The organism is Capnocytophaga canis (genome assembly GCF_043187445.1).
Classification (GTDB): Bacteria; Bacteroidota; Bacteroidia; order Flavobacteriales; family Flavobacteriaceae; genus Capnocytophaga; species Capnocytophaga canis.
The window spans coordinates 1,182,501-1,297,843 of record NZ_CP171121.1; the positions used below are offsets into that span (position 1 = coordinate 1,182,501).

The window sequence follows — 115,343 nt, forward strand, 5'->3', positions numbered from 1 at the left end:
CCTTTCATTCTATTTTTATGAACTTTTTAGCTTTTAGCTATTGGATATTAGCCATTAGCTATCAACTCTGTAGTCCCAGGCAGACTCGAACTGCCGACCTCTACATTATCAGTGTAGCGCTCTAACCAGCTGAGCTATGAGACTGCATCTTTTTAGCTATTAGCCATCAGCAAATAGCAATTAGTCTATATAACTTCTAAACACTAATCACTAACCTCTAATTAGCCTAGAAATATCGACTGCACAAGATTTAAAGAATATCCTACAATTACTCTCGTAAAGGCATTTCTCTAGAAAGGAGGTGTTCCAGCCGCACCTTCCGGTACGGCTACCTTGTTACGACTTAGCCCCAGTCACTAGTTTTACCCTAGGCAGCTCCTTGCGGCAACCGACTTCAGGTACCCCCAGCTTCCATGGCTTGACGGGCGGTGTGTACAAGGCCCGGGAACGTATTCACCGGATCATGGCTGATATCCGATTACTAGCGATTCCAGCTTCACGGAGTCGAGTTGCAGACTCCGATCCGAACTGTGACCGGCTTTATAGATTCGCTCCTGCTCACGCAGTGGCTGCTCGCTGTACCGGCCATTGTAGCACGTGTGTAGCCCAAGATGTAAGGGCCGTGATGATTTGACGTCATCCCCACCTTCCTCACGGTTTGCACCGGCAGTCCCGTTAGAGTGCTCGACTTAACTCGCTAGCAACTAACAGCAGGGGTTGCGCTCGTTATAGGACTTAACCTGACACCTCACGGCACGAGCTGACGACAACCATGCAGCACCTTGAAAAACGTCCGAAGAAATACCTATCTCTAGGTACGTCGTTCCCCATTTAAACCTTGGTAAGGTTCCTCGCGTATCATCGAATTAAACCACATGCTCCACCGCTTGTGCGGGCCCCCGTCAATTCCTTTGAGTTTCACACTTGCGTGCGTACTCCCCAGGTGGGATACTTATCACTTTCGCTTAGCCACTCAGTCCGAAAACCAAACAGCTAGTATCCATCGTTTACAGCGTGGACTACCAGGGTATCTAATCCTGTTCGCTCCCCACGCTTTCGTCCATCAGCGTCAATCGGTCGTTAGTAACATGCCTTCGCAATCGGTGTTCTGTGTAATATCTATGCATTTCACCGCTACACTACACATTCCAGCTACTTCACAACTATTCAAGACATACAGTTTCAAAGGCAGTTACTCAGTTGAGCTCAGTGCTTTCACCTCTGACTTATACGCCCGCCTACGGACCCTTTAAACCCAATGATTCCGGATAACGCTCGCATCCTCCGTATTACCGCGGCTGCTGGCACGGAGTTAGCCGATGCTTATTCATACAGTACCGTCATCAATCTACTCGTAGACCTTATTCTTCCTGTATAAAAGCAGTTTACAACCCATAAGGCCGTCATCCTGCACGCGGCATGGCTGGATCAGTCTTCCGACCATTGTCCAATATTCCTCACTGCTGCCTCCCGTAGGAGTCTGGTCCGTGTCTCAGTACCAGTGTGGGGGACATCCCTCTCAGAACCCCTACCCATCGTAGCCTTGGTGTGCCGTTACCACTCCAACTAGCTAATGGGACGCGTACTCATCTTTTACCACCGTAGCTTTAATTATTTAATGATGCCATAAAATAATACTATAAGGTATTAATCCAAATTTCTTCGGGCTATCCCTTAGTAAAAGGTAGATTGTACACGTGTTACGCACCCGTACGCCGGTCTAGGGAGAGCAAGCTCTCCTTACCCCTCGACTTGCATGTGTTAGGCCTGCCGCTAGCGTTCATCCTGAGCCAGGATCAAACTCTTCATCGTTAAAAATCTTTAATATCGTAACCTTTAACAAATAAGTAATCGACTCTTAGGATAATTCTTTAAATCTTATTCTTGTGCTGTCAACAATTTTTTCAATGAACTTTATTACTCTTCGCTTTTAGCTACTAGCTAACAGCTATTAGCTCTCAAAGCGGGTGCAAAGATAACAACTTTTTATCTTTACTTCCAAATTTTTTTCAAAATATTTTTTCTTGAACTTTTCGCTTCGCGCTGTAAGCTATACGCCATAAGCTAATAGCTAACTGCCTTCCAAAGCGGGTGCAAAAGTAATACTTTTTTCTAAACTACCAAAACTTTTGCAAACTTTTTTTTCAAAATATTTTTTGAACTTTTCGCTTCGCGCTGTAAGCTATATGCTAATAGCTACCCGCCTTCCAAAGCGGGTGCAAAAGTAATACTTTTTTATAAACTACCAAAACTTTTGGAAAGTTTTTTTTTGAAATATTTTTTTGAACTTTTCGCTTCGCGCTGTAAGCTATACGCTATAAGCTAATAGCTAACGGCCTTCCAAAGCGGGTGCAAAAGTAATACTTTTTTATAAAACACCAAAAGTTTTGGAAAGTTTTTTTGAAATATTTCTCATATATTATCTTATCATACTTATTATCAAAAACTTGTAAATGAAAACACAGCCGTCCGAAAGTTTTTTGAAAACTCATAAAATTCCTTGTCAACCCTTTATTTATAAGGGCAGACTTGTTTGTTGTGCGGAATTATCTCTGTCAAAGAGTGTGTTTTCAGGTGGTTTTTTCACTTTTTTTACGATAGGTTTCAGTTCGTTGCAAACATAATTCAGCGTCAGATAGTGCATAAGACACACCCTTATTTTCTCGCAAAAATTACTAAATGCCGTCTTTTTATCGCTATAAAATCGCTTTATCAACTCCAACAGAAGATAGCAAATCAAAGATACATAAATCTGTGATTTCACCGCATTTTCACTCGTGCCAAGAAAAGTTTTTATCTGTAAATTTTGCTTCATCGCCTTGAAAAACAACTCAATATCCCATCGTTTTTTGTACAAATCCGCAATGGTTCTCGCCGTCCAATCCATATTATTGGTGATGATTTCTATGGTTTTGTTGCCGTCTTGCTTATAAACCGTTACCAAACGTAATTTCTCTTGATCAATACCACTTTCTACCGCCTTTTTTGAGGTCAAAACGATGATTTCATCTTTGAGGATGTCGTGGTCTTTTTCATCAGGCAGGTCTCGTTCTTCAAAACTTTGGTAGAGCGTGTTGGACTTAATTCGCGTAACAAAAGTATTTTGGCAATGGATTCTGCCGAGCATCAAACTAAAATCAAAATAGCCTCTATCCTCAACAATGATGGTGTTTTTCGGATAGATATTTTGTTGTAATCCTTTGCTATCGTGTGTTTTAGCTTCGGTGATATTGACCATTTCAGGCAATCCAAGTTGATCGTCCCAAACGGTGTGAATTTTGAGTCCGCCTTTAGCTGTCCGAAATTTTGCCCAGTTGAAAAGACTTAAACACAGGCTAATGGTAGTACTGTCAATGATTTTTATTTTGTGGTTTTGGATTTCATCGATGATATGACTTTGATGTTTGGCTTTTAAAGAGTGTTTGTAATACTTTAAAAGACTAGAATACAAATCTTTAAATACTGCATAATGTCTTACTTTGTTTCCATCACTCATTGTTGATTTTGCGGGACTTTGTTTGAGTTGGAGATCGCTTAGGAAAGTGCTACTTACTGATAATCCGCAACTTATGTCGGATAGCGTATAGCATTTATTCAGCTGTCCGAAAGTTAGTGCCACCAATTGGTCGCGAGTTTTATAGGTAGACTTTCCCTTATCGGACTGATGTTTAGCGATTTCCGCTCTTAAAATATGCGCAGGAATGAGATCTAAAATTTGTCTGATTACGGGTTTATTTGTATTTTTGCTTCGCCTGAAGAGTGTCATAATTGAAAAAAAATGGGAATTTTTCAAATATACAACATTCTCAGGCAACTTTTATTTTAAAAGTTTCGGATAGTTGTGAAATGAAAAATTAGAATGTTACTCTTTACAATACTTATTAATACCGTAAAATAACTTATTCTTGGGTCAAAAACTTATCAATACGGGATTGGGTGTTACTTGGTAAATCAGTATTATAGATGGCAAATCGCTTTACATTCATCTCTTTAAACCATTTTTCAAGATAGGCTTTAATCACATCTTCATCTTGGATAGCTTTTTTAGATGGCGTTATTTCTAACACCAAAACTTCCAAATCTTGCAAATCATTACGAGTAGTTATAAAACCAAAATCCCCTGTATCAAATTTCTCACGCCAATTGGCACTTCTCAATCCATTGGATTGTATGGAAGTGGGTGATAAAAACGCACTTCGATTCTTTTGAACATCTTTTGATTGTGAATGATACAAATATCCATCTGTAAGAATAACCAAAATATTTCGGTAGTGGTCTTCGGAAGCAACACAATAATCTTTTACATCATTCTTAAAGAAACGCCATATATCAGATCCTATATAATTACTTGTTTGGATAGTTTGCTGATAGGCTTTCTCCAAATTAGTTGCGTATGTCTCTAAAATATTGTCGTATATATTCTTTTTCTCGGCAGTTTGCTGATACGAAAATTTTGAAAGGTCAATATTTAGTTCATTAACCATTTGGTTGATTTCTGGATTGGTTGGCGGAGGACTAAAAATAACCCGCATACGTCCTTTGGCTTTATACGCTCCCTTTTTCTCCATATCTTTTTTAAAAAAGGCTGAAATGTTTTTAATAATTTCAATATCCCGCTGATAGTGTTCAGGAGTATTGGGCGATACACTTGGGTCTATCCTATCAGATAAATCTAACAATAATGTTATGTTGTATTGTTGTTCTTTGGTTTTCTCTTCATTTTGCTGTTTTTTGGCATTGCCAAAATTACAATTTGATAAACTAAAACCAATTGCGATAATTGCGATAATTGCGATAATTGATATTACTTTTTTCATCGTTGTATTTTTTATGATTTTACTATATTTCCTTTGTGTTCATTACTAAGTTTTTCATTTAGTAGGTGTATTTCATCAATAAAATGTTTTTCAAATCGGTTGGCGGTCATCCATTCTGTCCAACCATTGGTAAATTCATTGACACATTGATAAAATCGAGACCAATTCATTACAAAGACATCGCCTCCAACTATTTTTCTGTGTGGCACCATTTCAAGTTCTAATTGTTGAATACATTCTTGGTTAGCTTCTATTTCTTTTTGATTTTTTTGAATATCGTCTTCCAACAGCTTGATTTCACTCTCTCGGGTTTTAATGGCTTGATTTACCACATTGAGTTTATCGTATGATTCCATTGTAAAATCAAAAACAAATCCCCAAATCAAGTACACTACAAAACCTGCGAAAATAATTACCCAAAAATTAACTTGCTCAAAAGCCAAAGAAGGTGAAAATATAGGCATACTTCCTGTCATATCCGCTAATCTTTTTATTTCATAAATTTTTTCTACGATTTCGTAAGCCAAAATAGCATCGAAAATAAATGTTATGACAATCAAAAATCCTATTTTTAAATACTTTTCAACTCCTTTTGTTTCTTGAAATTTATGTATTAGAAATCCTAATCCTAAAAAAGCAAATGGAATCGCCAAGACAAAAAGCAAAGCCTGTCCTCCCTCTTCGTATGCTTTTACAAGAGCTTGACTATCGAAAATTGCAGCAGCAACTTTATTATCATCAGGAGTAAAATCCTTAAAAAGAGCCGAATACGCTGCTGAACTATAAAATACAAAAAGATATACTGTTAAACCCAACAAAATAACAAGCCCTATAATAAAACTTGCCATACTTGATTTTTCCTTTAAAACACTTTCAGGATTTTCATTGATACGAAAAATATCTTTTCGTATTCCATCAATTTTATCTTTGATAGACTCGTTCTTGTTAAGAATATTTTCTATCACTTGTTCTTTTTGTTTTACAGAAACTTCAAGTCTATCTAATTCATTTTGAGCTTTTTTTACATCTTCCTCTTTTTTTTCGGTATCTGTACGTTCTCTCTTAGAATAGTATTCTCGAACTAATACCCAACAGCCCATAAAAGCTCTCTCATTCCCCTTTTGCTTTTTGGACATATCGAAGCCCCAATCCTCATAGGTTTGTAACTCTGTCTTTCCAAATTCAATTTCTCCTGTTTCCAAAATGGGTGTTTTCTGCTGATTTTCACTTTGGTTTTCCATATTTTTAGAGAAAAACCCTCTTAATTGATTAAATGGTGCCATTTTGATTTGATATTAAGTTTGTGATTTCTTGTTTTAGTTGTTCTGAGTTTAATTTTTTACGAGCTAAATCAATCAGCCAATCGAATAACTCACGACTGACTTCGGCTTCAAACCCAAAACGTTCGCAAAACTTTAAAAATGTTGCTACTTCATTGTCGTCAATAACACCATCGGCAAGAATTACTTTTGCGAAATCGTATAGTAAGAATATTTTGTCCATAAACTCACTCGGAGTTTGAAATATGCCCACCGGTGGATTGATCAGCATCTGTTGAAATTCTTGTTGTGAAAATCCCTTTTCTTGGGCTATCTCTAAAATTGTATCCAACTCCTGAGGGGCAAACTCGCCATCACTTAGAGCCAAGAAATACAAATTCATCAGGTGTTTTTTCATTTCCTGTACCATAAACATTTACTTTATTAAATTTATACTATTTCATTCTTTTAGGATTTAAAACACTTATTACCAAACCTATACCTACCAAAACATCTACGAGATTCCAAAGTTCTCTTCCCATAGCTACTTTGAAGAAAGGTTGAAAAAGTAAAGCCAATACAATATATACCAAAGTAGCCATTTCTTGTTTTTGGTTATATGAGAGATAAGCTAATACCCCAAAACCTACTAAAGCTACAAATCTCACTAACTGATAATAACCATAAGGCATCTTCAAAAGACAGCCAAACATCAAAAAGGCTAATCCTATTTTAATTATTTTCTGCATATTATAAAGCCTCTTGTACATTACTTGGTTTTGTACTAAAATTACCATTTTGTTGTAAAATCAATCGGTATTCTAATACATTATTATATAAAGATTGTGGAGCGTCCTTACCAAAATGTTCATTGTAACTAAATCCACCTTTGATTGTTCCATTTTTTGTTTTCATTATTTTATTGGGATTCCAGCCTTTTCCGTAATAGAAAAATACTTGATAAGTTCCATTAGCAAAGGAAAATGTATAACTATCATTTGCCTCAATAAATGCATGTCTTACTACTTTTCCTTTTTTCTTAATGGTAACCAATACATCGGAGTTACTTGTCGTTACTTTTATCTGTGAACAGCCATATTCTTCACAAGATGGGTTTTCTCCATAATATTGGGAATAAGGCGTTGCTCCTGTGTATAAATGTTGTGCAGAGGCGATACTTACACACATTAAAAACATTAATAAAATTACCTTCTTCATCTTTTATAAAATTAGATGCCCCTTGCAAAGTAGTACATTATGGCAATTTACTTAAAATCTCCTAAAAAAATGTTTAATTTTGAACAAATGAAAATATTTTGCAAAGGTCTTTATTAATTGAACTTTTATGTTTTTTATTCTACATAATTCACTTTTGGTTTACGCCTTCCCTTTACTAATTTTTCCCCTTTTTCAGAAGTTAGTATATTGAATTTAAAATTTGAATTTATTTGAATATAGTATTTCTTTCCTTTTTTTGCGTTCAATCCTACTAAATCTTCTCCTCTTGCAGAACCCAAGGTAGCTCCTGCGTGTACAAATTGAGTATTACCTATCACATACTCACCTTCTTCAACATCCCAAGCTAAATAACTTCCGTTAGTAGCATTTCCTATTAATTTATTATTACAATAGACAGCCACTCTTGTAGCCGAACCTACAAAAGATGGCTTTATGACATAAATTCTTGCTTTATCTACAGGGACATCGCTTTCACCTGTAAATTTAACATACTGTGTCGTTGCTCTACAAGAAACTAATATCATTAATGTGATTGCATAAAAAATCATTCTTTTCATCGTCATAAAAATTAAATTATTAAAACTCCCCTACTCTGTTACAGGCTTTTCGGGTTACGCCTTGTTTATACTTATCACCTAAAAGAACATGTCTTTTCCTTAGAAACAAATTTGGAATACCTCTATTCAAAAATTTTCTTGTACCACTCGCCTACATCTTTTCGTATCATATCATAATATTTATAAAGATAAAGAGCTAAATCAAAATTGGCTCTTTTATCTTTGTACTCATTGATCGTAAAATATCCATAAAAATTACCTTGTTTATCCACAATTACAGGAGGATTACTTGCATATTTATTCCAAGGAGATGTATCCGAATACTGACTTCCATAATTTCCGTATTGATTCCATATAGAATTAGAATTGTATGAGTTTCCATATTCTCCATATTTATTCCATATAGAATCTGAGTCATAATGATCACAATTCAAACAACCCAAATAGACATCGTGGTTTTTTCCTCCATAGATATGTAAAGTTTGAGCAGAGATACTCCCTGTAACAAGTAACAGCAAATAGATTATCTTTTTCATATACTACTTTCTTTTAGGTACATAGGTTTTATTTCCGTTACTATTGATATAATACTGCCCTCCACGACTTCCTGTGCGAATGGTCTGTCCCGAACCATAATTATATGCCCCTGAGGAATAGTCCTTAGCACGATAGCCTGAACTTCCTGTATAATAATTGGTATTTCCTTTGGTAGAAAAATTATCGTGATTAGTTTTGTTAATATCGGTTTTGTAGTGAGGTACTACATAAGTACCATTCGATTTTTGATACCCTCTTTGGTAACGTACACTTTGAGCTGAAACCATCATTGTCACAGCTATAAATAAAAACAAGGTTAAAATTATCTTTTTCATTGTATAACTTTTTAAAATTTTCCCTACTCTCTTACAGGCTTTTCGGGTTACGCCTTATCTCAGACAATTAATAATTACGAATGACGAATGACGAATCACAAATGACAAATTGCACTGATTGTTCATTGTTCATTAAAAATTTGTCCATTCTTCTGTTGTTTATCCACCCAAGCTCTACCCAAGGTGTATCCAAGCTCGGGAGGAGGAAAGTTCAAGGTTCAAAGTTCAAGGTTCAAGGTTCAAGGTTCAAGGTTCAAAGTTCAAAGTTCAAAGTTCAAAGTTAAAGGTTCAAAGTTAAAGGTTCAAAGTTAAAGGTTCAAAGTTAAAGGTTTAAAGTTAAAGGTTTAAAGTTAAAGGGCTGAACCTTGAACTTTGAACGGGCGAAGCCTCTCAAACCCTTGCTTATAAGTTTTTGGTTGCCTCAGTGGTATTGGCAGGTATATCGGTTGCTCGTACTACAATTTTGTCACCTGAAAGGTCTGCATTGGTTTGCGTAGCGGTATAGACCCAATCCAACCCATTATCCACTGCATTGCCTTCTTCCACCAACGAACCATCGGAATTGTAGATATGTACCGTTACAGATGCTACTTTGAAATCATCATAGGCTCTAACTTTAATGGTATCGCCTACCTGACCCGCATAGTCCGAAAGGTCAATCTGCTCAATCTTTGGAGCTTGTAACATATCGGCTACCGCTACGTTATAGGCAGTTACTCCTTGCTTTTTATCGGCTACTGATTGATATTCTTCCTTAACAGTAGGATTTTTGAGTGCCGTTTTGGCATAGATAGTTGCTTGTTGAAATTTTGCCATTTGTTCCTTTACCTTTTCGGAGGTAATCGCTTTCTTAGTAGGTTTTTGAGAAACTATCGTTTTTCCGTTACGCTGACTGAACACGAGCATATTACCTACTTTTCCACTTAGTCCGTGTGTGATGATGTTGTTTTTAGATTCTGCCATTGCTTTATGTTTTTTTTGTTAATTTCAGAAAGTTAGGGAATTAGAAAATCAGGAGATTAGAAATTAGGATTTTTAGGAATTAATAGAAAACGTTCCTTTAAGGAAAATAAAAAATCCGCTTGATGGAGATTGCTCTCCATCAAGCGGATTTATATTACAGAGTGTAGTAACTACACTATTTTGGCTGTTTAAGTGCTGTGCTGTGCTGTGCTGTGCTGTGCTGTGCTGTGCTGTGCTGTGCTGTGCTGTGCTGTGCTGTGCTGTGCTGTGCTGTGCTGTGCTAAGGCACGTACAAATATACTGATTTTATGTGAATTACACAAGTTTTTCATAATATTTTTTTCTAAGTTAGGTGTATTTTATCTCCTATAATGAAAATAGACTTCCTAAATCTACGTTAGTGTTCAAAAAAGAAGGACAATTTTCTATAAGAGATTTTGCATGGGACAAAGCTAATTATTTTTTATTAACAAAACAATAGTTAATTCCCATGTAGAATGTTAAAATTTATATGAATATTTATTAAGTACGACAGTTAGATGTACCCAAAATTCATGTAAAAACACTATTTCAAAGGATTTAATCACAACTATCCGAAACTTTTATTTTAAAAATTTCGGATAGTTGTGATTTGTAATGAAAAAATAACCAAAACTGATAACACTTTTATATCTCAACATAAGTTTAAAGCTATCAGCAAATAATACCTAAGTGAAAAGTTTAACATTTAAAAATACTGCTATTTTTCACCACAATGAAGCAAAATTTACAGATAAAAACTTTTCTTGGCACGAGTGAAAATGCGGTGAAATGACAGATTTATATAGCTTTGATTTGCTATCTTCTGTTGGAGTTAATTAAGCGATTTTACAGCGATAAAAAGACGGCATTTAGTAATTTTTGCGAGAAAATAAGGGTCTGTCTGATGCACTATCTGACGCTGAATTATGTTTGCAACGAACTGAAAACCACCGTAAAAAAAGCAAAAAAACCACCCGAAAACACACTTTTTGACAGAGATAATTCCGCACAACAAACAAGTCTGCCCTTATAAATAAAGGTTGACAAGGTTTTTTATGAGTTTTCAAAAAACTTTCGGACGGCTGTGATTTGGCATGTGTATATTTATCAGGCATAAGTTTTTCTTTATACTACTATAAAAAAATTTTATACCTATATAAAACATTTCAATATGAAAGCCGATGGTATACTTAATTTAAAATTGTAACTTTGCGAACATAATAAATTTAAAAAAACAGAATAATATGTCTTTCGTAGGAAAAAAATTCCCAAACTTTGCGGTGAACGCTATGAGCGATTTGGGAGATACGTTTAAAATTAACGTATATGAAGAAGCAGTAAATGATAAGAAAAAAGTGCTATTGTTTTGGTATCCAAAGGATTTCACATTTGTTTGTCCAACCGAGTTACATGCTTTTCAAGAGGCTTTAGCTGAATTTGAAAAAAGAAACGTGAAAGTAATTGGAGCTTCGTGTGATACAGCTGAGGTTCACTTTGCTTGGTTAAACACACCTAAAGACAATGGAGGAATTGAGGGGGTTACTTACCCTATTTTAGCAGATTCAAACCGTAATTTAGCTCGTGCATTGGACATTTTGGATTCCAGAGAAGTTTATGATGAGGTAGCTGACACTTATCTGCAAGAGGGTGATGACGTACCTTACCGAGCTACTTACTTGATTGATGAGGACGGAAAAGTGTTTCATGAGAGTATAAACGATATGCCATTAGGTCGTAACGTGAAAGAGTATATTCGTTTGGTGGATGCTTACACCCATGTTCAAAAGCACGGAGAGGTTTGTCCTGCAAACTGGGAGGAAGGAAAAGAAGCAATGAACGCTAATCGAGATGGTGTTGCAGAATATTTAAAATCACACTAAAATGCAAGAATTAGCTCAAGATAATCTACAGGAAGTTGTTGCTTCAAATGATGTCGTTTTTGTTCAATATGGAGCAGGATGGTGTGGGAATTGCAAAATCATGAAGCCTAAATTCAAAAAATATGCTTCGGAAACTGCTGACGCGGTGTTTGTTTACGTGGATGCTGAGAAATTCCCTAATTCACGTCAATTAGCAAAAGTGGACAATTTGCCAACCTTTGCAGCCTTCAAAAAAGGTGCGTTGGTGAATCAAATTCAAACAAACAAGGCTGAATCCTTAAAACAGTTCATCGATGAGATTACCGCTAATTAAACATATGGTGCAATTCATTAGTGAAAATGACCAAGATTATGTTCATGAAACCATTGAGACACTTGAAAATTTAATAGAGTGTGATCATCTCAAAGATGAGGAGTTGGACGTAATTGGCGAATTGCTATCAAATTTTTATGGAGCCATTGAGGTTGACACTATGATTAAGGAGGGAATGCCCCAAAAAGAGGCCCTCAATAGTTTTATGAAACGTGTTGTAGGGTCTATTGACAAATAAGTAGCTATTGTAAATTACACAGTATTTTGTATCTTTGCCCTAGAAAAATATTCCTTTTTTTGAATCAAAAAAGAGGTAAAGAGACAAAGTGTTTACTTAATAGTGCTGTATATAGTAAAAGGGAAAAGAGAGAGTCAAATGGATTCTTTCTTTTTCTTGTTTTTCAAACGTATATATTTAGTATAAAATAATTGTAAAATGAAAAAAAATTTATTATCAGTTAGTTTGCTTGTTGCACTTGTTTTTGGGAGTTGTACAGGAAACAAATCGCAAACTGGCAGTACGTCTGTAGAAAGTAGTACAGAATCTATCGTAGAAGTTGTGGAGCTTCCTGAAGAAATTAGTATCACACAATCAGAAGATGATATTCAGGTGTATACCGTAAAAATCGGAAACGACCCAGATAAAAGCCATCTTACGGCATCTTTCCCTATTACGGCATACGATTTCGTCAATAAAAATGAAAAGTCTTTTACGGAAAAACTTATAACCGAGTTTAAAACTGCAGCTAAAGATTATCAGGATTCTGAAACTTCGGTTTTGGATTTTAATCAACATTTTGAAGTAAAGTACCATTCCGAAGATTTTTTAATATTCCTTTATGAAAGAAATGTTTCCTATGGGAATAACTACGACAATAGCCATTTTGTTTCTGTTTTTAATTTAAAAGACAAGAAAAAAATGGAGCCTGTGGACTTTTTCAAAAATCAAGAAAGTTTCGAAAAGTTTGCTTCAGAAGTAAATCTTATTGCTACTGATTTGGTAAAGAAAAGAATTTACGAAGATACTAATTATGCTAACGACGGGGAACGCGAACAGGTTTTGGAATCGTCCAAAGATATGATTCAAGAAGGAACAGCCCCTACTTCAGCGAATTACGACGCTTTGTTTTTTGACCAAAAAGGAGAGTGGTATTTACTTTTTGATAAGTATCAAATTGCTAGTGGAGCTATGGGAGATTTTTCTGTAAAAATTCCACAGGATTTGGTAAATAAATACATGAATGAAACCTTTTTAAAAATTTTCAAAAAAGAAGATATTGTTGAACAATCTGCTGGAATAGAGGTTTCTGAGCCTAAATATTCGGAAGTGGATTGTTCCAAAGTACCGTGTGTGGCTCTTACTTTTGATGACGGACCTTCGGTGTATACAGCCCAGTTGTTGGACGCTCTTAAAGAAGAAAATGTAAAAGCAACTTTTTTTGTGTTAGGAAAATCTTCATCAGTACAAAAACAGACTATTAAACGTATGGCAGAGGAGGGACATAATATCGGAAATCACTCGTACGACCATAAAGATTTTCGTAAAATTTCAAGAGAAGAAGCTGAGCGTCAAATTCAATTAACAGACGAAGTTATTGCAGGGATTACAGGTCAAAAACCCAGATACTTTCGTTTTCCCTACGGGGCTCATACTAAAGAGAACTTAGAGATGGTGGGCAGACCTGTAATTATGTGGAATGTAGACCCTTTGGATTGGAAACATCGTGAAGTAAACCGAGTAGCAGAAGCTATGTCAAAAGCATCTCCAATGGGAATCATATTGGCTCACGATATTCACAAAACAACTGTGCAATCCATTCCTCAGGTGATTAAAAATTTGAAATCACAAGGATATCATATCGTTTCCCTTGATGATCTTTTTCGTCATAAAGAACTTCAAAACGGTCACACGTACTCCAGTGGGAAGTAATTTTTTTATACATCAATTTGATTAACAAAGATTTTAACCCTTTCTTTATCAACAAATTGAAACAGTTTAAATACCTATAAAGATGAGTACTCAATTATTTTATAGGTATTTAAACTATAAAAAATCTGTGGAAATATGCCTTTTTTAGAGAACAAAATACGATTGTTCGGTAATAAGAAAAGATAGGGAATTTTTACAAAATTCTTTATGCTACTCAAAATACAATAAAATCTCAAAATTGTACACTCCTATTCCATAGCACTTTGTTTAGCAGCTACCAAAAAAACATTTTGAAATATGCTAATAAATAATTTCCAAAGAATTAAAGCAGATCCACAAAACTTTGCTATGAGAATAGGTTTTCATCAATAACATGGATGTCGTTTTTTTGAATTTATTTCAAAAAAGCAAGGAAAAAACGCTTAAAAATTTGTATCTTTGCACCCCAATAGGGTTTATTTTATGTTTTTTGTAATAAATCAGTAAAAGTAAAATTAGCAATGAGATACAAATTTATTACTACGCTCTTTTTTGCATGTTTTCAGCTACTTTTTCCACAAGAAAACTTCAAAACACATCTAAAAACCAATGATTTAACAAGTGTTTTTTCTGCCAGTTCGTTGCAGTGGGCTATTCCTGTTTCTTCTTCCGAAAAAGTCAATTTGCAATGGCACGAACGCAAAAACTCGTTTACCGATAAGGAAGGTATCCGCACTTTCGTAGGATATGAAGGTGACTTGTTCGTAGCAACTCTGTCCATTTCAAAAGCAGGAGATGATATATCAGGGGACTTCACTTGGAAAGAACATCAATGGAAGATAGCAACCACTAATGATGGTTACCTTTTTATTTCGAAAGAGCATTCCGAAGGAGAATGTGGAGGCTGCCACAACGGACATTGTGGTACGCATAGCGATAAAAAATCCCTTCGAGGTCGCTTAACTGCCAGACCAGAAAAAAATGTTCGTAAAATCCCTACAGACAATGCGCTACGTGTGTTTCGTTTAGCCGTATTGGTGGATAAATATTATTATGACAGATATTATGGAAGCAAGGATGCTGTAAAAAGTTTTTGGAGTAGATTAGAAATTGCTCTTAACGAATACTACATTAGAGAAATAGGCATTAAACTTCAAATTGTGAATGATGATAGGCTTATCATTGATTCCAGTAAAGAAAAAGTTTTTGATGGAGAACTTTCTAACAAAATTTTAAATAAATCTACTGCGGCATTAGTAAAATTTTTATGATTAAGTTTGCGAAAAAAGAATGGACTTTGTAGATTTTTTGAGAGAGATGTTGGGTATTACAGATGATTTTGCGATCACTTCGATAGTAAAAGACGAAGAAAATAAGATCATTAAAATTCACTTGAAATACCTTAACACCCATTTTGTTAAAGAAGGAAAGCGTTACAAACTGTATGATACCACCCCCGAGCGAGAGTGGCAACATTTAAATTGGTTTGACTATCGGTGTTACTTGGTTTGCAGTCTACCTCGTTACCTTTCTGAGGATGGTAAGCCTAAGGTTATCGACATCCATTTTGCACCTAAATACAAGGGATACACGCATTTATTCGCCGCCAAAGTCATAGAGACTTTACATAAAGTAAAGGTACAAAACACCGTTGCAGAACTGATGCATACCACCCCATATGTGATAAGAAGCATTATGGAATCAGCCGTAGAAAAATCACTTTTGGAACGAGGAGAAGTAAATGATTTAGAGAATATTAGCTTAGACGAAAAAGCATATACCCACGGGCATAAATACGCTACAATTCTTATCGATAGCGATAAAAATTGTGTAGTAGAAGTGACCGAAGGTAGAAAAGAAAAAAATGTAAAAGCCTTGTTTTTCAGTATTAATTCACAAGAAAAACAGCCCTCCCTGAAAAGGGTAAATATGGATATGTGGAAACCTTATATAAACGCCATTAAGGATATAGCTCCTCAAGCGATGATTGTACACGATAAGTTTCATCTATTCAAGAAGTTATCCCAAGCCATTGACAAGACCAGAAGAAAAGAGGTAAAAGAAACCGAATTGCTTAAAGGACAGAAATACACCGTATTAAAGAACGAAGAAAATCGCACAGAAGAGCAACAAAGAGCCTTTGAGCGAATGCTTAGTGAGAATTTACTTACGGCAAAGGCGTGGCAAATACGAGAGAATTTCAAGTATTTATTTGGTTTAAAGTATTGTATATCATTCAATTACGAGTTATGGAAAAATAATGCAATAAGTCAATCCATAACCGCTGTAAATCAAGTGATAAAGACCTTTGATAATCATTTACAAGGGATTATCAATGCGATAGTTACTCAAACATCCAGTGGGAAGCACGAAAATATGAATGGAAAAATACAATCTGTTATTTCAAAAGCAAGAGGATTCTTAAACTTTGAGCGTTTCAGAATAAACACCCTCTTTTACTTCGGTAATCTGAAGTTTAGCTCACAAAAAAATTAGTAATGCCAAATATTTATTTGATGAAATATTATATCTATCTCATTTTTAGCTTTATCAGTTTTGGGCAAGTGGTTTTTGCACAAGAAACGATTAAAACATCAACAAAAGCCATTGATGTAATTCATTTATTTTCAGCAGGAAATAAGATTGAATGGGCAGTGCCTATATCTAAAAATGAGAAAATTTTATTACAGTGGGAAGAACGACATACTTCATTTACTCAAAGTGAGGGCATTCGTTCGTTTGTGGGGTATCACGATAAAAATTTAATCGCGGTTATTTCTATTTTGAATGGAACCATTTCGGGAAATATTCGTTGGAAAGAAAAAGAAATCGTTTTAAAAACGTCGGAAGAAGGCTTTCTAATCTTGTACACTGAAAGTTCCAATCACAAATGCGGTACGTGTGCTAACGGACATTGTCATTCTGAAAAACCTTCCACCAAACGTCCTGTACTTCTGTCAGGTTCGAACACCTCAACGCCCTCCATTCCCAACACAAATGTACTTAGAGTCTATCGATTAGCGATGGCAATCAGTTATGAATATTTTTCGGATACATATGTTGGCTTTAGTAGTAAGGTGGAAGAAGTGAAAACGTTTTGGGCTACCAAAGAAATGGAACTCAATGAGGCATATACGCGTGATTTGGGTATCCGATTTGAAATTGTAAAGGATGAAAATCTAATTTCGAAACAAAAAGATGAAATTTCTAATAAGAGTGCAAGTTATATTATTAACAATGCCACAAGAATAATCAGTTCAAAAATAGGCGAAAAAAACTATGATTTAGGAATATACATAGCCAAAGTTACAGAAGTAGCAGGACTTGCGTATTTAGAAAATGCCTACAAAACGGAAAAGGCTGCGGCGGTGGCTTTGGTCTCTCGTTCCGTTATTATGCACGAAATAGGACATTTATTTGGGGCAAGACATACGTTTGCTTTTACTATTAATAGACTTATTGACCCTGCCAGTGATAAAACAGAAATACTGACAGGACAGTCCATAATGTCGTATGGAAATCCTCGGGATTTTTTTTCCTTACGAAGCATACAAATGATTCGAGAAAAGTTGGTAAACGTACCTTATTTTTCGGACACCAATCGAACTCAAAAAGTAGGTAACAATTCGTTAGTGACTAATTTTCCGTACGGAATAGCTATTCAAAATCAACCTCCTACTATTGACAAAACGAAAATAAAAGCAAGTTATAAAATTCCGAAAGAGACTTTTTTTCAGTTTTATATTCCTGCTCAAGACCCTGAAAATAAGCCTTTGTTGTATGCCGCTCATCAAACGGATATTCGCAGAGGGACTGAACGCTCAATAGCCAGTTTTTTAACACGAAAAGCTACTAGTAGCAATCCTGTTACATTTCAAACAGAATATAGTGAAAAATCTCGTAATTTGGTACATAATACGACGCCTAATGCCGTAGGTAAGTTTACTTTTTGGTTGGGCGTGAGTGATGCACAACCTCAGCAAACCAGCGATTATATCAGTCAGTATGATATGGCTCAAACCCAAGTGATTATTGAGGATGGAACGCCTTTTAAGATTACTTCTTCAATGAAAAACAATTACAAAGGAGGGGAAGATGTCCAACTTACTTGGAATGTAGATAGTAAAATTTTTGATAAAAACACTAGTAAAGTTCGAATTTTGCTTTCGGACGATTTTGGAAAAACGTTTAAATACACTTTGGCTGCTTCTACGGAAAATGATGGAAATCATACCGTAAAACTACCAAATGTATCGGTAAATACCATTGCTTTTGGAGGACAAAAACCAGATGTATCAGCAGGAGTTATAAAAATAGAAGAGATTGATGGTATTGCTTATGCGCTTACCACTTTCGACCCTAAGAAAGGAGGTTTTACAATTACTCGTGACCTTTCTTTGCCTGAAACACTTGTATTTACAAAAACTCCTAAAACCTCACTTTCCGCTACTTGTGATGCTGTTCCAGATGCGGATAATTCGCAGTTTAAAACCAGTGGTTGTGATTTGGTAAACATTACGCACATCGATACAAAAATAAACGGAAGCTGTGCTAATACGTACACTATTAAACGTGTGTATACAGCAACAGGCTGCGGTCAATCGGTTAATTTTGAACAAACTATTTTTGTAAGAGATGATAAATCACCTGTATTCAAAGAACCTTTACCAACCAATGTCTCGGTGGAAGAAGGAAAAATTCCAGAGCAGATGCATTTAACCGCCACAGACAATTGTTCTGCTAATGTTGGAGTTATCAAATCAAAAGAAGAAAAACAAGAAGGAAAGAACAAGGTAATCATTTACAAATGGGAAGCCTCTGATGATTGTGGAAATAAAGTTACTCACACACAGAAAATTACTGTTATTCCGTCAGAAATCAATTTTGTGGGCGAATTGCCTAAGAATTTGACAATTTCCTGCGAAAAAGAAATTCCATCAGTTCCTACATTGGAAGTATCGGGAAATTGTAATCCGAAAGTGGTTTATAATGGAGAAACAAAATCGAACGAGAAATGCAAAAATGATTACGTGTTAACACGCTCTTGGACAGCCACTAACGACTGCGGAAAAACTATCACGCATACTCAAATCATTATGATAAAAGATGATGTAAAACCTACATTTTCAGGCACTTTACCAACTGATATTTCTGTGGAAGATAACAATATTCCAACACAAATTGATTTAATCGCTACGGATAACTGTTCTGAAAATATTCAAGTGACCAAGAGCCAAAATGAAAGGCAAGAAAACGGAAATAGAGTAATCATCTATAAATGGGAGGCTTCCGATGATTGTGAAAATAAAGTTACTTACACACAGAAAATTACTGTTATTCCGTCAGAAATCAATTTTGTAGGGGAATTACCTAAGAATTTGACAATTTCCTGCGAAAAAGAAATTCCGTCAGTTCCTACATTGCAAGTATCGGGCAATTGCAATCCGAAAGTGGTTTATAATGGAGAAACAAAATCCAACGAAAAATGTAAAAATGATTACGTATTAACACGCTCTTGGACAGCTACTAACGATTGTGGAAAATCTATTACACATACACAGGTAATTACCATAAAAGATGATGTAAAACCTACATTTTCAGGAACTTTACCAACCGATATTTCTGTGGAGGAAAACAATATTCCAACACAAATTGATTTAACCGCTACGGATAATTGTTCTGAAAATATTCAAGTGACAAAGAGTCAAGAAGAAAAGCAAGAAAACGGAAATAGAGTAATCATTTATAAATGGGAGGCTTCCGATGATTGTGAAAATAAAGTTACTCACACACAAAAAATTACTGTTGTTCCATCAGAAATCAATTTTGTGGGCGAATTGCCTAAAAATATGACTGTTACTTGTGAAAAAGAAATTCCGTCAGTTCCTACATTGCAAATATCGGGCAATTGCAATCCAAAAGTGGTTTATAATGGAGAAACAAAATCAAACGAGAAATGCAAAAACGACTACGTGCTAACACGCTCTTGGACAGCTACTAACGATTGTGGAAAATCTATTACACATACACAGGTAATTACCATAAAAGACGATGTAAAACCTGTATTTTCAGGAACTTTACCTGCTGATATTTCTGTGGAAGAAAACAATATTCCAACACAAATAGATTTAACCGCTACGGATAATTGTTCTGAAAATATTCAAGTGACAAAGAGTCAAGAAGAAAAGCAAGAAAACGGAAATAAAGTAATCATCTATAAATGGGAGGCTTCCGATGATTGTGAAAATAAAGTTACTCACACACAAAAAATTATTGTTATTCCGTCAGAAATCAATTTTGTAGGCGAATTACCTAAGAATTTGACAATTTCTTGCGAAAAGGAAATTCCGTCAGTTCCTACATTGAAAGTGTCAGGTAATTGTAATCCGAAAGTGGTTTATAATGGAGAAACAAAATCAAACGAGAAATGCAAAAACGACTACGTGCTAACACGCTCTTGGACAGCTACTAACGATTGTGGAAAATCTATTACACATACACAGGTAATTACCATAAAAGACGATGTAAAACCTGTATTTTCAGGAACTTTACCTGCTGATATTTCTGTGGAAGAAAACAATATTCCAACACAAATAGATTTAACCGCTACGGATAATTGCTCTGAAAATATTCAAGTAACCAAGAGCCAAGAAGAAAAGGAAGAAAACGGAAATAAAGTAATCATTTACAAATGGGAGGCTTCCAATGATTGTGGGAATAAAGTTACTCACGAACAGAAAGTTACCATTAAAAAATCTTCACAGCCCACACCGCCTAATGGTGGCTCTGAAATAGAAAAAGAAATGATTGTTTACAATGGGGTTTCTATCGAGTCAGGTTCGGAGAATTACTTGAAGTTTGAACCTATCGAGAATTATAAAAATCTTCAAATTGAGATTTTTAACGAATTAGGTCAGAAAGTGTATGAATCGAAAAACTACCAAAAAAATGGAGAAGTTTTCCGAGGATATGCTAACGTGAAAGGAGTTTTCCGAAAAGGCAAACGTCTTCCCACAGGAACGTATTTCTATGTGCTGAAATATCAAGACATTACAGGAGAATCAAATATAAAACAAGGCTATTTGTTTGTAAGATAATCATTATGTCTTCTAAAAAACACCTGAAGAACAATCAATCACATAAGATCAATAATAAAATGAAAAATATACGTCGTTTTTTAATATTTATCGTGCTATTTGGGCAATCGGTCTTTTCGCAAGAGCAATTTAAAACCTCTTTGAAAGTGGAGCAAGTGCGACAGCAGTTCTCAAAAGGTGGCAAAATTTCGTGGGCAGTTCCGATTTCGCAAAGGAAAACCTTGTCTGTAGTTTGGCAAGAACGTCCAAACTCTTTGGCAGGTATCCAAACTTTTGTAGGTTACAAAGAAGATGAGCTTATAGGGGTGCTGTCGATAGACGCTACTTCGGTGTCGGGAAATTTTAATTACGATGGAAGCACTTACAAAATAACTTCAGAAAAAAGGAAAATAGTTGTTACAAAGGAAGATGAAAACCAACACCAATGCGGTTTGTGTGCTTCTCATAAGGCAACTTCCAAAACCCAAAGACCCACAGGAAATGGTACGCCAGATGTATGCACTCCGAACGCTCACGGATATTTGGACAACCATTGTTTGGATAATATTCAAATCTACACCGATGGAGTGTTGCGTATTTATCGATTGGCATTGCTTATCAATTACAACAAATTTGCAGGGGAGTTCCAAAGTGATAAGGCTGCTGTACGCAGGTTTTGGGCAGAAACGGAAGCCTTTGCCAATGAACTTTATGTACGTGCTGTTGCCGTAAAATTCAAAATTGTAGACGATGATCGGCTTATTTTGGATACGCCCGAAAAAGAGGTGTTAAAAGAGTATCATTCGGGTACGTCTATGCTTGAAAACCAACGCAGTACTCAGGCAATGAATACGGTGATAAGTCCAGAAGATTACGATGTAGGGCTAATCATAACCTTCCTACCTTGGGTAAATGGACAAGCTGCCTTAGATGCAGTGTTTGAGGAACACACCAAAGCCGATGGGGTAGTTGGTCGTGGAGCTCCCAGTACTGTTGCCCACGAGTTGGGGCATATGTTTGGAGCTGACCATACGCACAATACCCAAGATTCGGGCAAGGTAGAACCCGAAAGTGGGAGGTCGATTATGGGGTATGGGCATAGTTTTCCTCGTGATTTCTTTACCTTGTACAGCGTACACTCCATACGCAAGGGGCTAACCCACAGTGCTGTGTATTTTTCCGATGAGCAACGTACACAAAAGGTAATACTCAGCAGGGGCAAAAATCCTGTTTATGGGATAAAAACTCAAAATCGCCGTCCAGTGATTGATGCCTCTGACCTGAAACCAAAATACGTAATTCCGAAAAACACCTTTTTTCAGTTTCGTATTAACGCTTCTGACCCTGATAACGATAAACTGCTCTATGCCGCCCATCAAACCGATATACGTTTGCAAACCAATCCGTCTAATGCCGTATATTATTCAGCCAAGCCGAGTTATAACAACTTGATACGTTTTCAAAAAGAATACAAAAGCAATAGGGTAGATGAATTCCCGAGCGTAACGGGTGGTGTTTACCGTTTTTGGTTGGCGGTAAGCGATGGTATTTTAGGAGCAGAGGCACTGACCAACCAAACCCACGCCACGCATTACGATATGGTAAAGACCGATGTAGAGGTAAAAAACACAACACCTTTTCGGATAAATCCTGCTTTAAAAAAACAATACGGAGCAGGAGAGGAGGTTACCTTACGTTGGGATGTGGCAACCGATGTTTTTGGTACAGATAGTAGGGTACGTATTTTGCTTTCCGATGATTTTGGTCAAACGTTTAAGCATATTATCACTCCCGAAGCCCCTAACAACGGAACGTTTACCTTTACAATGCCACATATTCCCGTAGGAAAAACGGGCAATCAAGGGCACGGGCTTATCAAAATAGAAGTGATTGACCACATTGCCTATGCCCTAAGTGAGCATAATCCTTACAACGGAGGCTTCGAGGTCATTCCTTCTCAAATTGTTTTTGAAAACTTACCTGAACCCACCATTTCAGCACTTGAAGGGGCTATTCCAGAACCACATTCTGTACAGGCAAGAACCAGCTGTAACGGACAGGCACAGGTGCAGGTAGCCGATGTACGTGAAGCAAACCGAATCAAACGTACCTTTACAGCGGTGGACGATTGCCAAAACACGGCAATTTTCGTTCAGTATATTTTTGTGAAAGAAGATGTACCGCCTTTGCAATTTGTAGGCAATCTTCCGCAAGATAGGGTATATCACTGCGATAACACCTTTGATAAGGCAGTGCCTAATGTACAGGTTACAGGAGGGAAGTCGCCCCAAATTACCCTAACACAAACCCGAATGGAATCGGATTATCATATCAATTACATTCTCAAACGCACGTGGCGGGTTACCGACCCTGTCGCTGCTCCCATTGAGCATACCCAATTGGTGTTTGTGTATGACAATACCAACCCCATTTTGGTTACTCAACCCAATGATATTGTTGTAAATGATGATGTTCAGGCTTATACCTATGCTGAAATCCCTCCTGTTGCCTTTGATAATTGTGGCAATCAATTGCAGTGGAGAAAGCCTATTTCGCCAGATTATACCTTCGGAGCTAATGGGCTTGAATCGATATTAGTAACTTGGGAAGCCCGAGACGGTACGGACAATCCTACGCGGGTTACTCAGAAAATTATTGTTGATAAAAATCATACGGATATTTATTTTCAAAATCTACCTGCCGATATGCAACTCTCTTGTAAAGACGGAGTTCCCTCGGCGGATATTGAGCTAAAAGTAGTTAATTGTGCTTCGGCAGAGGTAACACATACCGAAAATCAGACTTGGGAAGGAAATAAAAAAATCATCACTCGGGTCTATACGGCTACGGGCTGTGGTAAAACCTTGTCAGCAACCCAACGCATTGTAGTTACCGATGACGAAGCTCCTGTATTTACGGGAGATTTGCCTCTATCGGTGGAAGTGGCAACCACTGCCGAAGTTCCTCCCTTAGAAGATTTGACTGCTACGGACAACTGTTTTCAGGGATGTACGGGGCAACAAGTGGTAATAACAACCCAGTCCGACCCCCGAAATCAAGAATATTACAACACGTGGGAAGTTGTAGGTAACCAAAACTGCGTAAAGTCGGTGCCTGTAACCAAAGAGAGAAAGCAAAGTCTTGATGGTAAAACCCTTACCGATACGTGGACGGCTACCGATGAATTTGGCAACACACAAGCCTATACTCGTATTATCAAAGTGGCTTCGGCAGACGTACCCACAATGGCATTTATCAATTTTCCCAAAGATATAAATTTGCCTTGTAACGGTGTCTTACCACAGGCTGAAAATATAAGTATTTCGGGCTGTGAAAACGCTACTGTTACCCACACTGACGAACTGACAGGCAATTGTAAAGATGGCAAAACGGTAGTTCGCACCTATACGGCTTCGGGTTGTGGGCAAACCATTTCACAAAAACAGACCATTACCATTGCGGGGGACAATGAAGCCCCTACGTTTTCGGGTACGCTTCCACAAGATGTTTCAATTACTGAAAATCAGGAAGTTCCTGCACAAGAAGAACTAACCGCTACGGACAATTGTTTGCAAAGGGTTCAAGTAGCCAAGAGCCAAGAGGAAAGGCAAGAAAACGGAAATAAAATAGTTATTTACCGATGGACGGCAACAGACGATTGCGGAAATGAAAAAAGGCACAGCCAAACCATTACCATCGTCCCCGCTCCGAAAATAAGTTTTATAAATTTCCCTACGGACGTGAATTTATCTTGCGGAAAAGACAAACCCCAAGCGGAAACCAAGCTACAAATTTCGGATTGTGAGGGAACTACTGAAATTGCAGTAACCCATACCGACACCGAAACAGGCGATTGCAAAACAGGTAAAACCATCGAACGTACTTATACGGCTTCGGCTTGTGGGCAAACCATTTCACAAAAACAAACCATTACCATTGCGGGGGATAATGAAGCCCCTACTTTTTCGGGTACGCTTCCGAAAGATATTTCGGTTGTTGAAGGTCAAAAAATTCCTACGCAAGAGGAACTAACCGCTACGGATAATTGTTCGCAAAGGGTTCAAATAGCCAAGAGCCAAGAGGAAAGGCAAGAAAACGGAAATAAAATAGTTATTTACCGATGGATAGCAACGGACGATTGCGGAAATGAAAAAAGGCACAGCCAAACCATTACCATCGTCCCCGCTCCGAAAATAAGTTTTATAAATTTCCCTACGGACGTGAATTTATCTTGCGGAAAAGACAAACCCCAAGCGGAAACCAAGCTGCCAATTTCGGGTTGTGAGGGGGCTACTGAAATTGCAGTAACCCATACCGACACCGAGACAGGCGATTGCAAAACAGGCAAAACCATCGAACGTACTTACACAGGAGAGGCTTGTGGGCAAAGCATTTCCAAAAAACAAATCATTACCATTGCGGGGGACAATGAAGCACCTACTTTTTCGGGTACGCATCCGAAAGATATTTCGGTTGTTGAAGGTCAGAAAATTCCTACGCAAGAGGAACTAACCGCTACGGACAATTGTTCGCAAAGGGTTCAAATAGCCAAGAGCCAAGAGGAAAGGCAAGAAAGCGGAAATAAAATAGTTATTTACCGATGGACGGCAACGGACGAATGTGGAAATACATTTGAATATGCTCAAAAAATAACTGTTTTGCCCAAAAGTACAGGTGGAGGAGATAATAATCAAGGTGGAGGGAACAGCCCTTCCAATGAAGATATTATCGTGTATAATGGTGTTTTTGTTGAAGAAGCATCGGATAATTACCTAAGAATTGCCCCCATTGAGCGTTATACGGACTTGTATATCGAAATTTTTAATGAATTGGGTCAGAAGGTATTCCAAGCCAAAGACTATCAACGCAAAGGCGATGTTTTCAGGGGGTATGCTAACGTGAAAGGCGTGGTAGGCAAGGGCAAACGTTTGCCGTCGGGTACGTATTTTTACGTGTTGAAATACAAAAACCAAGATAAAAAAATGCATCAAAAATCGGGATACTTATATGTGAGGTAAATTCACGGTCGTGTTATAAAAAGTATGATAAAAGTTCTGATTGTCAGGCTGAGCGTAGTCGAAGCCTGACAGACGCTCTCTTTTTTAAGACATCATACTTTTTACATCACCTCCAAATTCACATTTTGTTTAATGAAAAACTATAAATCAATGAGATATAATTTAATTACTATTTTATGCTTTTTGTTTTTCCAGCAATTGTTTGCACAGGTAAAAACATCGGAGGTTGTTCAACTATTTTCGAAAGGAGGCGAGGTTTCGTGGGAAATTTCAGTTGATAACAGCCCCAAACAAACGTTGCTTTGGCAGGAACGCCCCAATTCTATCAAGGGGATAAAAACCTTTGTGTGCTATCAAAATGGCGAGATGATAGGTGTTTTATCGGTTGATAGTCAAGGAGTTTCTGGGAATTTGAAACTCTCGAACAAATCGTATGACATCACTTCGCAGGACAATAATGTTATTTTTAAGCAAGAAGCAACAAAAGAGGGGAAATGTGGTACTTGTTGTGGAGGCGGAGAACATTCGCACACAGCACGTCCTGTGGCTCGTCCGCAAGGGGAAGGATTAAACCAAGAAAATGAAATTTTTAAATTGCACAGTGTTCATTCCGACGGTGTTTTACGAGTGTATCGCTTAGCATTGCTCATTACGTACAAGTATTTTTCGGATAAATTCGAACAAGATGTTGAGGAAGTAAGGAAATTTTGGGCAAGTACGGAGGCTTTTCTCAACGAGTTATACCACAGAGATGTATCGGTACGATTTGAGATAGTCAACGATGAAAGACTTATTTACAAAACCAGTAGTGCAGATCCGTTTTACTACATCAGAAGAGCTCGTCAAATACACGACAGGGGAACCACTGAAATTAATAAATTAATATCAGAGGATGATTACGATGTTGGGGTGGTTATTAACCCACAAACAGAAAATACGTATGGATTAGGAACCACCGGTGGGGTCTATGAAAAAAAAAGTAAAGCACTGTGCTTTGCTGTTGCCAGTAGATCAACTATTGCTCACGAGATAGGGCATTTGTTCGGTTCGCTTCATACTTTTACCACCGGAGGGAGTCAGACGTATTATTCCGAACCTAATCGAGGGATGTCGGTAATGGGATATAATTCGCGTTCCACGGGTGATTATTTTTCATTAGTAAGTATTGCTGTTATCAGAAAAAGGTTGTCGAGCGTAGGCTATTATACAGACGAAGAACGTACACAACTCATAAAAGGAGTGGAGCATATTGAAGGTACTACGAATGTTCCTTACGGGGTTAAGCCCAGTAATACAGCTCCAATCATTAACACGGCAAAAATCAAAAAAGAATATACATTGCCACACAGTACGTTTTTTCAGTTTTATATTCCAACACAGGATGCGGAGCAACAAAAGCTATACTACTACGCCCACCAAGTGGGTGGGAAAAATTTTCCGTATTTCGATTATGGTTCGGCAAAGTTTTTAGCTTTAAAATCCACGCAAACGGGCAGAGTTGCCTTTGAGAGAAGTTACTACCGAAGAGATTTGAGTTTGGTACAAAATTCTTCTCCAACTGATATGGGCACGTATCATTTTTGGTTGGCGGTAAATGATGCCGACTTAGCTAACAGCTCACACGGGGTTTTGTATGACCAAGCGTACACCAAAGTAAATATCGTCAATGGAACACCTTTTAAAATCAAGGACGGGTATAAGAACAAGTATTCCGCAGGGGAAAAAGTTACTTTTACGTGGGATGTAGATAACACTATATTTAGTGGTACAAAAGTGCGTATTTTAATGTCGGACGATTTTGGCGAAACCTATAAATATACGCTTGTGGAATCAACAGACAATGACGGAAGTGCCGAAGTTACCATTCCACATATTGCTTTGGGAAGAAAAACCCAATTTGGGAGTACCACTTCTGGCTTGGGAATTATTAAAATTGAAGTAATTGACCATATTGCCCACGATATAACGGATAACAACCCTAATAATGGAGGTTTTGAAATTCAGGCTTCGGCAATTACGTTTCAAAACACGCCTGAGCCTACCATCGAGGTAAAAGAGGGGCAAGTTCCTCAAAAAGCTGATGTTACAGCGGTTTCTACCTGTGGCAGTGGTTCGCAGTCCATAACGCCCACTTATAAAGAAGAAAAAACCGATACGCTCATCACCCGTACTTGGACAGCTTCCGATAATTGTAGTAATACAGCAACTTTTGTGCAGTATATTCACGTTCGGAAAAATACCCCGTTGTCTTTCGTTGGAGCACTGCCTGAAAGTCAGACTATTTTGTATGGACAGGACGTTCCTCAGGCGGCTACCTTAACCGCAAGTGGAGGTTGTCAAACCCCCGAGGTAAAATTTTCGCAAACCGAATTATATGGGCAATGCCTTAGAACCATCACCCGTATTTGGACGGCAGTCAGCCAATGCTCCGACCCTATTTCGCATACACAAATCATCAACGTCATCGACAACATTCCGCCTACCTTTATAGGAGTACTGCCCGATGCCAACCTACACGTGAGCGATGAAAGTCAAGTGCCAATGCAAGAAAGTATTTTGGTGATTGATAAACTTTCCGAAAATAAAAGAAATGATGGGTATCCTTTTAACGCAGAAAAATTCGAAGAAAGGATAACGGACGAGCAAGGACGATTGGTAAAAGTGATTTACCGATGGAGAGCCAATGATCTTTGCTATAATGTGGTGGAACATACACAAACCATAACCATAGGTTCGAACCAACAAGTAGCGTTTGCTAACTTCCCTGCTAATGTGAATTTATCTTGCGGAGAAGATAAACTCCAAGCGGAAACCAAGCTACAAATTTCGGGTTGTGAGGGGACTACTGAAATTGCAGTAACCCATACCGACACCGAGACAGGCGATTGCAAAACAGGCAAAACCATCGAACGTACTTACACAGGAGAGGCTTGTGGGCAAACCATTTCACAAAAACAGACCATTACCATTGCGGGGGACAATGAAGCTCCTACTTTTTCGGGTACGCTTCCACAAGATATTTCAATCACTGAAAATCAGGAAGTTCCTATACAGGAGGAGCTAACCGCTACGGACAATTGTTCGCAAAGGGTTCAAGTAGCCAAGAGCCAAGAGGAAAGGCAAGAAAGCGGAAATAAAATAATTATTTACCGATGGACGGCAACGGACGATTGCGGAAATGAAAAAAGGCACAGCCAAACCATTACCATCGTCCCCGCTCCGAAAATAAGTTTTATAAATTTTCCTACGGATGTGAATTTATCTTGCGGAGAAGATAAACTCCAAGCGGAAACCAAGCTACAAATTTCGGGTTGTGAGGGAACTACTGAAATTGCAGTAACCCATACCGACACCGAAACAGGCAATTGCAAAACAGGTAAAACCATCGAACGTACTTATACGGCTTCGGCTTGTGGGCAAACCATTTCCAAAAAACAGACCATTACCATTGCGGGGGATAGTGAAGCACCTACTTTTTCGAGTACGCTTCCGCAAGATATTTCGGTTGTTGAAGGTCAGAAAATTCCTACACAGGAGGAGCTAACCGCTACGGACAATTGTTCGCAAAGGGTTCAAATAGCCAAGAGCCAAGAGGAAAGGCAAGAAAATGGAAATAAAATAGTTATTTACCGATGGACAGCAACGGACGATTGCGGAAATGAAAAAAGGCACAGCCAAACCATTACCATCGTCCCCGCTCCGAAAATAAGTTTTATAAATTTCCCTACGGACGTGAATTTATCCTGCGGAGAAGATAAACCTCAAGCGGAAACCAAGCTACCAATTTCGGGTTGTGAGGGGACTACTGAAATTTCGGTAACTCATACCGACACAGAAACAGGCGATTGCAAAACAGGTAAAACGATTGTGCGTACCTATACAGCAACCATTTGCGGACAAACGATTTCCCAAAAACAGACCATTACCATTGCAGGGGATAATGAAGTTCCCGTTTTTTCAGAAGAATTACCAAAAGATATTTCGATTAATGAAAATCAAGCAGTACCAACGCATATAAATTTAACCGCTACGGATAATTGTTCTGCTGTTCAAGTGACCAAGAGCCAAGAAAACAAGGTAGAAAACGGAAATAAAATAATTATTTACCGATGGACAGCAACAGACGTTTGTGGAAACGAAACAAAACACAGCCAAACCATTACCATTACTCCTGCACCGAAAGTAACTTTTATAAATTTCCCCGCGGATGTGAATTTGTCTTGTGGAAAAGATAAACCCCAAGTGGAGAGCAAATTACAGATTTCCAATTGTGATGGAACTACTGAAATTTCGGTAACCCATACCGACACAGAAACAGGCGATTGCAAAACAGGTAAAACGATTGTACGTACCTATACAGCAACCGTTTGCGGACAAACGATTTCTCAAAAACAGACTATTACAATTGCAGGGGATAATGAAGTTCCCGTTTTTTCAGGAGAATTACCAAAAGATATTTCGATTAATGAAAATCAGGAAGTGCCAACGCAAGAAACGCTAAGCGCTACGGATAATTGTTCTGAAAAGGTTCAAGTAATTAAAAGCCAAGAAGAAAGGCAAGAAAACGGAAATAAAGTAATCATTTATAAATGGGAGGCTTCTGATGAATGCGGGAATAAAACTATTCATACACAGAAAGTTACCATTAAAAAAACTTCACAGCCCACACCACCTAACGGAGGTTCTGAAGTAGAAAAAGAAATAATTGTTTACAATGGTGTTTCTACCGAGTCAGGTTCGGAGAATTACCTGAAATTTGAGCCTATCGAAAATTATAAAAATCTTCAAATTGAGATTTTTAACGAATTAGGTCAGAAAGTGTATGAATCGAAAAATTACCAAAAAAATGGCGAAGTTTTCCGAGGATATGCCAATGTAAAAGGAGTTTTCCGAAAAGGTAAACGTCTTCCAACAGGAACGTATTTCTATGTATTTAAATATCAAACCATTACAGGAGAATCTAACACAAAACAAGGATATTTATATGTAAGATAATATTATAACGGCTGTCCGAAAAAGTACATTTTAAACAAAAGTATATTTATAACACATTGATTATTAAGGATTATTTTTAAAATTATCAAAATTAGGCTTTTCGAACAGAATCCTAATTTTACAAAAATGATAAAACATGTTATATTTGCAAAAAAATAAATGAAATATGAAACATCTTGCCTTTGTACTCCTTTTAGTAGGACTTTCTCAGACTTTTGCCCAAACCGATACTTCGGGGAGAACCCTTCACCGAGCGACTCCCGAAATGAAAACCAAACTCCAACATACCAAACTCAAAGTAGGCTTTAACTTTGAGAACCAAACCCTAAATGGTGAGGAATGGCTCACGGCTTCGCCTTATTTTTATGCCACCGATAGCCTGATTTTAGACGCCAAGTCGATGCTCATCCACGAGGTAAAACTCAATGACCAACCGCTAAAATATGCCTATGAAAACGATTTTCTGAAAATAAAATTGGATAAAATCTATCAGAAAAACGAAAACTACACCGTGTACATTCGCTATACGGCACAGCCTGAAAAAGTGATTGAAAAAGAAGGGGCAAGAAGTGATGCCAAAGGCTTGTATTTCATCAATCCGAAAGGAGAAATTCCTGATGTGCCTACCCAAATTTGGACGCAGGGCGAAACCGAATCTTCATCGTGCTGGTTTCCTACCATCGATAAGCCCAACCAAAAAACCACGCAGGAAATTTATATGACTGTTCCCGATAAATTCGTAACCCTATCCAACGGGATTTTAAAATCTTCCGTAAAAGAAGCCAATCACCTACGCACAGACCATTGGGTGATGGATAAACCTCACGCTCCGTATCTCTTCTTTATGGGTGTGGGAGATTTCGCCGTAGTAAAAGATACGCCGTGGCGAGGCACTATTCCCGTGGATTATTATGTGGAAAAAGAATACGAATCGGTGGCAAAGAAAATCTTTGGGCATACGGCGGAAATGATGGAGTTTTACTCTAAAAAATTCGGATATGATTTCCCTTGGCAGAAATACGCACAAATGGTAGTTCGCGATTTTGTGGCAGGGGCAATGGAAAATACCACAGCGGTAAGTCACGCTGAGTCTGCCCATCAGCCGAGCGAAGTTTTGGCAGACCAAAACCATTGGGAAGCTGTCATTGCTCACGAAATGGGACATCATTGGTTTGGCGATTTGGTAACCACCGAAAGCTGGGCAAACCTCACCATCAATGAATCTTTTGCCAATTATTCCGAATATCTTTGGTACGAATACAAATACGGAAAAGATGCCGCCGACTATCACCTCAACAATAAAGTGGGACAATACCGCCACCGTTCAACAGATTTTCTGAAAAATTTGGTGCGTTTTGGGTACGATGACAAGGAAGATATGTTTGATTTGGTTTCGTACAACAAGGGCGGTGCGATTCTGCATATGCTTCGCGATTATTTGGGCGATGAGGCTTTTTTTCAAGGGATTACAGACTTCCTAAAAACTTATGAATTCGGCACAGGAGAAGCCCATCAGCTAAGACTTTCCTTCGAAAAAGTTAGTGGAAAAGACCTCAATTGGTTTTTCAATCAGTGGTTTTTCTCTCACGGGCATCCTTTCGTGGCTGTGGAAAAAAATTACGATACAAAAACGCAAAAAGTTCATTTGAAAATCATTCAAAATCAGGAAGAAGATGTGCTTTTTGAGTTTCCTTTGGAAGTGGATATTTATGAAAACGGGACTTACCACCGACACCAAGTTTGGGTAAAAGCTCAAAAGGAAAACGAATTTTATTTCTCGGCGAAGAAAAACCCTAATTTGTTGAATGTCAATCCGAGAGGTGTTCTTATTTGGGTGGAAGCATCGTACAAAACCCCTGCTGAATACGCCTTTCAGTACCAACACACCAAAGATTTCAAAAGTAGATGGCAAGCAGTAGAATTTGCAGAAGAAAATCAAGATAATCCATTGCTAATGAAAGCGATAAAAGACCCTTTCTATCAAGTTCGAATTAAAGCCTTGAATGCTTTGGCAGGTCAGAAATTGAGCAAAAAAGAATTTGCCGAGATAGAAAAAATTGCCAAAACCGACCCAAAAAATTTGGTAAAATCGGCAGCAATGTGGACTTTGGCAGCGACCCAAAACCGAAAATATTTACCTGTTTTCGAAAACGCTTTGGGCGTACATTCGGCAGCCATACAAAATGCAGCACTCAACGGTATCAGCAAAATAGACCCTACACGAGCTAAAAACTTCTTATTGAAGTCCGCTCTCGAACATTTCACTTCCGACCAATTGGTTTGGGTATTTTCCGTAATTGTGGACAACAAAATGGAGAAATATTTACCGAAAGTGCTTCCGTACATCATTTATTATCCGTTCATAGAAAAGGATAACCCGAAACAAGCCGAAATTTTCCGCAAGGGCTACCTATGGGCAATGAGTTTAGACGATAAGGCTTTGGTAGAAATCATTGCTAAATCTTTCAGAGCGGCGGCTCCGTATTCCGACAAAGGTTCAGAAGCCAACAAAGCCACCATCAGAGTTTTAGACGAGGGCATCGCCGCCAAACGAAAACTCCCCCCAACCGCCTCCCTGCAACAACAGATACAGCTATTGGAAGAAGTAAAAACCTTGTTTTAATCGGGAAATTCCTTGTAGTAAAGGGCTTTTGAAACGGTTTTAAAAAGACTTTAAACCAAGTAAAATGATTCAATGGAGCGACATCAAATTTTAAGGTGTTGCTCCATTTTTTTGATTTTTAGAAGTTTGTGCTGAAAGGTGGTTTTTCTTCACTATTGAGAATCTAAATGATAAGATTCGGAAATACACCAAAAAGTGGTGGATACCTATCCAAAATTGGGAAATTGTTTTAAACCAAACTTTTCAACTTACACACTTTTTGGGGTAGTGTGTGAAATACTCAATTACTTAACGCGTTTATAGGTAGATATTAAACCATTTTTTCCATCAGATGTATCCTCAAAAAATTCAAAAGTATCATTATCTATAAATTTGAATCCAAAATGATTTTCTACATACTGACCTTCTTCATACTCACCATAATAGATTCTACCATTTTCTATTCTGTATGATCCCTCCTCACTCATACATCTTCCACCTTCTTCATCATTTATGAAAAAATAAGTCGATACCTTGTCCGTAAAAACATATTTTGTACAACCATCATCTTTTACTTCTCGTGGGTCAATTCTTTTTCCGTCTTCTACTCTTTCTATTTTAACACATTTCCAAGTACCTACAAGACGAACATTTTCCGGTTGGGTGTCATCGTTATTTTTCCCACAAGAAATAGTTAACATACTCACGGCTATTAAAGCCAACATAAAAAATTTCTTCATTTTTGTTTGTTTTTAAATTATATGCAAAAATAAATCTCAATTTTGTTCTTTTTGGGTACAATTCGGTACAATGATATTCCTTTCAATGTTAATTGAATACCTTTGCAAAATCAAAACTAATGAATTAATGCAAGATTTGGAATTAGACCTAATTCTACAAAAAGAAGTAGAAAAAATATTTGGAAAAACAATTGATGATAAATTTGATTGCGAACAACTTTCGGCTCAGATAAGTACAGAGATTAATGAATATATTAGTTATCAGACAATTAGAAGATTTTGGAGGTTAATTGAAAGTAAAAATAAAGTTTCGTTGCAATCAAAAAATATACTTTGTCGTTATATAGGATTTAATGATTTTAGTACTTTTACCGAAAATATACGAAATAAACATACAGACACCTATAATTTTTCTTTCTTAGCTAATTGGCAAAATATAAGCAAATATGATAATCCTCTTGACGATTCCGTTTATTGGCATAATAAATTGAGCCAAAGTTTTGCGTCGTTTGTACTGACAAATCCATCTATTTTTGAGGAATTTTCAAAAGTAATGAATAAAAATGAGGTAATCTTAAAGTATATTATATCGTATCACCCAATGTATGACAATCTTGCAAAGGAATGGTATTTTAGAGGATTAAAACTTTTTATCAGAAATGCAAAAGAGTTACATTATCATTTATTTTATGCAAATATTCAATTTATGAGATGCGTTTTAACTATGCAGAGTAATGATTATAAGTATTTTGCCAATCAAATTGAGACTCTTTTGCCAAAAATCAGGCACAAATACGGCGTTATTTGGTCTTTGGAGGCGAGGTCTTTGAGTGCTTTACTTCATTATTATGATACATTAGGAAATGATGAAAAAGTCTCGCAATTAGAAAGAGAAATCCTAAATTTTGTACAAATCCATCGGAATCTAAAATTTGAAATTGACGACTACAAAATATTTGTTTTCTTTATCTCGGATATGCTAAACATATATGGTTTTCATCATTTGTCGCATCGTATTCAAGAAAAATATGTTTTTAAAGAATCGCCAAGTATTTTATGGGAAAATGGGTATGAAGAAGCAGGTAAAATAGTAAAAAGTTTGACCTTATTTTATCAGGAAAATTATACGGAGTCAAAAAAAATATTTCAAACCATCGATGTAAATAAATTAAATTTTGATTTCAAAAAATATTTTACGATTCAATATCTTCTATTGGCTTTAGGGTTTTGTCCTCAAAACAACAACACAAAACGCCATAAAATCAGAAGGCAGTTGACACAGATAATTGATGAAACAGGATTGATTTATTTCGAGAATTTTTTGAAAGGCACATTCGAAAAACACTCATTTTCGACTAAAACATAACAACAATATAATCAATATGTTAATTTTTTTTGAGGTTTCAGCAAAAGTAAAGCGTTTCATTTTAATCTCTTGATTCGAAAACCATTCAAAACTTGATACCTTTGCAAAAAAATAGCTAATCGAAAAATGAATCTCCATACGATTTTTACGGAAAACTTTTCCTTGGAAAAAGAAATCGTTATCCCAAGAGGAGCGTTTTTAAAAACGCCCGATACGAAAGACACGCATATTTATCTTGTAAAAGAAGGGAGTTTGAAAATCGGATATTTTGTGAGCAAACTAATGCAACAAGTTCCTCTTTTGACTCTCTATTGGGGCATCGCGAAACTGTACCTCGTACAAATTTCGGTAGTATCCGTTTTCGAGTTTCAAAAGTTCGTCATGTTTACCCATTTCTACGATTTTTCCTTTATCGAGTACAATGATTTTGTCTGCTTTTTTCACTGTTGTTAATCGGTGAGCGATGATGATGGAAGTACGTCCTTGAGTGATTTTTTCTGTGGCTTCCTGTATCATTTTTTCGGAATGTGAATCGACGGATGAGGTGGCTTCATCAAGGATAAGTATCTGAGGTTTATTTACATAGGCACGAAGAAAGGCGATGAGTTGTCGCTGTCCTGCCGAAAGCATGGTACCTCGTTCTTTGACGTTATAGTGGTAGCCGTTTGGCAATTGCATAAAGAAATCATGTACTCCAATGCTCTTTGCAGCTTCGATTACTTCTGCTTCCGTGATATTCGTATTTCCGAGGGTAATATTGTTCAAAATACTGTCCGCAAATAGCAGTACATCTTGTAGTACGACTGCAATATGACTACGCAACGATGTTAACTGAACATCCTTTATGTTTGTATTATCAATATAGATTGCCCCTGCTTTAATATCATAAAATCGATTTAACAGATTGATAATCGTACTTTTACCTGCTCCCGTAGCCCCGACGATAGCAATGGTTTCACCTTGTTGCACCTCAAAACTGATTCCATGCAAAATTTCCTCTCCTTCAACATATTCAAAGTATACATCTTCAAAACGTATTTGCCCTTTAACTTCTGTAAGAATTGTAGTACCATTAACTTCACTGTCTTGTGTCGATTCCAAAATTGCAAACACACGTTGCGATGCTATGATTCCCATCTGCAAGGTATTGAATTTATCGGCAATATGTCGCAACGGACGAAAAAGCATCTGTGTCAGTTGAATGAATAAGAAAATAGTCCCTAAATCAAAAGTACGTTCAGTAACAGCGTTATAACCTCCATACCATACAATTAAAGCAATGGTTACGGATACCGCCAAATCCCCAACAGGAAAGAAAATAGAGTTGTACCAAATGGTTCGTAACCACGCTTTTTTATGTTTTTCGTTGATGGCTTTGAACTTATCTAACTCGACTCCTTCTTGGGAAAATAATTGCAATATTTTGATTCCTGAAATACGTTCCTGCACGAACGAATTCAGATTTGCCACCTCTTTCCGCACTTCCACAAAGGCTGATTTCATCGATTTTTGAAACCAACGTGTCATGTATAAAATGAAAGGCATTGTAACAAAAGATATGAGTGCTAATCGCCAATCAATCACAAACATAACTACTGAAATCACTACCATTTTCAGCAGATCACTCACAATTTCAAACAACCCTGAGCTAAAAACCTCACCGATACGTTCCGTGTCATTCACCGTACGAGTAACCAACACTCCTACCGATGATTTATCATAGTATTTCATTTTGAAACCCAGCAAGTGAGCAAACAATTTTTTACGAATATCACGAATAACGGATTGTCCTGTCCAATTAGCAAAATAAGAAAATAAAAACTGAATGAACACCTCTAAAAGTAGTAGTCCTAATAAAATATAAGTAACAACCAACAATCCTTCATAATTTTTAGCCGTAATATAGTCATCAATAGCTATTTTTATCATATACGGTTGGGCAGCAGAAAGTATTGATGCCATTATGGCAAAAAGGGCTACAAGAAAAAACGTAAGACGGTAAGGTTTTACAAATTGATATAATTGTATTAAAGTTTGTTTATTATTTTGATGTATTTTTGACATTTTCTTACTTCATTTAAGAAATCACATTAAATAAGTTATCTTAAAATTTTGATTACAAGCTCTTTAAGTAAATCAGATTGTGACATGTTTACCGAACCAACTCCTTTACTTTTCATATCAATTTCTCGCAACTTTTCAATGATTCCACTGACAGTTTTCATTGGATAGTTCCGAGCAGCAATGTGATATTCTTTCACAAAATATGGGTTTTTACCGAGAACCTTTGCCACATTTTGGTCAGATTGATCCGTAAGTCCGTGATAAGCTAGTAATTCTTGAAAAAAAGTATAGAGTGTTCCAAGTGTAACCACAATTGGGTTATCTTTCGGATTATCAGCAAAGTAGTTAATAATACGCATGGTTTTCAACTCATCACGCTCACCTAAAGCTCTACGAAGTTCAAAATTGTTAAAATCCTTACTGATTCCTATATTTTTTTCAATTATCTCAGGAGTAATTTCTGAGTTTTGTGGTACAATGATAGCTAACTTATCCAATTCATTAGCTATACGACTCAAATCGGTTCCTAAAAATTCCACCAACATTTGAGTTGCTTTGGGTTGTATTGTGTATTTTTTTTCTTTTAACACTTCTGAAATCCAAGGAATTACGTCTTTTTCATAAAGTTTTTTACTCTCAAGAAGCACACCGTTTTTTGCTAAACTCTTAACAAGTTTTTTGCGTTTATCCAAAGTTTTGTACTTGTAGCACATTACTAAAACCGTAGTAGGTGTACAATTCTCAACATAAGGAACCAAATCTTCAATAGAATTCCCTAAATTTTGAGCTTCTTTAACTATTATTACCTGATGAGAAGCCATCATTGGGAAGCGTTTGGCATTATTCACAATATCGCTTACCGACACATCTTGCCCATAGAGTATCATTTGATTAAATCCCTTTTCATCTTCCGATAGTACGTTGTTTTCGATATAGTTAGCAATTTCATCGATGAAATAGGGCTCATCTCCCATTAGGAAATAAATAGGGGCAATCTGTCCTTTTTTTATATTTGCGATAATGGATTTAGATTCTTTCATTTGTAGATAAATAGTAGAGTGCAAAGATAGTGAAAACTTCTTCGCAAACCCTCGCTGATTTCTAAAAATGTATATTAGGCTTCTAACAAAACAAAAAGGCCAACAAACAAAAGTTGTTAGCCTTTTTTATTATTCTTTCAAACTAATGATTACATCATTCCAGGCATTCCTCCGCCCATTGGTGGCATTCCTGCTCCTGCTTTTTCATCTTTTATATCAACCAAAGCACATTCAGTTGTTAAAATCATTCCTGCTACAGAAGCTGCATTTTCCAACGCTACGCGAGTCACTTTTTTAGGGTCAATGATTCCTGCTTTGAACATATCAGCGTATTGATCTGTTTTGGCATTATATCCAAATGTGTCACGCGATGATTCCGTCACTTTAGCTACAACTACTGAACCTTCAACACCGGCATTTTCCACAATCGTTCTCAATGGAGCTTCCAATGATTTTGCTACTATTTGGATTCCTGTTGCTTCATCTGCATTCACAGGTTTAAGTTTTGCTAAAACAGATTTTGCACGAAGTAAAGCAATTCCTCCACCAGCTACGATACCTTCTTCAACAGCAGCACGAGTTGCGTGAAGAGCATCATCAACGCGGTCTTTTTTCTCTTTCATCTCTACTTCCGAAGCGGCACCAACGTAAAGAACAGCTACACCTCCAGAAAGTTTTGCCAAACGCTCTTGCAATTTTTCACGGTCATAATCAGAAGTTGTTACCTCAATTTGAGCTTTAATCTGATTTACACGAGCTTTTATTTGTTCAGCATCACCAGCTCCATTTACAACAGTTGTATTATCTTTGTCGATAGAAACTTTTTCTGCTGTACCAAGCATATCAATGGTTGCATTCTCAAGAGTAAATCCTCTTTCTTCAGCGATAACTGTTCCTCCTGTTAAGATAGCGATATCTTCCAACATTGCTTTTCTTCTGTCACCAAATCCAGGAGCTTTTACAGCTGCAATACGAAGTGTTCCTCTCAATTTATTAACCACCAATGTAGCTAAAGCCTCTCCGTCAATGTCTTCTGCAATGATTAACAACGGCTTACCTGATTGAGCAACAGGCTCTAACACAGGAAGTAAGTCTTTCATTGTGGAGATTTTCTTATCGTACAATAAGATGTAAGGTCTGTCCAATTCAGCAACCATTTTCTCTGAATCTGTCACAAAGTAAGGAGATAAATATCCTCTATCGAACTGCATTCCTTCCACCACATCTACGTAAGTGTCAGTACCTTTAGCCTCTTCAACAGTGATAACACCTTCTTTTCCTACTTTTTCGAAAGCAGCGGCAATCAACTCACCGATAGTATCGTCGTTATTTGCTGAAATAGAAGCCACTTGACGAATTTTCTCAGAAGAAGAACCAACTTCTTTTGCTTGTTTTGCTAAATTCTCAACGATTTTTGTAACAGCTTTGTCAATTCCGCGTTTCAAATCCATCGGGTTTGCACCAGCAGCAACGTTTTTCAAACCTTCTTTAACGATGGCTTGAGCCAAAACAGTGGCAGTAGTAGTTCCGTCACCAGCCAAATCATTGGTTTTTGAAGCGACTTCTTTTACCATTTGAGCTCCCATATTTTCAAGAGCATCTTCTAGCTCAACTTCTTTTGCTACAGTTACACCATCTTTGGTAATATGAGGAGAACCAAATGATTTACTGATAATTACATTTCTTCCTTTCGGACCTAAAGTAACTTTTACTGCGTTTGCTAATGCGTCAACGCCACGTTTTAAGCCTTCGCGGGCTTCTATATCAAATTTTATTTCTTTTGCCATTTTTATTTCTTTGCTTTTAGCGGTTAGCTTTTGGCCATTAGCTTTCCGCAGATTATTTTATTAATTTATTACGTAATGATACTAATTGTTTTTTGATTAAGATTAAGTCATTATTCAAGATTTCAAAATTATCTTGGCTGATGTAACCCAAATCCTTTGCTAATAACAATTGATTTTCAGCTTCATTTGATGAACCAAGAGCAATATTGATAAAATTTGCGAATTCTTTTTCGGAAACTCTGCCCGCTCCTTCCGATATGTTATACGAAATGGATGCAAAAGATCTTCTTATTTGTGAAGTGAGTCCAAAAATTTCTTCTTTTGGAAAGTTTTTAGTGACTTGATAAATATTTAAAACCAAGCTGTGGCTTAACTGCCAAACTACAAATTTTTTGAAATCTCTCATTTTATTTTGGTTCTTGCTAATAGCTAAAAGCCAACAGCTAACAGCAATGTTTAAATCACTGCCAAAACATCATTCTCTCTCATAATGAGATAATCTTTTCCTTCTAATTTAAGTTCAGTTCCTGCGTATTTCCCATAAAGAACTACATCTCCTACTTTCAAGGTAACAGGATTGTCTTTTGTTCCTGCTCCTACTGCAACCACAGTACCTTTTTGTGGTTTTTCTTTTGCGGTGTCAGGAATGATAATACCTGATGCCGTAGTGGTCTCAGCTACCGCTGGTTCAATGACAACTCGGTCAGCCAACGGTCGAATATTTACTTTTGCCATATTTTTATATTATTTTTGTGTTTAAATTTTATTTGCTTAAAGTCAGAAAGTATGCCAAATTAAAATATACTGACATAAAGTCAGTTTACTGCCCAAAACATTCCTCTCTTGATATTTTATTCAACTTCCTTAAATTCTGAGAAAAATCCGAAAAGCACCTTACAAAAATGCGAGGTGCTTGTAAAATAGATAAGACTTTTATACTTCTTTTAGTTCGCTGTTTCAGAAGTAGTTCCCGGTTGCTCTGAGCTGTTAGCAGGGGCATTCAAGATGTTATTTTCAATCGGAGCTCCGTCTAATAATCTTGAATCAGAATCTGTTCCTGTTTTGGACTGTAACAAAGTGTTAGCAATCAAAATCAAAGCTGCCAAAAGCGTTGCAAAAGTCCAAGTACTACGCTCTAAAAAGTCACCTGTTTTTTTAACTCCTCCAACTACTTGTGTGTTACCACCAAATGTTGAAGAAAGTCCCCCTCCTTTTGGATTTTGAACCATAATAACCAATCCAAGTAGCAAACATACTACTACGATAAGAACTAAAAAAATGTTGAATGCTGTCATTTTTTATAAATTATTTTGTTGTAAATTTTTTATTTTTTGTATTTGGGCTGCAAAGTAAGCACTTTTTTCTGGATTTTTCAAAATTAATATTTCATAAGCCTGAATTGCTAACTTAAATTTTCGCTGATTTACGTAAACCTGAGCTAATGTTTCGGTCATCAGTTGCTGTGGATCACTCTTAACTTCATCAGCTAAATTCACGTTTGATACATAATCTTTTGACGGCTCTATTTTAGGATTGTTTTCCAAAAATTTGTCAATGAGACGAAACTTTTCTGCTATCTTATCTTCCTTATTTTCAATCTGTTTGTCATGATCTCGTTGCAAAACCTCGTTTTCTTCGGAAATTTGCTCTATCCACTTAGGAATAGACTCAAATGGCTTGCCCGTTTGTTTGTTTTGTTCTTCTTGAGATGAAGTTGTTTTAGCCTCTTGCTTGGGGACGAAGGTTGGATTAAAATCTTCCATTTTCCCAAATGGATTTGCAAAATTTTCATCTTGCTTTTCATTTTTTGGAATTTGAGGCATAAAATTCGGCACATGTGAGAATCCTTCTTGTCGCTGTGGAGGATTCATTGACTGTGGCTGTTGTGGTAAAATCACTGGTTGAGACAGCGGAATTTCTTGTTGTGAGGGCTTAACTATCGATTGTGGCTGCTCAATTCTACGTTCAAACAATTGCCTTGTAAATTCTTGAATTTGAGTGTTTTTGTCTGTTGAATGAATAAAATCATATAAAATGGAACGGTCCAACACGTGAACCGATGCTAATTTTAGTGCTTTGGAATAACGGTAATCCCCTTGTGTATGCAACAACTTTAGTTGCAACATTCGAGCCGCTTGAAAAAATGGATATTCCTGCACGATGTTATCTAACTCGTGTGCTTGCCGTTCATTAATGGTATGCGGATTTTTTAATATTTCAACAAACTCTTTGACAGTCATTGCGTTACCAATCTGCTAATGAGGCGTTAAAGATATCCTGAGTGATACGTTCAAAAATTTCAGGGATGGCTGTTCCTTTTACGGCACTGAGTTGACTATTCCCTGGATAGTCATAGTAATGAGAAAAACGTTTTTCAAAATCTTTATTCTCTTCGGTGTTGTTTGTGAAACGCACATTAACCGAAATTGTCAATCGGTTTTGGGCTGCTGTTTGTTGAGCTGTTGCCGTCATTGGGGCAATACTGAAATCAATAATTTCGCCCTCGTAAACCAAATCAGCATTCCGATCGGTCAAAGACAAATTCGTCTGATTGTTAATCAAATCCTGTAGTGCAATAGTGAAATCCCTATCTAAGCCAGGCTCTACAATGGGAGCATCATTACGAAAAAAATTCACTTGAAAGGTTTTCGCGTTTCCAGTACTACCTCCCGTAAAATTGTAAATTCCACAGCTAACCATGGCCGTTAGACACAGGGCAAATATCAAAAACTTTCTCATCAATCTACCTAAATAAGTTTCGCAAGGTACACCTTTTTTTTTAATTACACAAGATGTGATGCAAAAAATAGGTGCAAAAAATAAGGATTCATAGTGTTTGTTTTACTTTTTGTTGTATTTTTGCAACTAACAATTATTCCTGAATACAAATCCATGTCACTTCAAAAACATACAACCTTATTTGTTCGTCTTCTGCAAAAAGTGTTTTTTTTGTTGTTTTTCGTTTTATTTTCACTTGGAGGAACGGCTCAAAATAAACAGAAAGAGTTGGAAGAACGCAAAAAAGCACTCATTGAACAGATAAAACAGATGTCTGTACTGCGTTCACAACAGGCAAAACAGCATAAATCGACCGTTTTGCAGATTGAAGAAACCAATGAAAAAATCCAGATGCGCTCACGCCTTATTCAAATTACACAACAACAGGCAAATTTACTGTCGAAAGAAATTGATGAAAACGAAAAACAATTGGGCTCACTCAAAAAAGATTTGGATTTTCACAAATCAGAATACGCTAAACTCATCGAACAATCGTACAAAAGCAAATCCTCTCAAAATCGATTGATGTTTTTATTATCGTCGGAAAGCTTTTGGCAGGGATACAAACGTTTATCCTACATGAAGCAATATGTGGATTATCGGAAGAAACAGGTTTTTCTCATTCAAGACAAGTCGAAAAGAATCAAGGAAGTAAACCAAAAATTGGTTTCGCAACACCAAGAGAAAAAGGTAGTTTTGGAGGAAAATCGGCAAGAACAACAAACTCTTAAAGGTGAAAAAAAACAACTAGAGGAGTTAGCAACAACCATACGCAAAAAAGAGCGTGATTATGAAAAACAAATCCGAGAAAAACAAAAACAAGCTGATGCAATTGACCGAGAAATTCAACGATTAATTCGCCTAGCCATTATCGAAGCAAATCGAAAAGAACGAGAGCGATTGGCAAAAAACAACAAAAACGCGAAATCTTCGTCAGAAAACGCGGTTTTTATGCTTACACCTGAATCAAAAAAAGTTGCTGATAGTTTTGAGGCTAATAAAGGAAATTTGATTTGGCCTGTGGTGAAAGGATATAAATCACAAGGCTTCGGGGAGTATAGCGACCCTGTGTACCCAAGTTTGAAACACTACAATAATGGGGTAACCATAGCTACTGAACCTGGGGCTGAAGCAAGGGTAGTCTTTGAAGGTGAAGTGTCTGCTATTCAGTCTATTCCAGGAAGCAATAAAGTGGTACAGGTACGACACGGAAATTATATCACCATCTATTATAACCTAACTGATGTATATGTAAAAAAAGGAGATAAAGTCAAAGCTCGTGATTTTTTAGGAAAAATATTCACCGACAAAAACGGAAAAACGGAAATGAAATTCTTCCTTTATAAAAATACAACTCGTTTAAATCCAGAATTTTGGATACATAAAATGTAAGAAAATGATAAAAAGAATTGTAAATAGAATTACTAATAATCCTTTTATTAAACTATTAAAAACTTCGGGAATGGAATTCATGGATGATAATTGCCTCAAATTGAGTGCATCACTGTCCTATTCTACCATATTTGCATTGCCCTCATTAGCTATTTTGTTAATCTCTTCCGTAGGACTGTTTCATGATTCCAGAGAGGTTTCGGATGAATTCTTCCTACAGATAGCCAATTTGGTAGGCGAAAAATCGGCAGAGCAAATACAAGAAGTCATATTAAACATGAACTTTGATGGGTCAAATCAAATTGCTTATTGGGTAAGTATTGGAACTCTGTTGTTTACCGCATCAGCTGTTTTTGCGGAAATTCAAAGTTCTATCAACTATATTTGGGAACTAAAGGCTAAACCTAAAAAAGGAATAATCAGATTCATTATCAATCGATTACTTTCTTTTGCCATGATTGGAGCCTTAGGGTTTGTACTATTAGTGAGCTTGATTATCAATACGGTCATCGACCTCCTATCTAGGCAACTTGTTAGATTATTTTCTGAAAATACGGTTTATATTGCTCAACTAATTAATGTTGGTATCGTATTTTTGATCGTGACAATCATCTTTAGCTTTATATTCAAAACACTCCCCGATGGAAAACTAAAGTGGAAAGATACGTTTATCGGCGCAGCTTTCACTTCTGTTTTGTTTATGTTGGGTAAATTCATTATTGGAAATTATTTGGTAAATACAGCTAAATTAGACGTTTACGGGGCTGCAGGTTCAATTTTAGTATTGTTGCTTTGGGTTTATTACTCAGCAATGATTCTCTATTTTGGAGCTGTTTTCACGAAAAACTACTCCGAGCAGTACGGAACTCCTATTGAGCCAAGCAATTACTCTGTACGAGTAATCATAAAAACGGAGGAAGTTACCTATGCAAAAGAGAAAAATAAATCAGCCTAAGGAAAATGACTTGAAGATTATCTTACCTTCTGCAATTGATCTGTGCATTTATTTTTTTTATAATCGGATGCTTTTGGGAGAAATGAGCCTTTCAAAGTCGGAAAAGTAAAATATTAAAAAAAACATGGTTATTTTATATACAATAAGTATCTACTTTTTAGGATTTATTTTGCATATAGTAGCATTGTTTAATCCCAAAATACGCCTCTTTATCAATGGAAGAAAGGATATTTTTAACATATTACAGTCAAAAATAGCTAAAAATCAGGATTATGTATGGGTTCATGTTGCCTCTCTTGGTGAGTTTGAGCAAGGATTGCCTGTGATTAAAGAACTCCGAAAACATTATAAGATTGTGGTGACTTTCTTTTCTCCTTCAGGTTATGAAGTACGGAAGAATAGTCCTGAAGCTGATGTGATTGTCTATTTACCATTGGACACACCTCGGAATACAAGAAAATTCATAGATATTATACAGCCCAAGATGGCTGTCTTCGTGAAATATGAGTTCTGGTATCACTATCTTATTACTCTGAAAAAGAGGAATGTACCTACTTTCTTATTGTCAGGAATATTCCGTGAAAAGCAGATTTTTTTCAAGCCTTACGGTGGCATGATGCGCAATGCACTACATTGCTTTAGCCATTTTTTTGTACAAAATCAAAAATCAAAACAATTATTACAATCGATTGGTTTTGAAAACATTACAGTTAGTGGAGATACACGATTTGACCGAGTTACTGAAATTCTACATCGAGATAATCACTTGGATTTCATTGAAAAATTTGTAGGTAACTCCCTCTGCGTGGTATTTGGTAGCTCTTGGGAAGAGGACGAAAGTATCTATGTGGATATAATCAACTCAGGCAAGGAAAACATAAAATATATCATAGCACCTCATGATATACATACTGAAAAAATTAATGCTTTACGAGAAAAAATACATCTGAAAAGCGTTTTGTTCTCTGAGAAAAAAGACTTTAACACATCTGATTTTCAAGTGTATATTCTAGATACGGTGGGTATTCTAACCAAGGTGTATAGCTATGCAGATATTGCTTATGTGGGAGGGGGTATGGGCAACAGTGGTCTGCATAATGTTTTAGAACCTGCTGTGTTTGGAATTCCAGTCATCATCGGGAAGAATTATGAAAAGTTTAATGAAGCTAAAGAATTGGTTGAAAAAGGTGGAGTCATTTCTGTAGATAGTAGTAAAAAACTCCAAAAAGTATTATTCTCACTAATTGATTCTCCCATTAGACGAGCTGAGATAGGAAATATTAATAGAACATACATCCAAAATCAAAGTGGAGCAACTCAAAAGTTTATGAATTTCGTCAAAAAAAACATATGTAAATCAGATAGTTATAAAAATTAACACTTTTTAAGATTGATTTTTTTTGATTATTTGTTGCAGAAATCAAAATTTGTTGTACCTTTGCAATCGCAAATCAGAAATGAAAACAAATTCCTCCTTAGCTCAGTTGGTTAGAGCATCTGACTGTTAATCAGAGGGTCACTGGTTCAAGTCCAGTAGGGGGAGCGAATAAAAAAGCACTTACAAAAATGTAAGTGCTTTTTTTTATTTATAGACTGAAACATAGCTGAAACATTTTTTGTAACTTTGGAAACTCTAAACTACACACATTATGATTCAAAGCACCAGCCAAAAACCAATAGCCTTTTTTGAAGAAGTAGCAACCTACAACGAGAGCAACATATTATTATTTTGAGTTCCACACTTAACTACATATCAAATTCCGGTGATGAACAGGTTTCTTCTCAATCATTCGTTTGATGAGATTATTGAGTATATTATCTTTCGATTGAGAACGGTTAATTCGGCATGAAAATTCAGCCAAATATCTATCCATATTGAAATCTGAAACTCGACAATAAATCGTTCTCAACCAACTTTTTACTTGGTGTATTATGGTATGTAAAATAGGAAAATTCTTCCCTTTATTACTCGGTATTTGTTTGATATTGAAATCTTTAATAGGTCTGTAACCTTTCCAATCATCAGTGGTCACTTGGGCGGATTTATCAATATGTTTATCAAAAATTGTCCGTAATGATTTGGCAGAATAATCTTCTATTTTATTAGCATAGAATCGTTTAACCTTCCCATCATCAGTTAGTTCTATGGCACAAACAATCTTTTTTTTCTTTGAATCGTAACTCCTACCTTGTTTGCCATCTTCTTTCCCTCCCACAGTAAACTCGTCCACTTGAACTTGACCATTCATTTTATGTAATTCATTGGATTTCATTGCTTCACGAACTTTGTGCATAAACAATCGAGCCGTATTTTCGGTAATTCCATAACGAACAGAAATTTGTAAAGCTGATAGGTTTTTAGTGGTTGCACACATTTGACTTCGTCGAATCTTCGATTTCAAAACAAATAAAAAAAGCCTTACGAAGCCCGAATTTTACTTTGTGAAAAAGTGTTCCTGCCGTAGGGCTTTCTGTATCAGAACAAATGTTACAAGTTCTTGAAAAATCCTTGCGGATTTGGCTTTTTGTATGCCCACATTTACGACAAACAAAGCCTTTTTCCCACTTCCAATGAGCTAAATATTCTTCACAATCTAAGTCGGTTTTGAAGCGTTCAGTGAACTCTAAAAGATTTTGACCGTTAAAAATTTCCATAACTACCTGATTTTATGAACTGCAAATATATGAAATTATATGAGGAACTCAATAAAGCTTTTATTACTTGAAAACACAAAAACAGATTTTCGTAAGATAAAATTAAGATATGGCGGAAATTTCAAGAAACAAAATCTAAATTTTTCTTTTATAAAAATTTTTTTTAATTTAGCACCATAAAATTTGAAATAAAAAAGCATTAGCTTTTGTTCTGTTGTTAGGAATCTGGTCAATTCTCTAAAAACGAATACGGAATGAAAAGTTGATGCCTGCGTGATATTGCGTGGGCTAATATTTTTCTGTATTCGTGAGGCAAGACCAGAGCCAACTAACAGCAGATAAAATGTTTCCCACGCTTTTTATTTTCAATTGATTGTAAGAGCGTTAGCTTTATTCTGCTGTTAGAAATCTGGTCAATTTCAATACACGAAACAGAATAGGTTAGCCTACAAAAGGTAAAGGGAACATTTTTATGTTTCCTTTGCCGTGTGCTAAATTTTCTTCACGAATAAAGCTGTTTGTTCCACGCTTGTGGTAGTAATGTTGCTTTTGGAACAGAGTAACACAGAGGACACTATCCCTCTAAGTGTGTAAGTTAAAAAGTTGGGGTTAAGTTTTTATAGTTTGAGTCTTTGTGCAAATATAAGCATAAATTGGTTTAAGACAATCCCCCAATTTTGGATAGGCATACTCCACTTTTTGGTAGCTTCTCTCAAAGCCAAGAAAACGGACTTTTGCACAGCTTCGTCTGTTGGGAAAGACAGCTTGTTTTTGGTGTATTTCCGAATCTTACCATTCAGATTCTCAATAAGATTGGTTGTGTAAATAATTTTTCTTATCTCTAACGGAAAATCGAAAAATACGGTCAATTCGTCCCAATTGTCATACCAAGATTTGATAGCATAGCCGTATTTTGACTCCCATTTTTGGGCAAAATCCTCCAAAGCAACCTTGGCAGCTTCCTTGTTAGGGGCAGTATAAATGTGTTTCATATCGGCTGTAAATTCTTTTCTGTCTTTGTAAACCACATACTTACAAGCATTCCTAATCTGATGAACCACACATATTTGCGTTTGTGATTGGGGAAAAACCGTGCGAATGGTTTGCGTAAATCCGTTTAAATTATCGGTGGCAGTAATGAGAATATCTTCCACTCCACGAGCCTTTAAATCAGTGAGAACGCTCATCCAAAAGGCGGAACTTTCATTCTTTCCGAGCCACATTCCTAAAACTTCCTTTTTTCCCTCTCGATTCAAGCCCACAGCAAGGTAAATGGTTTTGTTGACAACTTTTGAGTTCTCACGAACTTTAAAAACGATGCCGTCCATCCAAACAATCAGATACAGCTCGTCCAACGGGCGGTTCTGCCAAGCGACCATTTCATTGGTAACCGCATTGGTAATCCTTGATATTGTGGAAGTTGATACTTCAAAGCCGTACATTTCTTGGATTTGTTCTTCGATGTCGCTCACGCTCATTCCTTTGGCATAGAACGATACGATGATGTTTTCCAAACCATCGATAACGTTCTTGCGTTTAGGGACTAACATTGGGTTAAAACTACCGTCTCTATCCCTAGGAACTTGGATTTGTTCTTCGCCAAAGGAAGTTTTTATCTTCTTGGAAGTGTGTCCGTTACGATAATTTCCATCTTTAGTTTTGTCGTGTTTTTCGTTGTCCAAGTGAACGTCGAGTTCGGCATTGAGCATATGTTCCACCGCTTTTTTGTGGAGCTCTTTAAAGAAACCTGTCAAGTCCTCAGCAGTCTTAAATGACTTGTAAAATTCTTTGCTGTTGAGCAATTCTTCCTTGTTAATCATATCTGTTTAAATTATGGGTCAAAAATAGTTAAAAAGTTATTTCCGAAATTTTTTTTGAGCTTTTAAGGGCTCAAAAAATTTCAGAATAACTTTTCAACTTACACAGATTATGGGATACTCCCAAAATTAAGCCTAGAATAGGCTATACTCATACATAATGTCCAACGTTTTTCAGTGTCTTTCAACCGTCTTGTGACCCCGTTTTTCTCTTCTTTAATAATACTTACAATCACAAAAATAGTTTTCGGCTTATGCAAGACATTTTTCAGCGAACACTTCTCAGTTCTATAAATTTCTTCTTCAAAAAGAATTGATATTTTCAAAAAACATAAATAAATTATAGCGATTTTATTGGGATTCTTTTCAAGTCATTTTCTTTTAAATGAAAACCTTTATGCTAAGTGATATTTTTTTATTTCAAAGAGAATTTGCTCCGATGTAGGAGTGTCGTGATGAGTGATTTCTTTCAAATAAAATCCGAAAATAAGTGAGTTTAGTTTTCTCATTGCTGAGAAGAATTTTTACTGTACTTTCTCTCTTTGAGGAGAATCTTTATCTTTTAGGAAAACAATATTTCTCATTCCCACAAATTCGTATGTAGTTCTTGATTTTAGGTGATACAACTCAATGGTTTGGTCATTAATTACTCGTAGTTCAAAAACCTCTGTATCGCGACCGTACAGCAAAATCAATCGTTTAACATCTTTAAAGTTAGTACTTTCAATGCGGTATGTTCCAAATCCGATTAAGTTACTGTTGTAAAGCGAATGTTTAGTTTCAAAGGCATATGCTCCTTTATTATTAAAAAAGAATAAAAAGTTTTCTTGATCAAACGGATTTTCTAATCCTTGCACACTCGTATGTGATTTTTGCCAAAATTCATACTCTTGCAGAAAATATGCGATATTATCGAAAAATAATTGATTGTAGTCAAATTTAGCTTTTCGGTAGCCGATCAATCGATATACTGCATCGGAATCCAAATCAATCAGATCAATTTCATTGGAAGATATTTGTACTACTTTGAAGTGGAAAACACCATCTCTGTCGTGCGAAATGGTCAGATGATCACCCGAAGTATTGTAACGACCAATCCTAAGACCATAGCCGTTCCCTATAGTGCCTAATCCTACCAAATTGTTATTTGCAGTCACTTCTGTGTTGTAATGAAATGTCATTGTAAAGGCACGGCTAAGCATCGGAATACGAGCGTTACCCATTGTTTGATTAATATCAATATGCCACAAATCAAATGAATGTAAAAACTCATGCAAATGTAGTCTATTGTCGTATTTGTCGTCCACAGAGCAACTTGACAGAGTTAGTAACATTAAAATAGGTATGATGAATATTTTTTTCATATCACAACGTATTAAGTAATTCTTTCTTAAATCGTTATATCAATAGGTATGCCAAAGTTGGATGTGATTATTTTTTTTTACAGTTCGCAAATCTATCATTTTTTTCGTATATTTGCCTATTACAATTCTATTTTTCATTACATTATGAAACAGTTTCGTTTTGCATTATCCTTGCGGAAATCAACTATATTTAAAACTTTCCTCTTTTTGGTGGCCTTAATTTTAATTGTCCAAGTGTTTCCAAAAAAAGCTAAATTTAAATATGAATTCCAGAAAGGTAAGCCATGGCAACATGAAACGCTCTACGCTCCATTTGATTTCTCTTTGAAGAAATCGGACGAACAAATCACAGCTGAAAAACGTGCAATAGAAGAGAAATCTGTGGTTTACTATAAAAAGGACACCACTGTTTTCCAAATTTCACAAGTAAAATTTGATGACAGAAAAAATCAGTACTTCCGGAATATTTCACAAGAGAAAAAAGAGAAGTTATTCAGCAAAGGTGCGGATTTTTTGAAATTTGCATATCAAAATGGAGTAATGATTTCTTCAGAATATGTCAAAGGAAGCAACCTAACAATGATTCAGCACAATAATGAAGTTTGTGAGTTGCCGATTGAACAAGTATTCTTTTTGGATGAATTAAATGCCAAAATCCGTAATTTTTTTGAAGAGAATGAATACGCTAATTTTACAGATGCGTATTATGATTTATTTTTCGAAGTTCTGCAACCCGATATTAAAATTGATCAGAATTTCACACAAAAAGCCTTGGAGGAAAACCTTAAAGAAATTGTTTATACACGTGGATGGATAAAACAAGGTCAACTTATTATCGCCAAAGGAGAAATGATTGAGGGTGAAAAACTGAATGCTCTTAATTCGTTACAAGCTGAATATCAGTCAGAAAATTGGAATCAAAGCAACTACTATTGGTCGTTACTTGGCTATTATGTTTTGGTTGGGATGGTACTATTTCTAATGGGATTGTATTTGCGAATTTATGAACGCAAAATATTCAAGAACAACACTAAAATTTCAGTAATTCTGTTTAGTGTGTTGTCAATAATTTTGTTGGTAAGTTTCATCGCTCATCGGTTTCCAGACTACATTTATTTGGTACCTGTAGGGATTATTGTGCTGATTCTCAAGTCATTTTTTGATTTGAGAACGGTTATTTTTGTTTTTATAGTTACTGTTTTACTATTGGGCTTTGTTGCTCCAAATAGTTTCCAATTTATTGTAATTCAGATTATTGCAGCATTAACAATTATTATTACCCCAAAAGGACTACATTACCGATTGAATAGTTTTGTGTCGGCAGCTCTCATAACGGGAACCTATTTGATAACTTATATTGCTTTTCATTTTATCACAGAAGGAAGTTATCAGAATATAGACATTTCTTTGCTTACACTCTTTATTCTCAATGGGATAGGAATTCTTTTTTCCCAACCATTGACCTACATTTATGAAAAAGTATTTGGATTAGTGTCCGATGTTTCACTCTTAGAGTTGAGCGACACCAATTCCAAATTGTTACGAGAACTTTCCGACAAAGCACCGGGAACTTTTCAACATTCGATGCAAGTAGCCAATTTAGCTGAAGCCGCCGCAGCCAAGATTGGAGGTAACACTCTATTGGTTCGTGTAGGAGCATTATATCATGACATAGGAAAGATGCTAAATCCAATTTATTTTATTGAAAATCAAAAAACAAGCATTAATCCACATGATAAGTTATCTCCTTTGCAAAGTGCAAAAATTATTATTAATCACGTAACTGATGGTGTGGAATTAGCCCGAAAAAATAAACTACCAAAGCGAGTAATTGATTTCATACGTTCGCACCACGGAACAACACTCACGTACTATTTTTATAAAAAGGAACAAGAGCTGAATCCAGATTGTCAAGAAGCAGATTTTAGATATCCCGGTCCCGCTCCTTTTTCAAAGGAAACCGCTATTTTAATGATGGCAGATTCTGTTGAGGCTGCTACAAAAAGTCTCAAAAATCCAACTTACCAAATGATAGACGAGTTTGTAGATAAAATCATTAAAAAGCAATTGGATGAAAATCAGTTTGCTAACGCAGATATTACACTTAGAGAAATCGAAAAGGTAAAGCAAGTCTTTAAAAATAAATTAACGAACATTTATCACGTTCGAATCGCTTACCCAGAGTAGAAAGATTGTATCTCTTAGGAAATTTAGTAAACAAAAACGTTATTTGTATTTTTTTCAGGTAAGAACATTTTATTTTGCGAATAAGAATCTTTCTTCTATTTTTGCTTACTTGAAAAATGACTATGGAAGATACAAATAAAAATCAAGAGCTACGCAGGGGGCTGTCCAACAGACACATACAGCTTATTGCTTTGGGAGGAGCTATTGGCACAGGACTTTTTTTAGGTATTGGTTCAGCCGCTGTTCTGGCTGGGCCTTCCGTTATTTTGGGCTATGCCTTGGCAGGCATTATAGCCTTTTTCATTATGCGACAGTTGGGGGAGATGGTAGTTGAAGAACCAGTTTCAGGATCGTTCTCCTATTTTGCCTATAAATACTGGGGAAATTTTGCAGGTTATATCTCAGGATGGAATTACTGGGTGTTGTACATTTTGGTTTCCATGGCTGAACTCACTGCCATTGGTGTTTACGTCCGCTATTGGTGGCCCGAAATCCCGTTATGGGCATCAAGCGGATTTTTCTTCTTAACCATAACGGCACTCAATTTAGGTTCGGTAAAATTATTTGGGGAGGCCGAATTTTGGTTTGCTATTGTGAAAGTAATCGCGATCATTGCCATGATTCTATTTGGAACCTACTTGCTTTTATCAGGTACAGGTGGAGCAGAAGCTACGGTTGAAAATTTGGTAAATAACGGTGGTTTTTTTCCGAAAGGATGGTTTGAAAAAACTGACAGTGGCTACCAAGGACTTTTAGCTGTGATGGCAATCATTATGTTCTCCTTCGGTGGGTTGGAACTCATCGGAATTACTGCCGCTGAAGCCGAAAATCCAGAGAAGAACATTCCCAAAGCTACCAATCAGGTGATTTACAGGATATTAGTTTTCTACATTGGAGCGTTGATAATCCTTTTCTCATTAGCTCCGTGGGAAACTATTACCACGAACACAAGTCCCTTTGTGACGGTTTTTGATAATTTGAAAGGATTGAATTTCTCTCTTTTTGGGAAAGAACATTCGGTTACTCATTTGATTGCTAATACGTTGAATATTATAGTTTTAACAGCTGCTCTTTCCGTTTATAATTCTTCAGTTTATAGTAACAGTCGTATGCTTTACGGGCTTTCTGAACAGGGCAATGCACCAAAATTTTTGAAGCATCTAAGTAAAAACGCTGTTCCAATCCGAGCTATCATAGTATCGAGTTGCTTCGTAGCGTTGTGCGTTATCATCAATAAATTTGTACCTGAACAGGCATTTAATATTTTGATGTCGTTGGTAGTTTCATGCTTGATTATCAATTGGGTGATGATTTCATTTACCCATATAAAATTCCGAAAAGTAAAAAACCAAGAACAAGTAAAAGTTAAATTCCCATCAATTTTATATCCTTTTTCTAACTATGTGTCTATTGCTTTTTTGACAGCTATTTTAGGCGTGATGACCCTAACGGGGATGTTGCTTTCTGTGCTATTGATTCCCGTTTGGATTGGAGTTTTAGGACTTAGCTATTTTGTAATCAAGAGGTCGTCAGATAGAAAAAAGACACGTAATAAATCAACCAATTTTAATTAGATTTTCTAGAATTTCAGTAAGTTTTTGTTTTATAAATTTTCGGATATATGTTCAACATCAATCGTTGCTGAATGATCTAATTTGCTTATTTGTTTAAAAAACATCTTATAACTTTTTCCAAAATTAGAGAAAGCTATATGTATTTTTTTCTTACCTTTGCCCTTATCGGCAATGGTTTTCACACGAATCATCTGTTAGTAATTCAAATTATTTTACAAACTCAGTGTGAGAATAAAAATATCCTATGAAAAAAGTAAAATATTATTACGACCCAGAAACGCTTTCTTACAAGCGTATTGCAAGTAAAAAGCGAACAAAGATTAGAAATATTATCCTTTTCTTGGTAGCTTCGGCTCTCTTTGGAGGGATTACGATGTTTCTGATGATAAATATGCGTTTTTTTTATACTCCTCGAGAACTTTCGTTGCAACGAGAAGTAAAGCAATATGAAACCCAATACCAAATCCTAAATAAAAAAATGGAACAAATGGAAGAGGTGTTAGCCAATATTCAGGAGAGAGACAACAATATGTACCGTTTGTATTTTGATGTAGCTCCTATTCCTGAAGAGCAACGAAAAAGTGGTTTTGGAGGAATAAATCGCTATGAACACCTTGAAAATTTCGACAACTCTAAGTTGCTTATTGCTACCACCAAACGTTTAGAAATTTTACAAAAGCAATTAGTAGTTCAGTCAAAATCCTTAGATGAAATTGCAGGGCTTTCTAAAGAGAAAGAGAAATTCTTAGCATCCATTCCTGCGATACAACCAGTTGATAATAAAGATTTAACACGAATAGCTTCTGGCTTTGGGTGGCGAAATGATCCTTTTACGAAAGCGAAAAAATTTCATAACGGAATAGATTTCACAGCACCCACAGGCACACCTATTTACGCCTCAGGCGATGGGGTTATCACACGAGCCGATGACGCTTCCTCGGGGTATGGAAAGCATATTCGTATCGATCACGGCTATGGCTACATAAGTCTTTACGCCCATTTGAATGACTACAAAGTTAAGGCAGGACAACGCGTTAAACGAGGAGAACTAATTGGCACAGTCGGTAATACGGGACGCTCACAGGCTCCTCACCTGCATTATGAAATCATTAAAGATGGGGAGCATATCAACCCGATACATTTCTACTACGGTAATTTGTCACCTGATGAATATGCCGAAATGTTGAGAGTTTCAACTCATGAGAACCAATCTATGGACTAAGTATCTTTATGGAAATAAATTTACCTGAAAAGTTGTATTACACCATAGGTGAAGTTGCAAAAGCCTTTAATGTAAACACTTCACTACTACGTTTTTGGGAAAAAGAATTTGGAATAATTAGTCCAAAAAAGAATCTCAAAGGAAGCCGAAAGTTTTCTGCCGACGATGTGAAAAAACTACAGTTGATATATCATCTGGTTAAAGAAAAAGGATTTACCCTTGAAGGTGCTCGTCAAAAACTGAAAGAAGGGCATGAGCAGGTTTTATCTAATTACGAAATCATTGAGAAATTGGAGCATATTAAACGCAATTTAATTCGAATTAAAGAGGAATTGTAGCATGGATGTGCTTATCAACGGCTACTATAATTAGAGTGCTTTTTGGAAGCAAAACTTACATACTTCGTTGTCTCTTAGCTTCAAAAACTAATATGGCGGCGGCTACTGAAACGTTCATTGAGTCGATAACTCCTTGCATCGGGATGATTATGTTTTGGTTGGAATTGGATAGCCACTCTTCTGTAAGTCCTTCGTCTTCTGTGCCGACAACAATAGCAACTCCTTGATTAAAAGAAACTTCTGTGTAAGGTTTTGATGCTGAGAGAGCTGCACAAAAAATATTAATTCCTTGACCTCTCAAAAAATCTATGATTTCAGTAGTTGTTCCCATCGCAATGCTTGTTGTAAAAACGCATCCCACACTTGAACGGATGATGTTCGGATTATATAGATCCGTTTTCGGGTTTGCAATCAACACCGCATCAACTCCCGCTGCGTCTGCCGTACGTAACAGAGCGCCGATGTTCCCAGGTTTTTCAGGAGCTTCGGCAACTAAGATTAGAGGTTTTGTTTTTTTGAGGTGTAAGTCGCTCAATGAATGTGATTTAGCAACCGCTACAGCAATCACACCTTCTGTTGATGAACGATAGGTAAGTTTCTCGTAGACTTCTTTGGATATGCAAATGCACTCAGGGGAGGATTTGGATTCCAGAAGTAGTGACTTCAGTTGGGCTTCCGAAAAAATATCTTGTTGAAAAAGAATCGTTTGTAAAGTATACCCACCCTTGATGGCCAATGTTATTTCACGAGTCCCTTCAATAACGAAAATACCTTCTTTTTTTCTGTTTCGAGATTTCTCTTGAAGCAAAAGTAATTGTTTAATTAAGCTATTTTGAGTGCTTGTTATCTCTTTCATAAGATGCTATGTTGTTTATTTCTTATTCACGTCCTATAACTAAGTAGTACTCCGAAAACGGAAGGGGTCATTTCAAATGTCAAAAACTCTAAATTATGATTATTTGACCATGCGTAAATCAATTGATATATTTTTTGTGAAGATAAAATCATTGATTTCCGTATTTTTAATTTCCGATGGAGTTCCATTTGATAGGAAGCGGTGCAAAGGTATGAAATATATTTTGTTTCACATTTCTAAAGTTGAATCACTATTTTTGCTATTTCTATTGTTTTTTCTATTTTTGTTGCTTTAAAACAGATATAATGAAAATAGCCATTGGGAATGACCATGCAGGTCCTGCTTACAAAAAAGCCATTGTAGATTATTTAGAAAGCCGAAGTATAGAAGTTATCAATTTCGGTACAGACACCTTTGACAGTGTTGATTACCCCGATTTTGGGCATAAAGTGGCTGAAGCTGTGACTACCAAGCAAGTTGATTTAGGTATTGTCATCTGCGGAAGTGGCAACGGAATAGCCATCACGGCTAACAAACATCAGGGAATCCGGTGTGCATTGTGTTGGACAAAGGAAATCGCAGCGTTGGCACGTCAGCACAATGATGCCAATGTGGTAAGTATTCCAGCCCGATTTACAGCCATTGAACAAGCTGTTGAAATTGTAAAAACTTTCATAGAAACTCAGTTTGAAGGAGGAAGACATACCAACCGAGTGAATAAAATTAGCTGTGCGTAACATACACCATACGTATATATTGTATGAAAAATTGGTTAGAACGCACAGAACTCTTGGTCAAATCCGAGGGAATTGAACGACTGAAAAAGGCAAACATTCTTGTTGTAGGTTTAGGAGGCGTAGGTTCATTTGCTGCTGAGTTTATCGCTCGAAGTGGTGTAGGTAAGATGACCATTATTGACGGAGATGTGTTTGATGTAACGAATATCAATCGACAGTTACCTGCCTTACAAAGTACCGTTGGTAAATCTAAGGCTGAGGTGTTGGCTTCTCGATTAAAAGATATCAATCCTGAGTTGGAGCTCACTGTTTTAACAGAATTTTTGTCCCCAGAAAGAGCTTTTGAAGTTGTTACCCCCGATTTTGACTACGTTGTAGATTGTATCGATAGTATTACCCCAAAGCTAAACCTAATTCTTTCTGCTCGAGCTAAAAGAATTAAACTCATTAGCAGTATGGGAGCTGGAGGAGCTCTTGATCCTTCCCAAGTGAAAGTCGCAGATATTCGAAAAACACGTGACTGTCCCCTGGCACGAAACATTCGAAAACGACTCAAAAAAGAAGGTATCCACTCTGGTTTTAAAGCAGTTTATTCCTCCGAAGTAGCTTCCAAAGATACTATGCAACAAACAGATGGTACGAATTTCAAAAAATCGTTCTATGGAACCATTAGTTATATGCCTGCAGCATTTGGTTTACATGCCGCTGCTACCGTCATCAACTATTTGCTTGAAGGAAAAAACGAACCAGAAGAGGTGTTGTAATAAAAAATGTAGTAAAATAGTTTAGAAATCTTCTGTTTTCTGAACGCTATTCCTTGACATAAATGAATATAAAAAACGCACAATTAGAAGTTGATAATTGGATAAAAGAACATGGAGTTCGTTATTTTAATGAACTGACCAACATGGCTCAACTTACCGAAGAAGTAGGCGAGGTAGCTCGTATCATTGCTCGTAGATATGGTGAGCAATCCGAAAAAGAAAGTGACAAACAGAAAGACTTAGGCGAAGAACTTGCTGACGTGGTTTTTGTGGTACTTTGTTTGGCAAACCAAACAGGCATAGACCTGCAGGAAGCCTTTGATCAAAAAATGGACAAAAAAACCAAACGCGACCACGACAGGCATCACAGCAATGAGAAACTCAAGTGATTGATTCGCTTACAGTCTAAAGGAAGTGGTTTGGTAAACTTATGACTTTTTAATTTACAAAGATTGAGTCCTTTGCAAGACCCTCCATTTCCTTTTCCTAACTGGTTTTAAATAATTTTTGAAACGATTTTTTAGAAAATCACATATTTAAAAACAGAAAACAGATGATTTTTTGATGTTTTTTTGTCAATTTTTCGAGTGTTTTTCCTTAAAAAATAGCCTTTTTTTTCATTAAAAGGCGTAAAAAAAAGGAGATTTTGGTTAAAATTGCTTCAGAAAAATTGAGAAAAAACGATGAAAAAGAACACAAATTTGAATTTTCAGAAACACATTTTCTAAAAAAAATCATCTTAATACAAAAAAATAGAAAGTAAACGGTTCTTGTAAAGGTCTCTAAATGATTGAAACAATCCTTTAACGAATATATTTTCAAAAAGTCAAAATAAAACCTCGCTCCAAGAGTGAATTTGACGAGGTTTGTTTCACTATTTGTTTACCATTATTGTTAATCCGTAATTTATCTCGATATGATTTATCTAATTTAGTAGCGGGAGGCGTATTCTTTTATGTTTTCTTGCTTCTACCACTGATGGCAGCGTTGATGGTATTGATTATTTGTGCCACCGTGTCGGCAAAGTGCGTAAATGCTTGGGGATTGACGAAACTTGCCGAAGTTAAATACGGAATCAGTCCGATGTTGATTTGCTTTAAAAGTTGCTTTTTAAGGTCGGCAGATTTAGGGCGTTTGCTCTGTGTTGCGAGGTTTTTGTCGTGGATTAAACGCTTTTGGTCAAAATCAGCCTGAGCTGTTTTAAGGGCTTCGATGGTGGAAGCGATGCCTTCGAGTGCCGAAATATCGGTTTGTAGCGTAGGTTCGGCAAGGTCCTTCAGAAGCGATTCAATATGTGCCGACTCCACCGCATAGCTTTCGCGAGTAATTCTTACGCCATATTTGGAAAACACCGCGTAGAGCCTTTCGCCCGATTTGCGAAGGTTTTCCACAGGAATGTTAGCATAACTTTTCAGATATTTTTCGAGCTGACGCACCAATTCATCACGCACATCATCGGCTTTATCCACCTCCGAAAGGATTTTGTCACTTTTGATGGCTTGTGAAAGGGCTTCGGCGAGGGGTTCAATCTGTGCGAATACGGGTTTTAGTATGGGGTCGTTTGCTAACGCCGTTTCGCTTTTATAGAGCATCACCAATTGCTTGGCGGTATCTGCCATTTCAGTGATGCGGGCGGAAGGTTTTAAGATTTTTAACATAACTAATTTTGTTTTTAAGATTTATACTGATGTTACAAAGCTATGTAATTTGTTTTTAATAATCAACGATTTAGATTTATTTTAACATTTCAAAAAAACAAAATGAATTTATGCTTAAAGCGTTTTACATAAAATATTTTTTTATTTTACTAATCGCTGAAATACGCCGTGTACAATTGTATTTTTGGCAAATCACTAATGAAATAGGTTATGTATGATTGTATTTTCAGTAAATCACGAGTGAAATGGATTATTTACGATTGTATTTTTAGTAAATCATTGGTGAAATGGGTTGTATATGATTTTATTTTTATTAAATCGATGATGAAATGGAATCTGTATAATTACATCTCAAATATTTTACGTAGGAAATAGAATTTGTTAGGTTTTATTTCAGTACACAACTATCCGAAACTTTTAAAATAAAAGTTGCCTGAGAATGTTGTATATTTGAAAAATTCCCATTTTTTTTCAATTATGGCACTCTTCAGGCGAAGCAAAAATACAAATAAACCCGTAATCAGACAAATTTTAGATCTCATTCCTGCGCATATTTTAAGAGCGGAAATCGCTAAACATCAGTCCGATAAGGGAAAGTCTACCTATAAAACTCGCGACCAATTGGTGGCACTAACTTTCGGACAGCTGAATAAATGCTATACGCTATCCGACATAAGTTGCGGATTATCAGTAAGTAGCACTTTCCTAAGCGATCTCCAACTCAAACAAAGTCCCGCAAAATCAACAATGAGTGATGGAAACAAAGTAAGACATTATGCAGTATTTAAAGATTTGTATTCTAGTCTTTTAAAGTATTACAAACACTCTTTAAAAGCCAAACATCAAAGTCATATCATCGATGAAATCCAAAACCACAAAATAAAAATCATTGACAGTACTACCATTAGCCTGTGTTTAAGTCTTTTCAACTGGGCAAAATTTCGGACAGCTAAAGGCGGACTCAAAATTCACACCGTTTGGGACGATCAACTTGGATTGCCTGAAATGGTCAATATCACCGAAGCTAAAACACACGATAGCAAAGGATTACAACAAAATATCTATCCGAAAAACACCATCATTGTTGAGGATAGAGGCTATTTTGATTTTAGTTTGATGCTCGGCAGAATCCATTGCCAAAATACTTTTGTTACGCGAATTAAGTCCAACACGCTCTACCAAAGTTTTGAAGAACGAGACCTGCCTGATGAAAAAGACCACGACATCCTCAAAGATGAAATCATCGTTTTGACCTCAAAAAAGGCGGTAGAAAGTGGTATTGATCAAGAGAAATTACGTTTGGTAACGGTTTATAAGCAAGACGGCAACAAAACCATAGAAATCATCACCAATAATATGGATTGGACGGCGAGAACCATTGCGGATTTGTACAAAAAACGATGGGATATTGAGTTGTTTTTCAAGGCGATGAAGCAAAATTTACAGATAAAAACTTTTCTTGGCACGAGTGAAAATGCGGTGAAATCACAGATTTATGTATCTTTGATTTGCTATCTTCTGTTGGAGTTGATAAAGCGATTTTATAGCGATAAAAAGACGGCATTTAGTAATTTTTGCGAGAAAATAAGGGTGTGTCTTATGCACTATCTGACGCTGAATTATGTTTGCAACGAACTGAAACCTATCGTAAAAAAAGTGAAAAAACCACCTGAAAACACACTCTTTGACAGAGATAATTCCGCACAACAAACAAGTCTGCCCTTATAAATAAAGGGTTGACAAGGAATTTTATGAGTTTTCAAAAAACTTTCGGACGGCTGTGATTTCAGTAACATTATTTTTAGGAAATGTAAATTACACAAGAATTTGATTTTATATTTGTTATCAACAAACATAAAATCAAAAAAAGTATTATTCCAAGCAGAATTAAAAATATGAAAACTTTTAAACTACTTGGTATTTTATCTTTCCAAAATGTAAGTTTTAATTCTTTTACAATCCATTCACTTTGAAATTGATAAAAAAACTTATAGTGAGCATACCAACCACTAAAATAAACTTGTTTGCTTATAGTCTTTGAATAAAAATCATTTTCAATTCCTTTAACTTGAGATAATATTTCATCTGTGTTAGCATCTATTTCATCTACTTTATAATATAAGACATTTAATTCATTAAAGTGTTTCGTATTAGTAACTCCTATTTCATCGTAATCATTTAACATAGATTCAAATTTGCTAATATATAAGCCAACAATACCGGCTATTAATAATAATGCCGATATTGTTTTCTCATTAAAAGTTTCAAAAACTAAAGCTAATATTCCAATTGCCATTGATATCATAGAAATATACTCATTTGTATTTCTAATTATATCGTATGAAGCAAAATTTTTCTTTGCTCCAAAACCTATATTATAAGCCGTTTTTGCTATGTATTGTTTTAGTTGTTTTTTATCCATAGTATTTTCTATCTAATAGGAACATCTATAAAATCTCGGGCTACAACAATATTGTCCTTGATTATATAACATTCTACATAATGTTCTCCACTAAAATCAGTATTTTCAAATCTAATATGATTTCCTGCATCATTTAGAATTTGTCCTCGTTCACAATTTCGCTTTATTGCTTCCTCTCCTCTGTTTATGACTTTCCATTTTACTTCATATGGGGCTGGAACTTCATTTTCTTTAATAAAGAATTTCAAACTTTTACTTGTTAGAAGAGGGAAATTCCTTTTCAACATCTCACGGAGAAAATATTCTCTAAATCCATTTTGTTTTACCTCACAATCTATTTCTAAATTATATCTAATATCTACTTTATATAAATCCTCAATAAATTCTTCTGTACTATTATAACTAAAATTCATTACTTTCGCTTCATTTACCGCTTCTGAATAAGATGGAAATTCCTTACCATAAATATCTCTCCACTTTTGATGTTTTTCTTTATCTTTTTCTGCATCAATAGCTTTACAAGCCAAATCATATGCTTTCTTTGCCTTTCTTCTAAAAGATTTAATAACTTTAACTCTCTGTTTGCTTCCTAATGCTCCGTATTCTTTTTGGTCTTTGGGTTGGTCATATAAAAACTTAAAAAAATCTCTTGACATTTTATCATAAGATGAATAACTTGTATCATCATAGTCTGTTGTCTCTTTCAAAAAATTATAAGCAAGGGTATCTATTAATAAACCTTTCATTACAACACCATTCTTATTTTTCCAAGCCCTCGCCATTTTACAAAGCCTTCTCAGATTTTTGTTTTTATTATCTGAAAATTCTTTCATAGCAGCCATCTCTTTTTTTGGTTTTGTAATTTTCCAAGAACCACCATTACTTGTGTCAGGATATTTATAGTCTTGTCTTTCCTCTTCAAATACAGGTTGAACATCAATGTGAGAATTATCTGAATAATTTATAGTAACCACACATCTATCAACCTTAATATCCGATGAAAAATATGTACTTTCTAAGGATTCTTTCACATCACTTAATAATTTATATTGTCCCCCATTTTTATAGGTATCCCATTCTGAGTCTGGCATTATATATAGCATATCCAAATCAGATATACTTTTAATACCTGTATATCTACCATACGAACCAACTTGTAAATGGTTATTAGTTTTAGAACTCGTATCTCTAAACTTTTCATTTAGATTTTTTGTAATTCTACCATATCTATAAGAAATAGTATTTGCTTTATCCTCTGGAATCTTTATATTCGATAAAAATTCTTTAAATTTCTCTGATGTATTCATAAGATATTTTTTAAGTTAGTTAAAAACCCCACCCAATTAGTATCAGGTGGGGCTGTATTTATTGCCCATCCGTGCTACGGACTATTTCACTTCTTCAAAATCTACATCTTGCACATTGTCGCCGTTTTGTTGTTGCTGACCGCCTGTGTTAGGTTGCGGTTCGCTTTGGGCTTGTTGTGCTTTGTAAAGGTCTTCAGAGGCTTGTTTCCACGCTTCGTTGATTCTGTCCAAAGCAGGTTGAATTTGTCCCAAATCTTGGCTTTGGTGTGCTTTTTTCAACTCCTCTAATGCCGATTCAATGCCTGATTTCTTATCTGCCGGAAGTTTGTCGCCAAACTCTTTGAGTTGTTTCTCGGTTTGGAAAATCATTGAGTCTGCCTCGTTGATTTTGTCGGCTTTTTCTTTGGCTTTTTTGTCGGCTTCGGCATTGGCTTCGGCTTCGCGTTTCATCTTTTCGATTTCCTCTTGTGAAAGTCCTGATGAGGCTTCAATTCGGATGTCGTGCGATTTGCCGGTTCCTTTATCGGTTGCCGAAACTTTGATAATTCCGTTAGCATCGATATCAAACGTTACTTCGATTTGAGGAACGCCACGAGGTGCTGGCGGAATGCCATCTAAGTGGAAGCGTCCTATCGTTTTGTTATCGTTTGCCATTGGTCGTTCTCCTTGCAATACGTGGATTTCTACACTTGGCTGATTATCAGCGGCGGTTGAAAACACTTGCGATTTCTTAGTTGGGATAGTTGTATTGGCTTCGATAAGTTTGGTCATCACCCCACCCATTGTTTCGATACCGAGTGAAAGCGGAGTTACGTCCAAAAGCAATACATCTTTTACATCTCCTGTTAAAACGCCCCCTTGAATAGCCGCACCAACAGCTACCACTTCATCAGGGTTAACACTCTTGTTTGGTTTCTTTCCGAAGAATTTCTCTACCGCTTCTTGCACCGCAGGAATACGTGTAGAACCTCCTACTAAAATCACTTCGTCAATATCGCTTGTTGAAAGTCCTGCATTTTTAAGGGCAGTACGACAAGGCTCGATGGTTCTTTTTACCAAATCGTCAATCAATTGCTCGAATTTTGCACGAGTAAGGGTACGCACCAAGTGTTTCGGACCTGTTGCCGTAGCCGTGATGTATGGCAAGTTGATTTCAGTTTGTGTAGAAGAAGAAAGCTCGATTTTGGCTTTTTCCGCAGCTTCTTTAAGACGTTGCAACGCCATTGGGTCTTTACGCAAATCCATTTGCTCTTCTGCCTGAAACTCTTCAGCTAACCAATTGATGATTTTTTCATCTACATCATCACCTCCAAGATGTGTATCTCCGTCAGTTGCAAGTACTTCGAATACGCCATCACCTAACTCCAAGATAGATACGTCGTGCGTACCACCACCGAAGTCAAATACTACGATTTTTTGGTCATTGTGTTTTTTGTCCAATCCGTAAGCCAAAGCAGCAGCGGTAGGCTCGTTGATGATACGACGAACTTTAAGTCCTGCAATCTCTCCTGCTTCTTTGGTTGCCTGACGCTGTGCATCGTTAAAGTATGCAGGAACGGTGATAACGGCTTCGGTTACGGTTTGTCCTAAGAAATCTTCGGCTGTTTTTTTCATTTTTTGAAGAATCATTGCTGAAATTTCTTGCGGAGTGTACAATCTTCCATCGATATCCACACGTGGCGTATCGTTATCGCCTTTTACCACTTTGTAAGGTACGCGAGCCATTTCTTTCTCTGATTCAGAGAATTTATTTCCCATAAAACGCTTAATCGAATAAACGGTTTTCTTAGGATTGGTTACTGCCTGACGCTTAGCAGCATCTCCTACTTTAATTTCTCCGCCGTCCACAAAAGCTACTACCGATGGAGTGGTTCTTTTGCCTTCGGCATTGGTAATTACCACAGGGTCATTACCTTCCATTACAGAAACACACGAGTTGGTGGTTCCTAAGTCTATTCCAATAATTTTGCTCATATTCTTAATTTATTTTTAATTCAACATTTATTTATCACCTTAGGCGGAACTGCTCCGCTTTGGGCTTCGAGCATCTAATAGTCAATGATTGTGCCAAAGGAAGAAATATGACAAAATGTCACTCAGAAGAGGTGTCCGGATTTTGAAGTTTAAAATTTACGCCGAATTATTGCTGTGAAAGAAGAAAAAAAAATTTGTAGAGTTACACAGAAAGGAAAAGGATTAAGAATAAAAACTGTCCGAAAAGTTGAATTCTTCGGACAGTTCTCTCGTTAAATTTCAATTATTGAACAAATTGTTCAGCCCACTCACTCCATTTTTTGAGGTCTTCGGACGAAACTTTCTTTCCTTGTTCTTCAATTTTTTTTGCCCATTCCTCCGATTTTGCTTTTAATTGATCGATTTTTTCTTGACTTCCCGCTTTGGTAGCTTCTTCTAACTCAAGTAAATATGCTTTATAGTCTGTAGCCATTTTCTGTAAATCACTATCTTGAAAAGAAGGCACTTCAAATTCAGAAATTGATTTTTTTACTTGATCAACGGCTTTTTCAGTCTCTGTCTGTAGCGTTTCAACAACATTTTCTACAGAGTTTTGAGTTTCTTTCTTAATTTGTTTTACGTTCTCACAGGAAACTATTCCTGATAGAGCAATAACGGATAAACTTACTAAAATTTTCTTCATAATTACAGATTTATTTAATTAAACAATTGTCGAAAGATCGACGTACAAATTTATTCGCAAATATACATTAAAGTTCTGTAACAAAAAACATATCATTTTGCTATTTCGCAGATTGACCTCGTAAGACCAAAGATTCCTGCTCAAAACCGACGGAATTTTGTACTTAGAAACAAACTCTTTGTTTTTTGTAGGTATGAAAATAACAACAAGAAGAAGGCTCCTAAAAAATGGAATAATACGATGTCATTATTTAAAAGATAGATGTATACTTTCTAATCTGAACGCAGTAAAATAAATCCTCGTTTTTTAGTTATTTTGTTAAAAACGAGGATTTGATGAATAAAACTAAGATTGATTATGCAAAAAACTATTTAAAAATAGCTTTGTAGATGTCATTTCCATTAGCAAAAAGTAGTAAGCCTATCAAGATGAAAAAACCTACCATTTGTGCATATTCCAAGAATTTATCACTTGGTTTGCGTCCTGTAACCATCTCATAGAGCAAGAACATGACGTGTCCGCCGTCTAACGCAGGAATTGGCAAAATGTTCATAAAAGCTAACATGATGGAAAGCAATGCTGTAGTATGCCAGAAAGCGTGCCAATTCCATTTTTCAGGAAACATCTTTCCGATAGCAGCAAATCCGCCCACTTCAGTAGCTCCTTTTTTAGTAAATATAAACTTGAATTGAGAAATATAATCACGGAGAGTCCAATAGCCGTAAGAAATCCCTTCCGACAAAGCTGATGCAACTGTATATGTTTTGTGAGTATATTCTACATTAGCGAGCTGGGTAGCAAAAAAACCTAATTTACCCTCGTCATTAGGCGTTACTTCTAAAAATTCCTTTCTTCCGCTACGTTCCACACCCACAATTATCGTTGATTTTTTCGGAAAAACCTTAATAATGTCTTGCACATCGCTATAATAGGTCACAGAAATATCATTGATAGAGATAATTTTATCTCCTGCTTGAAGTCCTGCTTTTTCCGCTGGGAAACCTACTAAAACTGAATCGACAATAGGCTTCAATCGTGGACGAAATGCCATCATTTCTCCTGCGTGAAACAATTGTTTACCAATAGAATCCGGTAAATGAACCATACGTTCATCACCATTTAACCCTTTAACTTTCAAATTGCCAACGTCTCGCAATAATACATATCGATTGATATCCAATAAATTTCCTAAAGGATTTCCATTAACTTCTGTGACGATATCTCCATTTTGGAATCCGTAAGTTTTCATAACTTCACTCACAGCAAACCCTCCTGTAAGTCCGTCTTCCTTAACTTGTTTTTCACCCCAGGTAAACAGAATAGCTGCGTAAATGAAAAAAGCTAACAACAAATTCATGGTAACCCCACCAACCATCACAATCAGTCGTTGCCATGCAGGTTTAGAACGAAATTCCCAAGGTTGAGGCGGTTGAGCCATTTGCTCCTTGTCCATACTCTCGTCAATCATTCCTGCGATTTTGACATATCCTCCCAAAGGCAACCAACCGACACCATAAATGGTCTCGCCAATTTTCTTTTTGAAAAGAGAAAATTTGACATCAAAGAACAAATAGAATTTCTCTACACGCATTTTGAAAGCCTTGGCAGGAATAAAATGCCCTAACTCGTGTAAAACAACCAATATCGAAAGACTCAGAATCAACTGAGCAGCCCTTATCATAAAAATCTCCATAGTAAACTTTTTAAAATTTCGGGCAAAAATACAAATTAATTATGAATTCAATATAGAAAAGGAAAAACATATTAAATAACTGACAGTTAGTTGTATAAACTGTTTTTTTATAAAAACACATCATTGTATCCTAAGTTTTTGGAGTTCAATAAAATAACCTGTGTATATTTCTGTATATGAATTAAATGTTCTATCTTTGCGTTTTCTAACATAAAAAAGATTCGAAATGAATAAAGGACCTATTTCTCAATTTATAGAGAAAAATTTTTTGCATTTCAATGCTGCTGCATTGGTGGATGCTGCTAAAGGATACGAAACGCACCTTTTGGAAGGCGGGAAAATGTTGATTTCACTTGCTGGAGCCATGAGTACTGCAGAGCTTGGAATTTCTCTCGCTGAAATGATTCGTCAGGGGAAAGTGGATATTATTTCTTGTACGGGAGCAAACCTTGAAGAAGATGTGATGAATTTAGTGGCACACTCACACTATAAACGCGTACCTAACTACCGTGACCTCACTCCACAAGATGAATGGGATTTACTTGAGAATCATTACAATCGTGTAACTGACACCTGTATCCCAGAAGAAGAAGCTTTCCGTCGTTTACAAAAACACTTGGAAGAAGTATGGCTCAAGGCAGAAAAGAATGGAGAACGTTATTTTCCACACGAGTTTTTATATCAAGTCGTAAACTCAGGCGTATTGGAGCAATATTACGAAATCGATCCAAAGAACTCTTGGATTATAGCTGCTGCTGAACGTAACTTACCTATTGTTTGCCCAGGTTGGGAGGATTCTACTACAGGAAATATTTTTGCTTCAAACGTTATCAAAGGAAATTTGAAGGCTTCCACAGTCAAGTCGGGTATTGAGTACATGGTGTATTTAACCGAATGGTATAGAGCTAATTCAGGAGGAAAAGGTGTCGGCTTCTTCCAAATCGGAGGAGGGATAGCTGGGGATTTTCCTATTTGCGTTGTTCCGATGATGTACCAAGATTTGGAGTGGACTGATGTACCTTTCTGGGCATATTTCTGTCAGATTTCAGATTCTACAACTAGTTATGGGTCATATTCAGGAGCAGTTCCCAACGAAAAGATTACATGGGGTAAATTAGATATTAACACTCCTAAGTTCATTGTGGAGTCGGACGCAACTATCGTAGCTCCACTTATTTTTGCCTATATATTAGGACAGTAATGAATCATTGTAAAGTATGAAAACTTCAAAAGCCCTAAACTTTAGTAAAACAAAGTTTAGGGCTTTTTATTTCCATAAAAATCAGGTCAATTTCCTTAGATATTTATTGTCAGTTTTATAAAGCTATCAAAATTTAGTAAAAATTACTCCTCTTTGATTAGCGACTTTTCTCTCGTGGAAAAGGTTTTCTTAATTATATTCTGACTTTATTCGTTTCAATTGATTTTTAAGTAATTACTCCACATGGTAGCGTTTGTAATATCCGAAGAACAAAATGTATCCGTAGCAAACTACTAAGGTTAAAAAAGCCATTCTGAAACCTATGTTATCCGTGAAAAAGCCAATTACAGGAGGAATAATAGCCCCTCCAAAAATCATTGTACACAAAATACCTGAAGCCTGTGGACGTAAATCGGACAATCCTTCAGAAGCCAAAGTGAAAATGGTAGGAAACATAATTGAATTGAATAAACCAACCGCTAAAATACTCCACATAGAGAGCAATCCGTCGGTGTTTATTGAAACAAGAATCAGTAGAATAGCAATCAACGAGAATGCTATTAACACCTTTGATGGAGCTATTTTTTGGGTTAGATATGCCCCGATGAAACGTCCAATCATGGCTCCTCCCCAATAGAACATCACAAAAATCCCTACAATGGATTTTGGATCGCCATGAATTAGATCAGCTTTACCTAAAAGTCCTCCCATGCCACTCACCAGCGAGCGCATTGTGCTATTTTCGAGGATGTCACGAACGATATTTATATCTATAAAATAATTTACTAAATAACTTCCAATTGCTACTTCTGCACCTACGTAAAGAAAAATACCAATTGCTCCAAGCATCAACCCTCGCTTTTTAAATAACTCTCCATAACTGTGACGTTTTGCATCCAAACTAATTACCTCTGGCAGTTTTACAAAAGCAAAAACAGTTGCTAATATTATGATACACGAAGCTATCCAAATAAACGGTGTTTGCACGGAAGCTGCTTCTGTCAAATAATAGGCCTCTTTTTCAACACTAGAGAGTACAGCAATTTCTTCCTCCGTTTTCACACGATCACTTAGGATGAATACAGCTCCAATAATAGGAGCTATCGTTGTTCCCAATGAATTAAAGGCTTGAGACAGGTTCAATCGGCTCGAAGCTCCCGATTCATCTCCCAAAATGGAAACATATGGATTGGCGGCCACTTGTAAAAATGTTATACCACTTGCCAAAATAAAAACGGCTAACAGGAAAACACCTAAAATGCGCTCAGATGCTGCTGGATAAAACAAAAAACATCCAGTTGCCATGGTTAACAATCCTAAGATAATACCTCGTTTATATCCAATTTTCGACAGAATAATACCTGCTGGAATCGACAATAACAAATAGGCCGTGAAAAAAGCAAATTGAACCAAACCAGCTTGAAAATAATTCAAGGTAAAAACATCTCGCAATCGAGGAATCAGCGAGTCAATTAGTACGGTCAAAAACCCCCAAAGAAAAAAGAGTGCAGTAACAAATATAAATGCTTTTTTATAGTTTTGTTTTGTGCTCATAGTGTTATGCTGTTAGAAACTAAACACAAAGCTACATAATTACTTATAACTTCGTTAATTTTTAACATTTTATTTTGTTGTATTTAAAACAAAATAAAATATACACTTGATTTACAATGATGTACATAAAAGAAAGTAGGGTTCAATGTTATACATCTTCAATCCAAGAAGCGTATTTAACATAGTTATCGGCGGTTCTTTGAATACCTTCTTTTTGTTCATTCGAAAGCGTTTTTATTTTCCGAGCAGGGACTCCTGCATAAATACTTCCTGATTCAACATGAGTATGCTCTGTAACTACCGCTCCTGCTGCTATGATACTATTGCTTTCAATAACACAACCATCCATAACAACACTTCCCATTCCAATAAGTACGTTATCGTGAATAGTACAGCCGTGAACGATGGCATTATGTCCAATTGAAACGTTGTTACCAATGGTTGTGGCATATTTTTGATAGGTTGCATGAATGACGGCTCCGTCCTGTACATTAACTTTATCTCCCAAGCGAATGGTATTCACATCACCTCGAATTACAGCATTATACCAAACAGTACACTGATTACCTAAAACCACATCTCCTGTAATCGTAGCATTTTCAGCAACAAAACAATTCAAACCTAACACGGGTGCTACTCCTTTAATTTTCTTTAGTATCATTTTCTTATTTGTTTTTACGTCTACTTAACATCTTTTTCTAATTGATTTTATTTGTAATAGAATAATTAGAGTTAAAACATTAGATGTATTCAAATATTTTTTTTAACTACAAAAACAAAAAAACCTTAAAATGTTGTTTATCAACAAATTAAGGTTTTAACACTGTACCTGAGGAGGGAATCGAACCCTCACTCCGAAGAACACGAGTTTGAGTCGTGCGCGTCTACCAATTCCGCCACTCAGGCTTATTTCCTCATCATTTCGGGTGCAAAGATACACAAGATTTTTAAATGTGCAAAAAAAATACAAAAAAAATATCAATGTTTATTTTTAAATTCATACCTTTGCACCCACGATAAAGAGACTACGATTAAAAGTACAACACATCTATTTACTATTATGGCATATATTGTACCAGAATCTAAGATTTTTGCATGTACACAAAGTGTTGAATTAGCAAAAAAAATTGCTGAAAAATACGGAACTCACTTAGGAGAAGTAAATATTTCTCGTTTTAGTGATGGAGAATTTCAACCTTCATTTGAAGAGTCTGTACGTGGAACCCGAGTGTTCATTATAGGTTCAACCAACCCAAGTTCTGAAAATTTGATGGAAATGTTGCTAATGTTGGATGCGGCCAAAAGAGCTTCGGCTCGTCACATCACTGCGGTGATGCCTTATTTCGGATGGGCTCGTCAGGACAGAAAAGACAAACCGAGAGTGCCCATTGCAGCAAAATTAGTGGCTAACCTTTTGGAATCGGCAGGAGCTACACGTATTATCACAATGGATTTACACGCGGATCAAATCCAAGGTTTTTTTGAACGTCCCGTGGATCATTTGTATGCTTCGACCATTTTCTTACCTCATCTTCAGAGTTTAGGACTTGAAAATTTGTGCATGGCATCACCCGATATGGGAGGTTCAAAAAGAGCTTACGCTTACTCTAAGTACCTGAACAGCGATGTGGTGATATGCTACAAACAACGCAAGAAGGCAAATGTCATAGAGACGATGGAGCTTATTGGAGAGGTGAAAGGAAAGAACGTAATTTTAGTGGATGACATGGTTGACACTGCAGGAACCTTGGTAAAAGCAGCTGAAATAATGAAGGAACGGGGAGCTATCAGCGTTCGTGCAGTCGCTACACATGGTCTTTTGAGCGGTGGAGCTTATGAAAGAATAGAAAAATCTGAATTAGAGGAACTTATCATTACAGATTCTATTCCTTTGAAACAGGAAAGTCCCAAAATTAAAGTATTGAGTTGTGCCGATTTGTTTGCTGAAGTGATGCACCGCGTACATGAAAACAACTCTATTAGCTCAAAATTTATTATGTAAATAATTTAATAACTAAATATATTTTTTAAATGAAATCAATTACAATCAAAGGATCTCAAAGAGAAAGCGTGGGCAAAGCAGCAACAAAAGCCTTACGTAATGCTGGACAGGTACCTTGCGTGTTATACGGAGGAGACAATGTTTTGCATTTTGCTGCACCAGATTTAGCATTCAAAAGCATCGTTTACACTCCAAACGTGTACACTGCTACGATTGAATTAGAGGGAAAAACGTATAGTGCTATTTTGCAAGATATTCAGTTTGACCCAGTTACTGACAAAATACTTCATATCGATTTCTATCAATTACATGAAAACAAAGAAATCACTATTGAGGTGCCAATCCAAATTACCGGAACTTCTCCAGGAGTTATGGCAGGTGGGGTGTTGCGTGTTGTTAACCGTAAACTGAAAGTAAAAGCTCTTCCTTCTAAATTGCCAGATTTCGTAAACGTTGATATTTCTGGTATGGAAATGGGTCAAAAATTCTATGTTACGAAATTACAACAAGACGATTACAAAGTAATGCATCCAGACAATACGGTTGTTTGTCAGGTGAGAATCTCACGTGCTGCAATGAAAGCTGCTCAAGAGGCTGCAAAAGCAGAAAAAGGAGGCAAGAAAAAATAATCTCCAAAATTGAATATAACGAAAAACCTCTCTTAAAAAAGGGAGGTTTTTTCATTTCATAAGAACTTGTTTTTCTGCAATGTTTACTAATCACCCATAATACTCTCTACATCGCTCCAAAAATCAGGGTACGACTTGGAAACCACCTCTGAATTATTGATTGTAATATTGCTTTTTAAACACAATGGGGCAAATGCCATCGCCATTCGGTGGTCATCGTAGGTATCTATTGCTATATTAGAACGAATTTCTTTACATCTGTTCAAATGCAAAGATTCAGCGGTAACTCTAACAACACCTCCAAGTTTGGTAAGCTCTGTTTTTAAGGCCTGTAAACGATCAGTTTCTTTGATTTTTAGCGTATGTAATCCTGTTAAATCACATGAAAGTCCTAAGCCAAAGCAGGTGATAGCAATAGTTTGTGCAATATCAGGAGTATTTCGTAAATCACACGAAAAATGGCTTTGTTTTGGAGTATGTTTTTTTTGCAAACGGATTTCATTGCCTAAAAAAATGGTTTCTACTCCAAAAAACGAATATATTTCTGACAAAATACTATCTCCTTGTAAACTGTGCTGTTTGTAGCTCTGTAAATGTATGTTCGTACCAACTTCCGACAAGGCGATGAAAGAATACCAATAGGAAGCCGAACTCCAGTCAGATTCTACAACAAGTGTTTTATTTACAGTCAATTGTAGTGGATGTATCACTATTGTAGTTCCGTCAAACGATGTGGTAACTCCTATTTCATCAAGTAGTTGGAGTGTCATTTTGATATAAGGCAAAGAAGTTGATTTTCCTAACAACCGAATTATCAACCCTTTATCTAAAGAAGGAGCTATGAGCATCAAGGCTGAGATGTATTGACTACTGACTTCCGATGGAATGCTGACCTCATTGTTGCAAAGTTTTCTTCCTACAATTTTCAATGGAGGGAATCCTTCACTTTCAAGATAGGTAATTTCTGCTCCCAAGGATTGCAACGCCTCAACCAAAATATGTATCGGGCGTTCCTTCATACGTGAAGAGCCTGTCAAAACGACTTCTTTCCCTTCTTGTGAGGCAAAAAAAGCTGTCAGAAAACGCATTGCTGTCCCTGCATGGTGAATGTCAATGGTTCCATTTCCTTTTTCAAGGGCAGCAATCATCACTTGGGAATCATCAGAATTGGACATATTTACAATTTCTAACTGCGGAAAAAGAGCTTGTAGAAGTAATAATCGATTGGTCTCAGACTTTGAGCCTGAAATAAAGATAGTCTTGCCTGATTTTAGGTGTGTTTTATTTAGCTTTTTAATCATAACTAAAATAGAATAACTCTTGATCCTTTTCCTTTGTTACCTCCTACTTTGTTGAGTTTATAGGTAAAAGTAAGCATAAAATATTGCTTCAACATGAGCCTTTGAGAATCCTGTACATAATCCTCTGTAATAATTCGAGACGAATCGACAGTTTGATTCAAAATATCAAAGGCTTTCAACTGAATCGTTGCTTTATCTTCTAGGAATTTGTATCCAACACTCGCATTCCAATAGAGGTACCCTTTGCGGAAGCCTTCGCCCATGTAAGGCAAATAGGAGTAGGAAAAATCGCTTCCGACGACCACATTTTTAGGCACATAGGAGGTTATTCTCAAACCTGTACGATGTTGTGTGTAATTCTGATTTTCAAACACTTTCGAATCATAGCGAGCTACATTAAACACAGGATTATAGGTCAGTTCTATATTAATTTTTTCATCATAATCGTATCCCAAAGAACTTCTTAAACTTAAAGAATAATTGGTCAAAGCATAGCGAGTCCCATTACTGAATTGATTATTTTCTCGAATACTTGAAAAAGTACCCAAGCCGTATTTCAACTTATTTTTATCCCACTTATTGGATTTATTATAATCAATTCCAAACATGAGGGAATAATCGCCATCAATGTTGGTGTAAGTGGTTCTCCGGGTCAAATCATCATTGGTTAATGTGATGGAAGTAATCTTATCTTCGTTTAAATAAGCATTGAACCATAGAAAATATCCTGTACGGGTTTCCCAGTTGAAGTTACTAAAATCTGCTCGAATACTATGTTCAAAAGTTGGTCGTAAATCGGGATTTCCTGTGAAGGTGTGCAAAGGATTATTCACATTATCAATGGGTTGTAGCTGATTTACGGACGGCACTTGGGTACTGGAATCATAGCGAACCGACATATTCTTTCCGCGTTGAAACTCATAGCGAAGACTGGTTTCTACTGAGAAATTGGTAAAGGTCCTATCTAAGTCCAATTCTCTCAAGAAATCTTGATTTTCAATACGATTACTAACCAAACTCACTCCTCCACTCCATCGAACTTTATCCTTATTCCACTCTAATCCTACCGATGGGCGCTGTTGGGTGTTTTGGGTAATAAAGTCAGAACTCAACGCCGTATTGAAGTTCACATAGTTACCACTCTGATTTGCATCATAAGTGTCTACATCGTTTTTAATATTGGTTTTCGAAAAAACATATTCCCCTCTTACAAAAAAAGTCTTGGCTATGGGATAACGAAAGCTCGTTCGAAGTCTATACTGGTCACTTGTGTTGTTAGCTTCTTGTTGTTGATCACGAACTTGCACCGAAGGATTAGCCCCAAATACCTCTGTGCGATTATCAATTTGTTGGAATCGTTCCGAGCGACTGTTTGAGTTTTCAAAGCCAATTCCCCAAAAACCACGTCCTTTAAAACGACGACGCAGTGAAACATAGTTATTAAAATTCACATTGTTTGTCTGAGCTTGGTTGGTGGACTCACTGCTATTGACAAGGGTACGATTGCTGTTCAACGATTGCTCCACACTTCGGCTACCGCTATGTGCATTGTTAATCCCTAAATTAGGGCTTACCTCAATCTGTGTGAGTGAATCTAATTTGTATTCCAAGGAAGCTCGTACCGAATGATTATCATTCCACGAATTACCCCAATGTTCTCTATCTGAAAAATAATGACGATTGGGCAGAGTTGTTTCTCGCAGGCTCTTGGTGTGATTTTCATTATCTGAATGTGTAAAAAGGTAATTTGCATCTACTTCCATATTTTTTGCATAAGTATCTGCATAATTCATACCCGCGGAGTGCGAAACATTAAGACCTTCGCTACTTCCTCCAAAAGAAACTCCATTAATCGAAAAACTTGATCCCGACATCGAAATGGTTCGTGTTCCTCGAAATCCACGTGACATCATTCCGTAAATTTCATCAAACTCAAAACCTGCGGAATTGATATTGTTGGAACTTGCTAAAACCGACACCCGAGTTTTATCTTTAAAATAATTCCCAATGCCACTGAATTCATAACGATCTTTGGTTCCATAACCTGCCGTTACACGTCCAAAAACACCTTTATTTTTATCTTCTTTAAGTACAATATTAATTGATTTATTATCGGAAGTACTTTCCTGACGAGTAAATTTCTGCTCTTTAGTTTTGGTGTCACTTACCTGAATTTTCTTCACAATGTCCTTTGTAAGATTTCGTGTAGCTGTTTTTACATCATTAAAAAAAGGCTTCCCATTTACCAAAAGCTCGTTCACCGCTACCCCATTTACAGTTATATTTCCACTGGCATCAACCTCTACTCCTGGTAAATTTTTAAGTAATTCCTCCACGGTAGCATCGGGTCGCAATTTAAATGCGTCAGCGTTAAATTCTAATGTATCTTTTTTTACGGTAATAGGAATTGCCTCCGAAGTTACTGTGACACTTTCTAATTCAAAAGCTTTTGCTTCTAACTCTATTTTTCCTAAATCAAGGCGTGGCTTCGGAGTTTCGATACGCTTTTTAAACGTCGCATTTCCGACATGGGAAATTATCAAATTCAAAAAATCATCACTTGACTTTCCTTTTAATGTAAATTTACCTTTGGCATCTGAAATAGTATAATTCACTAAGATAGAGTCTTTTACCGTCCTCACAAAAACCGTTGCGGCTTCCACAGGCTTTTGGGTTTCTTTGTCATAGATTTCTCCCACAATGGTAAATTGCTGAGCTGACATTCCTATGCTCAGTAAAAAAAAACATATTCCGATCAATCTCTTCATAGTAAAATGTTTTTATTGGTAATTGATTGTTTAAAATATAGACTTTGCAAAATAAATGAATTTAAATGATTTCATTGTATTGCAATTCATTTTTTTTGTTACATTCACAACAAATAGTATTTTTTTAAACTGTATACAAATTCCAAAGAACTCTTACTTTCCATAGAACCCCACTTTTTGTAATTCAAAAAAGCTCTGGAAAATAATCATTGAAGCATATTTTGTTTTTACAGTCAAAAATATTTCATTAAACTTAATGTCAAACTTTTTATTTGATTATTAGCTTCCAAACTTTAGCAAATAAAAGAGAGATTACCCATTTAGGATAATCTCTCTTTCACTTATTCAGTCAGCGGTTACTTCTTAATATACAACCAACTTCCTTTCGTATGTTTCTTGTTGTTGTTATCGGTGTATTCAATGATATAGTAATACGTACCTTGTGGCAATTTCTCAGGAGCTTCAATCGTTACTCGTCCATTTGAAATCGCTCGGAATACTCTATTAACATTATCATAGCCCTTCGTCTCAAATACCTTAACTCCCCAACGATTGTAAATACGAACCGTATTATTAGGATATCTCTCTATACCTTGAATATGGAAGTAATCATTCAATCCATCTCCATTTACAGAAATACCATTGTGAGGAATTACATCATTCAACACCGTTATCGTTACTTTAGCTATAGAACAGTTACCCATCGTATCGCAAAGCTCATACTCGAAACTGTCTACTCCTGCATAACCTCGGTTAGGTGTGTAAACAACCTCATCATCCGACGGATCATTAGTCGTTCCATTGTTATTGATAACAACCGTTCCGTTTTTAGGTTGCGTAACAATAGTCAAGGTTCCTTGCGTAGGCACATGCTGATCATTAGATACTACTTTAACCGTAACAGGTGTATCAACTACCGTCTGTTCAACATCATCTTTCGCTACTACAGGTGTCGTTGGAGTTGTTACCTCTGTAACTACCACTGTTACCGTAGCAGTATCGCATGTAATCGTTACTGATTTCGTACAGATTTCATAACCTATAACATACGTTCCCGTTGGTGTACCTGACGGTACTGTAACATTTCCTGTCGATGGGTCTAAGTTCGGTACGATTGTTCCTGTTGGGGTTGACGTTACAGTTATCGTTACATCAGATGTTGTTGGTGTGTTCGTACCGATTTTATCATTATCCAACACGTTAACTACAGTTCCACTTTGAGTGGTCGTTACAGTTACTGGGTCGTCAGTAGCGATTAACACTGTTGGTGTTACTACCTCTGTAACTGTAATCGTTACTGTGGCTGTACTACAAGTTACTGTACCTACTTTTGTACAGATGCTATAACCTATCGTATACGTTCCCGTTGGCGTACCTGATGGTACCGTAACATTTCCTGTTACAGGGTCTAAGTTCGGTACGATTGTTCCCGTTGGGGTTGACGTTACAGTTATCGTTACATCAGATGTTGTCGGTGTATTAGTACCAATTTTATCATTATCCAATACGTTAACTACAGTTCCACTTTCTGTGGTCGTTACGGTGACTACATCATCAGTAGCGGTGACTACCGTAGGGGTCGTTGGAGTTGTTACCTCTGTAACTACTATCGTTACTGTAGCAATATCACAAGTAATCGTTGCTGATTTTGTACAGATGCTATAACCTATCGTATACGTTCCCGTTGGTGTACCTGATGGTACCATAACATTTCCTGTTACAGGGTCTAAGTTCGGTACGATTGTTCCCGTTGGGGTTGACGTTACAGTTATCGTTACATCAGATGTTGTTGGTGTTTTTGTACCAAGCTTGTCGTTATCCAATACGTTTCCTACTGTTTGCGTGTTGGTCGAAGTGGTAACTATAAATGTATCCGAATTCGCTGTAGGCGTAGCTACTTGCTTCACTGAGATGTAAACCGTAGCCGTAGCACATGCTTGAGGTGTTCCATCATCACATACTTCATATGTATAAGATACTGTTCCTACAAAACCTGTAGAAGGAGTAAACGTATATGTTCCGTCTGCGTTCAACACAAAGCTATGTCCTCCTACTGTATTTGTTTGTGTTGTCCATACTTGCGTATCTCCCTGAGGATCTAAATCGTTCGTTCCTACACTTCCTGAAACTTGAGTATTTACATAAGTATTATTAATATCATCTTTCGCTACAGTCGTATTTGTTGGTGTTACTACCTCCGTAACTGTTATTACTACAGTAGCCGTAGCACAAGTAATCGTTCCTGATTTTGTACAAATCTCATAACCAATTGTATATGTTCCCGTTGGAGTACCTGATGGTACCGTAACATCTCCTGTTACAGGGTCTAAGTTCGGTACAACTGTTCCTGTTGGGGTTGACGTTACAGTTATCGTTACATCAGATGTTGTCGGCGTTTTTGTACCAATTTTATCATTATCCAATACGTTAACTACAGTTCCACTTTGAGTGGTCGTTACAGTTACTGGGTCGTCAGTAGCCGTGATTACCGTAGGGGTTGTTACCGCAGTAACTATTACAGTTACCGTAGCTGTGTCGCAGGTAATCGTTCCTACTTTTGTACAGATTTCATAACCTATAACATACGTTCCCGTTGGTGTACCTGATGGTACCGTAACATCTCCTGTTACAGGGTCTAAGTTCGGTACGATTGTTCCCGTAGGGGTTGACGTTACCGTTATCGTTACATCAGATGTTGTTGGCGTTTTTGTACCAAGCTTGTCGTTATCCAACACGTTTCCTACTGTTTGCGTGTTGGTCGAAGTGGTAACTGTAAACGTATCTGTATTCGCTGTAGGCGTAGCTACTTGCTTCACTGAGATGTAAACCGTCGCCGTAGCACATGCTTGAGGTGTTCCATTATCACATACTTCATATGTATAAGATACTGTTCCTACAAAACCTGTAGAAGGAGTAAACGTATATGTTCCGTCTGCGTTCAACACAAAGCTATGTCCTCCTAATGTATTTGTTTGTGTTGTCCATACTTGCGTATCTCCCTCAGGATCTAAATCGTTCGCTGCTACACTTCCTGAAACTTGAGTATTTACATAAGTAGTTCTAAAGTCATCTTTCGCTACAGTCGTATTTGTTGGTGTTACTACCTCCGTAACTGTTATTACTACAGTAGCCGTAGCACAAGTAGTCGTTCCTGATTTTGTACAGATTTCATAGCCTATAACATACGTTCCCGTTGGCGTACCTGATGGTACCGTAACATTTCCTGTCGATGGGTCTAAGTTCGGTACGATTGTTCCAGTTGGAGTTGAAGTTACCGTTATCGTTACATCAGATGTTGTCGGTGTGTTCGTGCCAATTTTATCATTATCCAATACGTTAACTACTGTTCCACTCTGAGTGGTCGTTACAGTTACTGGGTCGTCAGTAGCCGTGATTACCGTAGGGGTTGTTACAGCTGTAACTACTATCGTTACCGTAGTGCTTGTACAGTTGCTCGTATTCACTCTATCACAAATCGTATAAGTACCTGTGTACGTACCTGATGGCGTGTTCGGTGAAATCGTTATGTTTCCGTCCGTACCCATTGTGATATTAGGATGTGTAAACGCACCCGGAGTTAAGGTCACCGTTGAAGTGCTTACGGAAGCTCCGCCTAAACTATCATTATCCAATACATTACCTACCGTTTGGGTCGTGGTCGTTGTCGTTACCGTATAGGCATTTGGCAATGCCACTATCTCAGGTGCGGATACTGTCACTGTCACCGTCGCTGTTTTGCAAGATGCTGAACCCGTAACAATACCCTTAGGACACAATTCATACACTATCGTATAAACTCCTGCAGGGGTATTGGTAGGTACTTCTACATCTCCCGTAATGGTTGATAAAGTAGGGGGCACTCCCGCTCCAATAGGGGTCGCCGGTTGTTTAACTCCTATATTCACAAACGAAGGCAATACAGGGGTATGACCATTAATCTCGTCATTGCTCAACACATTACCCACTACCCTAGGAGTAGCAATTGTCGTAGCCGTATAGGTATCGTTAGCAACTGTTAACGTAGGCGTTCCTACAACAACTTGTACTTCCGCAGTATCACAATCCGTAGTGCCTCCTGACAAGCATATTTCATACGTTATCGTATAAATGTTTGGTAAAGTTCCTTGTGGAATCGTGATGTTTCCGTTCGTGCCCAAAACAGGTACGTTCGTGCCCGTAGGATTTTGGATATTGTCGATAGTTACCAAAGTGGTCGTAGCCGTTTGCGTTCCTACCTTGTCATTATCCAATACGTTACCTACCGTTTGGGTTGCCGTTGTGTTCGTTACCAAATAAGAATCATCAGTAGCTGTCACTTTCTTAATCGTAATCGTAGCTGTAGCTGTATCGCAAATACCTGTATTTGCCTTATCACAAATAGTATAAGTAAACGTATGTGTACCCGATGAAGCTGTATTTCCTATCGTTAACGTACCATCCGAATTAAGTGTTACTCCAATTGGTAAATTCGCAGATGTCACACTTACCGTCGCACTCGTTGGTGATACTCCATTCAACTTGTCGTTTTCAAACACTGTCTTCGTGGTCGTTCCTACAGTTTGAACTCCAAAATCATCATCAACAGCGTCGATATTTTTAACAGTGAAAATAACTTTTGCTGTATCACAGTTCGCTGGTGTGACGCCTTTTTCACAAAGAGTGTAAGTAAACGAATGTAATCCCGTAGGGGTATCACTACCAATGGTTACTTTTCCGTTAACATCAATAGTTACTCCAACAGGCAATGACGTATGTGTGGTTATGGTGACAGTTTGTGAACTCACTCCTTTTCCGTCTAACCTATCATTAGCAAAAATATCTATCGTACTGTTAGGTACTAAATTATAACCGTTTACAGAATCTCCATTGTCGTCATCATTGGCTTCTATCCTATTTTTTACTGTTATAGTTACAGTCGCCGAATCACAAACGTCCGTAAATACTTTCGAACAAAGCTGATACGTAAAGGTATATATTCCACTTTTAGCGTTACTTACAAGAATATCTCCCGTTGGACTTACCGTTATGCCTTCTGGAAGTGCTGATGTTGTCAGATCTACCTCTACAGGTATGCTTGGAATCGTTCCGTTATACTTATCATTATCCAATATATTTCCACTTCCTGAAAGAGATCCGTTTTCATACGTAAATTCATCATCTCCTGTATTGATGTTTATTACTTTTACCGTTACCGTCGCCGTATCACAAGGCATATCATTTACTCTTTCACAGATACGATAAGTAATCGTATATATTCCTGTAGGAACAGAATCACTGTTCACTTGTACTTTACCCGTTGCCGTGTCAATTGTTACACGCGGGTCGGTAGTGGCTATTTGTGTAATAGTTACATTGGTAGACGTTGCCGATGCAGTTCCTAAAGTATCATTCGACAATATCGTCGTTGTAGACGTACGCAAAGGACTAAGTGCATCAACCTCTATAAGCAAATCATCAACAGCGTCAATTGTACAAGTGTTGTTTACTACGAAATTTTGTATAGCACTACAACCTCCATTGGTTACTTTTACTTCATACGAGGTTCCGTATGTATATCCTGTAATTGTACCATCCGTTGCTATGGTCAAATTCGGTGTTATGGTATATGTAAAAGCTGTATTATATCCATTAATTTTTACAGATGGTGCTACACCACAAGAAGCATCCGTTTTAGCTATATTTAGTACAGGTGATTCATAAATGGTTATATTCAACTTATCGCTTTCGCATTTACCGTTTTCGGTATTGGTAATCTGATAGTTTCCTACGCCTAAACTACCCGATGTAACCTCAGAAGTTCCATTATATACTTTGATAGTTGAAGGTGTTGGGAATTTGGCTTTTAACTGATCAACGGTCATCTGTCCACAAAGAACTTCTGATAATACAGGTGTCGGTGTTTTTCCTATAATAAGCGTAATATCTCTACGATCACTCTCGCATTTCCCAGCTTGAGTACGAGTGTACTGATATAATACACCTGGGGTTAAAATATCAGTGTCTAACTTAGCCGTACCTCCCCCATTATCATAGACTTTAATAAGGCCTTCTTCATCAAGGTTTATAGTTTCTTTTAATTTTTGAACTGTCAGCGAAGAAATATCACAGAATTGTCTTCTACTAATACGACCTCTTTCTGAGATTTCTTTCACAGTAACCGTGACAACTAATCGCTCTGCACTTTCGCAATCCGTAAGGGCATCTTTAAGTGCTAAATAATAGCTTGTTGTTCCGGTAGGAATTTGAACGTTAGTTGCCAAAGGAACTCCTCCTGTTTGCGTAGCATACCAAACTAAGTTTGCATTTCCTGTAACCAAAGTATTTAAATCGGCTATAGTTTTAGTGCCACACAAATCAGTATTTGCATCCGTTTTCAATTTAGCCTTTGGTACTTTATTTACTAATAGCTGTTTACGGTCTACAATAACTGTTTTCAAATTACACGTTGGTGCAACGCTACAGTTAGAACCAAAAGTTCCTACATCCACCACGTAATACAATTGTGTTTGTACCTCCCCTGCATTATCGCAATTCATGGCACCTGTAAACTCCATCGAAATATCGTTTATTTCCAGAGCCTCACCTTTAGGCATTGAGGTCAGTAATTTATATACATAGAAACCATCCTCCAAGCTCTCATACTGTAATTTGCCACCCGATTTAGTTGCTATTTCTTGTTGATTAACAAACGTCCAGCCTGTCGGTAATTTAACAGCAAACTTAGCATTGGCATTTATAGCATCAGAGTTAATATCACTTCCCTTATTAACAAATTTCACCTCATATTTAGCCATTGGAGATCCCGTAGCCCCTATTTCAGCGAAAGTCACGGTTGCTGTTGCTTTTTCTATAACTACGATAGGTCTGTTAGAATTATCTCCTTGGATAATGATGTTATCACTGGTAGCACTATTAATATCAATTATATCGCTACCACAGAAATTTCTTCCTTTCGGAATAAATTGTAATTTTTGATGACTTGTAAATCTACAATCACTCGTGGTTTGTACCTTGAAACGTACTCGGATTTTCTCTCCAATAGACAATGTATTGGTTGCCAGTCCAATAGAAATAATATCATTAGCACTTGTTACGTTAGCATTTGCCCAACTTCCAGTAGTACTTTGTGTTCCTGTTGTATACTTTTGAGAAATATAGGCACTTCCAGAAACAAAGAATAATCCTTGATCAGTTCCTAAGGGGATATCTAAATGAATATCCTTTGCCAAACCTGCTCCGGAATTGTTAATCTCAATATCGTATTCAATTTGATCACACAAATTCGGGCGATAATCTGCCGGTGGTTGGCTTATAATTTTCACTTGAAATGCGGCTTCCGTTTTTGCGTATTTTACAGGTAACTTCTTCACACAGGGCGAGTCTGCATCAATAGCATTCGGATAGCCCTCACAACCTTGTCCAAACAAAATAGTCCTATCTCCTTGTCCACAATCAGATATATTGGATTTTACCAAGAAGAAACGCGTCTCAGTAGTAGCTAATTCTCCTAATTTAAAAATACCCGAGGCCTCTTTGGCTAATACAGATCCAATAGGGGTGTCTCCTGTTGCGTTGGTAACCTCTTGTACCGAAGTGATATTCATATCCGTAGCACCTATCCATAAATTAGTAAATTTATGGAAAATAGATGAGTTAGCCACTTGTACTACCCAACTTACCTCATCAGTATTACCCGTATGGATAGGTTGTGCCACAAAAGAGGTAATTTTATTGTTATCAATCAAATAAGTAATTGTTTGTGTAGGAACAGGTATGTTATCATTGTTGTTATAAACCAATCGTGGACTATGAACGGACTGCCCAGTACCCTCCAAGAATAAACTCATTTTTAATTCTTCGGAATCTCCTGCGTGGCAAGTTGGTTTTAGCACAGGATTGATGAAAAAACGATATCCTTCATCTAAATTTAAAGTAGGTGTACCTAACTTATTACTTAAATATTCTTTCAGATCAAATTCAAAGTTAGGATTATTTGTTATGGGAGTAGGAAGTACATATCGACCATTAACTCCTCCAAAACTTGATGTGCCTTGCCCTTCTAAAGTAAAGTAAATTTCTGTTAAAAGAAGTCCTTTTGGCACATTGAAAACCGCTTTTTTAGGTGTTAAAAACGTTCGATGTTCGTTAGGAAACAAGGTATTCGATATACGTTGTTCATTGACAAGTGCATCATAATAAAAATATACATTACCCGTAGTTTGGCATTCTGTAATACGACGATAGGACTCCACCGAATTTCCGCCAATATAGATAGCAAATCTTGTTAGAGCATAATAACTGTTAGCAAGCCCAGAAGGTCCGCAAACTCTATCATTTCCACCATATGTCAATTTAAAATTTGGTCTAAATATCTTCTGCCCTTTCACAATTACTTTACCTCCTGAATTGGTAACACCATAATTATTAGGGGTCATCTCAAAGGAAATGGTCAGTTTATCAGAGTTCTGAAAATCGGTAATTGTATTAGGAAATCCCTTTGTATGTAAGGTATTCATATCAAAATGGACAGTTATGGTAGCCGTAGCGGCATTATCCCCTCCCGTATAGCTCAGCCCCGTGGCGGTGTAGGTATTACCACCTCTTTCAAGTACCAATTTCAAGGTTTCATTATGAATAATGCTTTTTGGAGCAGTTCCCAAAGCATAAATATCAGGAATTTCTACTGAAAATTGCCCTTCCGTCCAAACTTCGGTAGCAATAGTTTTTTGCACTACACCACTTTGTTCAAAACGAATACGATCTCCTGCGTGATATGATGAAGTAGCTATATTAGAAAAATCATCTATCGGTGTTAAAGGATACAAAGGCTTCCCTGCATTGTCAGGATTAGTTGGTTTATTTCCATAAGTAAGTCTTTGTATTTTAGGAGTTTGACGAACTAAACCATCAGTACAACCAGAGGTGCATCCCAGAGGCTGTAGATCTACTTGAGTACAACGTGTTGACATTATATCGGAAGTACTACAAGAGATTTCTCGCTTCAACTCCATATTAACTTTATACCACGCAGGTGCTCCGCTCGTACCCGAACCACATTGATACCTAGCTTTAAATTCAAGTAGTGCTGAGAATGCTTGGAAAGTAGAAGTCCACTTAGCTGTACCAATAAAAATTTCATTAAATTTGAAACGAAAACGCCATTTATTGCCATCTTGAATAGGTGTAACGGTATATGGATTCCCCTCCGAATTTTTAATTTTTAGTGTATTTTCATCTTCAACTGTTAATGACGGCGAAAGTTCTAAAACTACATCAAAATAATCTCCTGCTTTCAATCCTGCTGGTGAAGCTAAAAGCCTGTGCAACGTAAAATTTCCGTCATATATCTCTCCGTTGGATACCGTGAGAGCTCCCATTACGTTTGATCCACTTGCCTCAATTTGCATCCCCTCACTAATAACGTGATTAGAAGTATATCTATCTGGATCAGGATTACAAACACTTGAATCGCTGTACTTTACTTTATCTACAATATAACCAAAAGCAATTTCGGTATCAGGGCGATTAGTACAATCCCCTACTGGAGCGTTATTACGCGATTTAAAACGTAGATACAAAGACTGCCCCGCAGGAATGTCACTCAAATTAAGTTCAACTAATTCCGTTTTTCCTGCTGTACCAAAACGTGCTCCATAAGTCGAATTTATGGGAGTAGAATGCTTTACTGTTGGTATCTGAACTGTGATAAAATTAGGATCAAAAGACATTTCATATTGTCCGTCCAATAAATGAGTAGAACCAAAGCGTTCACCACGAGAAGTTTCTAAAGTAATAATAGGATTTTTAGCCAACGCTCCTCCTTTATTATGTATTCTTATATGATGGGTAATATCCGTGTTCAAACACAACTCACCAGGAGTTACAATTGCGTCAAAAGTTCCGTCAGCCTTTACGTTTGTAACCTCCAAATTAGGTTTTTTCGTAGGGTCAAAATTAGCAGTAGGATTAGCAGTTGCTTCTTCTTTCTTTGGATAGTCACACGAGAGGGCACCTCCACATCCGTAACTTGCCGTATATGAACTCGTAAAATCAGAACATCCTTGTAAACTTACAGTTTGTTTGATTGTGACCGATTGTCCAGGATCCAGCGTAGAACCCGAAAATTCGTATTCTCCAGCCCCGTTATGATTCACAGTCCAACCTGTAGCTAGTGAAGTGTCGGAATTTACTATTTGCAAACCAGCTCCCATTGTGGTAGTTAGCTTGAAACTTTTTATAGCTCCATTACCTCCATTAGTAATAGTAATATTACGTACAACCTGTTCTCCTGATGCCATCGTTGAAGTGGGAGGTGTAACACTTGTTTTTAGTGCTGCATACAATACGTTAATATCCTTACCTTCTTTGAGTTGCTCAGCTCCTGCGCCAGTGAGCTTGTAACGCATTCGAGGTTTTGTTGCTCCCACTGCTGTTGTTGCAATACTACCACAAAGGGCTTTAGCCTTAAATGTTACGTGCATCTGTGGCTGAGTTGCTGTATGGGCAGGTATGTTCAAGTTGAGGGTTACTTTATTACCCGTTTGGGAAACAAAGTTTACGGCACCTACATTGGTCTGCTCTCCATTAACATACTCAAAATCATTAGGAATAGTAATTTCCAACTGTGCATTAGGATAAGCTGTAGTTCCCAAATTCAAAGTCACTGTAAAAGTGGCCGCATCACCACATGCACCAAGCTGTGGTGGATTGGATTGAGCGTCCAACACAGGAGTAGAATCTTGCGAAAAACCTAACATTGTAGTAAAAAACATTACTACAGCCATAAATATGCGAACCCTATGTCGCACTACAACACCATAATTCTTCATAATTGAATTCTTTATTTGCTCTATTGATATTTGGGAACAAAGGTACAAAGAAATTGAGAAAAATAAAGGATTTTAGTTACATTTTTTCACGCAACTTAGATTCAACCCCAAGTACAATTTTACTACTTACGAAATTCTTATACCAATTCAACAAAAATTAAATTGAACGCATGAAATTTTTCAGGATTTAATTCGTTTATTTCAACCATTTTAAACTTAAAAGTAAGTGAAAGTATAAAGTTTCAGTAAATTAGAGTTTAAGCCATATTGAAACATAAAACATATCCTATATTTATGTATGGTTGGTAAAAATAACTTTTTTTTCGTAATTCATTAAAAATAAACTACATATCCACAAAGTCCCTATGTATTACAATAGCTCTAGAAATATGATTTCGTACGTCTAACCTCATAGAAAATGAACCTCTATTGAAAAAAATTTAACCTTAAAGCGTACTCCTAAAAATTAAAAAGTAGAAATTATAATTATTTATGTCGTTGTACTTTTCTACAAATTCATACCACCAAAACACGCCGCTTTGCTAAACAATTCGATTGACTCTGAAAAACCCAAATCATAATTTGCTATTCACATTTGATTTTATATCTTTGCCTGAAAACGTTTTCTATGCAAGATGTTATGATAAAATACCTCAGTTTTGTAAAAACACTTTGCCCAAAACTTACTGAGGAGGATTTATGTTATTTTGCAAAAGGGCTTTCAATAGAAACGCTTCATTTGAAAGATTTTTATATTAAAGCGGATGAAGAGCAAAACCAAATTGGTTTTGTAGCAGAAGGTTTGCTACGAGGTTTCTACATAGACGAACAAGGCAATGACATTACCGTAAGTTTCCATCAAGAGGAAATTTTCGTAGCCGATTACACCACCTTGGACTCTCCTCGAAGAAGTCGGTTTTACTTCCAATGTCTCGAAAAAACGACTATTATCAACCATTCATACGAACATTTACGTAAATGCTCTGACAAAATCCCTTTTTTTGAACGCTATATGCGTCTGGTTGCTGAAAATGCTTTCAAAAGAGTGTACAGGCGCGTAGAAAGCTTTCTGTTTAATGATGCTGAAACACGCTACTTGGATTTGATGAAAGAGAATCCCGAATTGGTAAATCGCGTATCTGTTTCCCACCTGTGTTCATATTTAGGTATCAGTAGGCAGGCTTTAACACGAATCCGAAAAAACATCCTCAACAAGGAATGATTATGACACATTTGTGTCACATTAGCATTAAAAAAAAACTTACTTTTGCACCGAATTTTATTAGCCATTAAATCATATTTGATAATGAATGCAAAAAAATCATTTTTAATAATCGGAGCTACTCTTTTATCCATATGCTCAAAAGCACAGGTCATTGTTTCTCAATCTCTTGACCAAGCCATACGTTCAGGATTGAAAAAAAATGAAACTTTAAAACAAAAGGAAATTGAACAGGAAAAGTTAGCGTTAGAACGTAAGGATGTATTACAGAAATACATCCCCAGAGTGGAAGCTTCGGGAGCCTATCTGTATACCGATAGCAATACAAAGATGGAATTGGAAACTCAACATCTACCCTTATTGAAGCTACCTCTTTTTAATACGATTTTTAATACAACAAAACATTCCGAGTCATACGGAAATGTTATGATGGGGGGCGTTACAGCTAAAATGGTTCTTTTCAGTGGTTTGCAAATCCCATATGGAGCTAAAGCTTTGGAAAGCAAACGAATAGGAACTGAATATTTAGGAAAAATTGTAGCCGACGAATTAATACAAGAAATAGTAACGAGTTTTGACCAAATCAAAGTATTGGAAGCGATTCAAAAACTCATTGACGACAGTGCAAAACGATTAGAAAACGAAGCCAAACGAGTTGAAAAAGGTATTGAACAAGGATTAGCTATTCCTTTTGATAGAGATAAGATAAAATTGGCTCAGTTAGAATTAGCCTCGAAACAAGCTGAACTTGACGGAAACAAAAGCCTTATCTACAAAAAAATCAATTACTTAACAGGACTTGATTCGGCACAAATCGAATCTGTTGTAAATGATTTTGAGCCTTTTATTATCATTGACAATACAAATTTATCTATTGAAAACAAACACGAAATAAAAGCTTTACAATCTTTCATAGAAGCTCAAGAATGGTTGCTTAAAAAAGAAAAAGGTTCTTTCTTACCACAAATGATGGCTATGGGAGGAGTTCGTTATACATCTTTATTCGATGCTAATCTTGACTTAGGAATGTCACCCTTAACAAAAAAACACATACACATCGGCGTAAACGAAATCACTTTCTCACCAACATGGTTTGTTGGAGTTGGCGTGAAGTGGGAGTTATTCGGTGGAATGAGCCGAATTAATAAAATCAAGCAAACCAAGTTAGACATTGCAACCACAAAAAGTAAATTGACTGATGCTCATGACAAACTTTCGCTATTACTTGATAAAAACATGGTTAATTATCGTATCGCAAATGAAAAAATGCACATTAATCAACAGAAAGTAGTCGTTGCTAAGAACAGTTTGGACACTGCTATAAGGCAATATACGGAAGGTTTGATTGATATTTCAGACCGATTGGAAGTTGAAAATGAATATTACAAGGTAGTAATTGAGCAAATACAAGGTATTCAGCAACAACGTCAAGCAGCCATGGAAATGTTAAAAACCACAGGTACTTTAAGCAACTATTCCGTACAATAAAACTCGTAAGGATAAATAGTCAAATATCCCATACAACCTAAAAAAAATAGAGATTAAGAATTATAAAAAAATAATTAAAATGAAAGGAAAAAGAATTTTTAAATTAATACCAATCATAATCATTATCGTCATTGCTATTATTGCCATAAGTTCATTATTCCGAGCAGAAGAGCATTATTGGCAAGGTCAAGCAGAAGCAAAACAAATTAATGTAGCTCCAAAAATTCCAGGACGTGTTGATAAGATTGTAGTTCAAGAAGGACAATCCGTTAAAAAAGGAGATTTGCTTTTAAGCATTGAAACTCCTGAAATTAATGCAAAATTAGAACAAGCCAATGCTGCTCACAACGCTGCTCAAGCTCAACTTAACAAAGCTAACGCAGGAGCTAGAAGTCAGCAAATACAAGGTGCGTACAGTCTTTGGCAACAAGCCAAAGTTGCTGCTGATTTTGCAGAAACTTCATACAAAAGAGTTGAAAATATGTTCAAAGAACAATTGGTTTCTGCTCAAAAAAGAGATGAGGTCTACACCAAATACCAAGCAGCCATACAACAAGCCAATGCGGCAAAATCACAATACGACTTGGCTTTGGCAGGAGCTCAACAAGAAGATAAACAAGCAGCTAAAGCTTTGGTTGACAAAGCTCAAGGAGCCATAAACGAAGTTACTTCCTACAAAAACGAATCGAATCTGTACGCCCCTTTATCTGCTGAAATTCAAAAGATTATACCCAACGAAGGAGAATTGGTCAATACAGGCTATCCCATTATTACCTTGGTTGATTTATCAGATATTTGGGTAGTTTTGAACATTCGTGAAGATTTTATGGGTCGTTTCCAAAAAGGGACTAAATTCAACGCTTTTGTTCCTGCTTTGGACAATCGAGAAATTACCCTTGAGGTTAAACACATTGCCGTAATGGCTGATTTCGCTACATGGACAGCAACCAAATCACAAGGCGATTTCGACCGGAAAACCTTTGAAATCAAAGCATATCCAGTAGAAAAAGTAGAGGGATTGTTACCCGGAATGTCTGTTTTAGTTAAACAATAACCAAAAGTAACAAAAAGTATCGGAATGAAGAGGGAACGACTTCTAAATTTTAGAACAAAAGTTCATAGAGAGATGACAATGATGACTGTGGAAGAGTCGTAATGAAGAGGGAACGATAACTTTTTGTTTGCAAATATATTATACTGTTTTATTTTCAAAAACTATTATGCAAAATAATGAAAATGTTTCAGATACATTCGTATTTTGGTCGTGTTATAAAAAGTATGATGAAAGTCCTGATTGTCAGGCTGAGCGTAGTCGAAGCCCTATAATTACAAGGCTTCGACTACGCTCAGCCTGACAAAGACACTTTCTTTTTTAAGGCATCATACTTTTTACATCACCTCCCGTATTTTAATTACTTTTGAAACGTCTATGCATTTTCACAAAAACAATGAATCAAGAGGAAAAATTTGAAGAACTTGCCAAACAATTGAAGAATCCTTTTGGAGAGAAAGGACTACAGGTAGCTCAAATGATGAGCGACACCAATACGGCAATGACACTCAATACAGTGGATTTGTTAAACCTTCGTCCTGATGATTTGCTTTTGGAATTAGGGCACGGCAATTGTCAGCATTTGAAAAATATTTTTGAAAGAGAAACGGATATAAAATACCATGGATTGGAGGTGTCTGATTTAATGCATATTGAAGCTAAAAGAATCAATCAGGAGTACATAAAATTAGGAAAAGCCTTTTTCCATAAGTATGGAGGGGGAGTTCTGCCTTTTGCTAAAGAATCTTTTGAAAAAATATTTAGTGTGAATACCATTTATTTTTGGAATGACACGCCACGGATGTTTGATGAACTTTTCCGAGTGTTACGTCGTTTTGGTATACTGAATGTCACTTTTGCCGAAAAAATATTTATGACAACGTTGCCCTTTTCAAGATTTGGTTTTACACTATATGACCAAGAAGAGGTCATTGAGTTTGCTCTAAAGTCAGGGTTTAAACACCTGAAAACTCAAATTCACACCGAAAGTATTCAAAGTAAATCAGGAGATATAGTGAACAGAAAGTATTTGATAACAAGTTTTCTAAAACCCGAGTGATATTTTCATAAAATGAACTTTTCTTCCGAAGGAATAAAATAAAAATCTATAAGAGGAAGAAACTAAATGCTACAAAATGGGATTACGTACAATTTTTATAAAAGAAGCTAAACAATTATTGACATCGCCCAAACGGTTGATGATGGCTTTAGGGCTTCCAGTTTTGATTTTCGGCTTCTTTGGATACGCTTTTCAAGAAGACACGCCAAAAGATTTGCCTGTATTAGTAACTGATTATGACCAATCGGCAATGTCAAGGCAACTGATACGATGGCTTGACGCAACCAGTATTATGCAAATTTCAGAACAGGCAGAAAGCCCTAAAAACGCTGAAAATCAACTGCGAAAAGGAGAGGTCTATGCCTACATAATAATTCCTTCAGGATTTGAAAAAGATATTTTGCAGAATAAAACCACTCAAGCTATTTGTTATACTAACGGAGCGTATTTACTTCCTTCGGGGTTCATACAGTCAGCTTTTATCAACACCGTATCGACGCTTTCTGCTGGGATTAATCTGAATAAACGAACTAAAAAAGGAGCTTCCTACCAGCAAGCCTTTGCCGAAGTTCAATCCATAAAAAACGATACCCACTCACTTTATAACCCTTACAAAAACTATAATTATTTTTTGAGTTTAGGGTTCATTCCCATGATGTTTCAAATGGTAGTAATGATTGTTTCCATTTTTGCTTTGGGGCAAATGTTTAAGTATCGTACAGCTGAAATACATTTCGAAGAAGCAGGGCAAAATGCGTGGATTCTATTAATCGGCAAGTTACTCCCCTACACCATTGTTTTTGTGGTTTTAGCGTTATGTATGGATATTTACCTATTTAAAGTAATTGGCATTCCTGCAAAGGCAAATTATGCAGGAGCTACGATTTTGCTTTCATTGCTTTTAGTTATTGTTAATCAGGTGTTAGCTGTATTTTTCGTATCCTTTTTTAAAGATTTACGAATGGCACTAACCTTTGGTGGAGGCTTTACGGCGATTGCTTTTTCTTTTTCAGGATATACCTTCCCGTTAGAAGCGATGCCTGTTTTTATACAATATGTAGCTAAAATTTTTCCTTTCACACACTTTCTACAAAGTTACATAAATACCGCCATACGTGGTCTTTCGTTCTATTATTCTTGGGAAAACATTCTAGCTTTTTGCTTGTTTATCAGCACAATAACTATTTCTTTCCCTAAATTTGTAAAACTTATTAAACAAAACGGCTATGAGAAGAATTAGCAGAGTGACATATGCTTATATGCAGGAAATGAAGCGGATTATTTCAGATTCTGCCGTATGGGTGTCGTTTTTTATCATTTCAATAATCGTTGCTTGGGCATATACCTATGTGTACTCATACGAGGTGACCAATGACGTTCATATAGCTGTAGTAGACGAGTGTAGAACTAGCGAAAGCAGACAGCTAATACGAATGATAAATGCTACTGAGCAGGTTTCGGTAAGTGAAAGTCCATCGGATTTTGATGCAGCTCGAGAACTGTTCTACCAAGGGAAAGTTCACGGTATAGTTGTCATCCCACGTGATTTCTCTGAAAAGATTTATAAAAAAATGCGCCCCTCTGTTTCGGGGTATTACGATGTAGCCTATTTTATTTACTACAAACAAGTATATAAAGCTGTAGCTACCTCCATCGCTTATATGAATGCAGGTATTGAACTAAAGGGACTTACGGCACAAGGGATTTCAAATCACCAAGCGATGAATACAATTAAAGCAATCAATGCACAGACTGTAACGCTTTTTAACCCTAACGGAGGATATGCAACCTTTGCAATGCCGATGGTGTATCTACTTATTATTCAAACTCTTTTACTCACAGGAATTGGACTTCTCGGAGGAACACAACGCGAAAAGAAAGAGTTTTTGCAAAATCATTACACCGTCAGAACCATCCGTGGAGTCATTGCAACTTTACTCGGAAAAGCAGGAAGCTACTTAACTATAGCGTTACTGTACATTACCATCGTACTGGGAATTATTATGCCTTTTTTCGATATACCTCAACGAGCTAAGCTAATAGACGTATATTTGTTTATGCTACCGTTTTTCCTAAGTGTTGCCTTTATGGGCTTATTCTTAATTCGGTTTTTTAAACATCGTGAAGATGCCGTAATGACCATTTCGTTCACCTCTATCCCCTTTTTGATACTCAGCGGTATCTCTTGGCCTGTGGAATCATTGCCCAAATTATTACAATTTTTATCGCAATTTATCCCCAGCACAACCGCTATCAAAGGGTTTGTATCACTAACGCAAGGAGGCGTTGCGCTTACTGACATTCACGATATGTATTTAAAAATGTGGTTAATATGTCTTTTTTATTTCGTTTTATGCGTTTTTTTCTTTAATAGTTACCGCAAGAAAAATGAAAACGAACTTGTTTAAAAGTTAATTAAATTCGACGTGTTTAAAATAATAAAAGCGAAGCTACCCGAAAAATAAACTTCAAACAGAATCTTATAAAAAAACAGTGATTATCAATCATTTATTCTTTTTAGAATTTTATCAAAATTAAACTTTTCGGACAACTTCTAAAACTATCATCTTGAACATCGATTGTATTGATAACAAGTTGCTCCTCAGCAGAACTTGCTTCCTCTTCCAATCAACGCACTGAGTTTACAACTATTTAAGCAAATAAAAAAACACCATTTTTTAGCACATTGCCAAAAAAAGAAGCCGTCCTCTTCGGACAGCTTCTTTTCATTAACTGTTTTGTAGACAAGAAACTTCTTCTAATCAAGTCTCTGTGTTGGTAACCGATTGAAAAGTATGTTAAATCAACTTCAATTAGATTTACACACAGAGAAAAGTCTGGTTAGTCATCAATTCTAACAAATCTTCCTTTGCTATTGAACTCTAAATCCAAACCGTTTGAAAGCTCCACTTCGTACCCTCCAGACTTACGACGTTTGATTTCTCTAACAGTCGTATTTTGAAAATACTTGGTAATATGTTGGCTTATAGCTACAGGAATGATGTTTGCGGGAACATTTCCTGTTCTCGATTTCACCTCTTTCCAATCACCATTAGAACGGAATTCAATTTCTGAGCCATCGTTGAACGTCACATTGTATTCTTTTTGAGAAAAATATTCAGTTTCTTCCCAAATTGCTGCGATGTCTAAACCTCCAAAATTTTCTTTAAGTAAAGTTTGTGCCTTAGCTGGTAGTTGCTCCAAAGTAAGGATTTTGTGCTGAGCTGTTGCTACAGAAGTCGCAAAAAGAACAACCATTAGTGTTCCAAGTTTTTTCAGTGTTTTCATGTTATATCTGTTTTAAATAAATTATGGGACAAATTTAGAAAATAATTTTGAAAAAACAAAAATGATTAAAAAAAAATAAGGAATTTTTTTTTGAAGATAAAAAAAAGACGTACTTTTGTAGGCAAATGAAAATGATTGGTTAGGTATGAAAATAGGCTTCGATGCTAAAAGAGCGTTTCACAACATGCGGGGATTAGGGAATTACAGTCGTGATTTGATTCGCATACTTCAAGAACAACAAATGTTTGAATTGGTTCTATTCAACCCGAAACCCAAAGTACACTCTGGTGTTAGGATTGATGGACACACGAAAGTTATCACTCCCAAATCGTTTTTTTGGAAAAAAATGAAAAGCCTTTGGCGTATGCTAAAAATAAGCCGATTGGCACAGACAGAGTCTTTAGATTTGTATCATGGACTTTCCGGAGAAATTCCGTTTGGAATCCAAAAACACACTCGAACAATCGTAACCATTCATGATTTGATTTTCGTTCGTTATCCGCAGTGGTATTCATTTTTTGACAGGAAGATGTATTTTTGGAAATTCCGTCAAGCAGCTCAAAAGTCGCATCACATCATCGCCATTAGTGAACAAACTAAACGCGATATCGTTGAGTTTCTTGGAGTACCCTCTGAAAAAATCTCTGTCGTATATCAGGGATGTCATGAAGCTTTTAAAAAAAAATACTCTCCTGAAATTAAAAAACATACGCGTAAAAAATTTGCTCTTCCCGAGCGTTTCGTACTTTATGTGGGAGCCATCGAACCTCGCAAAAATGCCTTAGAAATAGTCAAAGCCATCAAGGATTTAGACATCGCTTTGGTATTAGTTGGTAAAAAAACAAAATACTACGATCAGATTGAAGCTTATTGTCGTAAACACCAAATGAAAAATCGAGTGATAGCACTTAAAAATGTTTCTATGGAAGAATTAGCTGTAATTTATCAGCTATCCACCATCTTTTGCTATCCGTCTATTTTTGAAGGATTTGGAATACCAATTGTGGAGGCTTTGTTTTCAAAAGTGCCAGTGATTACTTCACAAGGAAGTTGCTTTTCAGAGGCTGGAGGAGAGGATAGTATTTACATCAATCTCAACAATGCTACTGAAGAAATCAAACGGGCGATTATTGCAATTACTTCAGATGATGAAAAACGCTTACAGATGATTGAAAAAGGATTTAAACACGCTCAGAAATTTACAGACAACTCTGTTTATCAAGAACTTATAAGCGTATACAACAGAGTAAGAACAATTGATTAGGATATGTAGAACATTTCATCCGTAGTTGTTCTTTATTTCATATCTTTGCAAAACCAAAAATATAAAACGTATGTTTGTCCTTAATTTTTTAGAAGCCTACACCAATCAAATAATAGCTTCTGTTGTATCCATCGTGATTTTAGTGATCGTCCGAAGTATTTCTTTCTCAATTGTGGAACGCGTAGCTAGAAAAGCAAGTTTTCTTGAAAATCGTACCAATTTAGTTAAGCGATACATCAGCTATCTGATTTTCACATTTATCGTTATCTTATTGATTTCGGTTTGGGGAATTGAGCGTGATAAATTATTTTTATTTCTTTCCTCTGTATTGACAGTTATTGGAGTGGCTTTTTTCGCTCAGTGGTCTATTTTGAGTAATATCACTGCGGGGGTGATAATTTTCTTTTCGTTTCCGTTTAAAATAGGTGATAAGATTAAGTTTATTGACAAAGAATTTCCTATTGAAGGCGAAATCTTGGATATTAAATCTTTTTATACTTTATTGAGAACCTCTGAAGATGAGGAAATATGTTTACCTAACAATCTTTTGTTACAAAAAGGAATTTCCATCGTGTCGAATGTTAAGAGATAGTTTATACTATTTTTTTATCTCAAATTTACTGTTTTAACTACATAGATACATAAATTTTATACATTAAAAACTTCTCAGAAGCTCAACTTGGGAGGCTTCTGAGAAGTTAATACAATTTTGCTTTAAAGTATTTGAACGATGTTTTTTCTGATTTCTCAAATTAGCGTTTAGGGTATAAATCGAATATCGCCACTGCCCATTACTTTTGAGTCTCTCTTTTTTGGATTTCCTTTTATGGCAATATCTCCCGAACCTGAAACCCGAGCTTCAACGTTTTCTGTCACAAAAGTTGTGATGTCGCCAGAGCCATTCACTGTAACTTTTGCGTTCGTAGCAGTAAGTTTTTCTGCATCCAAATCTCCCGAACCCGTCAATTCGGCTTGAAGTTCTGTAACAGAACCTTTGGCTTCAAGATCTCCTGAACCGACAACACTTAGGGATAATTGTTTTGCTTTAACGTTGATTTTTAAATCTCCCGAACCCGCCAATTCACAAGAGAGTTGTTCTACTTTCAAAAGGTCTTTTAGCTCTACATCTCCCGAACCTTTCTGTAATATTTTTTGTAGCGATTGATCAACGGGAACATACACTACAACTTTGTGTTTCAGGGTGTAATTATTTTTCGGATCAAGCCTGATGCTGAGTTCCCCATTTTCAACTTTAGTGAGGATATACTGCAGAATATTATCCGAAGCCTCCACACGAATGCTTCCAACCTTACCCTCTGTGAGTACTACGTACAGATTCCCGATATTGCTAACCTTGGTGTATGCCTCCGTGGTGCGATTTTCTACCTTAACGTTTCCGTTATCTTTGATAGTTTCTTTCAAAAAGAATTGACCATAGCTTGTCGCTGAAAAAGCGATAAACAAAAATGTAAAAATGTTTTTCATGATTTATCTGTTATTTATTTGATTATTAGAAATTTATATGTTTTTTTATTCTTCTGTAATGGAAACACCACCATAGTCAGATTCAATCCGAAACAGATTGTTTGCCTTTCCTTTGCTTCCTTTGACGTATTTGCTCGTTTGCCGATGGTCTCTTTCAGTAAATGGAAGATTATCAGGGGTTCTCAAACTTGCGTACGAAGTTGAAAAATAATAATTGAACGACCAATTCCGATGATAGTTAACAGAAATACTAGCGTAGCTACTTTTCATGCTTACCGATTTTGTTGTAGGTAAAACCTCCTTAACAATAACCCTTCCGTAATCAGAATCGACCGAAAGTTGGTTGCTAATTTTTCCTATAGAAACGTTGGTGTAATCACTTTCCAAGCTCAGAAAATCAGCTTCATTAATGTCAAAATTTCCGTAAGAAACGTCAGCTTGGAGTTGTTTTATGCTACCCAGTTTTAAGTTCGTATAACTTGCTTCCAAGTCTACCTTATCAGCTTTTTCAACAAAAATGTTTGAATATGAGGCGTCCATATCAATATATTTTATTGATTCCATATTTGCTTTTGAGATATATTCCAAATCAAGTTTTGCATTAGCCAATACCTCTCCCAATTGTAGGTTGCCGTACTGAGCGTCAATTTTCACATCGTGTTCAATTCTGTTTAAGAAAATGTTTCCGTACTTATTTTCGAGTGTAAGATGTGTTTTCACAGGTAACAAAACTTTGTAATTTATCTTCATTTGCACCGATGATTTTCTGCCTCTTAATCCAAAAAAGCTGTTACTTTCAGCAATTTGTGTTTTAGCCCATACGTCCGAAGCATTTTGGCTAAAATTGACCGAAATTTCTTTGATTCTACTTTGAGCAACACTCGGATCATTAGCACTTACTTTGATTTCGACCTCTATTTTGATTTTATCTTTTAGATTTTTATCGGTCAGCAACGTAATATCCCCATATCTATTGGACACATACAAACTCGGCGAACTACTCACCTGAAACTCTTTGCTGATTTTTTGAATTTCGGTATGTTTTTGTTCTTTAAAATAAGGTTCGTTTGCCCAGATGGACAGCGAGAACAAAAGCAGAATCGCCACTCCCCAATTCCTATTCTCAAGTAAATTTAGGAACATATTGTTTTTTATTTTAATCATAATATCTTTCATAGTTTCTAAAATTTATTTTCTGTTTACTATTATTTTAAGTTTCATTTTCTGCTCCCTGTAAAGGATTTATCATCGTTATCACGCGATTGGAAAACTGCAATTGTGTGTCAAAATTGGTGTGAATGGCAGTTATCAAGAACTCATTTTCTCCTTGAGCAATGATTTCATTTCGCAATCGTTCGTAGTCGGTTTTCATTTTATTTAGTTGATTTAGAGCGTCTTTTGCTAATAGTTCGTTGTTTGAATTTTTGATAATTTCAATATTTTCCTCAATCATCGGTAGGTAATACTGCTCCGATTCGTAAGCAACTTGAGAGGCTATTTCAAGCCGATCACCAGCATTGTAATTCCATGTGAAAGCTACGAAGATCAGCACTGCTGCAGCTATGTTTGTATAGACAATTTTACGAATAAGCGATCTTCTCTTTGTTTTTTTAGTAATATTTCTTTCCGATAGCTTTTGCAAGAAACGCTCTTCGTGTCCGTCTAAAGGTTCGTATATGTCAAATTTATTTTCGATCATGTTTCATCTGTATTATGGTTTCTCGTAATAATTTTTTAGCTCTCGAAAGCATTGTTCGGCAATTTTGGTCAGTAACATTCAAAATTTCACAAATTTCCTCATTGTCATACCCTTCGATTAGAGATAAATTCAATATAACACGTTGTTTTTCGGGCAGATTACCTAAACATTTTAATAAAATTTGTACTTCTTCTTGTTGAAAATCCCAAATTTCTTGCGGATTATCGTCTATCGCTTCGTAGGGAATCGTATCCAAAGAAATTGATACCTTTTCTTTTCGCAATAACATCAATGACTCGTTAACTACAATTCTCTTAAGCCAACTCCCGAAAGTACTTTCTGCTCGGTACGAATCCAACATTTCAAAGGCTTTTATAAACGACTCCTGCACAACATCTTCTGCTTTGTCGCTCTGTTGCAATATCCGAAAGGCAGTGTTGTACATCGCCTTTACGTACTGCCGATAGAGTGCAGTCTGTGCTTTAGGGTCTCCCCGCTTACAACCTTTTAGTATGTCTGAAAATTCGGTGGTCAAATCTGTTTTTTGGTATAAAGATGCTAAAAAAAAGAGAATGTTACAAGTTTTAGAAAAAAAACATTTCGCCATATTTTCTTTAAGTCAGATTTCAAAAGAAATTTGAAGGGTGTTTTTTTGAAATCTAACACCTGAATTTGAATATTAATTTACACACCCCTATTTTTTTGAGGGGTGTATGTTGTATTTTCATCTTCTTTTTGTAATTTTGCCCCATAAAAATCATACAACTATGCCAAATTTACGATTTCATGCCTTGAAAGAAGTGGGCAAAAGAAAGCCCGTTGTTATTACAGAAAAAGGAAAACGCTCCGAACTTTTTGGGGAAAATGTTTTCAATGAGGAAACCATGCGTCAGTATATGACTAAGGAAGCCTTTGAAAGCGTGATGAACGCCATTCAGTATGGAGCAAAAATAGACCGCAAAATTGCCGATCAAGTTGCTACAGCCATGCGTGATTGGGCTATTTCAAAAGGAGCTACTCATTACAGCCATTGGTTTCAGCCTTTAACAGGTTCAACGGCTGAAAAACACGATGCTTTTTTTGAACCGATAGGAAGAGGTAGAGCTATTGAAAAATTTGGTGGAGGTCAGTTAGTGCAACAAGAGTCAGATGCGTCGAGTTTTCCAAATGGAGGAATTCGCGACACTTTTGAAGCTCGTGGATATACGGCTTGGGATCCAACATCTCCTGTATTTATCTATGGAACAGCACTTTGTATCCCAACGATTTTTATTTCTTATACGGGTGAAGCCCTTGATAATAAAACTCCCCTATTGAAAGCCCTAACGGCGATTGACCAAGCGGCGACCGAAGTAGCTAAATATTTTGATAAAAACGTAACCAAAGTTATCTCAACCTTAGGATGGGAGCAAGAGTACTTTTTGATTGACAAAGACTTGGCAAGTACGCGTCCTGATTTGATGATTGCAGGACGTACTTTGTTGGGACATACCCCTGCCAAAGGACAACAGTTGGATGACCATTATTTTGGGTCAATACCAGGTCGTGTTTTAAGCTATATGCGTGATTTAGAGCAAGAATGTCTATTGCTGGGTATTCCTGTCAAAACACGTCATAATGAGGTGGCTCCTAATCAATTTGAGTTAGCTCCAATTTTTGAGGAAGCCAATTTAGCGGTAGATCAGAATTCCCTTTTGATGGATGTGATGAACAAAGTTGCTGAGCGACATGATTTTATAGTTTTATTTCACGAAAAACCATTTGCAGGAATTAACGGTTCAGGGAAGCACAACAACTGGTCATTGGCAACGGACACAGGAGTAAACCTATTAGCTCCAGGAAAAACACCTATGAAAAATCTACAATTCTTGACCTTTTTCATCTGTACGATCAAAGCGGTATGTGAATATGAAGAATTATTACGAGCTTCGGTAGCCTCAGCAAGTAATGACCATCGTTTGGGAGCAAATGAAGCTCCTCCGGCTATCGTTTCGGTATTTATCGGGCAGCAGTTGACTAAAGTGCTGGACGAATTGGAAGATGTTTCCACAGGAAAGCTATCTCCCGAAGAAAAAACAGACCTAAAACTCAATGTTGTAGGAAAAATCCCGGATTTATTTTTAGACAATACGGACAGAAACCGAACCTCGTCATTTGCTTTCACTGGAAACAAATTCGAGTTTCGTGCCGTAGGCTCAAAAGCAAACTGCGGAAAACCTGTAACAATCATCAACACCATCGTAGCAAAACAATTGATTGACTTCAAAAAAGAGGTGGATGTTTTAATCGAGGAAAAAGGATTGAAAAAGGACGATGCAATCTTCAACGTGCTACGTGAGTATATCAAACAATCCAAAAAAATACGTTTCGAAGGAGACGGATACAGTCAAGAATGGGAAGAGGAGGCGATGCGACGTGGGCTAAGCAACAATAAAACTACGCCCGAAGCCTTGAAAGCTAATGTCTCAGAAAAAACAATACAACTTTTTGAATCCATGAACGTTATGACAAGAGTTGAATTGGAAGCTCGTTATGAGATTGAGTTGGAAGAATATGCTAAAAACATCCAAATTGAAGGACGTTTGATCGGGGATATTGCTCGAAATCACGTAGTTCCCACCGCAGTCAAATATCAGAACACACTTATCGAAAACGTCCGTGGGTTAAAAGAAATTTTTGGAGATGGTTATATGGACGTTGCTTCAGAGCAGGTAGAGCTTATTAAGCGAATTTCTGAACATATCAAAGTGATTCACAGTAAAGTAGATGATATGATAGAGGCTCGTAAAAAAGCTAACAAAGCCAAAAACGCAGAGGAAACCGCTAAAATTTACTGCAACGAGGTGAAACCGTTTTTCGATCAGATACGTTATCACTGTGACAAGCTTGAGATAATGGTTGATGATGAACTGTGGACATTGACAAAATATCGCGAGTTGCTATTTACGAATTAGGGAATAGTGAGTAGGGGCGTACTGTAAGTACGCCTCTTTCTGTCTTATGAGATCCAAAAAAAGTGTTTTGTCACAAAATGTTACAATAAAAACAAAAAGTTATTTTATTGAATAATTCACAGAAAATTCTTTTTCGTATTTCGATTTTATGTACTTTTGCAACGAAATCAAAACAAATAATTTTTTATGCAAATATTCAAATTCGGAGGGGCATCTGTCAAAGATGCCGCTGGGGTTCGCAATGTAGCCTCAATTTTGGAACAGGTTGGATATTCTGACACCCTCATCGTGATTTCCGCAATGGGGAAGACTACCAATGCATTGGAAGATGTCATTTACGCTTATTTTAAGGATAAATACATCCTTAATGACACCATTAAAGTCATAAAAGATTTTCATTATAACATCATAAAAGAACTTTTTTCGAATGAAAATCATCCCGTTTATTGGAAAGTAGATGGGCTTTTTGCCGAATTAGAATCTTTTTTGGAAAGAAACAAGTCTCCAAAACACAGTTTTGTGTACGACCAAGTGGTAAGTTTTGGGGAATTACTTTCTACAACCATTATCAGTCAATATTTGAATGACACTGGCATAAAAAACACCTGGATTGATGTGAGAAATCTCATAAAAACCGATAGTAACTATCGTGATGGTAGTGTGAATTGGGAAGAAACCCAAGAGAACATTACCAACAGCGTCAACAAATCATTATTGAACATTACTCAAGGGTTTTTAGGGAGTGATGCTAACTTTTTTACCACCACGTTAGGACGCGAAGGATCGGACTATACAGCCGCTATTTTTGCCTATTGCCTGAACGCAAGCAGTGTGACCATCTGGAAGGACGTTCCAGGGGTGTTGAATGCTGACCCACGCTATTTCGAAAAAACACAATTGTTGCACAAAATCCCGTATAAAGAGGCTATCGAATTGGCGTTCTATGGAGCTTCGGTAATTCACCCGAAAACCTTACAGCCTTTGCAACAGAAGGAGATACCGCTATACGTTAAATCATTCATAAACCCAACGGCTACAGGAAGTGCTGTTTGCAATGTAGCGGAACTGGAACCAAAGGTGCCGTGTTTCATCTTGAAAAAAGGACAAGTGATGATTTCCCTTTCGTCACTGGATTTTTCGTTCATTATGGAAGATCACATAAGCTACATTTTCAAGCAACTGCATGATGCTAAAATGAAAGTGAGCGTTATCCAGAACTCAGCTATTAGCTTTTCCGTTTGCGTGGATAATAAATTCGACACGCTCACTCATCTGTTGGAAAAGTTAGAAGCCAAATTCAGAGTATCGGTAGCGGAAAACGTGGATCTTTACACCATCCGACACGCTACGGAAGAGGCTATCGGTGAGGTTGAAAACAACAAGAATGTATTGTTAAAGCAAGTGCTAAAAAACACGGTACAGATTGTCGTTAGCAATAATTCGGAAAAATAATCAGTTTTGTTTCCTACAATACTGAAAATGAGGTTTTACCGTTAATTTACAGGTTCTTTGGAGGTGTAAAAATCGAACAACAGATGTTAGATTTAGAGAATCATATTACCCGTTACTCGTTGCTAAGCAAACGAGTGTTGGTCGCCATTAGTGGAGGACTTGACAGCGTTGTGCTTACGCATTGTTTATATCGGTTGGGGGTTGATATTATTTTGGCTCATTGCAATTTTCAGTTGCGAGGTGCGGAGAGCGATGCCGACCAACAGTTTGTTGTTGATTTTGGAGATAAACTCAACATTGAAACCTTGGTGAAGCGATTCGATACAAAAAAATATATATCTGAAAATCAAACAAATACACAGTTAGCTGCTCGGAAACTCCGCTATGAATGGTTTGAAACTGTTGCTACCGAAAAGCAGTGTGATTACATTGCCGTAGCACATCATGCGGATGATAATTTGGAAACTTTCATCATCCATCTTTCGCGAGGCACGGGCTTAGACGGATTGCTGGGAATACCTCCGAAAAACGGTAAAATTATCCGTCCGTTATTGGCTTTTTCTCGTGATGAATTGTATCGATATGCTATTGAAAATCAGCTTTCTTGGCGAGAGGATAGCTCCAATGCTTCCGATGTGTATTTGAGAAACAATATCCGGCATCATATTTCGCCAAAATTGAAAGAACTACACCCTACGTTTATTCAAAATTTTCAACAAACTCTCTTTCATTTGAAACAAACGGCGGATTTCGTTGATTTTCATATCTCTGAACTCAAAAAAAACATATTTACTGAGGAAAATAATCGTATCTTCGTGGATTTGGAAGTATTGAAACAACTCCAAAACATTGATTTTGTGTTGCATAAGTTGTTTTATCCGTATGGATTTTCAAATCTTCAGGATTTGAAACAATTGTTAGAATCCGAATCGGGGAAGCAATTATTCTCTTCGTCTCATCGTCTGCTAAAAAATCGGAATCAATGGATTTTAGAATCTAAAACCGAAATTTCTGAAGAAATTTATCAAATCAAAGAATTTTCCGAATCCATTGATTTTCCGATAAGGTTGCATTTTGATTTTGTTGAGGAAGTTGGTGAGTTTTCCGACAATCAAATTTTTGTAGATGCCGATTTGATAAACTATCCCTTGGTGATTCGTCACAAAAAAGATGGAGATTATTTCTACCCATTTGGGATGGTCGGAAAAAAGAAACTCAGCAAATTTTTTAAGGACGAAAAATATTCTTTGATAGAAAAGGAACAACAATGGCTACTTTGCTCGGGAGCGGACATCGTTTGGGTGGTTGGTAGACGTCTTGATAACCGATTCAAAGTAACCAAAAATACGCGAAAAATCCTAAAAATTCAATTTTTCGAAAAAAAAATACAATTTTATTTGGAAGAATAAAATGTTTTTTCGTACATTTGCGCAAGTTATTTGAATCGAAGGAATGATTTATACATTTACATATAAAAATTGGTGGAACAATTACAATCTCAACAAGGGAAGGTAATTGGGTTTTTGTATTGTAATCATATCGCTCACATAATTAAAGTTAAGAACAAACAAAAGTCGTTAGGTCTTCCTAACGGCTTTTTTTGTTGCCAAAAATAAAGAAATTAACAATTAAAACATATTTAAAATGGAAAATCAATTCAAAAAACAGCCACAAACAGAGGTTTCGCCTGTGGCTAAAATGTTGGAAAATAACGGAACTTATGGCGTTTATGGCGGGGCGTTTGTGCCTCCTGTTTTGGAAACTCAACTGAAAAAACTCAGTAACTTTTTTGATCAGATCACCCAAACGGATGAGTTCAGAACCGAATTTATCGATGTGTTAAAAGATTTTGTGGGTAGGCCATCGTCTCTTTACTATGCTAAAAACCTGAGTGCATATGTGGGGTCAAAAATCTATTTGAAGCGTGAAGACCTGAATCACACTGGCTCCCATAAAATTAACAATGCCGTTGGACAAATTTTGTTGGCTAAAAAAATGGGTGCTAAAGAAATTATTGCCGAAACAGGTGCAGGACAACACGGCGTGGCAACCGCAACGGCTTGTGCTTTTTTGGGATTGCCTTGTAAAATATTCATGGGGGCTGTGGACATGGAACGCCAAGCTCTCAACGTTCGACGAATGCGACTATTGGGAGCTGAAATCGTAGCTGCAACCACAGGAAATCAAACACTTAAGGATGCTGTAGACTCCGCTTTGGACTATTACATCAATCATCCAGATAGTTTTTATTTGTTAGGCTCACAAGTAGGGCCTCATCCGTATCCTAAAATGGTGGGATATTTCCAAAGCGTGATTGGCAACGAGGCTCGGCAACAAATTCTAAACAAAGAGGGACGTTTGCCCGATAGCGTTATCGCCTGTCTTGGTGGAGGGTCAAATGCTATTGGTCTGTTTTCAGCTTTTATTGACGATCCTCAGGTCAAAATGTACGGAGCCGAAGGCGGAGGAAAAAACATAGCTAACAACACCGCCGCTACGCTCAATTATGGAACTCCAATCGTTTTCCAAGGAACGTACTCCTACTGCTTAACTGATACGGACAAAAATCCAATCGCTTCAAAATCAATAGCAGCAGGATTGGATTACCCCGGAATTAGTCCACAACATGCCTACCTGAAAGACAGCCAAAGAGCTTCCTATTTTTCCGTGACCGATGAGGAGGCAATCGAATCCTTCAAACTCCTTGCCCGATTGGAAGGTATCATTCCCGCCATTGAATCGTCTCATGCGGTGGCATTGGCCGTAAAACTATTGAAAAACAAAAACAGCCTTTCAATCGTAAATCTGTCAGGAAGAGGAGATAAAGACGTGGAAAGAGAAATGTAAAAGCATTCATTATCCGAAAACTACCGAAAATTTCAAATAAACCACATAGAAAAAACTATATATCTATGTGGTTTATTTTTAATATATTACATATGAAATATTGAAATACTTATGTTTTTATTTTGTAAAGAATAATCACAAAGCATTTTACTTCCCTAATCTTTTGACAGAGGCTACATTAGCACTAATAGTAGTAAAAAGAACAATGGTTATTGAACTTAAAGGCATCAAGATGGCTGCCACCAAGGGCGAAAGCAATCCCAGAACAGCAAAGGTTATTCCCACCATATTATAGAGGAATGATAGCACAAAACTACCTTTAATGATTTGCATTGATTTTTTCGTAAGTGCCATAAAAACATTCAATTGCTTGATTTTTGAAGCGTCCATAATGCCATCACAAGCAGGTGAGAATACATTTACATTTTCAGAGAGAGCGATGCCTACATCACTTTGTTTTAAAGCTCCTGCATCATTCAATCCATCGCCTACCATCATCACTTTTTTACCTTTTTCTTGCAAATGTTTAATGTAAAGCAATTTATCTTCAGGTTTTTGATTAAAAAGAAGAATAGAACCCTTAGGTAATATTTTTTCCAAGTTCATCTGTTCGCTTTCATTATCACCTGAGAGAATAACAATTTCATAATCAGATGATAATGATGTAAACAACTCCGAAATCCCATCGCGATAGGAATTGTGGAACACAAAACATCCTTTATAAACATTATCTAAGGACACGTGTACGCTGGTCTTCAAGTTGTTGTGTTCTACGTGTTTCCCTACAAAACTCGCTGATCCAATTTTCACAGCAATACCTTCAACCGTAGCTTGGATTCCTTTTCCTGTAATTTCTTCGAAATTATCAATAAGTTTGGAGTTGTCCGAAACCTCCAAAAAGTCATAGACCTGACGGCTCAACGGATGATTAGAATTTCGCAATGTATTCTTTACAACTCGCTGTTCATTAGGGGTTAAGCTAATACCTTCGTAGGTTAAATCAGATTTATTAGCTGTGGTGATAGTTCCTGTTTTGTCGAAAATAATGGTGTCAATTTTTGCCATTTTTTCGATTACTTTACTGTTTTTGAGGTATAATTTACGCTGACCAAAAATCCGAAGCATATTTCCCAAAGTAAACGGAGCTGAAATGGCTAATGCACACGGACAAGCAATGATGAGTACTGCTGTAAATACGTTTAGTGCCATCACAGGAGCTGAAATTCCCCAGTAAGCACGTAAAATCCAAACGAGTAACGAAATTAACGAAATGGACAAAATGATGATGGTAAAGTATTTACTAACTTTATCTGTTAAAGATTTAAAATCATCATCTTTGTCTTTGTTGAATACATCATTGCTCCAAAGTTGGGTCAAATAGCTTTGTGAAATTCCTTTAAGAGCTTCTATTTCAATGGCTCCTTGCGTTTGTTTTCCACCTGCAAAAAGTTTATCTCCACTGAGTTTCTGCATCGGATCAGCTTCACCGGTTACGAAACTGTAATCGATATGTCCTTCACCACGGATCAGAATTGCGTCCACTGGGATAAGTTCTTGATTGCGAATCAGTAGCCTATCGCCTTGTTGAATGTCGTAAACCTGAACGCTTTCTTCCTTTCCATCGGGGTGAATTTTGGTTATTCCAATCGGAAAATAACTTTTGTAGTCGCGCTCAAAGGAGAGAAAGTCATAAGTGCGTTGTTGAAAAAACTTGCCTATTAACAATAGGAAAACCAAGCTGTTAAGGCTATCGAAAAATCCTTGCCCCGAATCTGTTAATATGTCGTAGCAACTACGGACGAACATTGCTAAAATTCCTAAAGCTAAAGGGATGTCAATATTCAAAAAACCACTTCTGACACCCTTATACGCTGAAATAAAATAATCCGAAGCCGAGTAAAACATCACGGGTAATGAAAGAAAAAACATCAGCCAACGGAAAAAAGGTTTGTACTGTTCAATCCAAAATTCATCAGCCTCAAAATACTCGGGAAAGGACAGTAACATCACGTTTCCAAAAGCAAAAGCTGCCACCCCTAATTTGTAGTAAATATCGCGATTTGGATTGTTTTTTTTGGATTGATAATCATCCAAACTGATGTAAGGTGAATAACCAATATGAGCTAACAGAAGTACTAACTCTTTAAGGGTTAGCATGTCAGCGTTATAAGTGATGCGTACTGTTTTCTTAGGGAAATTTACCAAAGCTGTGGTTACTCCTTTGTGCAAACGATCCAAGTTCTCAAGAACCCAAATACATGAACTACAATGAATATGAGGAATATACAAACTGACAACTTGAACGTTGCCGTCGTTAAATTCCAGTAGTTTATCTACAATTTTTTCATTGTCCAAGAAAGCATATTTTTCCGAAGAAGCCTCCGGACGGGCTCCTGGGGTTTTTTCAAGGTCGTAGTAGGAAGTTAAATTATTTTCTGATAACAGTTCATAGACCGTTTTACAGCCTAAGCAACAGAAAATCTTATCGTCAAGTTCCAACGGACGACTATCGCATTCATTGCCACAATGATAACAAGTATTCGACATAAATTACATTAGAGGTTAGGAAATAGCTCTCACGGATTAAGATTGAGAAAAACCTTGTAATTCTCCTTTCGCTAATTTTCTTTCGGGCACATTACCTACTATATAAAGTGGCAAAGTTACAAAAAAATTATGACTTCTATTACTAATTTTATATCTTTGCGAAACTAAACAAAATCAAATCTGCTTATGCCGACTCGCTGTGAGAAATGTTCTGTTAGGAATCAGAATGCGTTAAAAACCTTAAACGAAGGGCAACTTTGCTGTATATCAGAACATAAGACATCCATAGTCATAAAAAAGGGAGAGGTTATTTTTGAGGAAGGTGATATGCTACCGGGGGTCTATTGCATCAGCGAAGGCTTTTGTAAACTTACTAAGTTGAGTTTTGGAGGAAAAAACCAAATAGTGCGATTTGTTACCAAAGGTGATATCTTAGGGCAAAAAAGTATTATTACCAAACGTCCCGTAAGTCTTACCGCAACAGCGTTAACCGACGTACAGGCGTGTTTGATTCCAAAAGAAGACTTTCAAAACTCTTTTGCCGAAAATCACTTTTTTTCATCGGAACTCTTTAAAAATATATGCGATGAACTCAAACAAGCCGACGATGCTATCCTCGACTTAGCACAAAAAACTGTTAAACAGAGACTTGCACATACCCTTATGTTTTTGGAAGAAATCTTTGGAAAAGACCATGATGGATATATCAATATGCAACTTTCAAGAGAAGAAATCGGAACAATGATAGGCTCTGCCACTGAATCTCTCATCAGGATGCTATCTGAATTTACCAAAAACGGATGGATAGAAACCAAAGCAAAACGAATCAAAGTGTTGAATAGAAAGCAATTAGATAAAACTTCACAAGGAATGTAAAGGCTAATATATTGCATCTCTGAACTTGGTTGTCAAAACTTAATTTTAATATGACAAACAGACTTCTATACTTACACGGATTGGACAGCCTATTGCAGGACGACCGAAGAGCTGTTTTACAAACCTATGGAATGATCGAAGGCCCTACCATTGACTATAGAAACACGCCTAATTTGTTTCAAAAACTCCAACAAAATTATGCTGACATCGAAGCTATCATAGGGTCGAGTGCGGGAGGATTGGTGGCGTATTACTTGGCTCAATATTTACAAAAACCATGTCTATTATTCAACCCAGCATTGACATTCAGAGCCGAAATGCCTATACCCACCGCGTTCAACAAGAACTATAAAGAGTATATGCAAATTGTAGTTGGAGGACAAGATAAAATTATCTCAGCGTGGGAATCTATCGAAATTATAAAAGAGGATATATCTGAAAATCAAAATATTAATATTCATTTCACTAATACAATGCAACATTCGTATGACATTGATATTTTCCGAAAGGAAGTGGAATTTTTCTTTACTCAAATCAGATAGAACAGATTGTTTTTTTGAAAAACAGAGCGATTTTAGCAAGAAATGACTGTTTTGAAATGAAACACGAAAAATAAAACCAAAAACCATAAAATAAAATGAAAAAAGCGTATTTTGTAAGTTTATGCGTTCTTCTATCAGCTTGTAATCAAACGGTTACGAAAAATACAGAGGAAAAAACTATTGTTAAACCTGTGGTTATCAGTACTTGGAATCACGGATTACCTGCCAACGATGCTGCTTGGAAAATCCTCGCCTCGGGCGGAAGTGCCTTAGATGCGGTTGAAAAAGGCGTGATGACTGCCGAAGCCGACCCCGAAGAAACATCGGTAGGTTATGGCGGATATCCAGACCGAGAAGGAAACGTGACGCTCGATGCCTGTATTATGGACAGCCAAAACAATGCGGGTTCGGTAGCTTGTTTGAAAAATATCAAACACCCCATTTCGGTGGCTCGTTTGGTGATGGAAAAAACACCTCACGTAATGCTCGTGGGTGACGGAGCTAAGCAATTTGCTCTTTCACAAGGGTTTAAAGAAGAAGATTTACTTACTGAAAAGTCAAAGAAGGCTTATGAAGAATGGCTAAAAACCTCTCAATATAAGCCTATTATCAATATTGAAAACCACGACACGATTAGTATGTTGGCATTGGACGAAAACGGAAATCTTTCAGGGGCTTGTACTACCAGCGGAATGGCTTGGAAAATGGCAGGTAGAGTGGGAGATTCACCCATCATCGGCGGAGGGCTGTTCTTGGACAACGAAGTAGGAGCAGCCGCAGCAACGGGTTTGGGCGAAGCGGTTATCCGTACGGCAGGTAGTGCGATGGTGGTAGAGCTGATGCGACACGGAAAATCTCCGCAAGAGGCTTGTGAAATCGTGACCAAACGCATTTATGATTTGTATAAAAATACCCCCGAATTGGAGCATTTGCAAGTAGGATTTATCGCTTTAAGTAAAAGTGGTGAAATTGGGGCATTTTGTGTTCGTAAAGGATTTAACTATGCATTACAATCTAAAAACCAGCAAAATACACTCATTGATGCTACCTATATGATGGAGTAAAACGATTTTATAAATGTAAAAAACGCACCAAATAAATTGAACTATTTGGTGCGTTTTGTGTTTTAAAAAATTAAAGTGATTGGGCGTATTTTTTGTTATTTCGAATTGATTTTATGATGACTTTCATTGCTATACAAACAATACCAGTTAAGCTCCATAGAGTAATAATTACAGGAAAATCAAATTTATCAGAAAATCTTGCTAAGGAAGATAATATAGGTATGGAGAATATAATAATTAAAGTGTCATAGTTCCGACCTACTTTATCATTTTCTAAAAGATTCTCAGAAATTAATCCTTCTTGAATATACATTAAATCACGAGTTTCGAAAGCGATGACTCTTTCTTTAATACGTTTCCCGTCTCTATAAATCACGATGAAGTTAGCAGAGCCTAAGCTCATCTTTTCAATTTTTGTTGCTACAATACGTTTACGTTCAATATATGGAATTCCTGAAGAAAATCGCATCATAAGGAAGGCAGTGATGAGAAATGTGATTGCTAAACTTGCTGCAAAAATAGCCAAATCAGTGTTGTCTAAAAAGAAAAATACAACGGCTATTATAGAAAATAATAATGTTCCAATAAATACAACACCCAACGTTTTAAACAAATACGAAATAGATTTTTCGTAAGTTTTTGTGATATTTTCAGGAGTAACAGACCTATTGATTATCAGTTTATCGCTAAAAATATGCAGATACTCTTTTACACCTTGTAGGGTTCGTAAGGGTTTTTCGGTTATAGTCTCAGCAATAAGTGTTTCGTATGAAGTACCCAAAGTGGTTAGTATACGTTTTAAAGTTTCTCCTGAGGGAGTGGTTTCTGCTTTTTCCACACGCTGAATAGTTCGGAGAGAAACTCCTGCTTGGGTTGCTAATTCCTCTTGCGAAAGACATTTCATTTTTCGTAATTCCTTAATTTTTTGTGATAGCTTTTCAATATTCATAGTTTTCCTATTTTTCGCAAAGATATGAGGATTTCAGCTTTTTACTCTAATTTTTAATACGCCTTTTTTACGTCATTTTCAGAATAACGCAACAAAACAACCGTATTTCTACAAAAGGCTACCGTCAAACAAAAAAGGTAGTAAATCCTTAATGGAATCCGTTTGAATGATTTTTCCACAGGCTCCCATAAAATAAACGGGAATGGCTTTTTTTTGTCGTATTTCGTACTCCGAAAGTGATTGCCTACACGCACCACAAGGCGACACGGGTTGGTCGGTGGGTGCTTTCGCCGTACCGGAAATGGCAATGGCTTGAATCGTTTCGTTTGGAAACTGAGTCGATGCTTGATAAATTGCCACACGCTCGGCACACAAGCC

At 36.7% G+C, this 115,343-nt stretch carries 82 protein-coding genes, 3 tRNA genes, 1 rRNA gene and 2 pseudogenes (1 of these 88 only partly in view); 42 read left to right on the forward strand and 46 right to left on the reverse strand.

What is annotated here, in order from left to right:
• Positions 1-70: 70 nt before the first annotated feature.
• The 13 genes from ACF3OB_RS05120 to ACF3OB_RS05180 form a co-directional block, all read right to left on the reverse strand.
• Positions 71-144: transfer RNA gene (locus tag ACF3OB_RS05120), tRNA-Ile, on the reverse strand.
• Positions 145-294: 150 nt separating this feature from the next.
• Positions 295-1,812 (reverse strand): 16S ribosomal RNA (locus ACF3OB_RS05125).
• A gap of 703 nt (positions 1,813-2,515) precedes the next feature.
• The gene (locus ACF3OB_RS05130) at positions 2,516-3,766 is read right to left on the reverse strand and encodes an IS4 family transposase (protein WP_392448461.1); all 1,251 of its coding nucleotides are present in this window, start codon (positions 3,764-3,766) and stop codon (positions 2,516-2,518) included.
• Positions 3,767-3,899: 133 nt separating this feature from the next.
• On the reverse strand, positions 3,900-4,817 hold the full coding sequence (locus tag ACF3OB_RS05135; protein ID WP_042345371.1) for a hypothetical protein: 918 nt from the start codon (positions 4,815-4,817) through the stop codon (positions 3,900-3,902).
• A gap of 11 nt (positions 4,818-4,828) precedes the next feature.
• Complete coding sequence (locus ACF3OB_RS05140) at positions 4,829-6,100, reverse strand: hypothetical protein (protein WP_392448633.1); 1,272 nt, start codon at positions 6,098-6,100, stop codon at positions 4,829-4,831.
• Complete coding sequence (locus ACF3OB_RS05145) at positions 6,087-6,494, reverse strand: TerB family tellurite resistance protein (protein WP_157909119.1); 408 nt, start codon at positions 6,492-6,494, stop codon at positions 6,087-6,089. Before ACF3OB_RS05145 ends, ACF3OB_RS05140 begins: the two co-directional genes overlap by 14 nt.
• Before the next feature lie 37 nt (positions 6,495-6,531).
• On the reverse strand, positions 6,532-6,825 hold the full coding sequence (locus ACF3OB_RS05150; protein ID WP_392448635.1) for a DUF6804 family protein: 294 nt from the start codon (positions 6,823-6,825) through the stop codon (positions 6,532-6,534).
• A 1-nt stretch (position 6,826) separates the two neighbouring features.
• A complete protein-coding gene (locus ACF3OB_RS05155; protein WP_042348514.1) occupies positions 6,827-7,294 on the reverse strand; it encodes a hypothetical protein in 468 nt (155 codons plus the stop codon).
• Positions 7,295-7,428: 134 nt separating this feature from the next.
• Positions 7,429-7,878, reverse strand: coding sequence for a DUF2846 domain-containing protein (locus ACF3OB_RS05160; RefSeq protein WP_082023514.1), 450 nt, complete (start codon positions 7,876-7,878; stop codon positions 7,429-7,431).
• Positions 7,879-7,994: 116 nt separating this feature from the next.
• Positions 7,995-8,408, reverse strand: coding sequence for a hypothetical protein (locus ACF3OB_RS05165; protein WP_042007829.1), 414 nt, complete (start codon positions 8,406-8,408; stop codon positions 7,995-7,997).
• Positions 8,409-8,411: 3 nt separating this feature from the next.
• Entirely contained in the window at positions 8,412-8,744 is a 333-nt protein-coding gene (locus ACF3OB_RS05170) for a hypothetical protein (protein ID WP_052461540.1), read from the reverse strand.
• A gap of 402 nt (positions 8,745-9,146) precedes the next feature.
• Entirely contained in the window at positions 9,147-9,707 is a 561-nt protein-coding gene (locus tag ACF3OB_RS05175; protein WP_042007825.1) for a hypothetical protein, read from the reverse strand.
• A 188-nt stretch (positions 9,708-9,895) separates the two neighbouring features.
• On the reverse strand, positions 9,896-10,039 hold the full coding sequence (locus tag ACF3OB_RS05180; protein WP_212922958.1) for a hypothetical protein: 144 nt from the start codon (positions 10,037-10,039) through the stop codon (positions 9,896-9,898).
• A gap of 401 nt (positions 10,040-10,440) precedes the next feature.
• Between ACF3OB_RS05180 and ACF3OB_RS05185 the strand changes: the two are divergent.
• From ACF3OB_RS05185 to ACF3OB_RS05235, 11 genes and pseudogenes are all read left to right on the forward strand, one after another.
• Positions 10,441-10,761 (forward strand): annotated as a pseudogene (locus ACF3OB_RS05185) (IS4 family transposase); the annotation flags it as partial.
• Positions 10,762-10,972: 211 nt separating this feature from the next.
• Positions 10,973-11,608, forward strand: coding sequence for a peroxiredoxin (locus ACF3OB_RS05190; RefSeq protein WP_042005908.1), 636 nt, complete (start codon positions 10,973-10,975; stop codon positions 11,606-11,608).
• 1 nt (position 11,609) lies between these two features.
• The gene (locus ACF3OB_RS05195) at positions 11,610-11,921 is read left to right on the forward strand and encodes a thioredoxin family protein (RefSeq protein WP_042005910.1); all 312 of its coding nucleotides are present in this window, start codon (positions 11,610-11,612) and stop codon (positions 11,919-11,921) included.
• Complete coding sequence (locus tag ACF3OB_RS05200) at positions 11,902-12,159, forward strand: DUF6952 family protein (protein ID WP_095893857.1); 258 nt, start codon at positions 11,902-11,904, stop codon at positions 12,157-12,159. Before ACF3OB_RS05195 ends, ACF3OB_RS05200 begins: the two co-directional genes overlap by 20 nt.
• 198 nt (positions 12,160-12,357) lie before the next feature.
• Entirely contained in the window at positions 12,358-13,851 is a 1,494-nt protein-coding gene (locus ACF3OB_RS05205; RefSeq protein ID WP_095912241.1) for a polysaccharide deacetylase family protein, read from the forward strand.
• A gap of 500 nt (positions 13,852-14,351) precedes the next feature.
• Positions 14,352-15,101, forward strand: coding sequence for a reprolysin-like metallopeptidase (locus ACF3OB_RS05210; protein ID WP_392448636.1), 750 nt, complete (start codon positions 14,352-14,354; stop codon positions 15,099-15,101).
• Between the two features lie 19 nt (positions 15,102-15,120).
• Positions 15,121-16,326 (forward strand): ISL3 family transposase, encoded by a 1,206-nt coding sequence (locus ACF3OB_RS05215; RefSeq protein ID WP_392448638.1) that lies wholly within the window; start codon positions 15,121-15,123, stop codon positions 16,324-16,326.
• Between the two features lie 20 nt (positions 16,327-16,346).
• Positions 16,347-20,927 (forward strand): reprolysin-like metallopeptidase, encoded by a 4,581-nt coding sequence (locus tag ACF3OB_RS05220; protein ID WP_392448752.1) that lies wholly within the window; start codon positions 16,347-16,349, stop codon positions 20,925-20,927.
• A gap of 59 nt (positions 20,928-20,986) precedes the next feature.
• The gene (locus ACF3OB_RS05225) at positions 20,987-25,924 is read left to right on the forward strand and encodes a reprolysin-like metallopeptidase (protein WP_392448640.1); all 4,938 of its coding nucleotides are present in this window, start codon (positions 20,987-20,989) and stop codon (positions 25,922-25,924) included.
• Between the two features lie 150 nt (positions 25,925-26,074).
• Positions 26,075-30,919: a reprolysin-like metallopeptidase gene (locus ACF3OB_RS05230; protein WP_392448642.1), complete on the forward strand. Its 4,845-nt coding sequence runs from the start codon at positions 26,075-26,077 to the stop codon at positions 30,917-30,919.
• Positions 30,920-31,085: 166 nt separating this feature from the next.
• Positions 31,086-33,542: a M1 family aminopeptidase gene (locus tag ACF3OB_RS05235; protein ID WP_392448644.1), complete on the forward strand. Its 2,457-nt coding sequence runs from the start codon at positions 31,086-31,088 to the stop codon at positions 33,540-33,542.
• 284 nt (positions 33,543-33,826) lie between these two features.
• Here ACF3OB_RS05235 and ACF3OB_RS05240 read toward each other — a convergent pair whose 3' ends face one another.
• Positions 33,827-34,246: a lipocalin family protein gene (locus ACF3OB_RS05240; protein WP_392448646.1), complete on the reverse strand. Its 420-nt coding sequence runs from the start codon at positions 34,244-34,246 to the stop codon at positions 33,827-33,829.
• A 100-nt stretch (positions 34,247-34,346) separates the two neighbouring features.
• Between ACF3OB_RS05240 and ACF3OB_RS05245 the strand changes: the two genes are divergently transcribed.
• The gene (locus ACF3OB_RS05245) at positions 34,347-35,627 is read left to right on the forward strand and encodes a hypothetical protein (RefSeq protein ID WP_392448648.1); all 1,281 of its coding nucleotides are present in this window, start codon (positions 34,347-34,349) and stop codon (positions 35,625-35,627) included.
• A 279-nt stretch (positions 35,628-35,906) separates the two neighbouring features.
• Here ACF3OB_RS05245 and ACF3OB_RS05250 read toward each other — a convergent pair whose 3' ends face one another.
• The 8 genes from ACF3OB_RS05250 to ACF3OB_RS05285 all read right to left on the reverse strand — a co-directional run bounded on the left by ACF3OB_RS05250 (position 35,907) and on the right by ACF3OB_RS05285 (position 43,257).
• The gene (locus ACF3OB_RS05250; protein ID WP_119652541.1) at positions 35,907-37,691 is read right to left on the reverse strand and encodes an ABC transporter ATP-binding protein; all 1,785 of its coding nucleotides are present in this window, start codon (positions 37,689-37,691) and stop codon (positions 35,907-35,909) included.
• A gap of 35 nt (positions 37,692-37,726) precedes the next feature.
• On the reverse strand, positions 37,727-38,731 hold the full coding sequence (gene holA, locus ACF3OB_RS05255) for a DNA polymerase III subunit delta (RefSeq protein WP_042010528.1): 1,005 nt from the start codon (positions 38,729-38,731) through the stop codon (positions 37,727-37,729).
• A 149-nt stretch (positions 38,732-38,880) separates the two neighbouring features.
• Positions 38,881-40,518: a chaperonin GroEL gene (gene groL, locus ACF3OB_RS05260; RefSeq protein ID WP_042010526.1), complete on the reverse strand. Its 1,638-nt coding sequence runs from the start codon at positions 40,516-40,518 to the stop codon at positions 38,881-38,883.
• Positions 40,519-40,570: 52 nt separating this feature from the next.
• The gene (locus ACF3OB_RS05265) at positions 40,571-40,924 is read right to left on the reverse strand and encodes a four helix bundle protein (RefSeq protein ID WP_212896112.1); all 354 of its coding nucleotides are present in this window, start codon (positions 40,922-40,924) and stop codon (positions 40,571-40,573) included.
• A gap of 50 nt (positions 40,925-40,974) precedes the next feature.
• Positions 40,975-41,253, reverse strand: a complete 279-nt coding sequence (gene groES, locus ACF3OB_RS05270) for a co-chaperone GroES (RefSeq protein ID WP_042010520.1) — start codon at positions 41,251-41,253, stop codon at positions 40,975-40,977.
• 209 nt (positions 41,254-41,462) lie between these two features.
• Positions 41,463-41,813: a preprotein translocase subunit SecG gene (gene secG, locus ACF3OB_RS05275; RefSeq protein ID WP_042010518.1), complete on the reverse strand. Its 351-nt coding sequence runs from the start codon at positions 41,811-41,813 to the stop codon at positions 41,463-41,465.
• Between the two features lie 3 nt (positions 41,814-41,816).
• Positions 41,817-42,758, reverse strand: a complete 942-nt coding sequence (locus ACF3OB_RS05280) for a hypothetical protein (RefSeq protein ID WP_392448651.1) — start codon at positions 42,756-42,758, stop codon at positions 41,817-41,819.
• A gap of 4 nt (positions 42,759-42,762) precedes the next feature.
• Positions 42,763-43,257 (reverse strand): LptE family protein, encoded by a 495-nt coding sequence (locus ACF3OB_RS05285; RefSeq protein WP_042010513.1) that lies wholly within the window; start codon positions 43,255-43,257, stop codon positions 42,763-42,765.
• Positions 43,258-43,410: 153 nt separating this feature from the next.
• Between ACF3OB_RS05285 and ACF3OB_RS05290 the strand changes: the two genes are divergently transcribed.
• The 4 genes from ACF3OB_RS05290 (at position 43,411) to ACF3OB_RS05305 (ending at position 47,186) form a co-directional block, all read left to right on the forward strand.
• On the forward strand, positions 43,411-44,688 hold the full coding sequence (locus ACF3OB_RS05290; RefSeq protein ID WP_052458194.1) for a murein hydrolase activator EnvC: 1,278 nt from the start codon (positions 43,411-43,413) through the stop codon (positions 44,686-44,688).
• A gap of 4 nt (positions 44,689-44,692) precedes the next feature.
• Positions 44,693-45,643 carry a YihY/virulence factor BrkB family protein gene (locus tag ACF3OB_RS05295; RefSeq protein ID WP_232745164.1) on the forward strand — a complete coding sequence of 317 codons (951 nt, stop codon included), beginning with the start codon at positions 44,693-44,695 and terminating at the stop codon, positions 45,641-45,643.
• Positions 45,644-45,767: 124 nt separating this feature from the next.
• Positions 45,768-47,021, forward strand: a complete 1,254-nt coding sequence (locus ACF3OB_RS05300) for a 3-deoxy-D-manno-octulosonic acid transferase (protein WP_392448652.1) — start codon at positions 45,768-45,770, stop codon at positions 47,019-47,021.
• A gap of 91 nt (positions 47,022-47,112) precedes the next feature.
• Positions 47,113-47,186: transfer RNA gene (locus ACF3OB_RS05305), tRNA-Asn, on the forward strand.
• 199 nt (positions 47,187-47,385) lie between these two features.
• On the opposite strand, the pseudogene ACF3OB_RS05310 reads toward ACF3OB_RS05305, so the two are convergent.
• The 3 genes and pseudogenes from ACF3OB_RS05310 to ACF3OB_RS05320 all read right to left on the reverse strand — a co-directional run bounded on the left by ACF3OB_RS05310 (position 47,386) and on the right by ACF3OB_RS05320 (position 51,479).
• Positions 47,386-48,298 (reverse strand): annotated as a pseudogene (locus tag ACF3OB_RS05310) (IS1595 family transposase).
• A gap of 617 nt (positions 48,299-48,915) precedes the next feature.
• On the reverse strand, positions 48,916-50,118 hold the full coding sequence (locus tag ACF3OB_RS05315; protein WP_095893597.1) for an IS256 family transposase: 1,203 nt from the start codon (positions 50,116-50,118) through the stop codon (positions 48,916-48,918).
• A gap of 521 nt (positions 50,119-50,639) precedes the next feature.
• Positions 50,640-51,479: a hypothetical protein gene (locus tag ACF3OB_RS05320; RefSeq protein WP_042344692.1), complete on the reverse strand. Its 840-nt coding sequence runs from the start codon at positions 51,477-51,479 to the stop codon at positions 50,640-50,642.
• A gap of 144 nt (positions 51,480-51,623) precedes the next feature.
• On the opposite strand from ACF3OB_RS05320, the gene ACF3OB_RS05325 reads away from it, so the two are divergent.
• The 4 genes from ACF3OB_RS05325 to ACF3OB_RS05340 all read left to right on the forward strand — a co-directional run bounded on the left by ACF3OB_RS05325 (position 51,624) and on the right by ACF3OB_RS05340 (position 56,800).
• On the forward strand, positions 51,624-53,666 hold the full coding sequence (locus tag ACF3OB_RS05325) for an HD family phosphohydrolase (RefSeq protein WP_392448654.1): 2,043 nt from the start codon (positions 51,624-51,626) through the stop codon (positions 53,664-53,666).
• Positions 53,667-53,788: 122 nt separating this feature from the next.
• The gene (locus tag ACF3OB_RS05330) at positions 53,789-55,240 is read left to right on the forward strand and encodes an amino acid permease (protein WP_392448656.1); all 1,452 of its coding nucleotides are present in this window, start codon (positions 53,789-53,791) and stop codon (positions 55,238-55,240) included.
• A 244-nt stretch (positions 55,241-55,484) separates the two neighbouring features.
• Positions 55,485-56,462 (forward strand): M23 family metallopeptidase, encoded by a 978-nt coding sequence (locus ACF3OB_RS05335; protein WP_095912229.1) that lies wholly within the window; start codon positions 55,485-55,487, stop codon positions 56,460-56,462.
• A gap of 8 nt (positions 56,463-56,470) precedes the next feature.
• Positions 56,471-56,800 carry a MerR family transcriptional regulator gene (locus tag ACF3OB_RS05340; RefSeq protein ID WP_095912228.1) on the forward strand — a complete coding sequence of 110 codons (330 nt, stop codon included), beginning with the start codon at positions 56,471-56,473 and terminating at the stop codon, positions 56,798-56,800.
• Between the two features lie 55 nt (positions 56,801-56,855).
• Here ACF3OB_RS05340 and ACF3OB_RS05345 read toward each other — a convergent pair whose 3' ends face one another.
• Complete coding sequence (locus ACF3OB_RS05345; RefSeq protein WP_392448658.1) at positions 56,856-57,656, reverse strand: TrmH family RNA methyltransferase; 801 nt, start codon at positions 57,654-57,656, stop codon at positions 56,856-56,858.
• A 305-nt stretch (positions 57,657-57,961) separates the two neighbouring features.
• On the opposite strand from ACF3OB_RS05345, the gene rpiB reads away from it, so the two are divergent.
• From rpiB to ACF3OB_RS05360, 3 genes are all read left to right on the forward strand, one after another.
• A complete protein-coding gene (gene rpiB, locus ACF3OB_RS05350) occupies positions 57,962-58,393 on the forward strand; it encodes a ribose 5-phosphate isomerase B (protein ID WP_042005786.1) in 432 nt (143 codons plus the stop codon).
• Positions 58,394-58,416: 23 nt separating this feature from the next.
• Positions 58,417-59,157: a ThiF family adenylyltransferase gene (locus ACF3OB_RS05355; RefSeq protein WP_095912225.1), complete on the forward strand. Its 741-nt coding sequence runs from the start codon at positions 58,417-58,419 to the stop codon at positions 59,155-59,157.
• Between the two features lie 62 nt (positions 59,158-59,219).
• Entirely contained in the window at positions 59,220-59,546 is a 327-nt protein-coding gene (locus ACF3OB_RS05360) for a nucleotide pyrophosphohydrolase (RefSeq protein ID WP_392448661.1), read from the forward strand.
• Between the two features lie 564 nt (positions 59,547-60,110).
• Here ACF3OB_RS05360 and ACF3OB_RS05365 read toward each other — a convergent pair.
• Entirely contained in the window at positions 60,111-60,815 is a 705-nt protein-coding gene (locus ACF3OB_RS05365; RefSeq protein WP_392448663.1) for a DUF6261 family protein, read from the reverse strand.
• Between the two features lie 477 nt (positions 60,816-61,292).
• Between ACF3OB_RS05365 and ACF3OB_RS05370 the strand changes: the two genes are divergently transcribed.
• Positions 61,293-62,543, forward strand: a complete 1,251-nt coding sequence (locus ACF3OB_RS05370) for an IS4 family transposase (protein WP_095894317.1) — start codon at positions 61,293-61,295, stop codon at positions 62,541-62,543.
• A gap of 73 nt (positions 62,544-62,616) precedes the next feature.
• On the opposite strand, the gene ACF3OB_RS05375 is transcribed toward ACF3OB_RS05370, so the two are convergent.
• From ACF3OB_RS05375 to rseP, 5 genes are all read right to left on the reverse strand, one after another.
• Positions 62,617-63,237 carry an SLATT domain-containing protein gene (locus ACF3OB_RS05375; RefSeq protein ID WP_392448665.1) on the reverse strand — a complete coding sequence of 207 codons (621 nt, stop codon included), beginning with the start codon at positions 63,235-63,237 and terminating at the stop codon, positions 62,617-62,619.
• A gap of 8 nt (positions 63,238-63,245) precedes the next feature.
• Entirely contained in the window at positions 63,246-64,544 is a 1,299-nt protein-coding gene (locus ACF3OB_RS05380) for a nucleotide-binding domain-containing protein (RefSeq protein WP_392448666.1), read from the reverse strand.
• A gap of 81 nt (positions 64,545-64,625) precedes the next feature.
• Positions 64,626-66,518, reverse strand: a complete 1,893-nt coding sequence (dnaK, locus tag ACF3OB_RS05385; protein WP_392448668.1) for a molecular chaperone DnaK — start codon at positions 66,516-66,518, stop codon at positions 64,626-64,628.
• A gap of 283 nt (positions 66,519-66,801) precedes the next feature.
• Complete coding sequence (locus ACF3OB_RS05390) at positions 66,802-67,200, reverse strand: hypothetical protein (RefSeq protein ID WP_392448670.1); 399 nt, start codon at positions 67,198-67,200, stop codon at positions 66,802-66,804.
• Positions 67,201-67,567: 367 nt separating this feature from the next.
• The gene (gene rseP, locus ACF3OB_RS05395) at positions 67,568-68,893 is read right to left on the reverse strand and encodes an RIP metalloprotease RseP (RefSeq protein WP_392448672.1); all 1,326 of its coding nucleotides are present in this window, start codon (positions 68,891-68,893) and stop codon (positions 67,568-67,570) included.
• 226 nt (positions 68,894-69,119) lie between these two features.
• Here rseP and ACF3OB_RS05400 point away from each other — a divergent pair, with 226 nt between their 5' ends.
• Positions 69,120-70,094, forward strand: coding sequence for a deoxyhypusine synthase family protein (locus ACF3OB_RS05400; RefSeq protein ID WP_392448674.1), 975 nt, complete (start codon positions 69,120-69,122; stop codon positions 70,092-70,094).
• A gap of 234 nt (positions 70,095-70,328) precedes the next feature.
• Here the strand turns inward: ACF3OB_RS05400 and ACF3OB_RS05405 are convergent, their stop codons facing one another.
• The 3 genes from ACF3OB_RS05405 to ACF3OB_RS05415 form a co-directional block, all read right to left on the reverse strand.
• A complete protein-coding gene (locus ACF3OB_RS05405) occupies positions 70,329-71,648 on the reverse strand; it encodes a sugar MFS transporter (protein ID WP_095893821.1) in 1,320 nt (439 codons plus the stop codon).
• 148 nt (positions 71,649-71,796) lie between these two features.
• Positions 71,797-72,309, reverse strand: coding sequence for a gamma carbonic anhydrase family protein (locus ACF3OB_RS05410; protein ID WP_095912216.1), 513 nt, complete (start codon positions 72,307-72,309; stop codon positions 71,797-71,799).
• A gap of 165 nt (positions 72,310-72,474) precedes the next feature.
• A tRNA-Leu gene (locus ACF3OB_RS05415) sits at positions 72,475-72,554 on the reverse strand.
• Between the two features lie 154 nt (positions 72,555-72,708).
• Here ACF3OB_RS05415 and ACF3OB_RS05420 point away from each other — a divergent pair.
• Together ACF3OB_RS05420 and ACF3OB_RS05425 are read left to right on the forward strand one after the other, a co-directional pair.
• Positions 72,709-73,650: a ribose-phosphate pyrophosphokinase gene (locus tag ACF3OB_RS05420; protein WP_042008274.1), complete on the forward strand. Its 942-nt coding sequence runs from the start codon at positions 72,709-72,711 to the stop codon at positions 73,648-73,650.
• Positions 73,651-73,679: 29 nt separating this feature from the next.
• Positions 73,680-74,279, forward strand: a complete 600-nt coding sequence (locus ACF3OB_RS05425) for a 50S ribosomal protein L25/general stress protein Ctc (RefSeq protein ID WP_042008273.1) — start codon at positions 73,680-73,682, stop codon at positions 74,277-74,279.
• An 86-nt stretch (positions 74,280-74,365) separates the two neighbouring features.
• Here ACF3OB_RS05425 and ACF3OB_RS05430 read toward each other — a convergent pair whose 3' ends face one another.
• The 3 genes from ACF3OB_RS05430 to ACF3OB_RS05440 form a co-directional block, all read right to left on the reverse strand.
• Positions 74,366-75,580, reverse strand: coding sequence for a 3-phosphoshikimate 1-carboxyvinyltransferase (locus ACF3OB_RS05430; RefSeq protein ID WP_392448677.1), 1,215 nt, complete (start codon positions 75,578-75,580; stop codon positions 74,366-74,368).
• A gap of 2 nt (positions 75,581-75,582) precedes the next feature.
• Entirely contained in the window at positions 75,583-78,348 is a 2,766-nt protein-coding gene (locus ACF3OB_RS05435) for an outer membrane beta-barrel protein (RefSeq protein WP_392448679.1), read from the reverse strand.
• A 356-nt stretch (positions 78,349-78,704) separates the two neighbouring features.
• Positions 78,705-89,177 (reverse strand): Ig-like domain-containing protein, encoded by a 10,473-nt coding sequence (locus ACF3OB_RS05440; protein WP_392448681.1) that lies wholly within the window; start codon positions 89,175-89,177, stop codon positions 78,705-78,707.
• A 640-nt stretch (positions 89,178-89,817) separates the two neighbouring features.
• On the opposite strand from ACF3OB_RS05440, the gene ACF3OB_RS05445 reads away from it, so the two are divergent.
• The 6 genes from ACF3OB_RS05445 to ACF3OB_RS05470 all read left to right on the forward strand — a co-directional run bounded on the left by ACF3OB_RS05445 (position 89,818) and on the right by ACF3OB_RS05470 (position 96,406).
• Positions 89,818-90,399, forward strand: coding sequence for a Crp/Fnr family transcriptional regulator (locus ACF3OB_RS05445; protein ID WP_241693967.1), 582 nt, complete (start codon positions 89,818-89,820; stop codon positions 90,397-90,399).
• An 84-nt stretch (positions 90,400-90,483) separates the two neighbouring features.
• The gene (locus ACF3OB_RS05450) at positions 90,484-91,887 is read left to right on the forward strand and encodes a TolC family protein (RefSeq protein ID WP_392448683.1); all 1,404 of its coding nucleotides are present in this window, start codon (positions 90,484-90,486) and stop codon (positions 91,885-91,887) included.
• A 79-nt stretch (positions 91,888-91,966) separates the two neighbouring features.
• On the forward strand, positions 91,967-92,941 hold the full coding sequence (locus ACF3OB_RS05455; RefSeq protein WP_042006737.1) for an HlyD family secretion protein: 975 nt from the start codon (positions 91,967-91,969) through the stop codon (positions 92,939-92,941).
• Between the two features lie 394 nt (positions 92,942-93,335).
• On the forward strand, positions 93,336-93,998 hold the full coding sequence (locus ACF3OB_RS05460; RefSeq protein ID WP_095912210.1) for a class I SAM-dependent methyltransferase: 663 nt from the start codon (positions 93,336-93,338) through the stop codon (positions 93,996-93,998).
• A gap of 76 nt (positions 93,999-94,074) precedes the next feature.
• Positions 94,075-95,238, forward strand: a complete 1,164-nt coding sequence (locus tag ACF3OB_RS05465; RefSeq protein WP_392448685.1) for an ABC transporter permease — start codon at positions 94,075-94,077, stop codon at positions 95,236-95,238.
• Positions 95,225-96,406 carry an ABC transporter permease gene (locus tag ACF3OB_RS05470; RefSeq protein ID WP_392448687.1) on the forward strand — a complete coding sequence of 394 codons (1,182 nt, stop codon included), beginning with the start codon at positions 95,225-95,227 and terminating at the stop codon, positions 96,404-96,406. Before ACF3OB_RS05465 ends, ACF3OB_RS05470 begins: the two co-directional genes overlap by 14 nt.
• 433 nt (positions 96,407-96,839) lie before the next feature.
• On the opposite strand, the gene ACF3OB_RS05475 is transcribed toward ACF3OB_RS05470, so the two are convergent.
• Positions 96,840-97,286: a PepSY-like domain-containing protein gene (locus ACF3OB_RS05475; RefSeq protein WP_042006730.1), complete on the reverse strand. Its 447-nt coding sequence runs from the start codon at positions 97,284-97,286 to the stop codon at positions 96,840-96,842.
• A gap of 145 nt (positions 97,287-97,431) precedes the next feature.
• Between ACF3OB_RS05475 and ACF3OB_RS05480 the strand changes: the two genes are divergently transcribed.
• Together ACF3OB_RS05480 and ACF3OB_RS05485 are read left to right on the forward strand one after the other, a co-directional pair.
• On the forward strand, positions 97,432-98,550 hold the full coding sequence (locus ACF3OB_RS05480; RefSeq protein WP_172914745.1) for a glycosyltransferase family 1 protein: 1,119 nt from the start codon (positions 97,432-97,434) through the stop codon (positions 98,548-98,550).
• A gap of 70 nt (positions 98,551-98,620) precedes the next feature.
• Entirely contained in the window at positions 98,621-99,142 is a 522-nt protein-coding gene (locus ACF3OB_RS05485) for a mechanosensitive ion channel domain-containing protein (protein WP_042006727.1), read from the forward strand.
• A gap of 167 nt (positions 99,143-99,309) precedes the next feature.
• Here the strand turns inward: ACF3OB_RS05485 and ACF3OB_RS05490 are convergent, their stop codons facing one another.
• The 4 genes from ACF3OB_RS05490 to ACF3OB_RS05505 all read right to left on the reverse strand — a co-directional run bounded on the left by ACF3OB_RS05490 (position 99,310) and on the right by ACF3OB_RS05505 (position 102,341).
• Complete coding sequence (locus tag ACF3OB_RS05490) at positions 99,310-100,035, reverse strand: head GIN domain-containing protein (protein WP_042006726.1); 726 nt, start codon at positions 100,033-100,035, stop codon at positions 99,310-99,312.
• Between the two features lie 45 nt (positions 100,036-100,080).
• Positions 100,081-101,178, reverse strand: coding sequence for a hypothetical protein (locus ACF3OB_RS05495; RefSeq protein ID WP_172917556.1), 1,098 nt, complete (start codon positions 101,176-101,178; stop codon positions 100,081-100,083).
• Between the two features lie 67 nt (positions 101,179-101,245).
• Positions 101,246-101,734, reverse strand: coding sequence for a hypothetical protein (locus ACF3OB_RS05500; protein ID WP_042006724.1), 489 nt, complete (start codon positions 101,732-101,734; stop codon positions 101,246-101,248).
• The gene (locus ACF3OB_RS05505) at positions 101,721-102,341 is read right to left on the reverse strand and encodes an RNA polymerase sigma factor (protein WP_392448689.1); all 621 of its coding nucleotides are present in this window, start codon (positions 102,339-102,341) and stop codon (positions 101,721-101,723) included. Before ACF3OB_RS05505 ends, ACF3OB_RS05500 begins: the two co-directional genes overlap by 14 nt.
• A 160-nt stretch (positions 102,342-102,501) precedes the next feature.
• Between ACF3OB_RS05505 and ACF3OB_RS05510 the strand changes: the two genes are divergently transcribed.
• The 4 genes from ACF3OB_RS05510 to trpB all read left to right on the forward strand — a co-directional run bounded on the left by ACF3OB_RS05510 (position 102,502) and on the right by trpB (position 108,987).
• A complete protein-coding gene (locus tag ACF3OB_RS05510; protein WP_042006720.1) occupies positions 102,502-104,688 on the forward strand; it encodes a glutamine synthetase III in 2,187 nt (728 codons plus the stop codon).
• Positions 104,689-104,874: 186 nt separating this feature from the next.
• Entirely contained in the window at positions 104,875-106,140 is a 1,266-nt protein-coding gene (locus ACF3OB_RS05515; protein ID WP_392448691.1) for an aspartate kinase, read from the forward strand.
• Positions 106,141-106,223: 83 nt separating this feature from the next.
• On the forward strand, positions 106,224-107,549 hold the full coding sequence (gene tilS / locus ACF3OB_RS05520; RefSeq protein WP_392448693.1) for a tRNA lysidine(34) synthetase TilS: 1,326 nt from the start codon (positions 106,224-106,226) through the stop codon (positions 107,547-107,549).
• A 235-nt stretch (positions 107,550-107,784) separates the two neighbouring features.
• Entirely contained in the window at positions 107,785-108,987 is a 1,203-nt protein-coding gene (gene trpB / locus ACF3OB_RS05525; protein ID WP_392448695.1) for a tryptophan synthase subunit beta, read from the forward strand.
• Positions 108,988-109,134: 147 nt separating this feature from the next.
• On the opposite strand, the gene ACF3OB_RS05530 is transcribed toward trpB, so the two are convergent.
• On the reverse strand, positions 109,135-111,534 hold the full coding sequence (locus tag ACF3OB_RS05530; RefSeq protein WP_392448697.1) for a heavy metal translocating P-type ATPase: 2,400 nt from the start codon (positions 111,532-111,534) through the stop codon (positions 109,135-109,137).
• A 186-nt stretch (positions 111,535-111,720) separates the two neighbouring features.
• Between ACF3OB_RS05530 and ACF3OB_RS05535 the strand changes: the two genes are divergently transcribed.
• The 3 genes from ACF3OB_RS05535 (at position 111,721) to ACF3OB_RS05545 (ending at position 114,016) form a co-directional block, all read left to right on the forward strand.
• Positions 111,721-112,410: a Crp/Fnr family transcriptional regulator gene (locus ACF3OB_RS05535; protein ID WP_042005336.1), complete on the forward strand. Its 690-nt coding sequence runs from the start codon at positions 111,721-111,723 to the stop codon at positions 112,408-112,410.
• A gap of 50 nt (positions 112,411-112,460) precedes the next feature.
• Positions 112,461-112,952, forward strand: a complete 492-nt coding sequence (locus ACF3OB_RS05540) for a YqiA/YcfP family alpha/beta fold hydrolase (protein WP_392448698.1) — start codon at positions 112,461-112,463, stop codon at positions 112,950-112,952.
• Positions 112,953-113,047: 95 nt separating this feature from the next.
• Entirely contained in the window at positions 113,048-114,016 is a 969-nt protein-coding gene (locus tag ACF3OB_RS05545) for a N(4)-(beta-N-acetylglucosaminyl)-L-asparaginase (protein ID WP_095893804.1), read from the forward strand.
• Positions 114,017-114,086: 70 nt separating this feature from the next.
• Here the strand turns inward: ACF3OB_RS05545 and ACF3OB_RS05550 are convergent, their stop codons facing one another.
• Together ACF3OB_RS05550 and cdd are read right to left on the reverse strand one after the other, a co-directional pair.
• On the reverse strand, positions 114,087-114,965 hold the full coding sequence (locus ACF3OB_RS05550; RefSeq protein ID WP_392448700.1) for a helix-turn-helix domain-containing protein: 879 nt from the start codon (positions 114,963-114,965) through the stop codon (positions 114,087-114,089).
• Between the two features lie 108 nt (positions 114,966-115,073).
• Positions 115,074-115,343, reverse strand: partial view of a cytidine deaminase gene (cdd, locus tag ACF3OB_RS05555; protein ID WP_042009606.1) — the 3' portion only. 210 nt of this gene lie beyond the right edge of the window; 270 of the gene's 480 nt are visible here — the last part of the coding sequence; its start codon lies beyond the right edge, outside the window; the stop codon is at positions 115,074-115,076.

Bases quoted from the DNA above. Each gene is read 5' to 3' on its own strand.
- ACF3OB_RS05130 (WP_392448461.1), bottom strand. From the start codon at position 3,766: ATGACACTCTTCAGGCGAAGCAAAAATACAAATAAACCCGTAATCAGA.
- ACF3OB_RS05135 (WP_042345371.1), bottom strand. From the start codon at position 4,817: ATGAAAAAAGTAATATCAATTATCGCAATTATCGCAATTATCGCAATT.
- ACF3OB_RS05140 (WP_392448633.1), bottom strand. From the start codon at position 6,100: ATGGCACCATTTAATCAATTAAGAGGGTTTTTCTCTAAAAATATGGAA.
- ACF3OB_RS05145 (WP_157909119.1), bottom strand. From the start codon at position 6,494: ATGAAAAAACACCTGATGAATTTGTATTTCTTGGCTCTAAGTGATGGC.
- ACF3OB_RS05150 (WP_392448635.1), bottom strand. From the start codon at position 6,825: ATGCAGAAAATAATTAAAATAGGATTAGCCTTTTTGATGTTTGGCTGT.
- ACF3OB_RS05155 (WP_042348514.1), bottom strand. From the start codon at position 7,294: ATGAAGAAGGTAATTTTATTAATGTTTTTAATGTGTGTAAGTATCGCC.
- ACF3OB_RS05160 (WP_082023514.1), bottom strand. From the start codon at position 7,878: ATGACGATGAAAAGAATGATTTTTTATGCAATCACATTAATGATATTA.
- ACF3OB_RS05165 (WP_042007829.1), bottom strand. From the start codon at position 8,408: ATGAAAAAGATAATCTATTTGCTGTTACTTGTTACAGGGAGTATCTCT.
- ACF3OB_RS05170 (WP_052461540.1), bottom strand. From the start codon at position 8,744: ATGAAAAAGATAATTTTAACCTTGTTTTTATTTATAGCTGTGACAATG.
- ACF3OB_RS05175 (WP_042007825.1), bottom strand. From the start codon at position 9,707: ATGGCAGAATCTAAAAACAACATCATCACACACGGACTAAGTGGAAAA.
- ACF3OB_RS05180 (WP_212922958.1), bottom strand. From the start codon at position 10,039: ATGAAAAACTTGTGTAATTCACATAAAATCAGTATATTTGTACGTGCC.
- ACF3OB_RS05190 (WP_042005908.1), top strand. From the start codon at position 10,973: ATGTCTTTCGTAGGAAAAAAATTCCCAAACTTTGCGGTGAACGCTATG.
- ACF3OB_RS05195 (WP_042005910.1), top strand. From the start codon at position 11,610: ATGCAAGAATTAGCTCAAGATAATCTACAGGAAGTTGTTGCTTCAAAT.
- ACF3OB_RS05200 (WP_095893857.1), top strand. From the start codon at position 11,902: ATGAGATTACCGCTAATTAAACATATGGTGCAATTCATTAGTGAAAAT.
- ACF3OB_RS05205 (WP_095912241.1), top strand. From the start codon at position 12,358: ATGAAAAAAAATTTATTATCAGTTAGTTTGCTTGTTGCACTTGTTTTT.
- ACF3OB_RS05210 (WP_392448636.1), top strand. From the start codon at position 14,352: ATGAGATACAAATTTATTACTACGCTCTTTTTTGCATGTTTTCAGCTA.
- ACF3OB_RS05215 (WP_392448638.1), top strand. From the start codon at position 15,121: ATGGACTTTGTAGATTTTTTGAGAGAGATGTTGGGTATTACAGATGAT.
- ACF3OB_RS05220 (WP_392448752.1), top strand. From the start codon at position 16,347: ATGAAATATTATATCTATCTCATTTTTAGCTTTATCAGTTTTGGGCAA.
- ACF3OB_RS05225 (WP_392448640.1), top strand. From the start codon at position 20,987: ATGAAAAATATACGTCGTTTTTTAATATTTATCGTGCTATTTGGGCAA.
- ACF3OB_RS05230 (WP_392448642.1), top strand. From the start codon at position 26,075: ATGAGATATAATTTAATTACTATTTTATGCTTTTTGTTTTTCCAGCAA.
- ACF3OB_RS05235 (WP_392448644.1), top strand. From the start codon at position 31,086: ATGAAACATCTTGCCTTTGTACTCCTTTTAGTAGGACTTTCTCAGACT.
- ACF3OB_RS05240 (WP_392448646.1), bottom strand. From the start codon at position 34,246: ATGTTGGCTTTAATAGCCGTGAGTATGTTAACTATTTCTTGTGGGAAA.
- ACF3OB_RS05245 (WP_392448648.1), top strand. From the start codon at position 34,347: ATGTTAATTGAATACCTTTGCAAAATCAAAACTAATGAATTAATGCAA.
- ACF3OB_RS05250 (WP_119652541.1), bottom strand. From the start codon at position 37,691: ATGTCAAAAATACATCAAAATAATAAACAAACTTTAATACAATTATAT.
- holA (WP_042010528.1), bottom strand. From the start codon at position 38,731: ATGAAAGAATCTAAATCCATTATCGCAAATATAAAAAAAGGACAGATT.
- groL (WP_042010526.1), bottom strand. From the start codon at position 40,518: ATGGCAAAAGAAATAAAATTTGATATAGAAGCCCGCGAAGGCTTAAAA.
- ACF3OB_RS05265 (WP_212896112.1), bottom strand. From the start codon at position 40,924: ATGAGAGATTTCAAAAAATTTGTAGTTTGGCAGTTAAGCCACAGCTTG.
- groES (WP_042010520.1), bottom strand. From the start codon at position 41,253: ATGGCAAAAGTAAATATTCGACCGTTGGCTGACCGAGTTGTCATTGAA.
- secG (WP_042010518.1), bottom strand. From the start codon at position 41,813: ATGACAGCATTCAACATTTTTTTAGTTCTTATCGTAGTAGTATGTTTG.
- ACF3OB_RS05280 (WP_392448651.1), bottom strand. From the start codon at position 42,758: ATGACTGTCAAAGAGTTTGTTGAAATATTAAAAAATCCGCATACCATT.
- ACF3OB_RS05285 (WP_042010513.1), bottom strand. From the start codon at position 43,257: ATGAGAAAGTTTTTGATATTTGCCCTGTGTCTAACGGCCATGGTTAGC.
- ACF3OB_RS05290 (WP_052458194.1), top strand. From the start codon at position 43,411: ATGTCACTTCAAAAACATACAACCTTATTTGTTCGTCTTCTGCAAAAA.
- ACF3OB_RS05295 (WP_232745164.1), top strand. From the start codon at position 44,693: ATGATAAAAAGAATTGTAAATAGAATTACTAATAATCCTTTTATTAAA.
- ACF3OB_RS05300 (WP_392448652.1), top strand. From the start codon at position 45,768: ATGGTTATTTTATATACAATAAGTATCTACTTTTTAGGATTTATTTTG.
- ACF3OB_RS05315 (WP_095893597.1), bottom strand. From the start codon at position 50,118: ATGATTAACAAGGAAGAATTGCTCAACAGCAAAGAATTTTACAAGTCA.
- ACF3OB_RS05320 (WP_042344692.1), bottom strand. From the start codon at position 51,479: ATGAAAAAAATATTCATCATACCTATTTTAATGTTACTAACTCTGTCA.
- ACF3OB_RS05325 (WP_392448654.1), top strand. From the start codon at position 51,624: ATGAAACAGTTTCGTTTTGCATTATCCTTGCGGAAATCAACTATATTT.
- ACF3OB_RS05330 (WP_392448656.1), top strand. From the start codon at position 53,789: ATGGAAGATACAAATAAAAATCAAGAGCTACGCAGGGGGCTGTCCAAC.
- ACF3OB_RS05335 (WP_095912229.1), top strand. From the start codon at position 55,485: ATGAAAAAAGTAAAATATTATTACGACCCAGAAACGCTTTCTTACAAG.
- ACF3OB_RS05340 (WP_095912228.1), top strand. From the start codon at position 56,471: ATGGAAATAAATTTACCTGAAAAGTTGTATTACACCATAGGTGAAGTT.
- ACF3OB_RS05345 (WP_392448658.1), bottom strand. From the start codon at position 57,656: ATGAAAGAGATAACAAGCACTCAAAATAGCTTAATTAAACAATTACTT.
- rpiB (WP_042005786.1), top strand. From the start codon at position 57,962: ATGAAAATAGCCATTGGGAATGACCATGCAGGTCCTGCTTACAAAAAA.
- ACF3OB_RS05355 (WP_095912225.1), top strand. From the start codon at position 58,417: ATGAAAAATTGGTTAGAACGCACAGAACTCTTGGTCAAATCCGAGGGA.
- ACF3OB_RS05360 (WP_392448661.1), top strand. From the start codon at position 59,220: ATGAATATAAAAAACGCACAATTAGAAGTTGATAATTGGATAAAAGAA.
- ACF3OB_RS05365 (WP_392448663.1), bottom strand. From the start codon at position 60,815: ATGTTAAAAATCTTAAAACCTTCCGCCCGCATCACTGAAATGGCAGAT.
- ACF3OB_RS05370 (WP_095894317.1), top strand. From the start codon at position 61,293: ATGGCACTCTTCAGGCGAAGCAAAAATACAAATAAACCCGTAATCAGA.
- ACF3OB_RS05375 (WP_392448665.1), bottom strand. From the start codon at position 63,237: ATGGATAAAAAACAACTAAAACAATACATAGCAAAAACGGCTTATAAT.
- ACF3OB_RS05380 (WP_392448666.1), bottom strand. From the start codon at position 64,544: ATGAATACATCAGAGAAATTTAAAGAATTTTTATCGAATATAAAGATT.
- dnaK (WP_392448668.1), bottom strand. From the start codon at position 66,518: ATGAGCAAAATTATTGGAATAGACTTAGGAACCACCAACTCGTGTGTT.
- ACF3OB_RS05390 (WP_392448670.1), bottom strand. From the start codon at position 67,200: ATGAAGAAAATTTTAGTAAGTTTATCCGTTATTGCTCTATCAGGAATA.
- rseP (WP_392448672.1), bottom strand. From the start codon at position 68,893: ATGGAGATTTTTATGATAAGGGCTGCTCAGTTGATTCTGAGTCTTTCG.
- ACF3OB_RS05400 (WP_392448674.1), top strand. From the start codon at position 69,120: ATGAATAAAGGACCTATTTCTCAATTTATAGAGAAAAATTTTTTGCAT.
- ACF3OB_RS05405 (WP_095893821.1), bottom strand. From the start codon at position 71,648: ATGAGCACAAAACAAAACTATAAAAAAGCATTTATATTTGTTACTGCA.
- ACF3OB_RS05410 (WP_095912216.1), bottom strand. From the start codon at position 72,309: ATGATACTAAAGAAAATTAAAGGAGTAGCACCCGTGTTAGGTTTGAAT.
- ACF3OB_RS05420 (WP_042008274.1), top strand. From the start codon at position 72,709: ATGGCATATATTGTACCAGAATCTAAGATTTTTGCATGTACACAAAGT.
- ACF3OB_RS05425 (WP_042008273.1), top strand. From the start codon at position 73,680: ATGAAATCAATTACAATCAAAGGATCTCAAAGAGAAAGCGTGGGCAAA.
- ACF3OB_RS05430 (WP_392448677.1), bottom strand. From the start codon at position 75,580: ATGATTAAAAAGCTAAATAAAACACACCTAAAATCAGGCAAGACTATC.
- ACF3OB_RS05435 (WP_392448679.1), bottom strand. From the start codon at position 78,348: ATGAAGAGATTGATCGGAATATGTTTTTTTTTACTGAGCATAGGAATG.
- ACF3OB_RS05440 (WP_392448681.1), bottom strand. From the start codon at position 89,177: ATGAAGAATTATGGTGTTGTAGTGCGACATAGGGTTCGCATATTTATG.
- ACF3OB_RS05445 (WP_241693967.1), top strand. From the start codon at position 89,818: ATGATAAAATACCTCAGTTTTGTAAAAACACTTTGCCCAAAACTTACT.
- ACF3OB_RS05450 (WP_392448683.1), top strand. From the start codon at position 90,484: ATGAATGCAAAAAAATCATTTTTAATAATCGGAGCTACTCTTTTATCC.
- ACF3OB_RS05455 (WP_042006737.1), top strand. From the start codon at position 91,967: ATGAAAGGAAAAAGAATTTTTAAATTAATACCAATCATAATCATTATC.
- ACF3OB_RS05460 (WP_095912210.1), top strand. From the start codon at position 93,336: ATGAATCAAGAGGAAAAATTTGAAGAACTTGCCAAACAATTGAAGAAT.
- ACF3OB_RS05465 (WP_392448685.1), top strand. From the start codon at position 94,075: ATGGGATTACGTACAATTTTTATAAAAGAAGCTAAACAATTATTGACA.
- ACF3OB_RS05470 (WP_392448687.1), top strand. From the start codon at position 95,225: ATGAGAAGAATTAGCAGAGTGACATATGCTTATATGCAGGAAATGAAG.
- ACF3OB_RS05475 (WP_042006730.1), bottom strand. From the start codon at position 97,286: ATGAAAACACTGAAAAAACTTGGAACACTAATGGTTGTTCTTTTTGCG.
- ACF3OB_RS05480 (WP_172914745.1), top strand. From the start codon at position 97,432: ATGAAAATAGGCTTCGATGCTAAAAGAGCGTTTCACAACATGCGGGGA.
- ACF3OB_RS05485 (WP_042006727.1), top strand. From the start codon at position 98,621: ATGTTTGTCCTTAATTTTTTAGAAGCCTACACCAATCAAATAATAGCT.
- ACF3OB_RS05490 (WP_042006726.1), bottom strand. From the start codon at position 100,035: ATGAAAAACATTTTTACATTTTTGTTTATCGCTTTTTCAGCGACAAGC.
- ACF3OB_RS05495 (WP_172917556.1), bottom strand. From the start codon at position 101,178: ATGTTCCTAAATTTACTTGAGAATAGGAATTGGGGAGTGGCGATTCTG.
- ACF3OB_RS05500 (WP_042006724.1), bottom strand. From the start codon at position 101,734: ATGATCGAAAATAAATTTGACATATACGAACCTTTAGACGGACACGAA.
- ACF3OB_RS05505 (WP_392448689.1), bottom strand. From the start codon at position 102,341: ATGGCGAAATGTTTTTTTTCTAAAACTTGTAACATTCTCTTTTTTTTA.
- ACF3OB_RS05510 (WP_042006720.1), top strand. From the start codon at position 102,502: ATGCCAAATTTACGATTTCATGCCTTGAAAGAAGTGGGCAAAAGAAAG.
- ACF3OB_RS05515 (WP_392448691.1), top strand. From the start codon at position 104,875: ATGCAAATATTCAAATTCGGAGGGGCATCTGTCAAAGATGCCGCTGGG.
- tilS (WP_392448693.1), top strand. From the start codon at position 106,224: ATGTTAGATTTAGAGAATCATATTACCCGTTACTCGTTGCTAAGCAAA.
- trpB (WP_392448695.1), top strand. From the start codon at position 107,785: ATGGAAAATCAATTCAAAAAACAGCCACAAACAGAGGTTTCGCCTGTG.
- ACF3OB_RS05530 (WP_392448697.1), bottom strand. From the start codon at position 111,534: ATGTCGAATACTTGTTATCATTGTGGCAATGAATGCGATAGTCGTCCG.
- ACF3OB_RS05535 (WP_042005336.1), top strand. From the start codon at position 111,721: ATGCCGACTCGCTGTGAGAAATGTTCTGTTAGGAATCAGAATGCGTTA.
- ACF3OB_RS05540 (WP_392448698.1), top strand. From the start codon at position 112,461: ATGACAAACAGACTTCTATACTTACACGGATTGGACAGCCTATTGCAG.
- ACF3OB_RS05545 (WP_095893804.1), top strand. From the start codon at position 113,048: ATGAAAAAAGCGTATTTTGTAAGTTTATGCGTTCTTCTATCAGCTTGT.
- ACF3OB_RS05550 (WP_392448700.1), bottom strand. From the start codon at position 114,965: ATGAATATTGAAAAGCTATCACAAAAAATTAAGGAATTACGAAAAATG.